This is a genomic window from Paenibacillus sp. P46E (assembly GCF_001909095.1).
Lineage (GTDB): Bacteria > Bacillota > Bacilli > Paenibacillales > Paenibacillaceae > Paenibacillus_AQ > Paenibacillus_AQ helianthi.
On sequence record NZ_LVYZ01000041.1, the window covers coordinates 1 to 101,804 of the forward strand.

The following is a 101,804-nucleotide window of genomic DNA, read 5'->3' on the forward strand; positions in this document are numbered from 1 at the left end:
ATATAAGCGTTACTCTTTGGATATTAAATAGAAACAAAAAAAATCGAACCATTGAGCAAAACGGAAAGCTTAAAAAATATCGTAATCGTATCGATGAAATTTTGTTTATGGATTTGAGAGAACTGGGTATTCCGTTTGAGAAAAAGTTTGTTCAATTTTCCGAAGATGATATTAAAAAAATTGGTGATACTTATCATATATGGCAACAAATTGATTATGAAAAAAATTATCAAAATATCGCAGAGTTTTGTTACAGTGCGACGCTTGAAGAGGTTGAGAAAAAAGATTTTTCGTTAGTTCCAAGCAAATATATTGAGTTTATAAATCGTGATGAGAATATTGACTTTGATGAGAAAATGGCATCATTACAAACCGAATTTTCCAATTTGTTGAAAGAAGAGGAGATTTCTAAAAAAGATTTACTTTCTGTGTTTAAGGAGTTAGGTTATGAAATTAAAATATAAACGACTTGGGGATTATATTAAAGAAATTAATGTTCGAAATACTGAACTTAATGTAAATAATTTGTTGGGTATAAACATTGATAAATATTTCATGTCGTCAGTAGCTAATATTGTAGGAACTGATATGACTACATATAAAATTGTCAAGAACGGACAATTCGCTTGTAACAGAATGCACGTAGGTAGAGATAAACGACTGCCAGTTGCTCTCTCAAAACAGGTTGAGGATGTAATTGTTTCTCCAGCCTATAATGTATTTGAAATTATTGATAAAGAAGCACTTGACCCAGAGTATTTGATGATGTGGTTTTTACGTAGAGAATTTGACAGAAATGCGTGGTTTTATACAGATGCCGATGTTCGAGGGGGGTTGAATTGGAAAGATTTTTGCAATATGCAACTCCCTGTTCCATCTATCAGTAAACAAAAAGAAACTGTAAAAGAATACAATGTTCTGATAAAAAGAATAAATCTAAATAAACAGCTTATTCAAAAATCAGAAGAAACCGCACGGGCTATATACAAACAATGGTTTATTGATTTTGAATTTCCTGACGAAAACGGCAAACCATACAAATCAAAGGGTGGAGTGATGGAATTTAATAATGAATTGGATAAGGAGATTCCAAAGGGGTGGAACTTGGAGAAGTTAGGTAATCTTATTAATTATAAAAAAGGATTTGCCTTTCAATCCAATGATTATACTATATCAGGTGTACCTATAGTCCGTGTATCGGATTTTAAAGATAAAACTATTGATACTAGAAATTGTAATTATTTGGATGTAGATCAAGCGCAAGAATATTCTCAATATAGATTAAAAACAAACGACATTATAATCTCAACAGTTGGCTCTTGGCCAAATAATCCATTATCAATTGTTGGGAAAATAGTTATTGTACCAGAACTGGCGAATAATTCATTGCTAAATCAAAATGCTGTCAGATTAAGAGCGACAAAAACAGAAAGACAATTATTCCTTTACTATCGTTTAATTGAAAAAGATTTCTCGGATTTTATTCTATCAGGAGCACAAGGAAGTGCAAATCAAGCAAGCGTAACTTTAGAACATTTGTTTAATTTCAACGTTCTCATCCCTTCTAGTGAAATTGGTGCTCAATTATATTCTAGTTTCAATATGTTGAATAAAAATATAATGATTAAAGAAAAAGAAAATTATTTTTTGGAGTCCCTAAAAAATATCTTGCTTTCCAAAATTGCAACACTGGAGGATAATCTATGAAATTCACAGAAGAATCTCTAGAACGTGCAGTAATAGAGCTATTTGAAACTGAAGACTATAAGCACAAAAATGGTATGTACATTCATAAGGAAATGAGTGACGTTCTCCTTCGTGATGATACCAAAGCATATCTATTCGATCGTTATTCTGATGATGATATTACGAATAACGAAATAGAAGGGATTATCCGCCAAATGGAGGTACTACCTTCTTCCGCATTATATGATAGCAACAAAGCCATTATTAAAATGATCTCAGATGGTTTTCTTTTCAAACGAGAAGACCGTAGTAAGAAAGATTTATTTATTCAATTGTTAGACTTTGAAACTTTAGAAAACAATCTATTTAAAATAGTCAACCAATTAGAAATCCAGGGTTATGAAAAACGTATTCCTGATGCTATTATTTACGTGAATGGCTTACCTTTAGTAGTGTTAGAATTTAAGAGCGCTATTAAAGAAAACACTACAATTAAGAATGCCTATACTCAACTTACAGTTCGATACCGAAGAGATATTCCAGAGCTATTTAAGTACAACGCTCTTTGTGTTATCAGTGATGGCATTAATAATAAATCCGGCTCATTATTTGCTCCGTATGATTTTTTCTATGCTTGGCGAAAAATAGAAGGGAACGAACCCTTGGATAAGGACGGTATTGATTCACTTTTTACAATGGTAAAAGGTTTATTTAATCAAAAACGTTTACTCGATGTAGTTCGTAATTTTATGTATTTTCCCGATACGAGCACTAAAGAAGAGAAGATTGTTCCTCGCTATCCACAATACTATGCTGCCAATAAATTGTTTAATAGCATTAAGCGAAATATGAAACCAGAAGGAACGGGTAAAGGTGGTACGTATTTTGGAGCGACAGGGTGTGGTAAGAGTTTTACCATGTTGTACCTTACAAGATTATTGATGCGAAGTGTACACTTTAATAGTCCCACTATTGTTCTTATAACAGACAGAACTGATTTGGATGACCAGCTTTCAGGACAATTCACTAACGCAAAGGGCTTTATTGGTGATGATCAAATAATAAGTGTAGAGAGTCGTGCTGAATTAAAAACTTATTTACAAAGCAGAAAAAGTGGTGGGGTCTTCTTAACTACCATTCATAAGTTTAATGAAGACATCGACTTGCTTACCGAAAGATCAAATGTGATTTGCATTTCAGACGAAGCACACCGTTCGCAGGTTAATCTTGACCAAAAAATAAAAATTACTAAAGATGGTGTGGAAAAGAAGTATGGATTCGCAAAACATTTACACAATTCTTTACCCAATGCAACTTATGTAGGCTTCACAGGAACTCCAATTGATGCCACAATGGATGTTTTTGGAGATGTAGAAGACTCCTATACAATGAGGGAATCGGTTTATGACGAAATAACCGTAAGGATTGTGTATGAAGGTAGAGCCGCCAAGGTGAATTTAAACGAGGCCAAACTAAAAGAAATTGAAGACTATTATAAAAAGTGTGAAGCGGATGGGGCTAACGAACATCAAATAGAAGAAAGTAAAAAAGCGGTAACACAAATGGATGTAATTCTTGGAGACCCTAAACGTTTGAAATTAGTAGCTGAAGATTTTGTGGAGCATTACGAGAGGCGTATTGAAGAAGCTGCAACCGTAAAAGGTAAAGTAATGTTCGTGGCCACCAGCAGAATGATTGCTTACGATTTGTATAAACAGATAGTTGCCTTGCGTCCACAATGGGCAGAGATTAAAGAAAGTGATGAGGGCGTAGTACTTACTGAAAAAGAGAGACAAGAAATAAAACCCATTGAGAAGATTAAAATGGTGATGACACGAGATAAGGATGATGAAGAAAAGCTTTATAAATTATTGGGCACAAAAGATTACCGCAAAGAACTAGATAGACAGTATAAATCCGAAAAGTCAAACTTCAAAATCGCCATTGTTGTTGATATGTGGCTTACTGGTTTTGACGTGCCATTTTTGGACACCATTTATATAGATAAACCTATTCAACAACATTCCTTAATTCAAACAATATCCCGAGTGAATCGTGTTTATGAAGGTAAAGAAATGGGTTTGGTAGTTGATTATTTTGGAATTAAGAGCAATATGAATTTGGCATTGAAAAAATATGGTGTGGTAGATGGTGATAATTTTGACGGGACTGACAAAGCGGTAGTAATTGTAAAAGACCAGTTAGACTTACTTACGAGGATCTTCCACAGATTCGATAGTACTGCCTATTTTAAGGGAACACCTTTACAACAACTTCAATGTTTAAACCGAGCGGCAGAATTCGCCCAGCAGACTAATGAACTGGAAAGACGGTTCATAGCGATTGTGAAAAAACTTCGTTCTGCATACAATTTATGTTGTTCCAGCGAAGAGATCACCCAAATTGAAAGAGATTACATACATTATTATTTTGCAATTAAATCTATCATTCATAAACTAACTGTTGGAGGAGCACCTGACACTTCTCAGATGAATGAAAAGGTAAGACAGATGATACAGGAAGCTTTGATAAGTGAAGGTATCGAAGAAATATTTACTCTGGATAAAAATGATCCTAGTAATAATGTGGATTTATTCAGCGATGAGTATATGGCGAAGATTGATAAAATTAAATTGCCAAATACTAAAATTAAGTTGTTACAAAAATTATTAGCTAAGGCAATAGAAGAGTTCAAGAAAACTAATAGAGTGCAAGGTGTGGATTTTTCAAAGCGATTAAAGAAATTAATTGATCTATATAATGAAAGAAAAGACTTTCAAGCAATGCAAAGCGATGTATTGGACGATGTTGCAGACCAATTCGCAAATTTGTTTGCAGAACTTGTGAAGGAGCGGAATTCTTTTAAAGATCTAGGAATTGATTTCGAAGAAAAAGCGTTCTACGATATTCTGAAAGCAATTGCGGAGAAATATAAATTTGATTACGCACACGATAAACTTATAAAGCTCTCGCAGGAGATTAAGAAGATCATTGACGACAAAGCTAGATATACAGATTGGGCGCACCGTGATGACATCAAAGCAGAGTTGAAGGTTGACTTGATTTTAACACTTGCCGAAAATGGATACCCCCCTGTTCCAAAAGATGAGATATTTAAGGAGATTTTTGAGCAGGCGGAGAATTTTAAAAAGTATAGAGTTGATTAAGTGGGAACAAAAGTTCGCTGACAACCTCCTGTCAGCGAACTTTTGTTTAATAAAGATACATAATAACAAGGCAATTTCGAAACAAGACAATCCGAAAGGACGGAAAACTATGAAAATATTCCACACAGCAGACTGGCATCTCGGCAAGCTGGTGCAAGGCGTCTATATGACTGAGAATCAGCAATATATTCTTGAACAGTTTATCAAGGATATTGAGTCAGAGCAGCCTGATGCTATCATTATCGCAGGCGATCTTTACGATCGTGCCGTCCCACCGACGGAAGCGGTGCAGTTGCTTGATCGGGTGCTGCAGAAGATCGTACTGCAGTTGAAAATTCCTGTACTCGCCGTCGCCGGTAATCATGATAGTCCAAGCCGCCTTGATTTCGGTAGCAACATTATGAGAGCCTCGGGACTACATATCGCCGGGGAACTTACCACCTCCATGGAGCCAGTGGTATTGAATGATGAGCATGGTGAAGTTCACTTCCATCTCATCCCTTATTCTGAACCGGGTAAAGTACGTTATTTACTTGGTGATGAGATTATTAGAACACATAATGATGCGATGCAGAAGATTACGGAGAATATTAAAAGAACGATGGACCCAAACGCCCGCCATATTTTTGTGGGACATGCTTTTGTAACACCTGGCGGTGAAGCACAGGATAATACCAGTGATTCTGAACGGCCGCTGTCGATCGGTGGGGCTGAACATGTAAGTTCTGAATTTTTTGACGGATTCCATTACACCGCATTAGGTCACTTGCATCAGGCACATCATGTTGGAAACGAAACAGTCCGGTATGCCGGCTCACCGCTGAAGTATTCGATTTCTGAAGAACATCATAACAAGGGATATTTAATTGTCCACCTAGATCAGCATGGAAACACAACGATTGAACGAAAATTGCTTATCCCACGACTTGATATGCGTACAGTCGAAGGTTTTATCGAAGATATTGAGCGGCATGTCATTAATGAGGATTATGTGTTCGTCCGCTTGCTGGATGAAGTGTTGGTGTCATCGCCAATGGAACGGGTACGCTCGGTCTATCCAAACGCAATGCATGTAGAACGCAAGAAGACAATCCAAGGGTTGATTGGGGAGCCACAGGTGGTTGAAGGACGAGCAAAGATGGATGGACTGTCGCTGTTCAAAGCTTTTTATAAAGACGTAAGAGGAACGGATCTATCGCCAGAAACAGAGAAGTTGTTTATCGAAACGCTGCAGGAAATCCTGGAGAAAGAAGGTGAGCATTATGAGACCGCTCAAGCTGACAATGACGGCGTTCGGGCCGTATAAGGATACAGAGGTTATTGATTTCTCTGAACTAAAAGAGCATCGCTTATTTGTGGTATCAGGAAATACGGGTGCAGGGAAGACATCGATTTTTGACGCGATCTGTTTCGCTCTGTATGGAGATGCAAGCGGTGAGGATAGAAATGATAACAAGATGCTTCGGAGCCATTTCGCCGATGACCAGGTCCACACGTCTGTTGATTTGGAATTTGAGCTGAAAGGTCGGGCGTACCGTGTTTTCCGGCAGTTAGCCCATGTTAAGACCGGAAATAAAGGTGCGACAGGAGATAGTTATGAACTGTACGAAATCAGCAGTGGAAAGGCTGTCCCCATTGTCGATCGTTTTATCGTGTCGCAGGTGGATGAGAAAATTCGCGGACTTATTGGACTCACCAAGGAGCAGTTTAGCCAGATCGTTATGCTGCCACAGGGTGAATTCCGCAAGCTGCTCACCTCAGAGACAGAGAACAAGGAAGAGATCTTGCGCCGGATATTTAAGACAGGGTTATATAAACAGGTTGCGGACCATTTGAATGAACAACGCAAGGACATGCAGCAAATTTGCTCGGAGCAAGCGAAGATGCTGGAATATCATATCGGTAATGTGAAAGGTACTCTAGGTGGGCGTGAAGCCTCTGACTTATACAAGGTTTTTGAGCAGGAGAACTACAATACTTATCAAGTGCTTGAAGCATTGGATAAAGAGATTGAATATTACACTGTGCAACTGAAAGAAAAGAAGCTCCTGTTGCAATCTGAACTGACCAAATTCCAAGAACATATGGCTGTTTATCATCAAGTACAAGCGGTAAATGGACAATTTGATCTGTTAGACCAGAAATCTGAAGTAAAACAACAACTAGTAGCGAAAGAGGATGTTATCAAGCAGCAAACAGTGCAGCTGTCTCTGGCGGAGCAAGCGGTTCACCTTCAGGTCTATGAGCAACATACTATTGAAATGACGGATGAACTGAGTCGTAAAAGCGAGTTGCTCGAAGCTGCGCTTATAGAATGCCAGCAGGCTGAAACTGCCCTCAATACGACTATTGCTCTCTATAAGGAGGAAGAGGGAAAGGAAGAATTACGGAATCAATCTTTACGTGAACTGGATCGGCTTCAAGGGTATCTCCCAGCAGTAAAAGAGATTGATCAGAGACAGCAACGAGTCATGAAGCTTACGATAGAAGTGGATACCTTGTCTAAGCAGCTGAACGGCTCAATTGATGAGCTGGAGAAGAAGCAGAGCGATCGACTCTCTAAGGCAGCGCAAGTTAAGGAACTGGAAGATAAGGTTCTTCATTTGCCGGCAAAGACTGAAAAGCTTAACCAGTTAAGACAGCAGGCTGTAACTATGAAAGAATATCTCGGCCTTTTAGACAAACGTAAAACAGAACAAGCAGAAGAAAGAGAGAATAAAGGGTCATTTGAACAAGCGGATCATGCGTATTCTGCAATTGAGGAACGTTGGATTGAAGGACAAGCAGGATTGCTTGCAAGTCATCTTCATGATGGTGAGTTATGTCCGGTCTGCGGAAGTCTGGATCATCCCCAAAAAGCTGCTGCCACCGGCGACATTCCTACCAAAGAAGAGCTTGAACGGATGCGTAAGGAGAAATCTTTATTTGAAAAAAAACACCTAGAAGTAAAGGCGAAGCTCACAACTACTGAACAGCAGATTAATGAGAAACAGCAACAGTTGCTTGAACTGGGATATCCGTTAGAACGGATTCAGAGTGTTTATGCTGATCTGCAAATAGAGGGAAAGGCACTGGTTGAAGAGGAGAAGCAACTGAAAGAAGATAATTCGATGTTGGCTCCACTCAAGCAATCACTAGATACACTGGACAGCAAATTGGAGGAGATACGTAATCAAAAGGAACATACGCTGTATTTATTCAATAGCAAAAATACAGAATATGTAACTGAGAAAGCATTATTTGATCAATCTTTATCCAGCTTGCCAGAAGAAGTACGTAGTCTCGGGAAATTAGAACAGCATATCAAGAGTGCAGAGGTTAACAATAGACAACTTGAGAGCGCGTGGAAGCAAGCACAGAGTCAATACCAGGAAGCGAACGAACGGAATATAAAGGCATCAGCAAGCCGAGTCAATGCTGAGAATGGGAAAAGTGAAGCGACTACCAATAAGGACAAGGCTCTTCAAAGTTACCTCGGAGCGTTAGAACAGGCTGGGTTCGCTTCAGAAGAAAGCTATAAAGCAGCGAAGATGAGCAATGAGGCTCAAGCTGAGCTGAAGAGTCAGATTGAAATGTACAAGGCCTCATTGGCATCGGTAACCAAGCAAATTGAGGAATTAACCTCCACGCTGGCAGGTAAAGAACGTCAAGATCTTGCCATCCTGCAGAAGCTTCTAGATGATCTGGAACAATCTATTGATATCGTTCGTGCGGAGTCTATCCAAGCTGGGAATAACTTTGATAAAGGCTCGGAATTTAAGGCGAATATTCTTGAGGCTGAGCGTAGCTGCCAAGAGGCTGAACGTGAGTACCAAGTCGTGAAAGATTTGTATGATGTTGTGCGCGGAGAAAATAGTAGTAAGATCTCCTTCGAACGCTATCTTCAAATTGAGTTTTTAGATAAAATTATTCACAATGCAAACCATCGGCTACAAAAGATGTCCGGAGGACAATACTACCTTGTCCGCAGCGACCGCATGGAGAAACGCGGCAAGCAAAGTGGCCTTGGATTTGATGTGTATGACAATTATACCGGTCAACTGAGGGATGTGAAGACATTATCCGGTGGAGAAAAGTTTAATGCTTCGCTGTGTCTAGCGCTCGGAATGGCAGATGTTATTCAAGCTTATGATGGCGGGGTTTCACTAGAAACCATGTTCATCGACGAGGGTTTTGGTTCACTGGACGAAGAGTCTCTGAACAAGGCCATTGATACTCTGATAGACCTGCAACAGTCCGGTCGAATGATTGGTGTGATTTCACATGTTCAGGAGCTGAAGAGCGCGATACCGGCAATCCTTGAGGTGAAGAAAACGAGGGAAGGGTATAGTTATACTAACTTTTATGTGAGTTAGATGCTATAAATGATTTGGCTGGAATATATCCTCTTACCTGCTTCCTCCCTCTCGGGAGGATTTTTTATGCGAACATACACTCGCTGACATATTATTGCTTTTTCAATGGTGTATAATGATGGTAAATAAATGTCGAAAAAAGGGATTTTTATCTGAATTATTGAATAGGTGTATTAATCTATTCATGTTGGTATTCCTTAATACTGGAGGTGATTATCATTCTGGAACAAACAGAGCAACAAAAACTAATCAGAGATCGGTCCATTCGATTATTTAGCTATTTGAAAGAGCTAACCCTCTTACGTACACCTGTTATTTACGATGTTCGGTCCTATGAGAAGGTGTTTTGGTTTCATGAAATCCCAGAGGAGCCAGAATGCACTCTCTCCTTGCGCGGTAAGGAATACCGGAAAGACGATACTTGGCTAGAAATTCAGAAACCGCACATTCCTGAACTTCCCACTATTCCTAAGAAGATAGAGGCATGGGTCCTTACACAAGAGTTGAAGAAACCAAGTGGTGATGTTCCTAAAATTAAAGAGCAATTGCCTAACCCTGAATACAAGATAGATCCAATCTTAGAAGATGAGGAAGAAGATAATCAGGAGAGCGAAATGAATCCCCCATTCATTTATTTCAATGATCAGATTGAGCTTCAAGATATATGGGCGGATTATCTTGAGAAGCTATGGGGGCCTTGGTTTACTGAATATAAACGTAGCAAAAAAATCCAAGATCAATATGAGAAGTTGTTCTCGATTTATCAGTTGCAAAAGAAGCTCGGTGAACAGTACGAGCTTGTTGTAGCAAGTGGTTTACTCAACTGGAAGGCACCCAATGCTAACCCTATTATTCGGCATCTACTCACAGGTCGGGCCGAACTAGCAATGGATACGAACACGGGAACATTTACACTTCGTGCTTCTTCGGAAGGTATAAAGCCTTTCTTAGAACAGGATATGTTGGAAATCGACCAAAGGCCTAATCGAGATGCGATACAATCCATAGAATTAATATTGCAGAGCTTGGAGGATGACTTTTGGAACGAAGAGCAAATGGGTTTCATGCTGCGAACATGGGTGAATTCTATGTCAGCAGAAGGTACCTTTGAGGACAGGTTAGAGGTATCTTATGATCTCAAACCGCATCCATTTGTCTCCTTCAGTCCTGCATTGATATTACGGAAGAGAACGGAACGCGGATATATACAGGCCTACTCTACGATCATTGAACAACTTAAGCTGAAAGATAACCAAGTTCCAAAAGGGGTTCATCGGGTGGTAGAAACACTGGATGAGGACTATTCAGATACATACAGTGATGAGCAAGAATTCTCGCATTCCCTATCTAATGTTGCTGATTTTAAAGTTCAAGAAATCTATTTTCCTAAGCCAGCTAACGAAGCACAGCGACGAATCGTTGAAACACTAAATAGACAAGACGGTGTCATTGTTCAAGGGCCGCCAGGCACGGGAAAAAGTCATACCATCGCCAATCTAATTTCTCATTTACTAGCCTCAGGTCAAAAAATCTTAGTCACTAGCCAAACTCCAAGAGCGTTAAAAGTATTAAAGGAAAAACTACCTGAAGAAATCCAAACTCTATGTGTTAATCTTCTGGGGAGTGATGATGGTGCCTTTCGGGATCTTGAGAAAGTTGTTCAAGGGATTACTTATCGTAGAGACTTATGGAGCTCCTCTGAAAGCAGTTTGAAAATTAACAAATTTGAGAAGGAACTTTTCGAACTTCGCAAACAAAAGGCAGAGACTGAGCATACACTGCGTTCAGTGCGTGAAAAGGAAACTTATACGCATTATTTATTGAATGGGAAATATCAAGGAACTGCATCTAAGTTGGCGAACCAGATTCGATTGGAGCAAGAATCTTATGGATGGGTAAAGGATCAAGTCGAACTTGAGGAAAAAATACCTCTAACCAGCGATGAGGCATTGGAATTATACTCTTTGCTTCATATCTTTACGGATGAAATGATTCAGGAATTGGGTCTATGGTTCCCAGAACCATTTAGTCTGGTGCAAGTAAAGCAATTTCATAATCTAGTGGAGCAGGAACAACACCTCGATCTTGTTTTAGAGAAGTATACTGATGTTCTTAATTTAGAGTTATACTCGAGCATCTCGGCCTGGGATGAAGAAGCCATTAATAGTTGTAAAGTTAACCTAGAGAAGATCGAGCACATTTACTCTGTATTATTGGAAAACGGTGAAGAATGGGTTGAGAAGACCCTTATGGATATTCACCAAAATCAAGATGTCTCATGGAGAGAATTGCTGCAGATTATTACGGGGCAGACTGAGCGGCTGCTCGAAGATGCAAGACGTTATGATGCTTTGGACGTTCAGCTGCCGGAGGGTGTTTCATTAAGGCAACTTCTACAAGATGGTAAGGTTTTGAAGAACCATTTAGATAACGGTGGTACCACACGATTCCCGTTCTTATTGAAGAAAAACATTAAAGATACGTTGTATATTACGAAGTCGATTGTATTAAATGGACAAGTATGCAGCAATATAGACGAACTCCAGACCGTTATTCAATATCTTGAATTTTTGCTACGATTAGACAAGATAACCGACTTGATGAAACCCTACATGAACTTACCCATTAGAACGGGAAGCCATTCTATTTATTCAGCTCTGCTTCTCAGAAATGTAGGGATGTTAGAACTTTGCATTCAATACTCGGATCAGCTAAAGCAACTTCATGCACTTCTAAAGAGTCACGGAACTTCGTATTCAATACGTCAGTCCGATCAGCTTGCCGAGCTAGTGAGCGTTGTTGATTCTTGCATGATATTGGAGCAGAAGAGGAAGCTGACTAAGGAATTTGAATCCTTGCGACTTAAGGTTACTCAATCAGATCAACATGATCAGGAAGATAAATCTATTCATTTGATATGTGATGATTTAATCCAGGCGATTGAATTGAGGAATGTTCAGAAATACGAGTCATCACTGTCTGATCTACAGTCACTTCACCAACGAGACATGCAATATACGAGGTTTCAGGAGCTGCAAGAAAAATTCAAAACACTTCCTCTTACTTATCTGGACTTAGTGGCAAATCAACATGAAAGAGCGTGGCCTGAGTGTTTTGAAAATATGGATCTGGCCTTTCAATGGGCACAAGCCAATACATGGTTGAAGGAATTAATGGGGCAGTCAGAAGAAGATTTAAGTCAAGTACTGGAGCGTCTGGATAAACAGATTCAAGAGATTTTAGGGGATATTGGTGCCTTGAAGGCTTGGGAGCATTGTTTTAAGCGATTAACTGCATCGGAACAACAGCACCTTATGGCATGGAGTCTTGCGATTCGGAATGTAGGTAAGGATACGGGGAAGCATGCCGAGAAACATAAACGAGATGCGAAGTATCATATGGAACACTGTAGATCTGCAATTCCTGCTTGGATCATGCCTCTTTATCGAGTCGTCGAGTCATTTGATCCTTCACAGGGTTTATTTGACGTAATTATTATTGATGAGGCCAGCCAATCCGGTCCTGAACCTGTCCTTCTGAAGTACATAGCCAAAAAAATCATTGTTGTAGGTGACGACAAGCAAATCAGTCCAGAACATGTGGGGATTTCCCGTGAGATTGTGGATCAGTTGCGCAAAATACACCTGTATGATTTTCCGCATGGTGAGTTGCTTGGACTAGACAATTCATTTTTCGATTTAGCGAATGTACTGTTCGGAGGACGAATCGTGCTTCGGGAGCATTTCAGATGTATGCCTGAAATCATCCAATTTAGTAATCAACTTTGTTACTCCAGCACGCCGTTAATTCCTCTTCGTCAATACCCTCCTAATAGGCTCGAACCTGTTAAAGCGGTTCATGTCAAGGAAGGTTTTAGACAAGGAACAGGTCAGAAAGTGCAGAATCATCCAGAAGCGAGCGCAATCGTGGATACTATCAAACAATGTATACAAGATTCCCGCTATGATGGGTTGTCGATGGGTGTTATAACTCTTCTCGGAGGTTCTCAACATCAATTAATCGAGTCTTTGCTTTTAAGGGAGATTGGACCGGAAGAAATGGAGCGCAGGAATCTTATCTGCGGCGATGCCTATGCATTCCAGGGAGATGAACGAGATGTGATTTTCTTGAGTTTAGTGGCATCACCTGGCGAGACGGCTATGAGGGCTCTAGCAAGTGAGAAGGACAAACGAAGATTTAACGTTGCTGCCAGTCGGTCTAGGGACCAGCTATGGCTCTTTCATAGTGCGACTTTGAACGATATTAGAAATCAAGGTTGCCTTCGTTATCAATTGATCTCTTACTGCCAAAATCCTACCTTGCAAGAAACTGAAGGATCAAGAGATAAATGTGAATCCGAGTTCGAGAAGCATGTTTACGATAGAATCGTTGAACGAGGATATCGCGTTATAACACAGTATGAGTTTGGTGGGTTCCGAATCGATATGGTGGTCCAAGGAATGAATGGCCAACTTGCTGTAGAATGCGACGGGGATTATTGGCATGGGCCTGAGCAATATGATGATGACATGGCAAGACAGCGTATGCTCGAGCGGTGCGGATGGAGGTTCTGGAGAATCCGAGGCAGCGAGTTTTATTATGACCCCGAAGAAGCGATGCAATCTTTGTGGGAGTTGATAGAGTTATACCAGATTTCCCAGAATGAAGTAAACGTGATGATGAACACTGATATGATTCTTCAACAAGATATGCAGGAACCCGTCGCGCCAGAAAAGACTACCATTCTAACTGAAAAGAAAGAGATGAAAGATTCTGAAGAACAAATGAATATAAGTTCTTATATTGGGATCGAAAGTAGGCAGCGGGAGTTTGATTTCTGGGGTGCTGGAAAGTCAGAACTTGATGATAGTCCTGAATCTGAAAAACTTTTTGGTTATGAAGATAACATCAAATCAGTAACCGTTAGCGTCGCCAAGGATAAACCGTTGGAAGAATCATTGAAACAAAACGAGCAGTTGGGAAAGGAGAAACGGGAGATGGCGGATTCATTAAAGTTTGAAATTCGTGAGGACCTAGGAAGTATATCAGAAACCGCTACAGGCTGGAAGAAAGAGTTGAATCTGATTAGTTGGAACGATCGTGAGCCAAAGTACGATCTAAGAGACTGGTCAGCCGATCACAAAAAGATGGGTAAAGGAGTCACCTTGTCCCTAGAAGAATTAAGAGAATTAAAAAAACTGTTGAATACAATGGATATCTAAATGTGTTAGGAGATGACATCTGATAAGCGATATTATCGGATGTTTATTTCTGAAATGTGTTTTCTATTAATATCATTGTTTCAGAGAACATACATTCGCTGACAACTAATAGTCACTCCCATAGTTTATCCTATATCTATCAATAATCTAATAGGATGGTGCTCTATGGCTAAAACACATGACACTCTTCTGTCCCTGATCACAGGGATTAACAAATGGCAAGGCAACTACGGCAAGATTCCGGACGAGCTTTATAAGGGAATGCTGTTATTCATAGAACAGACAGCTGCTTCTAAAGCTCAACCTCCGGTTGACTTATATCATTTGCTGCAGACCCTTCATCGCCCCTCCAAAGAGTGGGGTATCCCTGACCTCCAAGACTATTACCCCGAAGATGCTCCTTTGTTAGAAGAATTCATTGGCTTAACGCCGGATGCTGATGAGTTCTTGAACCGTCATGTCTCCCCACAGGATGCTGAGCAACAGACTATGTATGAGATCCTGATGTACTGCCGAGAAGAAGGCCGGCAGCTTCAGCAGGAGTATACTCGCATCCGCACGTTTCTATCTAATCCACAAAATGCCGTAGTTAATTCCTTTCAATTGTCCCAATTTGCCGATACTTTCCTTGATATTCAACTAACGAATCTGATCAAACAATGCTATGAGGAAATAACACCTATGATGGCTAACTTTCGGAAATGCCCACACTGTGGCTGGACCCTGGAATATAAGAATGATCGGTGGCGTTGTAATAAGGAAGATATCTGCCATCTGCTTGCTGATTTTGAGCTCATGAGTTCTTTTGATTTTGGTAGGGAAAGGGTATTGCGGCTTGTGCCCGGAATTCAAAGATTTGTATTGCTGCCTGGAATATCTGAACTTAGAATCGCAGAACGATTGATTCGTAAGGGATATCAGGTTGAGCTCTATCCCAATGTGGATGAATATGATCTCTTGGTATCCGAAGATGGAAAAAGGATCTTTCTTGATGTCAAGGACTTCAGAGATCCACGGACGCTTGCTAATTTCTTCAATCATCAGAGTCCTGCCTACTTGGAAAAGTACAAGAATAAATGCCTTATTGTAGTTCCAAATTATCGCAGCCAGTTCTTCGCATCTTATCGTGAACGAAGTATGAATCTGCTAAATGAAACTGCTCGGGAGTATATCGAAATGATCATGGAGAACGAAATTGAATCCATGCTGAAGAAGGTGTTTCTGTGAGGCAGACTTATTGGGAGCTTTCAGAAGGTATCATCAAGGCATTTGAAACACTTCAACTGCGTAAATCTGAAATTAACCTTCTAGTGAGCATGGAGTTATTCATTACAGGCTGTACTTTGATCGATCCTAAGCTATCCATCCATCAGGCGTGGTCAGTTCTGGTTGGTTACAATGAACCCATTCTGAAACATACAACTCGCTCGGATATCATCACCCGGCTGAGAATTCTATTTCCTGAACTGCGAACCAAGAAGAATCTCCTGAAACGAATCATTGCCTATGAGGAAATTGGGAGTGAGTATCGGTTATACGAGATCAAAGAGGATGAAGGAGCTATTCGTATTGCTCCGAGTTATTTAATTGACCGTTCTTCTATCTATAGCAGTATCCTTGAACACCCCATCCCACGCCAGTTGAATACAAAACCCTTTGCTAATGAAAAAGAGTTTACATACTCTCGAAGGATCCGAGGTGGGCAATGGATTACCTTCCACGGGAAAATCCCTGAATCTATGCTCTCCAATGAAATCAAACCTCTGCCAGCTTATCGGGCAAAAAGAATATTTAAGCTTTCGGTCCCCTATAACGGAGCTGGATTAGCAACTGAGATGGATCAACTCCTGGGAGCATCGGCCATGTGGGTGAGTAGGGCTAAGTCTGTGCTTTTGGAATCGCTTGATGGTATGGATCTAGAATTTGTGTATCAAGGGAATCAACACATTGGTGGGGGGCTTGGAGCAGGGAAGTCGACTTTTATGATGATGGAAGCCTACCGGCTGGTTAAACATGAGGGGGCAAGGGTGGGTTTCATTGAAGGCAGCGTTATGCAAGCCCTTGAGCGTGTCAGAGAACTACGTAAGCTTGGAATACTTGCTGTTCCTGTTATTGGGAGAACCTCCAGAGAAGATCATCTCAATAACTATTTGTTTGCGAATAGTAGTGGCATTCAAGAGGTTAGTGATTGGCAGAACCAGCAGTATGAGTCACTTATCCATTTATCTGATGTCTGTATCATTAAAGCGTTGGCTGAAGATTATGATCGGAGCAGCAGATATCCTTGCATCCAGTTACAGCAAGATGATACATCTGTGAAATGCCCGCTTGCACATGCCTGCGGTGTATATAATGATCTATCTTCCTTGCAGAATGCTGAGGTATGGGTAGCTACTGCACCAAGTGTGCTGAAGACACGGATATCAGCAGTGATTGATCCTTTGGAAAGAACGGTTTACGAAGCCATGTATGACCTGCTTGATGTTGTTTTTGTAGATGAAGCAGATCAGGTACAGAAGCAATTCGATGAGACCTTTTTGACACAATACAATGTGTTCGGGGCAGCTGACGATATCTTTGAACAGCTGAGGTATGAGTCTAATGAGCTAACCAGTGGATATTATGGTCAGTATGCGGGTGATCCCGCCTTTCTTGAATGGAATGATAGGCTTCGTATGCTGGATCAGATGATCTGGCGAATTTATAACAAACTGGAACTGTCTCAGACGCTTAGGAAGGATATCAGGAATAATCTGATTCGGGTGGCAGCACTGGCGGGCACATTAAGTGAAAAACTTTCTGTTGATTCTCAATTACAGTCAAGGTTATTCAAACGTTTCAGTGAATACGCCTCAGACCCATATAAGGATCCAATACTCGCAAGAACCGTTGATGAGATAGTGGAGGCAGAGAGCTACGAGCAGAAGCAAAGACTTCTGGAACAGATTATATCCAAAGTAAACGGAGTCCTTAAACCAAGGGTGAAAACAGAACTACTCTATGCGCAGCTTGAATTCTTCCTGTACTTATGTAGGGCAGAGGAGAGTATCAAATACATTTTAACTACGTTTCCTATGATTCAAGCTAAACTTGGCCTATCGATTAATTTCTCACCGTTGTTTACTATGCAGAAGGATTATCAGGCATTTATGAAAGAAGCGATGACCGGGATTACCTTGGGATATAAATATGAATTGCCTGACAATGAAAAGACCGGGAAGTTCAAGCTGATTGAATACACTGCAGTGGGCCGTCTGCTGCTTCATGATTGGCATAATCTTTATCAAGAATGTGACAGGAAAGCAGGTCCTGCGGTTGTATTTCTCTCTGGAACCAGTCATGCTCCGAAGTCGGCTCATTACGACTTGAAGACACCTTCAGAATGGTTGCTACGAGCAAACCGCCAAAGCTCAGTTATACAGATGAATTATATGCCCGTGCTTGATGAGGTTCGTGGGGGATTTTATTCAGTGTCAGGTATTCGTGATCTAGAACAGAGAAATCAATTTTTAAGTGGGATGGTACAACATCTAAAGCCAGATATTGAATATGAGCTGAAACACTGGAGAATTGAAGGTAACAACAGGAGAGTATTGCTGGTTGTTAACTCTTATGATGATGTTGAAACAGTCTGCAGTGTTTTTCGGAATGATAGAACTTGGACGGGCAGATATAAGGCGCTCTCAAGGGATGATGGTCACCAAGAAGATCAGTATTCCAGAGTATTGATTGAATCCTTTTACCGGGAACGGGCTGAGGTATTGATTGTACCCCTATTGTCCGTTGGTCGGGGATATAACATATTAGATAGGCAGGGAGAAGCCCTCTTCGGTTCAGTATTCTTTCTGGTTCGTCCTTACCCCATACCCAATGATCTGAATTATCTTGTTCAGGTCCTGCATGCGTATTTGCCAGAATATTTGCATCGGATAGAAGGAAAGAACCTTGTTTACGATAAGGCAGTTACCAAGCTACGGCAAATCAGCAGCGGTAAGCTGGAACATATGTATATGAAACCGGATTTCTGGTCAATCTTAAATCCCAAGGAAAGAGAGATTATGGGTTGGTACACTTTTGTTCCGGTATGGCAGATGATCGGCCGTTTGTTGCGTGGAGGTAGAGATGCCCATGTCTACTTCTGTGATGCTAAGTTCAACGCTAAACCAGCAGGTAACCCTGAAGGATATTCGATGCTTGAAGTATGGGCAGAAATTATGCGCAAGAACAAGAAAGATAACATTTTCCAAAGTTTATATGGGCCCTTTAGCGAAGCGATTAATAATATGAATATGGGAGGCAGTATATGAACAGAATGGAGCTCTTTGCATTGGAAGTAAATGAAGCGGTATTTTATCATGAAACGATTCATGTCATGCATATGCCGGACAGCTGGCGCGATTTTTTCATTACACAAATGACACCTCAAAACCACAAGCTTGCTTATAAGGTTGAACCTCTCTGCAAGAAGCTTAAGAGCATTTTTCCGGAGATTGTTCATGTGGACTTAAATAATAAAGTACTGCAAAAAGACTTGCCATGGATTGTTTCCACAGTGAAGATACCAGAGTCTCATATTAAAAAGCTCACACTAGGCTGGTTTGCACATTTGAAAGGATATTCAAAAGCGAATCTCCCGGAAGAGATTAAAGAGGCTGGACTGGTATGGCAAACCTCTAATTTTGGCGAACTTCATGAATCTATTGATAAATACCAATGGCTTCCTGGCTTGGCAGCTCATAAGTTCTGTGAAGAACTCCGAACGGTTGAGTTAGGGCAAGGTATTGTAGAGGAACTCCAGTTTCATCATACGATCTTTAATAATCAGCATGAATGTGTCTCCACTCCGATCAGGAAATCAACAAAACACGATCCTTTTTCTTATGTACTAAAAGTTGAACTGAAGAATCGTGGTGGGGACGCTGATAGACCGCTTATTCTTGTTACTGTAGGTACAAGGCGGTATTTGAAGAACGCACAAATTAAGGAAGGTTCCTGTTATTTAAAAGCGGATCATGCCTGTTCTGTTCTTGTGTCAGTCCGTAATCCGTATACGTTGCAAGAGAAGCTTTCTTTCTCACAGCTTCAGTTTGAGCGTCGTGCTGGTAGTGGACAGGGAACACCGCCTTTTGCAGTCTGGAAAACAGCCCTGGATGGCTTGTATTGGGATGTTCTGTACGGAGAATCCTTCGAACCTGATATGTTGCTCTCTAATCCTTCTGCATTCCTAGACGGAAAGGGTGAAGTCACTGCGTATGTAATCAATCATCATTCATTCAATAGCAAAGGTAACTTTGTGAAGTCAGGACTAGGGTTATCGGAGAAAAGTGGTCTGTTTAATAAGTTTAAAGAAGTACTTGCTATGTATCATCTAACACCGTTATTTCATATTCCGGAGATCCCTCGTAAGCGTATGAATGACATTCGGTTCCCCATTGTCGCGCATCAAGCAGAAAAGCTAATTATTGAGGTTTATAGTAGTGAAGCAATGTTTACTGCAATGAAAGAAGTTTATACGACTGAACAAAAATCACTGGAAAATAAATCAATAATCTTTAATCGTCAAATTTCAGAGAATGTATATGGTCTCAATTGCGATAAGGATGTAACCGTAGAATTCGTACACTGCAATTCTGTTGAAATTGTAAGTGAACTGGAAGTTGGAACATATAAAGCTGATGTTGCCTTTTTCAAGCGAGTGAATCAAATTAACAAGCTGCTTAATGAAGAACGCTCTTCCGGGGATCAGCGGACATTGGCATTAGTGGAGATTGCGCCTAAAGAAAACTGGAGTAAAGACGGTGATCCTAAGAGAGCTATAAGGGAAGGAATGAAAAAGGCAAGACGTCTAACACAGTTCATACAACCTCTTACGGATGATGACAAGGGTAATACTGCTCGTATAATCAATGCATTATTTGATCTGCTTAATGATGCAGGCTTCCTAAGCAACAATGTGACCAAGCTAGATTCATACGGTCCAATTCTGTCATTCAATATTTTAAAAGCAGACAACAAACATTTACCCGTCATATCGAAAATGAACGGAACAAAAATAATGTTAAGGATATTCGGAATTGAGTCATGGTTACCTTTGGGAGAGGCACCTTTTTATCTGGAAGAGGCCAAAATGTTGGACAATCCGGGCAAATGGAATCAAAGCAAACAGGTTTTTCTGGATTTTATGGTCAGAGCTATTGAGAGTGAGCTTGGTCAAGATGTAAAGCAGCTAACAGTAATGATCAATGCGACGCTGAGAAAGGATTGGCTTCCAGTAATTCGAAATACTGACCTTCAATACGATAAAGTTCCTTATCTGAGCGAACGGCTAGTAAATGATGCCCGTCTTAAGTTTATACGTGTCAATATGACGGATGATGTGCCGCAATATAGGATTATTGAAGATGATGCTGAAGAGAAATTCAACAAAGCTTCGGGGATTTTTAAAGATCCACTAGGGATATATTATGGTGTTGGTGGAAGGCCAAGAGCATGGTCTGGTGTGAGAAACGAGGATATCAAGTTCCTGTCACCTAGCAAACAGCTGCTTCAGCAGAAAGCAGTCGAGTACATTCCTCTGGGCGAGCTGGATGAGATGGAACGTGATGATCTAGCTAATTTAGTTGATCAGCTACGAAGAGTAGGTCTGAATTACGATAAACATACAATATATCCGTATGGTATTCGGATCACTAAAATTCTGTCAAAATATTTAACTGGGGAAGAGAAAAATTATGATTCGGAATTTGATGAAGAAGTGGAGTTTTGGGAGGAGGCTGAGGAGTTGGTGTAGTTTGTATTCTTACTGGTTTAGATAATATAAAGCTGAGATTGATCAAGACGACATTATGGTCGTCTTTTTTTTGTTAACAAGGACTTCAGACCCAATTTGTCGAATTAATTCGAATAAGGGAATATTTTCAAATGAACATACGTTCGCTGACATGTGGTTGTCTAGGTAATATGGTCTAATGGAAACAGGCGGTAAGATGAATGAATGGAGGCGGAGTAGTAATGGCGTATCTGAAATGTTCAGTGTGTTCAAGCATGCTTAAGGCTGTTCAAATATCTCATAGAATCAGTCAGGTTGGAGAGCAACGGAGTTTAGAGTATACCCCTAATGGAATCAAATGTTCAGATTGGTCCCTAATAATGGAAACCTATAGAGATCATTCGGAAGGCGTCTATTGCCCGGAGTGTCTGGCAACTGTACATCTGGAAAAAGATGAAATGCCATTGTGCGAGGATTCTCGGATTCCAGGAGTAAGCAGTAGTGAGTTTTCGGCCATTGAAGTTCTCGAGAAGCTAAAAGCACTAGCCGCTGAAGAGAATGCTGAGATTTATGTACATACTTTACCGGCCAAGGATGCTATTTACGCAGAAATACCAGAGTTCACACCACAGCCGATCCGGGATTCTTTAAGCCGTATGGGAATAAATCAACTCTATGTGCATCAGGCGCAAACAGTAGAAGCGGTACATAGAGAATCAAATGTGGTGTTAGTAACATCAACTTCGTCAGGTAAGACTTTGTCATACAATTTGCCGATTCTTAGTTATCTTTATGATCATCCTAATGATAAAGCACTATACTTATTCCCAACAAAAGCTTTGGCCAATGATCAATTGGATCAACTCAAACGTTTTGGTGAAATCAAATCCTCCAATCAGCCATCTTTGGATGAGTGGTTTGAGACCGAATTGAAGTTAGGTGAACGTATCATACATGCGGGTCGACTAGATGGAGATACGGAGAATGGGCCAAGGCAGCGAATTATGGAAAAAGCACAGATATGGATGAGCAATCCGGATATGATCCATTATTCTATTCTTGGCCAGGTTCAAGTGTTGAAATATTCTTCAGGTCAGCATATCCGAAATTATCTTTGCAATCTCAAATTTATAGTACTCGATGAGATGCATATGTATCGCGGTACGTTTGGATCCCATGTTGCACTGGTACTTCGTCGATTACTTAAGGTATGCCGTGAGCTAGGAAATACCCGAAATATTCAGATCATAACCAGTTCGGCTACCATAGATAATCCGGTGAAATTGGCTCAGGATCTAACAGGTCTTAAAGAGTTTGTACTCATTGATACGGATGGTTCAGCTCATGAGCGCAAAGAGATCGTTCTATGGAATCCAGGGATATCAGCTGGTGAGCAGGTTAGACGTGCACCCTCAACGGATGCAATTACGATTGCTAAGCAAGCTATGACTGTCAATCAGAAAGTAATTAAAAGTATTATCTTTCAGCCCTCCCGGAGTCAGACGATGGTGTTTACCAAATATATTAAAGATGTTTTAAGACAGCCTCTTCGCTTGCCAAAGGAACGTGTCGAAGGAGAAAAACTAGCTGCCTTTTACACGGGAATATTGCCTAATGAGACTCGGAAACGAATTATCGAACGCCTGAAATCCCACGACATCCACGTCGTTATTACTACGAATGCACTTGAAGTAGGGATTGATATTGGTGATTTGAGTCTGGCTGTCTTGGTTGGATATCCTGGTTCGAAGGCAGCATTCTCACAGCAGATCGGACGTGTAGGGCGGAAAGGTGAGGGAGTTGCCATACTTATCTGGCAGGATGATCCGCTTCAGCAATATTACATGCGTAATCCGCATGAATTTCTGCATAAAGCGCCTGAAGTCGTAAGAATTAATCCGACTAATTATAAGCTATTGGCGCTTCATTTACCTTTGCTCAAAGAAGAACTTGGGCGGGATTTAACGGAAATAGATCTGAAAAGTATGTTTCCGAACCTACATGAGGAATATATTCAATCCGTCTTGCAGACCGCAGTTGCAGCAGAAGGGACAGAAGAAGCGGTTGTAGATAAGAAGTTTAGTCTCCGTTCAATCTCAGGTCAGAGTTATAGTGTTTCTATTCGTGGGCAGAATTATGCGGTAGTGGATGGGCTGGATGAATGGAGCGCCATGCGAGATTTTCATGAAGGAGCCATCTACTGGACACCAGGGGATCGAGCATACCGAGTGGATTCTATTAATCGCCGGAAAGGTGAGATTATTCTTTTGCCTATCCAGGAGCTAACTTATCATACTCAATCTTCTTATAGAGATACCATCGATATTATACAGACGTACCAGAGACATGATTTTGAAGAGCTTCATATGGCTTATGGTGAGTTAGAGATTAAGAGAAGTGTATTTGGCTACAGAAAACTGTTCTTTGGGCAAAAGAGCGATTCAGAACAAGTGGCTCTAACTCATCCATCTGTAACGAAATTTGCTCCAGAAGGAACTTGGCTAACCATTACAGATTCAGATTGGCTGCTGCTAAAAGAGAATATCCAGGAATGGGCAAGTGAACATCGAACTACCGAGATGCTGCTAGAAGCTTCACTTCATGCCGCCCAGCATGCTATGACGTCGGTAATTCCGGATATGATCATTTGTGATGCAAATGATTTTACAGGTTTCTCTGCAAGCGGAATGTCTGCTTTTGCTAATCGACCGGTTATCGGGTTCTATGGAGAAAATGGATCTGGGCTTGGAACGATCGAGGCAATCTATGAGAATACGCCTAAGGTGATGCGTAAGGCACTTGAGCTTATGGAGAGCTGCCCTTGTAGTGAAGGATGTCCAAGTTGTGTTCAGCTCCCCGGTAAGTACAATGTTGAACTATTTAAACCTGGAGCAAAGATACTCCTGAAATCTTTAATCGAGAGGAACGATTAAGAGATGCCTCTGATATGTTCATCTTGTGGAGCAGTTAAACCCTACGGGGATTTTGTACAGATCAGCTATAAAGCTGATCCTAGAGGCTATCGACGGGAAATTCAGCAACGAGCTAACGGAGTCCACATCATGGATTGGCAATCCCTTGAAGCTGAATATGAGAGCGACAGTGATCAAGAAGAAGGTATCTTTTGCATTGAAGATGGAAGTCCCATAATGAGCAGCTTGCTTATGACAGAAGAAGTTGATTTGCTTCTAGATAGAAGGCTTCCACTTCAAGAGTCATTTCATAGCAGTCTTCTAGCCGGACAATTAGTTGAACTGAGCAAACGCATTCGAGCCGATGTATTTGTCCATGAGACTGATGAGATACAAGGCGTGTACGATGAGCATATACCAATGGAGAGTTGGATGCGTAGTAAGCTTGAATCAATGGGAATCAATAAGCTTTATAAGCATCAGGGTGAAGCAGTGGAAGCGATAAGACAAGGATGTAATGTAGTTATTTGCACAAAGACGGCATCGGGTAAATCGTTGTCATACAACATTCCAATTATAGAAAAACTCGTAGCTGATCCAAATGCTTGCGCCCTCTATTTATCGCCTTTTAAGGCCTTGGTCGAAGATCAATTTGCTCATTTACAACAGTGGACAGATCTGGAAGAAGAAAATGTAAGTAACTTCAAAATGGCTGGTTTCTCTAAACTTAAGGTCCATGGAACAGAAGTGCCCGCTGGTCTTCTTTTCGGTCAACGTAATATTCCTCAGCATATGAGGAAAGACCAGGCCTCCAATCTGGTATTTGAACAGGGGCGCTATTGGCTAACCAATGTTCATTATTTGCATCCCATTCTTCAAAGCATAGGAGCACAGACAGGGAAGGCTTCGCAGTTAATTAGATTCTTAACAAATCTCCGTTATATCGTAATAGATGAGCTGCATCATTACTCCGGTATGATTGGTTCAAAAGTGGCTATGGTCATTCGCCGCTTAAGAATGTTATGTGAAAGATTAGGCAATCGGGAGATTCAATTCATTGCATGTTCTGCTACTATAGCCAATCCTAAATATTTGGTTGAGGAATTAACTGGTAAGCGGGGTATACAGGGGTTTCATGAAGTTACGGAAAGCAGCGCACCGATTAATAAAAAGGAAATTGTTCTATGGAACTCTGGTCTTATAGAAATAGAGCATAGAAGAAGAGCAGTTACATCCGATCTTTATGAGATCATAAAAACGTTTTACAGTTATGGGCAATGGCCGAGAATTATTATTTTCTCTAGTAATCGTCAACAATCTCAGCTTATAAGTAGAGAGCTCAATATGATTCTAAGAACACACCTTAATGAATCCGGATCAATAGAATTGAAAGAAGGTCAGGATTTATTTCTTCCGTATCATGCTAATTTACCTCAAGAAATCAAGGAGCAAACTATAAAGAAGCTACAACAAGGTGAATTATTGGGCGTTGTAACCACCAAGGCCTTGGAGGTAGGAATTGATGTGGATTGTCTGGATATTTGCATCATGCTCGGTTACCCCGGATCTCATGCTTCCTTTTGGCAACAAGCAGGTCGAGTAGGGAGAAGCGGAGATGGTTTAGTTGTCATGATGTTACAGGAAGAGCCGCTACAACAATATTATGCTCGTAATCCGCTAGAGTTCTTCCAGCAGATACCGGAATCTGCGGCTATTAACATTAACAATCCAAAAATATTACGTGAGCATCTTGTTTATGCCGCGCATGAGCAAGGAGGGACGATCTACAATGCTATTAATTACGTTCGTGCCAGCGTCCTTCGGAAGGTATTAGCTGAGGTTGACGAGCAATGGCAACAGGCTGAAGGAAAACTTATGTATATGGGTGAGTCTCCAAAGTATCTGCCATTGATTGCAATGGGTGAAACATACACCGTCGTGAGTAAGAGCGGATGGAACGAAACAATATTGTTTCAGAATGTGGACACTCGATCCTTGATCAGAGATTACCATGTAGATGCAATCTTTTTAGGATCAGATAACCGCAGTTTTTATAAGGTGAAGTGGATCGATAAGAGGCAGCGGAAGGTTCTAGTGGAACAGGTGAGATCGGACTATCTTACACGCGGTATTGTGCGGGATAGTATCGAAGTGAGTGATATTAATAAGCTCATATTAGTTGGTAATGAGTTGAAAGCGAATATTGGGAATATAGTTGTAAAACGAAACACATTCGGCTACAAGAAAATATACACACACAATGCAAAACCATCAGAAACGGTACAGGTAACCAATACCTATCCTGTTTCGTTTCAAACAGATGCACTGTGGTTGCTGTGGGATGAACAAGGAAAAAGTCAGCTTAGAAATCTTTTAGCGGGCATACAAGCAGTATCAGATCTTACATTCGAGGAGCTTATCGATGGAAGTATACATGCAGCTGAACATGCTCTAGCCGCAGCGATTCCAGCTATTGTGAAATGCAGCGCTGCTGACTTCCAACATGTCTCATTTCACTCGAGTTCAACTTTGTTCGGGATGCCGGGTTTATTTATATATGATAGCCAAGTCGGAGGGGGCTCCGGGATCGTAGAGGTTGTTGCTGAAAAGTTTAATGTGCTGTTGAAAAAGGCTGAACTAATGATGACAAGCTGTAGCTGCTTTAATGGATGTCCGTCTTGTGTGCAGCTCTTCCAATGCGAGCGTCAGAATGAACCTCTGCATAAGGCTGGTGGGGTGATTGTTATTCAATCACTTCAGAGACATTTTAAGGAAACTCTATAAGAGTTATTTAGAGATCGAGAATTAAGGCATTGTGTAATTGAAATGAATGGTTAATTTGATTACGGAAATCACAAAACTTGAGAGGACTAAAAATCATGGCAAGATTTAAAGAATGGGATACTTCAGCTGTCTACAGTTACGCGAATCAATGGATAGAAAAGAGTCTTATGGATGGGTCATCTTTGCTTTGGCCATCGGAGGAGATTTGGACTACTGATAATTTGAACGCATTTAGAGCTTGTTTCATAGATAATACCGATGAATCAGCAGAAGCATTCGAAACGAAATTGAAGGGACAACTTAGTGGCCAGAAATCAGAGGTTGTGCAGCTCGCTTGTGAACTGGTCTACCTGTATCTGCTTTTCCCATCCAGCATAAGCTATCGCAGGAAGAAAGAACTACTTAAGACAATAGCCTCCTTTGCGAACCTATTGCTTGATGATCAGAATAATGCTCTAACTGCTCTTGAACATGGTATCGGTGGACCGGGAATAGCCTACAATACAAGACGCTATAATGAGATACGATACATAGCAATATTTGCTGATACTGTGCTGCAAATGTCAGAAGAAGAGAGGAAAGAACTTGCAGCAGATCATCTAAAAGTTCGCGGTTTGTTAGATAAACTTAAGGAAGAAGGGAATCCACTCTCCCGCCATATTCTTTTGCATCTGTTTTATCCTGACCAATATGAGCGAATGGCGAGTGCTAGTCATAAACAACAAATAGTCGAGGCTTTCTTGGATATGCTGGATGAGGATTCTATCCCTGTAGATGTAGATGAGCGTATCCTAGCAATTAGAAAACAATTAAGTGATATTCTCTGTGAACCGGATCTTGATTTTTATCGAAGTCCTCTCATGGAGTGTTGGGATTATGGTGATCATGAAACAGATGTGCTTCCGATTCAAGGTTTAGAAATCAAAAAGCAAATTGTTATATATGGGCCTCCAGGAACCGGGAAAACCCATGAAGCGAAAGAATTAGCAGAGCGTTTTATTCGGCAGGAGACATTGCGTCAGTGGGGAGCGGGTAAATTTTTTAAGAATCAGAATAACATAGATGAACTGGTGCAGCAGAGGGTTCGGCGTGTACAATTCCATCCCGGCTATGGCTATGAAGATTTCATTCGAGGAATGCAGCTTGAACAGAATCGGACCGTTTACAAAAATGGTGTATTCCTGCAAGTCCTTGAAGATGTGAAGGCAGCGGAAAACGGAATAGGTAAAGGCCTGCCTTTTGTCTTCATTCTGGATGAGATGAACCGTGCGGATTTAAGTAGGGTGCTGGGGGAATGTTTCTCCTTGCTGGAAGATCGGGAAAGTGAAGTGCTGCTGGCTGGACAGGATGGGAACTCATTTTCGCTTGCCGTACCTGACAATCTTTATATTATTGGGACCATGAATCTGATTGACCAATCGCTGGAACAAGTTGATTTTGCACTTCGCCGCAGATTTTTATGGTTTTTCCGGGGGTTTGAACGTGAAGACTTAATATCCTTGGTGAAAACAAAATGGGAACGATGGCCGCAAAAGTATGGTAAACCCCGACAATGGAGCCGAGTAGAGGAGGAGTTTGAAGTACTCGCAGATCGGTGCGTCCGGATAAATACATTAATAGCGAATCATGAACTCATGGGACCTCTCTACGTCATTGGTCATACTTATTTCAGCGATGTTGTTTCTTTTGCACAGAAGTACATTTATTCTCAACCCGGAGTTCAGCAGGTTTTATGGAATCGAAAAGGGCAGGGACGTGGACCAATTTCTGGGTTGTGGAATTATTCGCTAGCTCCATTATTGGAGCAATATCTGTCTGGAGCAGATGCATACGAAAGAAAGTTGTTAATGCAACAGGCGAAAGACATATTCTTAAAAGGGCAAGAATGAGAACTTCACAGGGAAATATAGAGATTATTGCGAAAGATTTGTCTGAGATCAAGCTGAGACATAACGATGAGAAGCTATGGATACAGGATTTATGCTGTAATCTGGACAAAGAACGTTTCACCCTTCGTCTTACTGGGAAAATAGCAGATGAAGAGCCGATTATCGAATTCCGCAATGGACAATGGTATGCGGGACGTTATGTGGGGGAGATCAGCTACAAGGGGAGAACGCTGCGAATCATACCTCGTTATGAAAGCTCATTCCATCGCTGGATCAGTAAGATTTGGGGAGTGCGTATGATTCAGAGCAACGGATCTTATCGTGGATCTAACATGTGGTTGTGGGAGCTGATTGCTCGAATTTGGGGTGAGCAGCTTATGAGTGGAAGCAAGCACGGTCTACCTTATACCCGCATAGAGGAAACTTTGAAACTGCCTTCACTGCGCGGTCGTATGAAAGTAATGGAAACCGCACTAGAGGTAGGGAAAGGGACAAATCGTCTCGTGAGTTTATCTAGAACCAAAGTCATTCATCCTGCTATTTCCAATGTTCTCAGCAAAGCTTACCGCAAAATTAAGAAAGAGCTGGGTCATGGTGAGGACCGCACTTGGCTTTCTGATAAAGGAAGGGAGATTATCGGGCTTCTACTTCAAACATCATCAAGCAGCTTATCGAACTTTACTGCGGCAAATAAACTACCTCAGATAAAATATACTCCGATCCTGGAGTCATATCGTTCAGTGGTAGAATTATCGTTGAGAATATTACAGCAGAAATCGATCGGTGCTACTTCTACAGGAACCCAAGAGATAACAGGAACATTGCTAGATATGGCTGAGATTTGGGAATTATATGTGTACCATTTGTTAAAAACTACTGTCGCAGGAGTTGAAGTTGTCCATACCGGGCGGGAGAGAGATGCATCTGGGCACCTGTTTCAAAACATGGATGGGCACAAATTAGCAGCCTTGAAGCCGGATATTTTATTGAGGAATCCCTTATCAAAACAAGTACTTGTCGTCGTAGACGCTAAATATAAGCATACGTTTGCAAGTCTATCCAAGCCAACCGGTTTGGAGCGAAATGACCTTTATCAAATTCATGCGTATATGGATGCCTTTTCTAGTCCGGGCCATACTGTTCCAGGAGTTCTAGTGTATCCTGATGAAAGTGAAGCTAAAATTCGTCAATATCAGATGGGGAATCCTTGGGGTTCCTTTCACCAGAGAAGTAGTCTTAGTTTTTTCGGGATTAACGGGGAATTTAATGATATGGAAACGATTGCCGGATTGACCCCATCAGAGGAACAATTTTGCGAGGGGATATGTAAATTAACCGGATTACATCAGTCAGTTTTGTCGGAGATGCAGTAATAGTTTTGGAATCCCAATTGTCTGACTGAAAATTGATTTTACGACTATGCTATTTTATTATCAAAACTCATAATAGGTAAACCTTGGTGTACATTCATTGCAATGCACATTGTTTGAATATTCAATTCGCTCACTATAGATCGGGCTTATGAGAATGTTCATATTATTTCTTTAAGTGAATGAGTTGAAAATCGGTGTAAAAGTAGTTGTGACCTTGAACATCAAGCATATGTTCAAGGTCATTTTTATTGAACAAGTGTTCAAGCAGTACCCGCATATCCTACTACAAGGAGGGGATGCCGGGTGCATGTTAAACTTGTGGTAGGCGATTCCAATGACAGAGCACGCATTGCCTGTTATGATTACCTTCTAGAGAAGTTCAGGAGGGAGAAAAGTGATAGCTGTATATGCCAGAGTGAGTACGGAGGAGCAGGCGAAGCACGGGTTCAGCCTGAACGATCAAATTCGTCAATGCCGTCAGAAAGCGGGAACGAATAAGGTAAAGGAATATGTGGACGATGGGGTATCAGGTGAATTTTTGGATAGACCGGCATTAACCAAATTACGGGATGATATTCGAGAAGGAATTATTAATAAGATTATTTGTCTTGACCCGGATAGATTGTCACGAAAGTTAATGAACCAACTGATCATAACTGATGAATTTGACCGGCGAGGGATAGAACTTGTTTTTGTTAATGGTGAATATGCTAAAACTCCTGAAGGAAATTTGTTTTATTCTATGCGTGGAGCTATAGCGGAGTTTGAGAAGTCAAAGATAACAGAACGCATGAGCCGAGGGAGAAAAGAAAAAGCAAGGCAAGGAAGAGTGCTGCGTGATTTTCAAGTTTACGGCTACAGTTATGATAAGGAATCAGAACAGTTTCTTGTTGATGAAGATGAGGTTGCTATAGTCAGACTAATATTTGATTTGTTTACACAACCCAATACAATTATTCAAGGACTGAATGGTATAGCCTTATACTTAACCAGTAAAGGAGTACCCACAAAAAGAGGGGCTTCGATGTGGCATCGCCAAGTAGTAAGACAAATCATTATGAACCGAGCCTATATCGGTGAATTTTATCAAAATCGCTGGAATACAGAAGGTATGTTAGGGAATAAACACAGGAACGATGAAGAAAAGATTCCTATGAAAGAGAGACCTAAAGACGAATGGATTCTTCTTCCTTGTCCTCCACTTATAGACGAGGCTCAATTCGAACATGCACAAATATTATTATCGGAGTCTAGAAGGAGATGGGCTCAAAAAAGCAAACACCCATATTTATTGAGCGGTTTGTTAAGATGTGGGGACTGCGGTAATACCATGACGGGACGATTATCAAACAATTGGGGAAAGAAAGTACCGGAATATACAGACATTAAGAACACTGCAGGAGCCAAATCAAAGGGATGTGGACGAAGAATTAAGGCTCACCTGATAGAAGAACAGGTTTGGGACCAAGTGACAACCTGGTTAAACAATCCCGATGAAATCGCTGCAGCTTTGCAGGAAGAGAAGACTAAGGAGCCTTTTGAAACTGCTGAGATTATGAGGATTGAAAAGGAAATTGAGAAAACCAAAAACTCACGAAAGAAGCTAATTAAACTCTTTTCTGTTAGTGAAGACGCTATTGCTGAAGAAGATATTCGTCAAGAATTGAAGGAGCTTACGCAGAAAGAAGAAGGTCTAAATGCTCAATTGATTGAACTGAGCCATATGTTAAATTCAGCTCAAAATACAGAGTACAACATTCATGTCTTGATGGAAGCTGTTCAACATTACTTATCTAAAGGTCAGGCAGAACTTACTTTTGAAGAGAAACGTGATTTGATTCGTCAAGTCGTTAGAGAAATCAGGGTCTACGAAGATTCGGTCGAGATATTTACGTTTTAAAATATGCGCACTAATGACATTAAGATGGAAATCCTGATGCATTTGAGATCGCTTAAAAAGACCAAAAAGGATGTATCCCTGCATGACCCGATCGGGACGGACAAGGAAGGTAACGAGATCACCCTGATCGATATCCTCGGTTCCGACGCAGATGATATTGTGAAGGAAGTCGATCTGAAGATCGAGAAGAGTAAGATTTACCGCAACCTGGATATTTTGGATGACCGGGAGAAGGAAGTGGTGGTTGGGCGCTTCGGCCTCGACACCGGCGGTGAGGAGCGGACGCAACGGGAGATTGCGAAGGAGCTGGGGATTTCGCGGAGTTATGTTTCAAGAATAGAGAAAAGGGCGCTCATGAAGCTGTATCATGAGTTTTATAAGGCGAAGCGGTGATTTCAAATTATAGAGAAAAATCCGTTAAGAAAAGGCCATTTACTTAGCAACTTGTCTACTGACGAGTTGCTTTTGTTTTTTAGAAGGGGATATAGAAATCACAGACATTGCAATTAGGGGGCTTTATTATTGCTTCTGTTGATTCCTTTATTTCTATTAATGTTGATTATTGTTATAGCATATGCATTGCTGTTTTTTGAACAAATTCATGCCCGGCTGAGGACGCAAAATTTTCTGAAGGACTTGGAAAAAGCGCACCAAAAGGGGAGCTGCTTTCGTTATGCAGCTTGATGCTGCAGATGAATTTATCTCACTGGGAAATATTCGAAGATCGCAGGAAATTATTCAACAGTCGATGAGCCAGGTGCGAAGCTTATTGGCTGATGCCCGGCGGACGATTGATTATCTAAGGTTGAAATCCTCTTCCGATCATGACATTCGTGAATCACTTACTGATGAGATACAATGTTTTTTCCAGGCGACCGGAATTAATGTTTATCCTAAAATCCAAATAGTCAGCCAAATGTCCAGAATGCTGATGGAGCACAGTCTATATATCGTAAGTGAATGTCTAACCAATGTGGCGAAGCATGCAAAGGCGGACAAAGTCTGGGTGACTGTGACTGAACGGAATAATCGTATTGAAATTGAGGTCAAGGATAACGGGACAGGCTTTGATACAAGCCAGTTGGGCAAACAAGCAGGCCATTATTGCTGGGATTATATGAGCTTGTACGGTTGATTGGAGGTCAGCTCCAAATCATCAGTACATCTAGAGGTACACGAATTATAATGTTTTATGAGCCCTTCTCTTTGCTACCAAGCATATTCGCTTACGGAACGAGAGCTAACAACTAATGATATTCTTATTTTTAAGAAAGATATTAGTATCACGACGATAAAAAATCTGATACAATGTAAGCGCTATCAAAAAAATTTCACAGTCAAGGACTGATATCGATACAAATGATACGGAAATGGTTGGGGAAGACAAGAATTCAGGTTTTTATAGGATTTTTTTCAGCGATGATCATAGTTCTTGCGGTAACGATATGGATAGCCTACTCCTCAGTGTCTGATTTGATGCAAAAGAATGCAAATAACTACACGGAAGAGATTGCGGCACAAATTAACGGACGAGTAGATGCACTCCTGGGTGAGGTGGATACTCTGACATTGCAGTTGGCGTCCGATGCCAGGATTCAGAGTTATCTGTATGATGCCAAAAAGGGTCAGACGTTTGAAATTGCCGACCGACTAAAAAATATTCGTCCCATATTGATAGGAACGGCAAGCTTTTCGTCATTGATCAAGTCTCTTGATTTATACGCTATGAACCACTCTTTGTACCCTATCGATAATAATCCTTTGAGTAATCGGATTGATACGAAGTGGATAGTAGAAGCGGACAATAATTCGGGCAAGCTTATTTGGGCAGGAATCGATCCTCAGGATAAGGACAGGATTATTGGCATCCGGCAAATTCGTCTGGACCATGATAATTATAAAAGCGGGGGTTACCTTGTCGTATCGCTTACTTCATCATTGTTTGACTTTTTAGGAGGTAATGTAGCTAACGTAGATGGGAGCTCATTATACTTACTGAACCAAATGAATGAGATTGTATCGGCAAAACAGAATTCAGATTCCGAATTTTCTGGAATTAAACTTGCCAATGGACAATCATTAATAATGAGTCCGAACGGTACAGAATATATCAAAATCAAGCAGGGTTCAAAAATCACCGGGTGGAATATTGTTCTGCTGCTTCCAAGAAAAAAGGTTACCGAGGGCGTAGCTATTCTACAATCCATTCTTGTCTTCTCCAGCTTATTCGGATTGCTTTTGTTTGCGCTTCTATCCTATACATTGTCCACGATGATAACCCACCCACTGCGTAATTTAAGTAAAATTATGAAAGCTGCGCGTAATGGAAATGTAAAAACGAATCCTGTTATATATTATAATCTTGAGATTAACGATTTGAACTTAACCTATAACAAAATGGTTGGCAATCTGAATAATTTGATTGATGAAGTATATAAACAGGAAATCGTAAAAATGAAAAGTGAGATTCGATCGCTTCATTCACAGTTGAATCCACATTTTCTGTACAATACATTAGAGGCATTCTATTGGAATCTTATAGAAGCCAAGCAAGATAGGCTGGCGAATTACTTGATTCAGTTGGCAGAGCTCTTTCGTTACACCATTAAGAGGAACAATGAAGATGATTTAGTTCTACTCGAAGATGAAGTAGAACATGTAAAACGATATTTAAATATTATGTCACTACGGATGGGCAGCAGATTAAATTGGACCCTAGAAGTAGATGAAAGGGTATCCGATTGTAGGATACCCAGACTTGTGATTCAACCTTTAGTCGAGAACTCGGTGCTTCATGGCATCGAGCCCCAAATTGGCGTAGGCAGGCTTGGAGTCCAAGTCATCTATCTTGAAGAGCGGGACGAGATTAAAATTGTTGTGGAAGATAGTGGAGGCGGGGTTTCTGATGATCGATTGAAGGAAATACGCAATCATCTGGCTGAAGGCACACAGGTGCAATCCAAGCGCAATGGAATAGGATTGTATAATATTCATAAATTTATAGAGCTTTATTACGGAAAGTCTTATGGCATTCATTTAGAGAATAGAACAACAGGCGGCATGATCGTAACTGTAACTCTGCCAGCAGCGAAATGAGGATGAGTTAGTGTGGGACAAGATAGAATTTTAATTGTTGACGACGAAATCAGTACCCGAAAAGGAATATACGCAACTCTGGAGCAACATTTCCAGGGAGGATATGAGATTCTGCTGGCCGAGCATGGACAAGAAGCTCTTAGTATTTTGAAAGAGCAAAAAATTAATTTGCTGCTCACAGATATTCAGATGCCTGGCATGAACGGTATTGAATTGGTAGAAGCGATGGAAACTGAAGGAATCAAATCAACGGTAATTTTCCTAACGGGTTATGCCGAATTTGAATATGCCCAAAGGGGCCTCCGTATGGGAGTACACAATTATCTGCTAAAGCCAATTGATCGTGTTAAATTAATCGAAGCGGTAGAGGACGGGCTTGATGCCAGTAAGAAACGCTTCAAGGCTGAGATCTCCATTCACTTTTTGGATGAAAAAATTGATCAGTTGGGCAGTCAATGGCAGTCTCCTGCAGATAATAATAAAACGATCGGAAAAGCACTGGATTTTATTGAAGCTAATTTGAGTGAAAAAGTTGGTGTAAAAGAAGTTGCGCAATATGTTCACTTAAGTTCCAGTTACTTCAGCGTACTGTTCAAGGATGTAAAAGGGATGACATTCAGTGAATATGTCGTCCGATTGCGACACCGCAAAGCAAAGGAGATTCTGCTGACTACCGATAAAGATATTACGGTAATTGCTGAAGAAGTAGGGTATCAGTCTTCCAGTTATTTCATAAGAGTATTTAAAGAGTTCGAAAATATGACGCCGAAGCAATATCGCGATCTTTTAAAACAATAGTGATAGAGAATTATTTAAGATATGTTTACTTCGACTACGGTCATCGCAAATAGCGATGGCCGTTTTAAATAAGAACTTTATTAAAAACAATAGGGAATTGATATTTTGCAGTACCATAGTTAAATCAAGAGAAATAGGAAATTGATACAATGAAAGCGTACTCAAATATATGTACTGGGGGAACTGACAAAATGAAAAAAAAATTAGCAATAATCATTGCATGCGGACTCATCTTAAGCGCTTGCGGAGCTAATTCGGGTTCTAAGGATGAGAATTCCATAACTTCAGAAAATACTAAGCCGGTAGAACTAAAATTTTGGAGCTTTGAACCTAAAGATGAACAGAATCGTGAGATCTTCAAAGAAATGGTAGATAACTTCAATAACACCCATCCAAACATTAAGCTGAAACCGGATTATTTTGATGATGAAGCCTTTAAGGCAAAGATGAAGGTTGCACTGGCGGGAAATGATATGCCCGATATTTTCTCCTACTGGACTGGGGATCAGTTCAAAACATTGGTCGATGGTAATGTAGTTGGTGATATTACAAATAAACTCAATGCTGATAGTGCATTTAAAGACCGAATCTTACAAGCGGGCCTGGATGAATACACCTATAATGGAAAAAATTATGCCATACCACTTCAGCTAAACACCGTCCTTCTCTGGTACAACAAAGACATCCTTCAGCAAAACAACATCACACCTCCTAAGACATGGGATGAGTTAGTAGGGGCTGTAGACACGCTCAATGCTGCTAAGATCACACCTATCGCCGTGGCAGGAAAAGATCGATGGCCGCTGTTACATTGGTTCTCATACTTGCAGCAACGAGTCGGTGGAGATATGACCTTCGATGAAGCGAAAACAAAAGATGATTTCACTGGGGAATCGTTCGTTAAAGCAGGTGAGATGCTTAATGACTTTGCGGTTAAACATAAAGCTTTCGAAAATGGCTTCCTGGGAATCGATTACGGTGCGGCTGAATCCATGTTTACGAATGGGAAAGCTGCGTTTTATCAACAGGGTGACTGGGCAGTAAGCACATTTACGAAGTCGCCTGATTTTATGGGAAAGGTCGGATTTGTACCTTTCCCGATTGTTAGTGGAGGTAAAGGAGATCAAGGGACTTATCAAGGTGGATTCGGTATGGGATATGCTATTTCCGCGCGAGCAGAAAAGGAAAAAGGTGATGCTGCATACGAAGCCTTAAAGTATTTGTCTGATCCTGAAAACCGCGCAAAGTTAATCCAAGCAAGCGGTGTGACTCCTGCGTTTAAGGATTTCAAGATTCCGGATGGCATGAGTCCTCTGGCCATTGAAGTCATGGATAATACGGCAAAAGTTCAAAAAACGTTCCCTTATTACGATCAGGCGCTTGATCCAATCCGGACTGAAGCTGTTCTTAATGCATCTCCAGCAATCATAGGCAAAGAAAATGTAGATGTAAAAGCGGAATTAGCCAAAGTTAAAAAGCCTTAATATTAAAGGTATGGCGTGCGTTCTGCAGTAACCGACCGCACGCCATTATATTAATATGGCAAATGAGAGGGTGGAGAAATGTTAGAAACAGGTTATTCTAAGTGGACTAGCAGAATCTTATTTATGAGTCCTGCAGTTATTGTTTATGGAATGATGGTGCTAATACCGATTGTACTTAGTTTTTATTATAGTTTCTTCGATTGGAACGGAGTATCTCCCCGAGTGTTTAGTGGGTTGCACAACTGGATCAGATTATTGTCCGATGAACCGGTAAGGCTAGCACTGATTCACTCCTTTCAGCTTACATTCTGGGCATTAGTCATTCAACTGCCGATCGCACTCTTACTTGCGCTTCTGCTACAAACCAAAATCAGGGGAAGTAATTTCTTTAAAACCATTTACTTTTTTCCTGTTATGATGTCCAGTGCTGTACTTGGAATCATGTGGGGTCAAATTTACGATCCCAATATCGGAATCATTAATACTTTCTTGGCAAAAGTCGGCCTTGATAGTTGGGCTCATGTATGGCTGGGTGAGGAAAAGTATGCACTCGCTGCTATTATCGCAGTAGTAGCTTGGCAGTATATCGGTTTTTATGTGGTCATTTTCTTTGGTGCTCTTCAAGGTATACCTGATGACCTTGTGGAATCCGCAACAATTGAAGGTGCGAGCCCATGGCAGTTGCTTGTTTTTATTCGTATGCCTCTCATTCGACACGTGATCTCTTTCACAATTCTGAACTGTGTAATTAATTCACTTCGTTACTTTGATTTGGTCTATATCATGACACAAGGTGGTCCGAACAATTCCAGTGAAGTGATGGCCAGTTACATTTTTAAGCAAGCGTTTCAGTTCCTCGACTTTGGATACGGGAGTGCTGTTTCCGCGTTACTCTTTATAATAAGCTTATTGCTCGCAATCGTGCTTGGACGCTTGATGCGCAGTGAGCAATACCAGTTTTAGAAAGGCGGGGTCCAATGAGTCCTTCTACAGTATCTGTACCGTCAGTATCTCATTCCATTGATAAAGTGGATAACGGAAATAATTTAAAAAAGCTGCTAATCTATATCATTCTATCTATCAACCTTATTGCTACTGGTTTTCCAGTGATTTGGATGTTTATACAATCCTTTAAAACGAATACTGAATATTATGCAAATCCGTGGGGTTTGCCGAAACATTGGCTATGGGGAAACTTTAGCAAGGCTTGGGAATATGGCATGAAACAATACATGTTCAACAGTTTTTATCTTACATTTGCTTCTGTAATTGGATTATTGCTGATTGCTTCAACGGTTTCCTTTTATTTGGCTCGCCGACCGTTCAGAGGATCTAATGTGATGTTGCTCATGTTCTTGTTCGGAATGATGATTCCGATGCAGAGTATCCTTATACCCCTCTACTTATTGATGAACAAACTGCATATGACAGATACGTTCTTTGCTTTATTTTTTCCTTATATTGCAGGGCAATTGCCAGTTGCAGTCTATCTGATGACAGGCTACTTCCGGCAGATTCCAAAGGAATTGGATGAGGCTGCAATGATCGATGGATGCAATATTTACAGGACATATTGGAGTGTTTATCTTCCTATTTCCAGACCGATTATATCGACAGTAACCATTCTTTCCACGTTCGGAATTTGGAATGAATTCATTTTGCCGCTAGTGATGGTCAATAAAAGTTACTTGAAGCCGCTTCCGATAGGTCTCATGTCTTTCCGTGGCGGTTTCGGAGCGGAGTATGCGGTAATCAGTGCTGCGTTAGTTCTTGCAACTGTGCCATTGATCGTTCTGTACTTGTTTCTACAAAAATACATTGAGAAGGGAATGACTGCAGGTGCTGTAAAAGGGTAGTGGCTTCAAGGCAATATAATATTAGGAGTGAAATCTCATGTCTGTTATTATTAATCCGATATTACGGGGGTTTAACCCCGACCCATCAATCCTAAGGGTTGGGGAAGATTATTATATTGCCACTTCGACATTTGAATGGTGGCCGGGAGTGCAAATCCATCATTCTCGAGATCTGATTAATTGGGAGCTAATGGGTCATGTGCTGACTGAGAAGCGACTCCTGGATATGACCGGAAATCCAAATTCCGGTGGGGTATGGGCACCTTGTCTTAGCTATAATGGGGGGGTTTTTTATCTGGTATATACAGATGTTAAGAGTCTGGCGGGTAATTTCAAAGATACTCACAATTATGTCATAACTGCCGAAAATATACTCGGGCCCTGGTCAGATCCTGTTTTTTTGAACAGCAGCGGCTTTGATCCTTCCTTGTTTCATGATGAAGATGGACACAAATGGCTGGTAAATATGATATGGGACCACCGAAAAAATCGCAATTCTTTTCATGGCATTGTAATTCAGGAGTTTTCAGAATCGGAAGGGAAGCTCATTGGTGACCCGGAGATCATTTTCCGCGGCAGCCATCTAGGTTTTACAGAAGGACCACATATCTATAAGCGGAACGGCTGGTATTATCTAATGACTGCGGAGGGTGGAACGGGATATGAGCATGCCGTTACCATGGCGCGTTCCCGCTACCTAAAAGGACCTTATGAACTGGACCCGATAACACCTATTTTGACTTCATGGGAAACAGACCGGAAATTGCAAAAAGCGGGACATGCTAGTCTGGTTGAGACGCAGACAGGTGAGTGGTATTTGGCCCATCTTTGTTCAAGACCTATACCTGGTGAGCGGCGTAGTCCGTTAGGACGGGAGACGGGGCTTCAACGATGTTATTGGAGTGAAGATGAATGGTTGCGCGTACTGGTCAGCGAGGTATATAAGGAAGTCTTCGGTACGTCTGGCCCCAGCGATTATGTCCTTGGTCCGCTATTGCCGGTACAATCTCGAACTGTCATTCCCGAATTAGATCATTTCAATTCAGAATTTCTCAATGTACAGTATGCCAGCTTACGTGAGCCTCTCGACCCCACTTGGATTTCACTCCGGGATCGGCCTGGATTCCTCCGGTTGCGAGGCAGGGAGTCATTGAACTCCCTTCATCGACAAAGCCTTATTGCGAGGAGACAACAGTCGCTTCGTTGTGAGGTAGAGACCTGTGTCGAGTTCGATCCTGCGTCATTCCAGCAATTAGCCGGATTAATCGTTTATTATAATTCAAAGAATTACTTCTATCTGCGTATTAGCCGGGATGAAATTCTGGGAAAGTGCTTAAATATCCTTAGCTCGGCTAACGGACAATATGATGAGGTTCTGGAACAGGACATAGTCATCGAAGGCTGGAAGAGTGTTTATATGAAAGCACAAATAGTCGGTTCAGGATTACAGTTTCATTACTCTAAGGATGGATTACACTGGAGCCCGATTGGTTCAGTGTTGGATGCAGGACGGTTGTCAGATGAAGCATGTTCTAGATTTCAGGATGGATACTTTACGGATTGGGGCTTTACAGGAACCTTCTTGGGAATTTGTGTACAAGATTTGACAGGGCAATCTAAGCACGCTGACTTTGATTACTTTGCTTACAGAGAAGATGAAAGCTAGAGTGAACTTGTCTTATATTTAAGAGCTGATCGAGAAGTATCAAAAAGAGGAGAAATAAGGACATGAGGTGATCTTCACGAATGAAACTAAACACAATTTGTTTTGAAGAGTCCAACATGACAGATTGCATCCTTCCTCAACTTCAACACAAGCTGCAAATAATCGTCCAAAAGCACCATTATGATTTTCTTCACCCTGAAGTTAAGTGAGGTAATTGATGGGTTGATCAACATTTATATGAAGAGGAAAACGGAGTGGATTACCCAAGTAAATGAAATGAGAATTTCGTATTAATTGAAGTCACCCTTTAGAATAGATATCGGAAACCCCTTGGGTATCCAGTCTCATTCTAAGGGGTTTTACCGATTTGAAAACGACCAACTTCCAAATCTTTTTGGAAATTGGTCGCTGCTTATTCTCTTAAATGCTGTCTAATCCTTGAACGGTTTTTTTCCATATTTATATCAATCGTGTTTAACTCTCTTTAATTTTAAACTTTTGACTATTCCCTCCGTTAGAAGGGAATTGGATTACTGCTGTACCAGCAGAAGTAGAGCTATAATCTAGATCAAGAAATAGTCCGCTTTTTCGGTTAATGATGTTGTAGTTGCTTCCGCCTGCTCTTTGAATACTCCACATCTGATCCAACGATCCGCCGAAGGGCCATTGTATAACATGTGCTGCCCAATCAGTCGAGCCGTAGTCGATAGCTATCGAAAGTCCGCTATTTCTGTTAATGATTTTGTAATAGCCATTACCAGCATCCAGGAGTTTCCATTGCTGATCGTTTGAACTATTAGAATTCCATTGCACAACACTAGCTCTATTTGCGGTTGATGCATTGTCTACACCCAATACAAGATTGCTGTTTGAATTTGTGAGTGTATAAAAGCCGTTTGGATTGAAGCCAACCTCAAAAGTAATGGTATCCAAATTCAGGCTTGAATCACCTTTTGCATCGATTTTCTGCAGAAGGATTGTTGAATTCTCAGGAATATTCACATAGGTCGTAGTGGTAGACCAGGTGTTCCAGCTGCCGGTTGATGTAAATTCGATTTTGCCAGCAGCTACATCATTAACGTATATCGTATATGTTCCACTATATGGAGATGCATAACGGAAAGTCAGCTTATTGGATTGTGGAGCATTCCTATACATAATACCGTCATAATTGTTTAATAAATAGCCTATCGCACTACCATTTGTTGCACCAGTGTCGCTAATAACTCTTGCTCCTCCATACTTGATCCACTCCGTAGCTTCTGTAGTTCCGAGAGGATTTGGAGGAGTTGCCGGGTCAGGAGAGACATTCCTCTTCGAATAACCTATAGCGGCGAACAAATCGGCTCCCCCCTTAAGCCAGGAGGCTTGATTGATTTCATTGATGAAATTTGCTTTCACGATCGGGTTGGTTTGTACTCGTGAGTCGCCCCAATCATTGCCAAGCCACATCGGTTGGGTATTCCATGCTGCATTAATGTAGCTTACCGCCTTAATCCTTGGGTTGCTATGAATGAAGTTAAAGTAGTCCTTGTACCATGAGTTCCATAATGTAGTTCCGTCCTCTGTGTTTACAGTGTGAGTTTTTGGTGTAGACTCTGCGATCATAACTGGCTTATTATCACGAGCAGCATAGGCAAGCATGTTGCCGTCATAAGCTCCCCATGTTGAGAATCCATACCAATCGACAACCGGAGTTCCTGCATATGGAGTCCCATCGTCGTTACGATCGGGGTTGTAGGAATCAAAACGCTCAAACGAACACCAGCCACCGGTTGATGCAAGCACAGTTGCAATATTGGTTACATCATTCGCAACTCTCAAGCGATTTACAATATGTCTCCAGGCTGCCTTATATGCAGCTTTATTATCGCCATAAAAATTCCATGGATCTCCGTCGAACTCATAACCTATACGAAGGAATACAGGCCTATCTTGTTTCTTTATCCATTGTGCCAATGTATCCAATTGAGAATCTCTTACGCCGTTAGCAATGTTGACCGTATCATTGACCATGTCAATGGACAGATGAAGTACGCTGTTATTGAAGGTGTTATCATTTACGATCATTTGCCAGTTCGTGTCTCCGGCACCCCAATTAGAGGTAAAGGTAGTGCCATCTAAGCCAACGGAGTGGTTTCCATAAGAATTACGTCCAATTTGTGTATTCGTGTACAGCGTCACCCCACCAGGAATGATGCCTGTATGATCTATAAATCCATCGTTGTAGTTATCCAACCCTCCAATGGCTTTGAGATCTTGTCCCGCTAAGAAAATGACTTTGCCGTCTGCAGGCTCGTATTTTGCAGCCGCTTCAGCGTTCTGGGCGTATAGTACGTTGCTGAATACCAACAATACAATAAGTGAACCTAACGCCATGATTCCATTTCTAAAGAATGATTTCACTGTTATACACTTCCTTTCTAATTTTTGAATGCGCTTTCATGGTATCACAGTAAATATGAAATATAATAATAATATGGTTCTTTATTATAGTAAAATTATGCGTATATTTTATGTCTCAATTAAAGTTTACAATATCTTTGGCTCAGAAGAGGATGATGTAATTAAAGGTTACTACGATAGCTTGTTTAGGCATTCTATTAGTTTGATTTGGGTGCCCAGCGCATATCACTGGGATAATTTAGCGATCTTGTTTCAAGAGAAATCTTTCGGACGTGTTATTGTCAATAGTTTGGTTGCAACCGGAGTATATACCATTGGTGCTCTGCTGTTCTGTACGATGTCCGGATTCGCTTACGCGAAGTACCAATTCAGGGGTAAAGCGATATTATTCGCTATTGTGTTCGCCTCTATGATGATTCCGGCCGAATCTATACTTATTCCTATGTTTGTAATGTAACAGGAAATTAGGCTTGGTCGACAACTTATGGGGCGTGAATTTGCCTGAAATGGCCTTTCGGAATTTTCTTCATGCGTCAATACTGTGCAAGTATTCATAATGGACTATTGGAGTCCTCGAGGGTTGATGGTTGTTCCGAATACGTTGAGAAAAGTATTGATCAAAAGCGAAGAAAATCATCTTTATGAAGGTTTTTAAACTATCACTTTCTGAATAAAATAGTAAATAGACGTTAGGGTCGATTTTAAAATAGTTAGTGAGAACATTAGAAGGAATGAAACTCCATCTTTCATTTACATCATACCGTGTCCATAACCTCAAAAAATTCGACAACACAGGGGAAGACATGGAGGATCTCATCTCCATCGGCACCATCGGGCTGATCAAAGCTATCGAGAGCTACCGCCCGAACAAAGGCACGAAGCTCGCGACCTTTGCTGCCCGCTGTATTGAAAACGAAATCCTGATGCATTTGAGATCGCTTAAAAAGACCAAAAAGGATGTATCCCTCCATGATCCTATAGGGACAGACAAGGAAGGTAACGAGATCACCCTCATCGATATTCTCGGTTCCGACGCAGATGATATTGTGAAGGAAGTCGATCTGAAGATCGAGAAGAGTAAGATTTACCGCAACCTGGATATTTTGGATGACCGGGAGAAGGAAGTGGTAGTGGGGCGGTTTGGGCTGGATACAGGCGGGGAAGAGCGGACGCAGCGGGAGATTGCGAAGGAACTAGGGATAAGCCGGAGTTATGTTTCTCGGATTGAGAAAAGGGCTCTCATGAAGCTGTATCATGAGTTTTATAAGGCGAAGCGGTGAGCTTAAAATTAAGGTGGTATTCGTTAATAATAGAGCCAATAGAAAGCGACTTGTCTGCGGATGAGTTGCTTTTTGGTTTTTGATGGATCAGGTCAAGGGGATATGATAGGAAAATACCATTTAAGGGGCATTAAAATGACATACAAAGAGGTGTATGATCTTGATTAACTATGCACCGAACCTAAGGTGTTAAGCTAAAAGGTTGGAGAAGGAAGGACACTATCTAAGACGAAGCACGATGCTCTCGAATGAGTAATAATTGTGAAATAACAAATGTCGTAATATTATATATTGATTGTCGTTATTCTCTATTAAAAAATAGTTGCGATCATGATACTTTATAAATAGATGTCATGATTATATATATTGGAGGGTAAGGCTGATGAGCATTGGGATAGGAGTAATTAGCTTTTGGCATGTCCATGCCTGGGACTATGTGAAACAAGCACAAGAGCATGAGGATACTTTTATTGCAGCAGTATGGGATGAAGATGCAGAGCGTGGGAAGAAAGCGGCTGAATCTTTGGGAGTTCCCTTTTTCACTTCATTAAATGATATGCTTGCGCAAAAAAATGTGGATGCCGTAATTGTGGATGCGCCAACCAATATGCACACAGAAGTACTGGTGGCTGCTGCCGGGGCGGGAAAACATATATTCACCGAGAAGGTGATTGCTCCAACGGTAAAGGAAGTTAATGATATCATTTCGGCGATTGAAGCAAGACAGCTGAAATTAACGGTTTCATTGCCACGGTTAAACGATGGATATACCCTATCCATTCAAGAACTGATAAGTCAAGGCTTGCTCGGAGAGATCACATATGTCCGGGTCCGTTTATCACATAATGGGGCGCTTGCGGGCTGGTTGCCTGATCATTTCTATAGTTTGGAGCAATGCGCAGGAGGCGCGCTAATTGACCTGGGCTGCCACCCTATGTATTTATCCCGGCTATTTTTGAGCGAAGAAGTTACCGGGGTGAATGCGAATTTCGGCTACATCACAGGCAAAGAAGTAGAAGATAATGCAGTTGTGACACTTTTTACGAAATCAGGTGCGATCGGAGTCGTAGAAGCCGGGTTTGTGAACAGTCATTCCCCGTTTACGATCGAGGTCCATGGAACCGAAGGGTCTCTTTTATTTGGAACACCGGAAGAAAAATTGCTGCTTAAGACCAATTTAGGTAACGGAATCTCTGGCAACTGGACGGAAATAGCTCTGAAAGACAATAGGGAGGGCGCTTTTCAGCAGTGGGTGGGCCATGTTCAACATGATACACGCGCTGATGAGAATATCCGGGTAGCTGTTGAACTTACTGCCTTAATGGAGTCCGCTAACCGCTCGGCTAAAGAAGGACGTGTGGTTGCTTTGTCTGAGGTGAAGATTTGATCTACCAAATGATGTCTCAAAAACCGGATATTCTGGAAAGGCTTGATATCTCGATTCTATGGGGACATTATGAAATTACAGTGCTCAGGTTTCACTTAACATCCTTTCCGCCTGGGAAAATCATTGATTTTCATAATCACGCCGAGTTTGAATTTCATTTCATCCCCAAAGGTAAGGGAAAGGTAATCTTGGGTGAGCAGGAGTATCCATTAGCAGAGGGGATGCTTTACTTAACCGGACCAGGTGTTATGCATTATCAGGAAGCGAATTGCGAAGAGGCGATGGATGAATTTTGCCTGCATATAGATATCAAAGAGAAACCTAGAGATGGAGCGGACCCATGGGAGGTAGCGGAAGCTGAAGAATGTGTCGGGAAGCTGCGGCATTTGCCCCTTTTTCCTATCCGGGATCGTTATCATGCCATGGATTGCTTTCTTGAAGCCTATGAAGCGTATGACGGGAAGTTGTTCGGATATTATACCTCCATCAAGCATCAGGTAATCAGTATTCTGTTAAAGGCCGTAAGAGCGTATGATCTGGGCGGAATAGTTACAGAAGCTCCAGTACGGGATATGTTGAACTACAGGTACCAATTGGCCATTCAATACATGAAGGCTAATATTTCAAGCGGAGTAACCCTGGACACTGTTGCTGAAAAACTGAATATCAGCTCCAGGCAGTTGCAAAGGGTTTTTAAAAAGGTTAACCCTGAACAAACGTTTAGCAGAATTCTCGAGGATATACGTTTGCAAGGAGTCTGTCACAAGCTATCTGAAAGCGTTCTCTCTATTGAACATATTGCTCAATCCGAAGGATTTGCCAATGCGACCTATCTGCATAATGTTTTTCGCAAGCGCCTCGGCATGACCCCTGCTGTATATCGCAGAGAAAACTCTATAAAGTGAGGATGATAAGGATGACTAAAAGCTATCGTATTGGAATAATCGGGTGTGGCGGAATCGCGAACGGTAAACATTTTCCAAGCTTAAGTAAGTTAAAGAACATCGAAATCGTTGCGTTCTGCGATATTGTGGAAGAGCGGGCTGAACAGGCTGCCAAGCAATATGGAGGCAAAAACGCCAAAGTCTATACAGATTACACAGCCTTATTAGAGGACGGTACAATAGATGTGATTCATGTATTGACACCGAACGAATCACATGCGGAAATTTCCATCGCCGCTTTAGAAGCCGGCAAGCATGTAATGTGTGAGAAGCCAATGGCTAAAACAGCAGCAGATGCCAAAAGAATGGTAGAAGCAGCTGAGAGAACCGGAAAGAAATTAACGGTTGGCTACAACAACCGATTTAGAGAAGACAGCTTGTATTTGAAGAAGCTCTGCGAGGAAGGACAACTGGGTCACATTTATTATGCTAAGGCTCATGCGATCAGAAGAAGAGCTGTACCGACCTGGGGTGTTTTTCTGGATGAGGAAAAGCAGGGAGGAGGGCCTTTGATTGATATCGGCACCCATGCGCTTGATCTGACCTTATGGATGATGGACAATTATAAGCCAAAGGTCGTCTTGGGTACTAAATATCATGAGCTGTCGCAACGGGAAAATGCCGCCAACGCATGGGGACCTTGGGACCCTGAGAAATTTAAAGTTGAGGATTCGGCCTTTGGAATGATTGTTATGGAGAATGGCGCGACAATCATGCTGGAATCCAGCTGGGCGCTTAACTCGCTGGAAGTGGATGAGGCCAAATGCAGCTTAAGCGGAACGGAAGCAGGCGCAGATATGAAAAATGGCTTGCGCATTAATGGTGAACAATTTGGTCGTATGTATACGAACCAGATTGAGCTTGGAGCGGGCGGAGTGGCTTTCTATGACGGTAAAGAGGAAAGCGCGCCTGACCTGGAGATGAGAAAGTGGATCGAGGCCATTGATCAGGACAAGGAACCGCTCGTAAAACCTGAGCAGGCATATGCAGTTTCATTAATTTTAGAAGCAATCTACGAATCGGCACGTACAGGTAAAGCGGTTTATTTTAACGAGTAACAGGGTACCCCCTTTAAATGTTCGTTTTTGAGGTTAATATAGTAAATCAGTTTCAAAGGTGTGGGCGTTCGGAAATTACCACAACTTTAAGGAGGCTTCGACAATGTTAAGAGGGTTGACACAGGAGGGGATTGGGGCAGTTGAAAGTCCGGAGCGTATGATCGAATTGGCATCTGAAGCCGGATTTCAGGCGGTGGATTTCAGTGCCAAAGAGCTGATCGACCGGCTCGGAACAGCGGGGGCAAGAGAGAAGCTAGCCAAGCATGGCGTTATTATTGGCTCTATTGGATTACCAGTAGAATGGCGGGCGAGTGACGATGAATTCCGGGATGGCCTCTCTGCCTTGATAGAAGAAGCTGCAGCGGCAAGAGCCCTTGGCTGCACATGCTGCTGCACTTACATTTTACCGTCAACAGATATGAAGCCAGCGCATTTCATGGCGATTGCCACCCGGCGGCTGAAGCTATGCGCCCAGATTCTCGGCGTTTACGGTCTGCGGCTTGGACTTGAATTCGTCGGCCCGTATCATTTGCGGACATTCTGGAAATATCCATTTATTTGGACGATGGAAGAGACGCTGGACTGGATTGATGCCATCGGGGAACCGAATGTCGGTTTGCTGCTGGACGCTTATCATTGGTATACAAACGGTGGGACTATTGCGGATATCGAACGGCTGCAGGCCTGTCAAATTGTTCATGTGCATATCAATGATGCACGAAATGTGCCGGTGGAAAAGATGCTGGATAACGATCGGCTGTATCCCGGAGAAGGGGTGATTGATTTAGCCGGATTTGTGCAAGCTTTGCAGCATATCGGTTATGATGGCGTCGTATCACAAGAAATACTTACTCTGCATGCGCCGGTGGAAACGCCGGAGCAGTTGATTAAGCGGTCCAAGGCTGGTTTTGATCGCGTATTTGAATATAAAAACAAGCAAATTTGAATCAGGAACGATCGTAATTGGTTTGTTTTTTTACATCGCATCGTGTCCACAACCTCAAAAAATTCGACAACACAGGGGAAGACATGGAGGACCTCATCTCCATCGGCACCATCGGGCTGATCAAGGCCATCGAGAGCTACCGGCCGAACAAAGGCACGAAGCTCGCTACTTTTGCGGCCCGCTGTATAGAAAACGAAATCCTGATGCATTTGAGATCGCTTAAAAAGACCAAAAAGGATGTATCTCTGCATGACCCCATAGGGACGGACAAAGAAGGCAATGAAATCACCCTCATCGATATCCTTGGTTCCGACGCAGATGATATTGTGAAGGAAGTCGATCTGAAGATCGAGAAGAGTAAGATTTACCGCAATCTCGACATTCTAGATGATCGGGAGAAGGAAGTGGTAGTGGGGCGGTTTGGGCTGGACACCGGCGGGGAAGAGCGGACGCAGCGGGAGATCGCGAAGGAGCTGGGGATCTCGCGGAGTTATGTTTCGAGAATAGAGAAAAGGGCTCTCATGAAGCTGTATCATGAGTTTTATAAGGCGAAGCGGTAACTTTGAAAGCGACTTGTCTGCGGATGAGTTGCTTTTATTTTGAAAAACGCAGGATATGAGTTTGAATACATCTTAGAATATTCGTGTAAAGGAGAGTTTCAATAAAATGAGCTACAAAGAAATATATGATTTCCATGTTCAACTGCTACATACGTATGAAAAAAACGAGAAGCATCAAGGCCCATATCAGAGAGACATAGATTATTTCAAAAGACAGTTTTTCCTGACAGAGGATGTAGTTCAAAAGATTTTTGTGTTAAATCAACTTGTGAAAATACACGAGTAGGAGAGAGCACAAGTAGTGAAGTGGTGTTCAGAAAATTACTTCAAATAAATTCCCCTATCTCATTACAAATTAAAAATCAGTTTTATGAGCTTTTGATTCTTTTACTATTTCACTTGAACAGATAGCAGAGTCTTTTAAAGAATAATTTGATGAATTCGGTGCACAGGACTAAAATCCTGCGGTACGTGAGTACCGTACGGGTTCGACCCCCGTCCTCGAAATCCTTGATTTATAAGGGTTTTTTTCGGAAAATCCTTGTTTTTGAAACGGTGTAGGAGAGAACTTTCTATCGAGTTCTCTCCTTTTTCCAGAGGGAAGAACTAACAGGAATTCGCATGGCTTTCATGGAATATATGAGGCTATGCGTTTTTTTTTTAAGAATATTAAAACTGTACTCATTGTTGATGCGGAAGATACTTTGGAACTGTACTCTAAGTGAGAATAAATGTTGGCGGTAGTATTAAAGTTGCTGTGCCCTAACCATTCCTGAATGTCTTTCATACTTACTCCGTTTGGGAGTAACAAGCTAGCACAGCTATGTCGTAAATCGTGATAACGGATTCGACGCAGTCTATGCTTATTATGAGTTTTGGTGAAATTCTGGGTAATATAACCCGGTTTTATTCGTTGCCCCATCTTATCTAAATAGATATACTCCTCATAATCGGTACAATAGGAATCCCCGCATATGGCTTTATAAAGTCCTTACTGCTCTCCGACCTTGCTGAATCGCCAAAACAAACTAGTAAAATCACCTTGATCTCACAAAGATGTCACTGGAGGAAAAAGAGACGGTCAAATCCCAGATTGAGCTGTATAAAGATATCCGACCACTGATTCAGTTCGGAGAATTTTTCCGAATCTTAAGTCCATTTGAGGGCAATGAGGCGGCCTGGGCTTTTGTATCCGATGATCAGAGCGAAGCGGTTCTTGCTTTCTTTCGAGTACTAAGCCAGCCTGCAGAAAGGGTACCAATATTGAAGTGCAAGGGCCTGAATCCGGTTTACCTGTACCGCCATCACGAAACCGATAAGGTTTACGGGGGGGACGAGCTGATGTACGCCGGATTAACTCTACCTAAGATTGACCTATTTATTCTTCACGCGAACAGATAATGGCAAACAGAAAGCAAAAGAATTCTTGGTACGTATCAAAGAACGTAAAGCGGCGCGAGATAAGATGATTAGTATCAAAGGATATCGTAGACAACTCAAGGCCATCCACGAATGGGGAATGGCAGAACCTGCTGATTTGTCAGGAATTACGCAACCTACACTTGTAGTAAACGGTGACAATGACAGAATGGTACCTACACTAAACTCCTATGATATGGTTCAACGGATTCCAAATAGCAAGCTCATTATTTATAAAGATTCCGGTCACGGTGGGATTTTTCAAAATCATGATGAATTTGTGAAATCAGTCTTAGCATTTTTAGTTAAATAACAATAGAAAATGAAAATGCCCGAAAGAATCACGATATAACGATATTTTATTTATTTGTGGGGGGGGATTATTGTTGTTACCATTCAATAAAATTCTTTACCGATCGTTCTCAATATGTTATATTGAACAACAGGGAGGGAATAGAATGGCAAGAAACAAAGAATTCGAAGAGAACGTGGTATTAGAAAAGGCGATGAAGCTCTTTTGGGAACAAGGTTACGAGAAGACATCTATGACGGATCTGGTCGAGCATATGGGGATTCATCGAAGAAGTTTATATGACACATTTGGCGACAAGCATACGCTATTTTTGAAAGCAATGGACCGATTTCGCGAAAAAGTTAGTGCTACGCTTGTAGGAGAAGTTAAACGCTCTAAGACTGCAACTGAGGCACTTCAGCATATTTTTAGTTTCGTGATATGTGGTGAAGAAGATTCACCTTCCGGTTGTTTGATGGTGAATTCAGCGGTGGAATTGGCAATGCGTGATGTTGAGGTAGATGTAAAGACCACAGAGTTGTTCGCATTATCCGAACAACTATTCAAAGATATTATTCTGTGGGGACAGCAGGAAGGAGAGTTTAGCTCAGACTATAATGCCGACGATCGAGCAAATCATCTGCATGCAGTCTATGTAGGGTTAAGGGTAATGACAAGAACCTCCATAGGCAAAGAAAAATTGCAGCGTATAGCCGATATATCGATAAAACTTTTAGCTAGCAAATAATTTTTTTTGCAGTTTCTAGTATGATCGTTCTCGAATTGAGTCTCCATTCTACATTAAGATTACCCTCATAAATGATCTATTATTTTACACTTTTTAGAATGATCATTACCGTATTGTAAGGCGTTTCTATCCCAAATACTTGTTAAAAGTGAGTCACTGTTTGCTGAGTTTTATGAGAAATTGATCTCAAATAATAATAAAAGGAGCTAATAAAATGAACATTTCTGAACAAGTCGCATTTGTCACTGGAGCAAACCGAGGTTTAGGCCGCCAGCTTACCCTTGAACTTCTATCTAGAGGGGCTAAAGTTTATGCTGGTGCAAGAAATCCGGAGAGCATTGATATTCCAGGAGTTACACCTGTAAAGCTTGATGTTACAAAACCAGACGAAGTAGCAGCGGCAGCAATCCTGGCTAAGGATGTTACGCTTTTAATCAACAATGCAGGATCATCAACAGGCGCTTCTTTGCTCGAGGGTGATGTGGAAAAAATACAGTTGGAATTTGATACGCATTTCTTCGGTACGCTGTCCATGGTTCGTGCTTTTGCACCGATCATTGAAAAAAACGGCGGGGGATCGATTTTGAATATTCTTTCCGTACTATCTTGGTTTAGTATGGGAGCTGGGGGTGCTTATACCGCTGCGAAGGCTGCAGAATGGGCATTGACGAACGATTTACGTTTAAACTTGTATCCTCGTAATGTACGAGTAGCGGGATTACATGTAGGCTTTATGGAGACTGACATGACCACTGGTGTCGATGCTCCCAAATCAAACCCTTCAGATATCGCAAAAATAGCTATTGATGGCATAGAAACTGGAAGCTTTGAAATTCTTGCTGATGATAACAGCCGAATGATACAAGGTGCACTTGCAGGTGGCGTTGCTGCAATATACCCACATCTTTCTTAATCATAATTCCGTTGTTAACTTAATTTAAAGAGGAGCATATAAAATGGAGAAATTATGGAGTAAAACGAAAATTGGGAATCTGGAATTACCACATCGCTTGGCCATGGCGCCAATGACACGCAGCAGAGCGGAAGAAGATGGTACACCGGGAGAATTAAGCTCCCTGTATTATGCTCAAAGAGCATCGATGGGACTTCTTATTACAGAAGGTGCACAACCATCCGATGACGGTCAAGGGTACTTATGGTCACCTGGAATTTACACGGATAAGCATATTGAAGGGTGGAAGAAGGTTACGGATGCAGTGCATGAAGCAGGTGGATATATGTACATCCAATTAATGCATGCCGGTCGCATGTCGCACCCTGACAACACCCCCCATCATCGTCAACCCGTAGCACCATCAGCTATTGCTCCCGGTGTTCAAATGTTTACGGCCACAGGAATGCAGGACATACCTGTTCCGCGCGAATTAAGTAAAGAGGATATTCAAACGACCATTGCCGATTTCCGAAAAGCAGCAGCAGCAGCTATTGAAGCCGGTGCGGATGGCGTTGAAATTCACGGAGCAAACGGATATCTCATTAATCAATTCATCGGAGAAAATTCCAACACACGGACGGATGAATATGGGGGATCTATTGAGAATCGTGCCCGTTTCGCCATTGAAGTCACCAAAGCCGTCGTCCAAGAGATTGGAGCGGACAAAACAGGCTTCCGTATTTCGCCAGGGACACCGCTTGGAGGAATTCAAGATGGGGAACAAGGTCCTGAACTGTATCTCTATCTTGTAAAAGAACTAGCCCAGCTGGATTTAGCGTACCTGCATGTGATGCATCTCGGAAACGAAGAACTACTTAAGGATATTCGTTCCATTTGGACAAATCCACTATTAGTAAACCGGGCTGGACGGGCGCTAGAAGATCTAAGTATTGATCTTGATCATGACCTGGCTGATATGGTACCTGTCGGTGCATGGTCATTAGCTAATCCGGATTTAGTAGAGCGGTTAAAGTCAGGTGCTCCATTAAATGAAGCAGATCCTACAACTTTCTTCGGAATCGGAGGCAAGGGATATACGGACTATCCTACATTGAAAGAATTGGAAGCTCAGAAGGGCTAAGTATAGATTATATGGAAAAAATGGCGTACAACTTAAAATTGTGCGCCATTAATTTTTCTGTGAGTCATCATCATCGGTGCAGGACCAGGTCTGGGATTCTCACTGGCCAAAATTTTTGGAGGACATGGATTCCGTATCGCTATGGTTTCAAGAACACAGGAGAAACTGGATCAATATTCTGAGCAACTGGGCAGGATTGGTATTTTGAAGCTCAGGGTTTTGCTGCAGATATTACAGACAAAATACAGCTTACCAAAGCTTTTCAGGATATTAAGAGTACATTCGGTACAATAGATGTCATGGAGTTTAGCCCATATAGTGGTAGTGTATCTACGACTTCTGTACTGGATACGACTGATGAGAGCGCACTTCAAATTTTTAACAATGTAGTCATTGGAGCCATTAATTCAGCAAGACAAGTCATCCCGGAAATGACTGAACGAGGCGAAGGGGCGCTTCTTTTCACAAGCGATCTTTCAGCAATGAGTCCGAGCCCCATGTTTGGAAATTCAGGTATAGCTATGTCAGGGTTAAGAAACTATATTCTTAATTTACATGACCGTTTACATCCTTTAGGAGTGTTTGTTGGGCATTTGTCTATAAGTCCTTTGATCAAGAAAGGTACAGGTTTTGATCCTGATCAAGTCGCGGAAACTTGGTACAATCTATATGAAAAAAGAACAGAGGCAGAGGATACTTTTCCCAAGGGCATCATGCAATATATATCTTAATAAGCAAATCTTCATGCATATAGGTTAGACGTATAAATAATAGAGCCAAACGTCGTCGGTGGCGATAAATAGGAGGTATTTTCAATGAACTGGTATTATTTAATCGCTTCAGTTCTCGCGTTTGTAGTTGGACTTGCTCACTCTATACTGGGTGAGGTCCTGATATTCCGCCGAATGAGGCACAACGGGTTCATACCGACCAATGGTGGAAATGTACTTAGTGAAGCTTTTGTTCGTATTATTTGGTCTACTTGGCATGCGCTGACTGCTTTTGGATGGGGGATGTCTTTAATTTTACTATGGCTTGCGCGAAACACATCGCTCAACGGAACATTCACAGTACTTGCGGACTCTGTGGCAGTTTCTATGCTCATAGGAGCAATACTGATATTAATAGGTACGAAGGGGAAGCATCCTGGTTGGGTTGGTTTATTGGGTGTGGCAGTACTCATATTTTTGGGTGGCACTGCATAACCGTTTATCATTGAATTAAATGCTTTCTCAAGAATTGTTTTGAAATTCGAGTAAAAGAAAATAATTACGTAGGTTCTTTTATAAAAAATACGATTTTTGAAAACAACTCACTGGAGTTGTCAATTTGTCGAGAAACCCAGGTCATTCAAAGACCCGGGTTTCTTTTATGTTCCAAAGCCGGCTTACAAACGGGAAAACGAGGGGAGTTATCCCCGTTATTCCCGGTGATCAAGGTGGATCGCCATCTTCTTCATGTTCTGCACTGCTGCCGTCATCAGTGCTTGTTCCCTGACATTCGGCAGTCAGCACAACCGGCAATAGCGAAACTCATGGAGCTCTCTTGCATCCGCGAAGCATCGCTCAACCGTTTCTTTTCGTTTACGGTACGTGCCGAGTCACCACTTATCGGTGGTTTATGGATTGCGTACACTGGTTTGAAAACGGACAATTCTTACAATGCTCTGGATCAGACGCATACTGAAGGAGCTGGGGATTTCGCGGAGTTATGTTTCGCGGATAGAGAAAAGGGCGCTTATGAAGCTTTATCATGAGTTTTATAAGGCGAAGCGGTGAGGTAAGAAGTTGCCTGTAGGAATGAGACTTCAAATGTCTCGATCCTGCAGGTTATTTGTGTTTTATATAAGAAATTCAAAAATCACTGTATTATCTGTAAAGCTGTAAGCAAATATAAATTACACTGTACTGTGGTATACTCGATCTATAAGTAGAAAATGAGGTGTATGCATAATGATGAATCTTACACAGGACCTTGCTAAATTAATTCGATTAACGGGTGATCGTGCGAAATTGGATGCCAAAGCAAATGGGACATATATAGTCTATAAGACAGCTGAAGGACAAATTGTTAAAGAATATAGCACAGGAAAGATCGAGAAATTGAATGAACAGGATTTCACCTATGAATGAGACAGTTGCAACGATGTTTGTGTTTGCCGGTAATAATGGAAGTGGCAAGAGCAGAATTCGCAACTTGATCGTTGACAGGCTTGGGGTAAGTGTAAATATTGACCCGGATGCACTGGCCCGTAAAATTAATAATGGGCATCCTGAAAAGAGCAAAGTATCTGCTGGAAAAGAAGCCATAAGAATAGCCAGGGAAGTATCCGGAATAAGTGGGACTTCACCGTGGAAACTACTTTAGCCGGTGGTAACGTTGTAAGGCAAATGAGAGATGCAAAGGAACAAGGCTTTGAAATTATTATGTTTTATGTGGGGCTAGGGGATGTTCGGCTAAATATTGAACGTGTTGCTTTGCGCGTGAAAAACGGTGGTCATCATATTGAAACCGAGGATATTGTTAGACGCAATGTAACAAGTATGAATAATCTGTTATCTCACTTAGACCTGATTGATCAATTAATTGTTATTGATAATAGTAGAGCTGATGGGGAATTTATTTTTTAAGCGGATAAAAGCGGGATAAAATATTATTTAAATGAACTGCCTGAATGGACACAAGAAATCAATCGGAAGCTACAAATTAAATATAAAACGCGAAAATAAACCAATTCGAATTGGGAACGATCGTAATTGGTTTATTTTTTGACATCGCTTCGTGTCCACAACCTCAAAAAATTCGACAATATGGGTGAAGACATGGAGGACCTTATCTCCATCGGCACCATTGGCCTGATCAAAGCTATCGAGAGCTACCGCCCGAACAAAGGCACGAAGCTCGCTACTTTTGCTGCCCGCTGTATAGAAAACGAAATCCTGATGCACTTGAGATCGCTTAAAAAGACCAAAAAGGATGTATCTCTGCGTTATCCGATTGGGAGATTGTCATCCGAGTCTACTGGTGGTTTTCCTTTATTTTGTTTGTACGAACTCCTATATGATTCTTTTGGTACCCGTCCAAATAACAATCCATAGTCTTAAGCACGTCACTCTTAAAATTACGCTTGAAATCATCCATACCGTTCTTTTCGATAATATCGACGACCTCTGGAGGTAAGGTAGCAGATAATTTACAGCCCGTAATAATTGAGGCTTCCGCTTGAAGGATTTCCATAATATCCTCTTGTGTTAATTCGTTATCTTCGCAAATTATTGAGACTAATTCTGACATCAACTGATACAGTTTCAGTTTCTGATTCAGCATCGTTTCGGCGTCAACATTTTTTTCGAATACTGCCGTTCGCATGGACTCCAGCAGGATATACAAGGGGTTATGATCTGCCAGTTCAGTAAGTTCATTCAAGACGAGACTTTTGAAGTCATCGAAATTCCGGATTTGCATTTCTTTCACCATTTCCGTCAAACGAGTAAGCCTTTTGTCATACTCTCGGCACAACAGGCTGAAAAACAATGCCTCTTTAGTTTTAAAGTAAACAAACAAAATACCATTTGACACGCCCGTCTGCTTAGCAATATCGGACATTTTAATTTTTCCATAGTCGGTTGTCATAAACATTTCAGCTGCTTTATCGAGGATGCCCTGAGCTTTTAAAGCCTTAGCTTCCGGAGACATCGCGCGTTTTGCCATAACTGCATCACTCCATTTCGATCAATTTTAATCTCTTATCGACCTGGAGTCAAAACTAAAATAACCATTAATTTTTATTCTTGTGTAAAGGGCAATCAAAACAACATCTTGACGATTCTGTCGAAGCCACGATCTCCAACAAGGTTTTTCATAAACACCATAGGTTTTGCCATAAAACCAACAAGATAACGGGTTTTCGGTCTCCGTACGGTCACAGCTTTACTGATTGTACGTGCGATTAGTTCCGGCTTTGATAATTGATTCCCTGTATAATTCTTAATCATGCCATCGGCTGTTTTGCTAGCTGCCTGAGTATAGGCGCCCTTAGCGGATACCTTTTTAAGATTTTCTGCAGCAATAATACCCCAGTCTGTTTTAATTCCCCCCGGCTCAACAACAATCACATCAATACCAAAGGGTGACAATTCAAGTCGGAGGCAGTCCGAAAGACCTTCCACTGCAAACTTGGTCGCGTGATACCAGCCACCGAAACTGGTCCAGACTTTACCTCCCATTGAAGAAATGTTGACAATTTTCCCAAATTTATTTTTCCGCATGCCCGGTACCACAAGCTGAATCATTCTCGCCAAACCAAACACATTTACTTCTACCTGGCGCCGGGCCTCTTCGAGTGGAACATCTTCTAACGCTCCATATGAACCATATCCAGCATTATTGACTAAAACGTCAATTCTTCCTTCAATTTTAAGAATTTCATTGACACATTGAACCATGGATTCGTCATTGGTCACATCCAGTGAGATTGGACGAATTCCTTTTGACTCCAGCTCCTGCATTTTTTCTATACGCCGGGCGGCTGCATAAACAGTAAACCCCTGCTTCTTTAGTTCAATTGCTGCCTCTTTGCCGATGCCGGACGATGCCCCTGTAATTAATGCAACTTTTTGACTCATAAATGAACCCCCTAGAATAGTTAATTGACTTCGAGTCAACTATAATTGACTTGTAGTCAATTGTCAATCAGGAAATTTATTCGGATGAGAAGCGGGGGCATACCGTATCAAATACACGTTTGCCACCATTATCATTCTCTTCCGCCGTGGCTCCGCTCCTATTACAGAGGAGCGACAAAAAGTGTTGCCCAACTTTATAAGTCAGACAACACTTGAATGGAGATAACCGACAATCAGTTTTTAAAATCAGCGTTGAGTGTTGTCTCTTTCCATTCTTCTATACTTGCAAGTAAGTTTGTAAATTTAGTTGTGGCTCCCAGGTAGGCTCCTTCACCCAGAAGCAGGCGAAGCGGCGGGTTATCGGCTTGAGTGATCATGATAACTGCTTCTGCAGCTTTTGCAGGATCCCCAGGTTCTTGCCCGCCTCCTTGCTGTAAATAGTTCAACATCTGGCCTACAGAGGATTCACTGTAATCAGAAATTTGTGTCTCAGTTTTTACTGAAGAACGACCACCCCAATCTGTGCGGAAGGCGCCGGGTTCAATCAATGTTACATGAATATTCAATGACGCTACTTCTTGGGCAAGACTCTCAGAAATACCCTCAAGGGCATATTTTGTAGCATGATAGTAACCAAGTGTAGGGAAAGAGGCTAATCCGCCGATGGATGAGAAATTAATAATATGGCCGGACCTCCGGTTTCGCATATACGGTAAGACAGCATTGGTCATATGCATAAGACCCCAAAAGTTAATTTCAAACATATTTCGTGTTTCTTCCTCGATACTTTCCTCCACGGAAGCAAAATAACCAATGCCAGCATTATTTACTAATACATCGATATGGCCGAATTTTTCAATTGTCTCAGAAACCACGCTGTTAATCTGAGCTTTGTTTGTTACATCTAACGGCAAAGTAAGCGTGTTTTCTTCATGTCCTTCTGTAATATCCCGGATCGCTTCAACATTACGTGCAGTGACTGCCACCTTGTAACCTGCGTTAATGGCATGCTTCGCGATGTGACGCCCAAAGCCGGTAGAGCATCCAGTGATAATCCAAACTTTTTCCTGCGTAGGCAAAATAATCACTCCTTTAAGTAGTTATGCAACTCAGTCTACTACTTAAAGTATACTTGAAGTCAAATCTGACGTTAGAGTAAAGCTTTTTTGTCTGATGTCTGCTTGTACATTAATATATCGTATATTGCAATTTTGCGTATTATTTTTTCTAAATGCAGTTGGGTTTGCAGTACTGACTTTTCAACTTTCATTTTGTGCGCCGATAAAAAATTCTTTCGAGCATCCAGTGTTTCATCCCCTTGTAAGATAAGGTCTGTATACGCTTTGATCTCCTCGATTGTCATGCCTGTATTCTTCAGGGCAATAATTAATTCCAGCCACTCCAAAATCTCCTCCGAGTATTCTCTCCTTCCGCCGGAATTCCGGTTTACAACGGGTAGAATTCCAACCTCTTCATAATAACGTAGCGTTGAAGCGGGGAGTCCTGTTATTTTTACGATTTCATTTATGCTAAACATTGGATTCTTCCTCTCCTAATATTAAAGTTGGCTTTAAGATTCAGACCCCGTTTTTTCGTTCATATTCAACGTACCCAGTAAAAGATTTAAATATTGCAAAGCTTGCTCTTTGGAGCAGTCATTCTCTTTTAAAAAGCGCCATTCCAGAATCATAAGGATCGTATTGCAATAGTGGTCGGCTACAAGTTCATAGGGGAGAGCATATCGCTCTATACAACCTCCAAGATAAAAGATTTCCCGCAATTTGGCACCCAAGTGAATGCGAAAATGCAGAAGCATTACCTTCTCTTCCGTATTAGATTTCAAAATCTGCTTTAATCTCGTTTGATTGGCCTCAATGAAATCATATGCACGGTCAAAAAAAACGGACAAGCGCTCTTCCGGACTAAGGTTCTCATACTCCTCCAGATGAATCTGCTTGTACAGACATTGCCAACAGTAATTGAGCAGATCATATTTGTCGTCAAAATAATTGTAGAATGTGGCCCGGGGATAATTGCTTTGCTGGCATAGTTCATTCACGGTAATCTCATCAAAAGACTTGCAGGAAAGTATTTCGAACATGGCAGCCGAAAAAGCGTCCAAGGTCCGTTGTGCACCCTTGGTTGCTTTTTTGGAGAGATCATATTTCACGGTCTGTGCCTCCTTTTGCAATTTTCGCTTTTTGTCCAAGTTTGGACCAAATCCGCTAATTGATTCTTGATGAAGATGACATTTTCACTTATTGTACTTAATATATTTACACGTGTCCATATATTTGCGAACGAAAAACATGGAGTTCTTAGAAGGAGAGAATAAAATGACAAAAATCAAAGCTGTAGAAGGACTAACACTACCTAATGGGACGTTCATTAAGAACCGCTTTTTTAAGTCGGCAATGAGTGAAACTATGGCCAACCGGAAGAATCAGCCTGGGCAGTTACATGTGAATCTATACCGGGAGTGGGCAAACGGAGGAGCTGGAATTGTGATGACCGGCAATGTGATGGTTGACCGCAATGCACTGGGCGAGCCGGGAAACGTCGTTGTCGAGGACAGAAGAGATATTGAAATCTTGAAGAAATGGGCAAAGGCCGGAACTGCCAATAATACTCATCTCTGGATGCAGATTAATCATCCCGGCAAGCAATCTCCGCGTACGGTTTCGAGAGAAGCGGTAGCCCCAAGTGCTGTTCCGATCAGCGGCAGCTATGGAAGTGCGTTTAAAAAACCTAGAGCGTTAACCACCGCTGAAGTCAAAAGTATTGTGAACCGGTTTGTTACAACTGCAGCCATCGCCAAAGAAGCAGGGTTTACAGGCGTTCAAATTCATGCTGCCCATGGATATTTAGTCAATCAGTTCTTGTCGCCGTATGATAATCAGAGAACGGATGAATATGGGGGGGAGCTGAAGAACAGGATGAGATTTTTAGTGGAAATTTATCAGGGAATGCGTAAAGCCCTTGGTCCGGATTTTCCGATCGCACTGAAATTGAACTCAGCCGACTTCAAGGAAGGTGGATTTACCGAAGAGGATTCGATTGAAGTTGTAAAGACAATGGCTGGTTTAGGCATTGATCTGATTGAAGTATCGGGCGGAAGTTATGAGAACCCCAAAATGATGTCAGATCGTGGTGAAGGTGGGCATGAGGTTTTCTTTCTGGAGTATGCTCAGAGAATCAAGTCACTCGTAGATGTTCCGATCGTGGTCACCGGCGGCTTCAGATCACAAGAAAGTATGCAGGAAGCTCTTATGAACAATAAGACTTCCATGATCGGGATTGCACGTCCGTTTGTCTTGGTTCCGGATATTGCGAACCGGATTATGCAAGGCCGGTATGAAACTGTAAAAACCCCAAGGTTAACCACAGGTCTAAAAGCATTGGACAAAAAACTCGGCTCTATTATTGGGCTCAGCTATTATGAACAGCAAATGAAAAGGATTGCAGAAGGTAAAGAATCCAAACGTCACCAAAATGCCTGGAGTCCCTTAACTCATGCTTTAATGCAGAACGGCCTGGCGGCACTTGTGCCACGTCGGTCAAATTAAGCCGCTTTAAAAAGTGCCTGTTTTTCAACTGAAAAAATACTCTCTTCTAATTGCTGAATGTAAGCAGATAAAAGAGAGTATTTTTGCGTTATGGAGTTGAATGAATAAGAATAAGAATTCAACATTATTTCATAAAAATGCACGGCGCTCGGGACAGTAACGGGCCGGTCTGCGAAGCGGATATTATTGGTTTGAAAGTTTACTCATTTCCTGGTTTCTGCGGAAAATGGTATATGTTCCCCTGAAGCAGTTCATTGCCGGATAAGTCCGATGCGGGAATTTGTTTGTATAGGATGATGATTGTGTGAAAAGAAAGCCTGTTCCCAGATGAATCTGTAGAATCGGATCTTGCATTCAGAAAATCTTTAGAAATCTCCTCTGAAGTTCTTCAGAATTTTCCTCTAAAATGGTGTATTAATAATCCCATTTAGGAGTTGAGAGCTTGAAGTATTCTAACAAAGGATCCTCAAATGCAGTATGGCAGTCTCTGTTATGGCTTTTAATCGTTCCTGTAATAAATGTTTTTTATAATATACTGAATCAACCGGGGGTTCATGTGTATAGCCTTGAGACGAGCCTGGACCTCAAGATCCCGTTTGTTGCTTCCTTTATTATCCCTTACTTACTCTGGTATCCGTTTATTACGGCTGTGCTGATTGCTCTTGCTTTCAAGGACAGGCAAATCTATTTTCAGACACTCCTTGCGCAGTGCAGCGGTCTCATCATCTCCTATGTTTGCTTCGCTCTGTTTCAAACCGGGATTCAACGGCCTGATGTTCATTCTGAACCCGATTTCATTTATAAAATGGTTGGTTTTGTATATAGTTATGATCAGCCATACAATTGTTTTCCGAGTATTCATGTGCTCACCAGCTATCTGATACTAAGGGGAACGCGTATTTTCGGACAAAAGATTTGGTTAATGATCACCGCAATGTCTATTCTTATAATTGTTTCTACGGTACTGGTAAAACAACATGTTTTAGCGGATATTGGGGGTGGTATTCTAGCCGCAGAATTATGTTACCGGTTATCTGGTGCTGTTATTTCATCAAGAAAGAATGATCTCTTCTCAGGAAGGAAGCTCTAGTCGTTTACGACAAATATAAATGAAGGCTGGGGGGAAAGCGCTGGGTACAAACTCAATATTCTCTATAAGTAGCTGTTTGGCCCATTGTCTTTTCATATGCAAGGAGTGCTGATAAGCAACTAAAATCCCGCCAGGTTTAAGTGACTTAACAATCTGATGGAGTATATGCTCGCGCAATTCACTTGAAAAGTTAAAGAAGGGTAACCCGCAAATAATACAATCTAACTCACGGATATTTTCCTGAATTAATTTCTTGAGCAGGTAGCTGGCATTGGAATGAAACATGCATTCCGGATAGAGTACTTTTAAGAATTCTCTCATTTGTCTATTCCGTTCAAACAGAAGCAATTGGGCAGAATCCATAAGTTGAGAAGTGATGAGACGTGTGATAGCGCCTGTACCGGCTCCAAGTTCTGCAACGGCAGTTACATTGTTCCATTGTACAGACTGGACTATTTTGTTGGCCAATGAATTTGAACTGGGCAGGATATTTCCTACCCGCTTTGGATCTTTGAAGAAGCCTCGTAAGAAAAGCGAATATTCAGGCATCATTAATAACAACTCCGCTCAATAAATATCTAGAGCCTCTCATGGAAAGGCAACCTTAGTCGAAATGTGAAGATATCATGGTTATGTTCAAGGGATAAGGTTCCCTGGTGCAGCTCGGCGATATTCCTGGCAATAGAAAGGCCAAGACCTGCTCCGGTTTGAATTCCTTCGCTTTTTCTGGAATGATCAACCTTATAAAACCGTTCAAATAGACGTTTCTCTTGGTCTTTGGAGAGAGGCGTTCCCTTATTTTCAACTTCAAGGATACATTGTTCCGGTTCCGTTATCATTCGTATGCAGATGCTCCCTGGTTTGAGGGAATACTTTAAGGCATTCATGAGCAGGTTATCAATGGCTCTGGCGATTTTTTCATTGTCGATTAAGGCGATAATTGGACCATTAGTAATATCTTTTACCAGATGTACGTTATTTTCTTGAGCAATTGGTTCGAATTCAAACAACAATTGATTTAAAAGCTGTGACAAATCACTTCTCTCCAGAATAAGCCGGGAATCCACCGATGTAAGCCGGGTATATTCAAACAGATCATCCAGCAGTTTCTTCAAATGAATCGCTTTATTGTAGGTGTTCTGAATAAAACGCGTATATTCTTCTTGATCTTGGTACGATTCTGTACGTAGAAGCTCAATATATCCAATTATGCTTGTAAGAGGTGTACGCAAATCGTGTGAGATCCCCGTGATCATCTCCATCTTCGATTTTTCAACTTCACGTTCCTTTACAATCTGTTGTTCCAGACGTTCTGCCATTCGGTTGATATTTAACGCAACACGTCCCAGTTCATCTTCACGCGCTACAGATACACGGTAATCCAAATTACCTTCCGCTATGATTTGAAGTCCTTGCTCCAGGGATATTAAATCTCTGACGATTCCCCGGGTCAACGTAAAAAAGGTAAAGACAAAGATCACTAGAAAAAGTGGTGTCAGAAGAAAGGAGAGGACATTCAATACCCATCCCCATTGAGTTACATTTCCAAGGTGGAGGACTAGAATGCTGAGAGAAATATTTATAGAACTAGTAATAATTAAACTGAGCACCATCCTGATTAAGATATTGGTCTGAATTCGCTTTTTTTGTCGTAGCTTTCGCACAGATTCAGTCAATTTTATATCCAACTCCCCAGACAGTCTTAATATACAGAGGTTCTCTTGGGTTCTTCTCTAATTTTTCTCTTAAGTTACGAATATGAACCATTACGGTATTGTCGGAATACCCATAAGGCTCTTTCCATACACTCTCGTAAATTTGCTCCGAACTAAAAACGTGCCCAGGCCGGCTTGCAAGCCGGGTTAAAATCGCAAACTCTAGTGGAGTCAATGAAACATCAGTGCCGTTTATCTTCACAGAATGTTTATTTTTATCTATGATCAGGTCTTTAATGATGATCAGAGAATTATATTCTTCCTTACCAATTAAAGACTGACGCCGTAACTGGGCTTTTACACGAGCCAGTAGTTCCAGCGGATTAAAAGGCTTGATCATGTAATCATCTGCCCCGGTAGTTAGACCTGTGATTTTATCAATGTCCTCCTGCTTGGCTGACAGCATAAGAATTGGGGTATTGGTGATTTCCCTTATTTTGAGACAGGCTGTGATACCATCCATCCGAGGCATCATGACATCCAGGATAACCAGTTGAACCGAAGTTGTCTGTATTAGATTCAACGCTTCCTGGCCATCTGCTGCTTCAAGTACACGGTAACCTTCATTCCGTAGATAAACATGAATTACATCTCGAATTTCAGAATCATCATCCGCAACAAGGATTGTATTCATTTAGACAGCTCCTCTTCTTCATTTAATTATAACATTTCCCCTTTTACGGCAGACATAGACGAAAGCGGGGGGGAAATTAAGTGGCACATACTTTATTGTATCAATAATAAAATATTCGGTAAGCTGCTTCTTCATTTGAAGTGAATATTGAAAGGCGATAAATAATCCATCAGGTTTGAGGGATTCATAAATCTGTTCAACCAAAGTATTTCTTAATGCAGGTTCAAAATTAAAAAAAGGCAATCCGCTAAAAATACAATCTAACTGATGAATATTCGCATCTTTCATGGTTTCTACTAAATGAGCAGCGTTACGATGGCAAGAAAAGTTAGGATACTCCATCATCAAGTTATTCCGCATCGTTTTATCCATCTCAAATAGCAGGACTTTAGTTGTGTTAGTTACCTTAGTATTCAATATACGAGTAATCGCACCAGTGCCTGATCCGAGCTCTGCAACTGCATGAATCTCATGCCAAGGTGCTTGGTTTACCATGCATCGTGCCAGAAATCGGGAACTTGGCGTAACACTGCCCACCCGTTTTGGATCTTGAATAAAGCTTCGTAAGAATAAAAAATTTTCATTTAATCCCATTTGATTTTCCTCCATGAATTTCTGGACTATTTAGGTGTTGAACCATTTGGAGAGGATATGATTTCCAAAGAATGTTCCTGCGGAGAAGAAGAGTAAGGTCCAACCTAAAGCACTAGAATATGAAATAAGGGCGAACCGTCTATAGCTTGTTCCGCTCAGTCCGATTAACATCGGAATGATATATCGTACAACGGGAATAAACATGCCTATATACATAGCCGTATGCCCTCGTTTGGTTAGAATCTGCTCGGCCCTTTGCAAATGTCTATTCTCCAGAAATTTGTTCTTCAGTTTTTGACCAAAGAATTTTCCTGCAAAATAAGAAAGCGTAAAGGCAGTTAATAACCCTGATAAAACGCAGAGGTAGGTCATCCACGGATTAATCACCCCTATATGGCTCAGAGTAGCGCCGGTGAGGATTGTAATTTCATTAGGGATTGGAATTCCAAAAGGACCTAACGTAAAAGCAAGATAAAAAATCAGATATCCATACTGATGGATTAGCTCTAAGATCGTATTACTGACCAACATTCCACCTCCTTTGCTTGCTTTAGTAAGTAAAGCTTAACTAAAAATTCTGAGGAATTAGGTAGAAGAATTCTAAAGGATTTCTGAAGACGTTTTAAACCTGATGATGTGTATAAAAAAAAAGCAGGTTTTCCAGACGAATCTGGGAACCGGCTTTTCGTTACAAGCTATAGGGTTGTACGCCGTGCGGCGGAACATGGGTCAATTGAAAGTTAGAACTCGTAAGTCTTCAGTTCTCCATTTCTTGATGCAAGTTTCAGAACATTTCCATCCTCGGGCATCCCTTCGAAATAGGCTCTAATCGTCCCTGTGGTACACTGGTGTCCGGATATGAGAATATTGATCTTTTTGCCAGCGTATTTTTCCTCAAGCTCTTTCATGAATCCAAACACTCTGGTGACATAATTGGCGACATTTTCGACTCCCGCGTAAAGGCTGGGATCGGGAACGCCGCCGGCCAGTCTAACCTCTTCTTTTTTCAGGCCGTCGGCTGTGCCCAAGTCAAAAACATTAAGACGTTCATCGATGTTAGCTTTCATGAGAGTTGCGATTTCAGCTGTCTGGACAGCCCGCTCCTGTGGTGAGGAGAAGATATAATCGAACCGGATTCCGCTGATTTGCTCTTTCAGTTTCTCCGCTTGCTGGATTCCAGGGCTGTTCAAGGGAAGTCCCTTGCGGCCCTGAACTCTTCCTTCCTTATTCAGATCTGTCTGTCCGTGCCTGATCACATAAAGCATGACTAACCTCCTGTCGTAGCTATTAATTTGACCTGATTTCTTTGAGATTTAGATGGATGAAAAATTATTTCGGATGGCCTTGGCTTTTTCTTCGGTAAAGACGCCTGAATCAAGCAGGTCCAATATGGATAACACTCCTCCACGGGAACCCCAGCTGCCCTCATCGATTACTTGGAAGGACACCCACCAGCCCGGAGAGGGCTCTTTCACATCAAGTGCCTGGGCCAAACTGGAAAGTACATTCTGAATAACTTCTTTTCGAACCTCATTTCTCCAATCTCCGTCCATGACCAGAATATTTATGAGGATGATATCCTTTTCCGGTGTATCCACTAGTAATTTTCCGCCAATCCCCATATGTCCGGTAGAAAACTCGGAGAAACGTACTTGAAAACCTTCACGTGCCGGCGGGCAAAACTGTCCAACCTCTGGAACCAGCACTGCATCTGTCAGTGTCTCCGCGAGAACGCGGCGTTGCTCTAGAGAAATTCGGCCTTCCGGATAGTTAACTGCAATCATAGTCATGATACTTCGCTCCTTTTTTGTAGGTCACGCCCAATAAAAGTAGTAGGGCTTCTAAATGAGCGTTCTGCTCATATCTACAATCTAAACGGCGGCAAATCCCTTGTCAATAAAGATTATTATAAAAATATATATTATAATAATATATAAGTGAAATCAGTGTGCTTCAGCTGAAAATGCTTTATAATAAACATGCCAGCTTCGTCGTGCATTGGCGGATTGATTCTGGCAGCATTTCATAGGAGGTTATACAACAAATGGCTTCACTATCTGCAAAAGAGAATACGATGCTTGCAATCCTGGGTATCCTTTCCATAGGTCCGCACACTGGCTACGATATTAAGCAGCATATGGAAGATAGCACGCAGTATTTTTGGAAAGAAAATTACGGCCAAATTTATCCGGGGTTAGCCGAGCTTTTGAAAAACAGGGATGTGGCAGTCCAAATTCAGCGCCAGGATGGCAAGCCTGATAAAAAAATATACAGCATTACAGAACAGGGAAAGCAACACTTGAAAGATTGGCTCTCCCAGCCCATGGAACACATGGTGATGCTGAAGAAGAACGAATTACTGCTAAAAGTATTTTTCGGCAGTAATACTTCATCTGACATTATTATCGGGCATATCCAGGATCATAAGAAAAAGCTGGAGGAAGCATTACAGATCTTTTTGGGGCTTGAGGAATGGCTGCTAAAGCAAGAGCCGGATGACCCTAATATTAAGTACTGGCTAATTACCAATGATTATGGCAAAAAACAATTTAGCAGCCTTATTCGGTGGTGTGATGACAGTATTAGCTTGCTTAAATAAATCCAACGTCAGGTGCTTCACTGACGGGAAGTGATGTTGAAAATTGCAGTTTACTTTGAGAAATCTAAAGGGAGAACATCCCTTTGGATTTTTTTGTTTTTATTATTGACAAATCGATCGTCAACCTCTATATTTTATATATCGAAATGATATATTTCAATTAGATATATGTAATATTGCTATATGTGAATTATGCCAGCTTCGGAAGCATATATCCCATGCTGAAAAAATGGAAAAGGGGGAAGAGAAGCACGTTCATGAGATGGGCGTATATGAGCACGCGGCATTGATGTTTGGCAAAGAATATTATCAAATGATTATGAATTGGCACGATGGACTCACAAGAAAAATTACAGGAAAGAAGGATCACGAAGATGAGAATGACAAAGAAGTTTAAATTGCAGATTGCAGCGAAACATGTGGATTTGTACAAATGGGTAACGGAGATGACTCCAGCTGAATATGAATCCTTTTCAAAAGGTCACAAGGCAATGGGCAGTTATTTTGAAAATGGCGAGTTCTATATGGTTAATGTGGAAAATATGGGGAATGAGATGATTGTTCAGCACTATCAATTAAAAGAGCACACAGAGGATCATTTGCGTTTCTACTCTGACCGGACAGAAGCATATATATGTCGATGGATACCAGCCATTGTTGGAGTTCCATGGGAATTGAAGGTCACGCCTATTGATAACAACTCTTGCGAATTTAGTTGTACGATTGGAGCGGATTTTCCATCCCGGCTACTGGCTTTTGCAGCATGGATAAATGGCTTGGGCGGATTCTTTATGAGAAAACATTTAGCCGATGAGGGCGAAAAATTTGCTAAAGATATAGAAAAGAAATTTAATTATGGCAGGAAGCCAAATTCAAGGGAAGTGGAAATGTCGTGAGAAAAGATTACATGCCTAGCCGGGCCCGTATAGGGTTCGGCTTCTATGCATGCACTATTTTATTTAGAGAAACGGAAAAATCATGTAAATATCCCTGAAAAAAATCAAAAATCCCTCTTCAATTCAGAAACTACTATAGTATACTTTCTTGTAAATGCATTCTTAATGAAGGAAGGGCCCTGTATGGAACGAACTCGCAATCCTTGGAAAAGAAGAATATTTACAAGAATAAAAAATATGAAATTACAAAATAAGCTGATGCTTGGTTATGTATTGGTATGTGTTATTCCTCTATTATCTGTAAGCGCATTCATATTTCAACAATCTGCAAAAGGGTTAGAGGAATCTTCTCAGGAGTTTGCTTCACTCTATACTTCGCAAATAAGGAGTACTTTGAATGAATTTCTAAAAGAATATGAGGAGGTTACGAAGTCGGTACTTGTAGACAACGATATCATTTATAGTCTCGGCGATACGAAAAATTTGCCTTTTGACGAAATAGTTAATCAAAGACTTGCTGTGCAGCGTTTGCTGATGCGAGTCGCATTGCTCAAATCGGAGATGAGCACGGTGATGCTGGTCAGCAGAGATGACAGCGTGTATCAGTTCAGCAGTTCAACGAACAAAGTGAATGAGAACATGCTGTTGGCTCAAGAGTGGTACAAGGGGCTTAGGGATTCGAATGAAACCTTCTTCATCACGGGACTACATGACCGTTCCTACTATGAGGATAAAGGGGAGGGAGCGGTTGTAACTGCGGGAAGAGTGCTATTCAGCTCAGATGGGGCATATGCAGGAATGCTGCTTATTGATTTAGACCCTTTTACATTGCTGCAGCTGGATCATGAGTTCATTTTGGCTCGGGACAAGTACGGTATAAGTGTAGTTATCACTAATCTTAAGCAACAAATCGTCTACCATTCTGATGCTGCGAGCGGACAGTTATCCTGGAAGCAGGTTCTGGACTCAGGCCCTAGCTATATCAAGAATAACGAAACCAAAGATCATATTGTTTTATTGGGAAGGACATCCCAAGGGGAGTTGTTAATTCGAACGGATATCCCCCGCTCAAGGCTTCTTCAAAAAATTAATCAGATTAAAGTCATGACTGTCGTTGTCATTCTGATGAGTTGTCTGGTTATAACGCTGTTCTCATTTGGTTTGAGCTATACGATTACCAAGCCAATTAAGGCACTTCGGAGAAGTATGAAGCAAGCAGAAGTGGGACAATATCTGGCTATAGAGAAAGAGCAGGCTAATGATGAAATCGGAAGTCTGGTACACAGCTACAACAAAATGATTACAACCATCCGAACTTTGATAGAGGATGTGTATATCGGAGAAATCAAACAGCGGCAGGCAAAATTCATCGCTCTCCAGAATCAGATCAATCCTCATATGCTCTACAATACCTTAGAATCCATTCGTATGAAGGCTTTGATGAAAGATGATGATGAGACCGCGGATATGATTAAAATTCTGGCACGCATGTTCCGGCTGGTCTTAGCCAAGGAAGGTAAGCAGCATTCAGTTAAACATGAACTGGAATATACAACAAATTATCTGCAGCTTCAGAATATCCGTTTTGATTATATGTTCAAGTTTGAGTTCGAGATACCTGATGAAATGCTGGGGTGCAGCATCATCCCTCTGGTCTTTCAACCGATTGTTGAAAACAGCATTAATCACGGTTTTGAGGACTATAGCCGTATTATGGATATCAGGATTGAGGGCAGTTGGACAGAACAAGGAGAAATGTTATTTCGGATTATGGATAACGGAATGGGTATGAGCCCGGACAAGGAAGCCGAACTGCGTGCGCTTTTAGACGGAGCGGATTCACATAAATACAAATTGGAGATCATTGGTGAACAAACTGAAAAAGGACTGGGCCTCTTAAATATTGCTGAACGTATCAAGCTCCATTACGGTGACCGGTATTATCTAACCATCGTTCCCGGAAATGTGGAGGGAACAACCATTGAAATCCTGATACCAGGGAATTGAAATACCAACGGCAATGAACAGACAGCAGGAGGAGATTGGGATGAAAGTAGTAATCATAGATGACGAAAAGGGTATCGTGGAAGGACTCAAAAAGATCATAGGCCGCTATCTTCCGGAATGTAAGGTTGTTGGAGTAGCTTATAACGGACTTGAAGGATACGAAATCATACAAAAGCTCCGCCCGGATATTGCAATAACGGATATACGTATGCCCAAAGCAGATGGTCTCGATATGATTAAAATGCTGGAAGAAACGAAAGTTCAGACTAAATTCATTCTGTTAAGTGGATATGCAGATTTTGAGTATGCCAGAAGAGGGATGAAGCTGGGGGTACAATTCTACATCAACAAGCCGGTTGAGGAAGAAGAGTTGCGTGACAGTGTGAACCAGGTCATGGAACGGATTCGTGCAGACAGGATCAAGCTGCAAAGTTTAGACGAATTAAAGCATGAAATTCATAGCCGGATTCAGGAAGAAACCTTACGGGACATTCTTGATATCGGGAATGATCAGACCAGTCTGGTGGATGAGCTGCTTCGCAGTGCTCAAATTCCTACAGCAGGCATCTGGTTCAATTCTATCCTGATTGAAATTGAGGGCAGTACGGATGCACTGAAGGAGATTGGTTTTCAGCCACTGTTACATTTAATAGACCAGGCTTTGAAAAATTACCATCAAGTATACTGCTTCCGGTATTTCGGCCCGCAAATTGCGATTGTGATTGCACATAACAGCAATATTTTGCATGGCAGATTGCTTCATGTGATACAAGAACTGAAACAGGCGGTCTACCGTGATCTGAATCTGTCGATCAGCGTAGGCATTGGTGCAGTGTATAAGCGGACAACGGGGATGTGCCAGTCTTTCGAAGAAGCACGAAATGCACTAAGCTACAAAGTGATTAAGGCAGGAGATCCTGTAATTTCCTATAATGAAATTATAACAATGACAGACCACAGTCATCCGGTGCCGGAGGAGATGATATCCAAACTGGAAACTGCACTTGATAATATGGACGAGGAAGAATGTGTGGACATCATCCACGAAATTTTCCGGGGAATGGTAGCCGAACCGGGAATGTCTCCCGCAGATCTGCAACTATGGTGTTTAAACATCCTTCTGTCAAGCATCCGAAGGCTGTCATTCCAGCAGCTACAGCAGAATGAACTGGTAGGCAGACATATTCTGTCTTTGGAAGGCTTTTCGCGGTTTAGGACGCTTGAGTATTTGGAGGAATGGATGATACAAGTCATTCGAGGGATCATCCATTTCAAGTTGGAACATAATCTATCTCATAGAAAAGATATTATATCGGAAATTAAGCTATATGTGTCTAAACATTATAATGAACAAATCAGTCTTGCTGATTTGGCTGCGCGGTTTTTTATCAGTCCTTTTTATTTAAGCCAGCTGTTCAAAAGAAAAACGGGAGACAACTACTTGAATTACTTGACCCAACTGCGGATCGATAAAGCAAAGGAACTGCTGGAGAATACAGATTTGAAAGTGTACGAAATTTGCCGGATGGTTGGATATTCTGATGCGCAGCATTTTGCGCGGATGTTTGAAAAGTTTACAGGATACAAACCCAGAGATTTTCGCAAAAATCTGCCGAATAGCTGAACGTAATGAGTCATTCCTTAGGAATGGCTTTTATTTTATTGAAAATGACATGTTTAAACTTAAAAATGCCCATTTGAGTGTGGAATTGACTGATTGTATCATTTTAATTGTAAGCGGATTCAAAAAATATTAAGGGGGAACAAGATGATATTCAAAAAAATGGGGTTGATGTTAGCGACAGGCGCCTTGGCCATTACAACTATATCCGGTTGTGGCGGGAACAATAACAATTCCGGAAATTCAGCAGCTGCTAACCAGAATCAGAATCAGGCCGCTGGCGGAGATGAAGTTGTTGACATTGAAGTTTGGGGCACCAACATTGGGTATAAGCCGATTGAGAAGGGAAGCAAGCTGTACGAATTCTATAAGGAAAAGCTCGGTGTTGGCGTCCTCCATCCATATGTGGAATGGAACGGAGGAACGAACTATCTTAACCAGCTGAACCTGAAGATTGCTGCTAACGAAATGCCGGACCTTTTTCTGCCACAGCAAGGTCTCGAGGACAGCTTGGCCAAAAACGGTGCACTTGCCGATCTGACAGAGCTTCTGCCTAAGTATGCGCCGAATCTGTGGAATGCCATCCCGCAGGATATGTGGGATATCGTAAAGGCAAATGATCCTACCGGCCAGGGCAAAATCTATTATATTCCGGGTATGGTTGACTACGGAAGATACGCCAGCATGATCCGCCAGGATTGGCTCGACAAGCTTGGCTTGAAAATGCCTACTACCCAAGATGAGTATGTAAAGGTGTTGGAGGCTTTCCGGGATAAGGACCCTAATGGCAATGGACAGAAGGATGAACTTCCTACCGGCGGACGGGAGCAGGTACGGTGGATGGACCAATTGTTCGCGATGTATGGTGTAGCGATGTTCGAAGGCTATCCGGACTGGGACATTTATAATGGGGAACTGACGTACTCCGCAGTGACTCCGAACATGAAAGCATCCTTGGAGTTCATGTCGAAGCTGTATAAGGAAGGATTAATTGACAAGGAGTCGCTGCTGAACAGCAAAGACAAGTGGGATGGCAAGATTCAATCCGATAAAGTAGGGAATTACTTCCATTGGGTAGAATCGGGTTATTTGCCTCTGGAGAACTTGTTCAAAAATACCGGCGTGAAAGCTAATTTCACTGTACTGCCTGTTCCAAAGGTTGAGGGCTATGAAGGCTTCTATACCTGGAAAAGATTCACTCCTCCAGCTTGGGTAGTGAAAAATAACAAAGATGAGAAAAAACTAATGGCTACTCTGAAATTGCTGAACAACATGTATGACAAAAAAGTCTGGAAGGATTTGTATTTAGGCGTAGAGGGCATGCATTATACGATGAAGGATGGCCAAGCCACGAAGCTGCCGGATGACAAGAGCACACAGGAAAACCTGATTCTTGATCCCTATTCCAAAATATCCACCCTTGATTTCATGATGGATCTCAACAAGAGCACTGCTTCAGCGGATAGAATGTGGGCGATTGATCAGGTGAACCGTAATATGAAGGAAGCCCAGAAATATGCCAAAGTCATTGCTGGTGATGGCATGCCAGCCAGTGTATATGAGGGCTTCCCGGACATAAACAACCGTACACTTTACGTGGAATATGCTTCAAAAATTATTATTGGACAATACCCGCTCAGCAAGTTTGACGAGTTCGTAGAGAAATGGAATAAGTCTGGCGGTGAAGAGGTCACTAAGCGGGCTAGAGAATGGTACGCAAAAGTCAAGAAATAAAGGATTAACGCTAAAATTCCGCTCGACACATTTTACAGTCGGGCGGATTTTCTGTGTAGGACCTGTAGATTTAGGTGTTGATACCAAAGTAAAGGGATGTGGAGAGAAATGACTTATGTATGTAATCCGCTAAATATTGAATATAAATATCAGATCGTAGAGACAGCAGGGACCCGAGTTACCTTCAGGGAAGCTGCGGACCCGTCGCTGGTTATCTTTCATGGAGAATATTATCTGTTTCCTTCGATGACGGCTGGATTTCTGACAAGCAGCAATATGACCGATTGGACCTTCCACCCGCTCAAGGGAGTGCCGGTTTACGACTACGCTCCGGATGTGCGGGTAATCGGGGAGTATCTTTATTTTTCAGCATCGAATAAATCAAGAAACTGTTCATTTTACAGGACAAAAGATCCGATCAGCGGTGAATTTGAGGAAATCCAGGGGACGTTCCCTTTTTGGGACCCTAATTTGTTCCTGGATGATGACGGAAGGATCTATTTCTACTGGGGGTGTTCCAACGAGACGCCTATTTACGGAGTAGAGCTTAATTTGGAGGATATGAAGCCTATAGGAGAAGCATCTCCGCTTATTTATGGTAACAGTACTAAGATTGGCTATGAAAGAAAAGGTGAAAATCATAACCTCAGATCACCAGAAGAGATTGAAGAAATCGTTCAAAAATTTGCCGGGATGCATCCTGATGCTCCGGAAGAACTTTTGATTAAATTTAAAAACACTATAGGAAACGATCCTTACATTGAGGGAGCCTGGATGGAGAAGCATGATGGAAAATATTATCTCCAATATGCCAGCCCCGGAACAGAACATAACATCTACTCGGACGGTGTCTATATTTCGGACAAACCTCTAGGGCCATTTACGCTGGCAGCCAATAACCCGTTTTCTTACAAGCCGGGAGGATTTATACCAGGGGCCGGACACGGGTCAACCATGACAGATAATTATGGGAATCTATGGCATACCTCATCCATGAGAATCAGTATGAATTATATATTCGAAAGAAGACTTGGGCTCTGGCTGGCAGGATTTGATCAGGACGGAGAGTTATTCTGTAATCAACGGTATGGAGACTGGCCTTATAAAATCGAGCAAAAGCGGATGAATCCATGGAGCCATCCGGAGTGGATGCTGCTATCTTACGGCAAACCGGCTGAAGCCTCTTCTCAAGAAGAAGGCAGACAGGCTTTCCAGGCAACGGACGAAAATGTGCAGACCTGGTGGAGGGCGGAGTCCAACTCCCCTGGAGAATGGCTGGAAATCGATCTGGAGCATGTATGCGATGTGCATGCGGTGCAGATCAATTTTGCTGATGATCAGATCAATGCAACACTACCTATGGAAACAACGCTGCAAGGTGAAAGACTGATAGATGATCGTCAGTATTATACCAGATGGCTTCTCGAAGGCTCAACGGACGGCAAGGAATACTTTGTAATGAAAGATAAATCTGAAGCAAATACCAATTTGCCGCATGATCTAGTCCTGCAAGAGGAGGGGACGAAAGCCAGATTTATCAAATGTACAGTAATTTCATTACCCTTTAATCAGTCTGCCTGTATTTCCGGACTTAGAGTGTTTGGGATCGGCAAGGGAACGTCCCCGGGACAAGTCAGTGGCGTCCAAACAGAATTGATAAGCAAGCTTGATCTTTCCGTAAGTTGGGAGAGAGATGAAGCTGCAGGATATAATGTGCTCTGGGGATTTGCTCCGGACAAGCTGTACCATAGCCATATGGTATTCGGCTGTAATGAATTAACAATTAAAGCGTTGATTGAAGATCAGCCGCTGTATGTAAGAGTTGATGCCTTTAATGAAACAGGGATAACTGAAGGGTGTGTATACCGGGCAGTCTGAGAGAAGGGGGCCGCTCGACTCTAAAGGGATTCCTAAGAAATACGTATTAGATATTCCTTTAAATGACCTGGTAGGAACTTAAAAACGGCTGATTGAGCGATGAATCTGATAATTATATAGTTACATTGTAAACGAATTCAACACGAGATATTAGGAGGGAAAACATTGAAATCTATTGCATCTCATCAGATGAAGTTATACTGGCCGCTTTATGTGATGGCGATTCCGGGAATTATATTTCTCATCGTATTTAAATTCATTCCGCTGGCTGGTGCTGTAATCGCCTTCAAAGATTATTCCGTATTCCAGGGTTTTATTGATAGTCCTTGGGTAGGATTTAAGCATTTTGAAACCCTGCTGAAGCATCCTGACTTTCTCAATGTATTTAGCAACACTCTACTGCTGGGATTATTCAAGCTTACGATTGTTTTTCCGGTTCCAGTTCTGCTGGCGCTAATGATTAATGAGATCCGGAAATCGGCACTGAAGAAAGGAATTCAGACTGCACTATACATCCCGCATTTCTTGTCATGGGTAATCGTAGGAGGGATTCTCTTCGATTTCTTTTCACTAAGCGGAATGTTCAACATTATCCTTGGATGGTTTGGTGCCGAGCCTGTACTGGCGATGCAGGAAAGCGCATACTTCAGACCGATTTATGTGCTGGCTTCCATATGGAAGGATGCTGGGTGGGGAACCGTGGTCTACATGGCCGCAATCAGTGCAATTGACCCTCAGCTCTATGAATCAGCGATGATCGATGGGGCCTCCAGAATCAGACAAATCAGACATATTACATTCCCGATTCTGCTGCCTACCGTGCTTGTACTGTTCCTGCTCGATATCGGGAATTTCCTGGATCTCGGATTCGATCAGGTATATAACCTGCTGACTCCGATGACTTACAACGTGGGAGATATCCTGGATACTTATGTGTTCCGAACGGGCATTCAGCAAGGACAGTATAGTTTCGCAACAGCAGTTGGATTGTTCCAATCGGTAATTGGATTTATCATGGTCTATACGTTTAACAAGTTGTCCAATAAGGTTTCGGATGGGGGGCTCTGGTGACTATGCTTGCATCAAGAGGAGAAAAAGTATTCGTAGGAGTCATTACCGGCTTACTCATCCTGTTATCTGTCGTAGCGCTAGTACCGCTTGTATCCGTAATCTCTACTTCCTTGAGCTCCAAAAGTGCAGTAGATATGAACCTTGTCACGCTGTGGCCGAAGCAATTTACTTTGGACTCCTGGAAGTACATTGTCGACCGTCCTGATTTATGGAAATCATTCTTTTTGACGCTCAGTACAACTGTGATTGGAACAGTACTGGCCCTTCTGATGACAGCCTTGTTCGCCTATCCGCTGTCAAAGCCGGAATTCCGGTGGGGTTCGGTCATTATGATGGCTGTTGTAGTTGCGATGATTTTCAAGGCACCTATCATACCGTATTTCCTGACCGTACGCGGTATCGGCCTGTATGACAATCCGCTGGTCCTGGTTATACCTCATATTTTGAATCCGTTCAATCTGATCATCATGCGAACCTTCTTCAAGCAATTCTCTAAGGAGCTTGAGGAAGCGGCCTTTTTGGAGGGCTGCGGATATTTCCGGATGCTGTTCCAGTTTGTGCTTCCATTGTCCAAGGCTGTACTGGCAACCCTTGCTTTGTTTTATGGTGTCGTGCTATGGAATCAGTTTCAGCATCCGTTGTTATTCCTTCAGGACACCAACTGGTTCCCGCTGCAAATCAAAATCCGCCAATTTATCACCGATGACAGCGTTATTATGGCGGGGGCCTCATCGACGATGAGTCTTAACTACAATGAGCGAACGCTGAGAGCAGCAACGGTTATCTTTGCAATTGTTCCGATTGTTGTGGTATATCCTTTCTTGCAGAAGTATTTCGTCAAGGGGGCAATGATTGGTTCGGTCAAAGGATGATTTCTTAAGACAAGATATCAGGACTTCAGTCCGTAACAAATAGCTTTAGAGGGGGGATACAGAAACATGAGTTTTAAAAAGGTTGGTTTATTTTTAGCCGCAAGCGCTCTTGCTGTTACTGCTGTAACCGGTTGTAACGGGAACGAAAACAATTCAGCGGGTAACGCAAATGCCAATCAGAATCAGGCTTCGGACGGAGATAAAGTAGTTGATATTGAGGTATGGGGTACCAACATCGGATATCAGCCGGTTACCAAAGGTAGCAAACTGTACGAATTTTATAAGGAAAAGCTGGGTGTTGGGGTTATTAATCCGTATGTGGAGTGGAACGGGGGAACTAACTATCTCAACCAGTTGAACCTTAAGATTGCCGCTAACGAAATGCCGGATCTGTTCGTACCTCAGCAAGGACTTGAGGACAGTCTGGCGAAGAACGGGGCGATTGCCGATCTGACTGAACTATTGCCTAAATATGCGCCGAACGTGTGGAAGGCTATTCCGGAAGATATCTGGAAAGTGGTCAAGGCAAATGACCCTACAGGTCAGGGGAGAATTTATTATATTCCCAATGTCGTTGAATACGGCAGATACGCCGGGCTGATCCGCCAGGATTGGCTGGATAAGTTGGGGCTGAAAATGCCAAAAACACAGGATGAATATGTAAAGGTGCTGGAGGCTTTCCGGGACAAGGACCCTAACGGCAACGGCCAGAAGGATGAGATTCCAACTGGCGGCCGGGAGCAGGTGCGCTGGATGGATCATTTGTTCGCTATGTATGGTGTGGCTATGTTCGAGGGTTATCCGGATTGGGATATTTACGATGGCAAGCTGACTTATTCTGCGGTTACGCCAAATATGAGAGCCGCTTTGGAATTCATAGCCAAGCTATATAAGGAAGGCTTGATTGATAAGGAGTCGGTTCTTAATAGTAAGGATAAGTGGGAAGGGAAGATCCAATCCAATAAGGTGGGGAATTACTTCCACTGGGTAGAGCAGGGGAACCTGGTGTTTGAGAACCTGTACAAGAACACAGGTGTGAAGGCAGAGTTTTCCGTACTTCCTGTACCTGAGGTCGCAGGCTATAAAGGCTTTTATACGATGAAGAAATTTGCCTCTCCTCTGTGGGTTGTTAAGAACAACAAGGATGAGGAAAAGCTGATGGCCACGCTAAAGCTGCTTAACAACGTGTACGATAAGAAAAACTGGAAAGACCTGTTTCTTGGTGTAGAAGGCATGCACTATACAATGAAAGACGGAAAAGCCATTAAGCTCCCGGATGACAAGAGCACTCAGGAGAATCAGATTCTGAATCCGGCTACAAGCATATCGACACTTGATCTTACGATAGATCTTTTCAACAGCACGGTATCAGAAGACAGTAAGTGGGCCATTGATCAGGTCACCCGGAATATGAAGGAGGCTCAGAAGTATGCCAAAGTCATTGCCGGTGACGGTATGCCTGCCAGTGTATACGATGGCTTCCCGGACATTAACAACCGCACCCTTTATGCTGAATATGCCGCCAAGATTATTATTGGACAGTACCCCATTAGCAAGTTTGATGAGTTTGTAGAGAAATGGAACAAATCAGGCGGTGAAGAGGTCACGAAGCGTGCCAGAGAATGGTACAGCAAAGTGCAGCAGTAAGCTATAGAACAGAACTTGATTCTGCAGGAGGTAAACATGAGCAGTCGTATAACGGAAGTGCTGCAAGGCAAGGAGCACAATTATATTCTTCCTTTTCTCTGGCAGCATGGGGAGGAAGAAGCTGTAATCCGGGAAGAAATCGCCCGTGTCCATGAATCTGGAATCGGGGCATTGTGCGTTGAGGCACGGCCTCATCCTGATTTTCTTGGACCAAAGTGGTGGCTGGATATGGATATTATTATGGATGAGGCGCGAAATCGCGGCATGAAGGTATGGCTGCTGGATGATGATCATTTCCCTACGGGGCATGCGGCAGGCAAGGTGAAGGAGGCTCCGGAGGAGCTTCAGCGTAAGTTTTTGGGTGAACGCTATATCGATACAATTGGTCCTGCAAAGGGAACCTCTCTGCTGCTGGATACCTTGCTGATGACCGGACTCCGGCCGACCTTCTCCTTGCGCCATAACGCTAAAGGGAATAATAAACTGCTCTCAGTGGTTGCGGTCCGCCGTGATCCATCGAGTGGAACATTACTCAGTGAATGTGTTGATCTCACTGAATTTGTACATGAAGGTACGCTGTATTGGGATATCCCAGAGGGGTATTGGCGGGTATTTATGATCTCGGAAAATAAGGATGGCGGCAGCAAGGAGCAGGAAGATTATCTGAACCCGCTAGTCCGAAATTCAGTCCGTATTCTGCTTGATACGGTTTATGAGCCTGTGTATGAGCGTTATAAGGCTCATTTCGGCAAGACATTTGCCGGATTCTTTTCAGACGAACCCGGATTTTATAATGATAAGACGACTTTTGATTTCAATTCAAAGCCAGGTAAACAAGGGGTACCGCTTCCTTGGAGCAATGAAATGCCGGCCCTGCTCGAGCAGGCGCTCGGAGAGGACTACCGTAAACAGCTGTATCTTCTCTGGCATGATGCCGGGGAACAATCGGACATTATCCGCTACACCTATATGAATATCGTCAGCAGGCTGTATGCAGAACATTTCAGCGGTCAGATCGGAGACTGGTGCAGAGCCCGCGGTGTGGAATACATCGGACATGTTCTTGAAGATAACAACGTGCATGCAAGGCTGGGTCCCGGAACCGGACACTTCTTCCGCTCACTCTGGGGACAAGACATGTCGGGTATTGATGTGGTGCTGTGGCAAATCGTTCCCGGCTTTGATGAATTATCTTTCCGCCAGCCAACGGGAGGAGAGACGGATAGTGAATTCTTCCACTATGGTCTCGCTAAGCTCGGTGTATCTCTGGGACACATGGATCCGAAGAAACAAGGCCGGACGATGTGTGAAGTCTATGGGGCCTATGGCTGGACGGAAGGCTTGAAGCTGATGAAGTGGCTTACTGACCATATGCTAGTCCGCGGCGTCAATCATTTTGTCCCGCATGCGTTTACCCAAAAAGCTTTTCCGGAGCCGGATTGTCCGCCGCATATGTATGCGGGCGGACAGAATCCGCAGTACCGCTATTATGGCTATCTGAACCAGTACATTAACCGGATCAGCCACCTAATCTCAGGGGGGATACATGTGGCGTCTGCGGCTGTCGTCTATCATGCTGAAGCCGAATGGTCAGGGAACGCGATGTACTTTCATAAGCCGGTTAAGGCGTTGATGCAGCATCAAATCGATTGTGAAGTGATTCCCGTTGATGTGCTTCTGGAGGCAGCTCATGTTCAGGATAACAAACTGCATGTCAATATTGAAAATTATAGATGCCTGATTATACCTTATGCGGAAGCACTCCCGGCAGCGATGATACAACGCTTGGCCCAGTTCGCTGAGCAAGGCTTATCCGTCCGTTTTGTTGAAGGACTGCCGGAACGCTCAAGTGAAGGAATCAATGTAACCGGTGAACTGTCACTGCTTTCGGCTCATCCAAACGTGAGGATGGTAGCTTTAGACAAACTGGCGGATGATTTGACTGCAGATGGATACTTTGAGGTTAAAGTTGAAGGATATGAACCTTATCTCCGGAATTATCACTATACTCATGATGATTTAGATGTGTTTATGTTTTTTAACGAGAGTCCACATCAGATTATCTCTACGAAGATTGTTCTGCCGGTGCAAGGTAATGTTTATGCCTATCATGCTTTTCTTAATAAGGTGAACAGGCTGGAGGCCGCCAGGCAGTCCGGTGCAAGAATGGTGGAGCTTGTTATGCACCCATATGAATCCATCGTCCTTTTGCATGGGCCTTCCCTTAAAGATTATCCTGCCGGTCTGCCACGGAGGGCAGAGGGTCCGATATTGGAAATGAATGGAGAATGGATAGTTTCCATTGCCGATGCCGATCATTATCCGCAATTCAAGGAGTGGGGGACACTAACCACATTGAAGAATATGTCTGGTCCCGGTGATCTGCCCAGCTTTTCCGGTACGTTCCGTTATGAGACAGAATTTGAATGGAACGCTTCATGTAACAGCGCATTTCTTGAACTAGGCGAGGTCTATGAAACGGCAGAAGTGTGGATTAACGGTGAACATGCAGGCGTTAACCTGTGCCCGCCATATCGGATGGAGATAGCGGGTCCAATTCGTAAAGGGACCAATAGCCTGGTTATTGAGGTTACGAATACGCTTGTTAAAGACCAGCGGGACTTTTTGTCTTCCTTCTCTCAGCAGGAGCCGAGCGGACTTATTGGTCCTGTGACAATTTCACAGATATCGGTAACTGAAGCTCATTAACGGGACCTGATGAGGAGGGAATTAATAAGATGAATGCCATTACTAATCCCGTACTACGCGGATTCAACCCTGATCCGTCTATTATACGCGTAGAAGACAATTACTATATTGCCACTTCCACTTTTGAGTGGTTCCCGGGCGTTCAGATTCACCATTCCAAGGACCTGATTCACTGGAGATTGCTGAAGCGGCCACTAGACCGGATATCGCAACTGAACATGCAGGGGAACGGAGATTCCGACGGTGTATGGGCACCCTGCCTGACTTATGATAGCGGTCTCTTCTATTTAATTTATACAGATGTTAAGTCTCACAAAGGTGCTTTTAAGGACACCCACAACTACCTTGTGACAGCAGCAGATATAGAAGGTCCATGGTCGGAACCGGTATATCTGCACAGCAGCGGGTTCGATCCCTCTTTGTTTCATGATGATGACGGCCGGAAATGGCTGCTGAGCATGTTATGGGATTTCCGGAAGGGGAAGAACAAGTTCGGAGGCATTGTCATTCAGGAATATTCACACTCGGAGCAAAGACTGGTGGGTCCGGCTGCAACCATCTTTGAAGGAACAGAATTAGGATTTACGGAAGGGCCGCACCTGTATAAGCAGGATGGCTACTACTATCTGATTACTGCGGAGGGTGGAACCCGGTACCAGCATGCTGTTACTGTCGCGCGATCGGCTTGCCTTCATGGACCCTACGAAATTGATCCGCTTAATCCGGTGCTGACCAGCAGTGGTAATTCCGGGTTGACTCTCCAAAAAGCCGGGCATGCCTCCTTAGTTGAAACCCAAAATGGCGAATGGTATATGGCCCACCTTTGCGCAAGACCGGCGGATGGTCATCATTGTACGCTGGGCAGGGAGACAGCACTGCAGAAATGTTACTGGGACGAGAAAGGCTGGCTCCGTTTGGAAGGGGGAGGGAACTCCCCTTCTGCTACGGTACAGGCTCCAGCCCTCCCGCTTCATCCGTTTAAACCGGAACTGGAGCGGGATGATTTTGATGAACCCTTGCTGGGCAGCCATTGGAGCACACTCCGAATCCCGCCGGATCCAAGCTGGCTCACCCTTAGTGAACGGGAGGGTTTTCTGCGCTTAAAAGGAATGGAGTCTTTAAGCTCTCTGCACAGGCAGAGTCTGATTGCCCGTCGGCAGCAGTCATTTAGTATTGAGGCAGAGACGGTAATTGAGTTCGAGCCGGAGAGCTTTCAGCAGATGGCAGGCCTGATTCTATATTACAACACAGAAGATTATGTGTACTTAAGGATTACCCATCTCGAGCAGCACGGCAGAGTAATTGGGATTATTGAATCGAAGCATGGGGTATACGATGAGCTGCTCGCAGCTGATCTGAAGCTGCCGCAATATGGTCCGGTTCGTTTAAAGGCTATAGTCCACCGGGACCGTCTGCAATTTTATTATGCAACTGAGGACACCAATTGGTGCCCGGTTGGCGAAGAGATTAATATCTTGCATCTCTCGGATGAAGCTGCTGAGCCTTTAAGATTTACAGGGACATTCGTAGGAGTGTGTGCGCAGGATTTGGGGGGCACCCGAAAGCAGGCAGACTTTGATTATTTTATATACAGGGAAATGGAGTGAATTGTATTGTCAATTATACAGTTTCCTAAGGACTTCCTGTGGGGGGCAGCGACAGCTGCTTATCAGGTAGAAGGGGCCTGGAACGAGGGTGGACGCGGCCTTTCAATCTGGGATACCTACGCACATACTCCAGGGAATATACGAAATGGTGATAACGGTGATATCGCTTGTGGACATTACCATCACTATGAGGAAGATATTGCTTATATGAAAAAGCTCGGGCTTCGTACTTACCGGTTCTCCATATCCTGGTCCAGAGTTTTCCCCAACGGCACGGGAGAGCTTAACAAGGAAGGGCTTCACTTTTACCATAGGCTAGTGGACATGCTGCTCGACAACGGAATTGAGCCTTTTTGTACCCTTTATCATTGGGATCTTCCACAGGCTCTTCAGGATACAGGAGGCTGGAAGAATCGTGACACCATTGATGCTTTTGCCCTGTATGCCGGAGAGATGTTCAAATCATTCCAGGGAAAAATCAAATACTGGACTACCTTCAATGAGCCTTGGTGTGTCTCTTTCAAAGCCCATTATATTGGAGACCTGGCTCCGGGTGAGGAGAATCTGCAAAGCGCACTTGATGTTGCTCATCATCTGATGATCGCTCACGGCAGAACAGTGAAGCTATTCCGGCAGCTGGAGGTTCCTGGCCAAATTGGTTATGCTCCGAATGTAAGCTGGCGTGAACCGTTTAGCTCTAAACCGGAAGATGCCGGTGCTTGCCGCCGCAGAATAGGGTGGATGGTTGAATGGTTCATGGACCCTATCTTTAAAGGGGAATATCCTGAATTTATGACTGCAGCCTTTGAGGCCCGGGGTGCGAAGGTGAATGTTCAGCAAGGGGACATGGAAGATATTAAGCAGCCGATAGATTTCCTTGGAATTAACTACTATACAGGCTCCTTGGGGCGCTATAAGAAGGATAATGGCCTATTTGAGCTTGAAGACATAGATGAAGGTTATGAAAGAACAGACTTTAACTGGCCGATTTACCCTGAAGGTCTATATAAGGTGCTTGTACACATTACGGAACGTTATGGTCAAATCCCTATCTACATCACCGAAAACGGAGCGTGTTATGATGACAATCCGGTCCAGGGAAAAGTTCAGGATAACAAGCGTATTGCATATCTCAGCAAGCATTTAACCGGGCAATGGAGGCAGGGGTACTGGTAAAGGGCTATATCGCCTGGTCTTTGCTCGATAATTTTGAGTGGGCTGACGGTTACAGCAGGCGTTTCGGATTGATTCATGTAGATTTCAATTCATTAGTACGAATGCCAAAAGACAGCTTTTTCTGGTATGCAAAAGTGATAACCAACGGGTGGATAGAAGTCTGAGTGGATTGACTTATTATAGGTTTTCTGGAACAGACAATATGGGAGAAGACATGGAAGGACCTGATCACCATTGGCATAACCCAGGCCTAATCCTCTGCACCAAAAGAAAGCCGGTTTTCCAGACGAATCTGGAGAACCGGCTTTTCTTTACAGGAAGCTATAGAGGCGTACGCCGTGCGGTGGAACAGTGGTCTGCAGCGCACCTGCGGCAAATTCGGCAGGCGTTCCGCTCCACAGCTCGGTGCCGGCGGCTGCGCCACTCAGGCCAAGCTCTTCAAGGGCCAGATCCAACTGCAGCGGGCTTTCGCCAATGTTGAATACAGCAGCGTAACGGGTGCCATCGGAGTGCTCAGCGGTCCAGACAATATGATCATCTTTGCAGAGCGCTTCCCTGGCTCCGTGGCTCTCCCGGTGCATGCGCAGAACCTCACGGTTGGTAAGAAGCGCAAGCGTCCAGTCATCATTGTCCCGCAATTCACCGCCAAAGATGAGCGGCGAGCGGAAGATACTCCAGAGCGACATCATCGTCAGCTGCTCATCACGCGTGAACCGGGTCCAGCGGTCCTCCCCGCCGCCATCCACAGAGCGGATACCAATATGGCCGAGCGGCAGCATATCGCAGTCCGGCCAGCAGCCGGCTTGAGGCACGCCCTGCCATTTCCGGCAACGGTCGAACATATCCAGCAGCAGCGGCCACAGGTCCCAGAAGTCATCTGTAACCCGCCACATGTTGGCATGTCCGGTGAAGAATTCTGCGTATTCCACCGGAGCGGGGCCAGGAGAGAGGCTCAGTACCATGGGCCGGCCGCAGCGCTTAATCGCCTGGGAGATTAGGGCAATCTCAGGCTGATGAGTATCATACAGCCTGGAAGCGGCGATGTCGTCCACCTTTACCAGGTCAACGCCCCACGCTGCATACAGTTCAAAGAGAGAATTATAATACGCCTGCGCCCCTTCTTTGGAGGCGTCCACTCCGTACATATCTGTATTCCATGGACAGATGGAGTTCGTATGTGCAATATCGCGTGCCGTCGCAGTTGTACCCAAGACCGGTGTTGCCGCATGGGCAGCCTGCCGCGGGATACCGCGCATGATATGAATGCCGAATTGCAGTCCAAGACTGTGTAGATAATCGGCTAAGGGCTTGAAGCCAAGGCCCCCCGCTGCGGAAGGGAAGCGGTTCTCGGCGGGCATCAGCCGGGAATATTCATCCATTACCAGCGGAACAAACGGCCGGTATTGTGAAGAATTCGCATAAGGCTCGTACCACTGAATATCAACGGTAATATAGCTCCAGCCGAAGGCTTTGAGGTGTTCTGCCATATACTGCGCATTTCCGCGTATTTCTTCTTCCGTTACGGCTGCGCCGTAGCAGTCCCAGCTGTTCCAGCCCAGTGGCGGAGTAGGTGCTGCAAGCTTGTGATCCATTGTGAATCTCCTTTACTGATGTATTATTGCTCTTTCTAGTTCCATCATAATAAAGGAGATTAGCGATATCTATAGTAATCTTGAGAGTGGTATAGCACTATATTGCGGTTAATCAAAAAACAGCCTGCGGTAGGTTAGGCTTTCGCCCCCGCTTCGGAATTCTCCCGGTGTAAGTCCGGTTAAGCTTCGGAACGCCTTGATGAAATAACTGCCGCTGGAGTAGCCGATCTGCTCAGCAATGGTTTCTATGCTGAGACCGGTGCCTCTGAGCAGCTCCATGGCCTTCTCTATGCGGACACGGGTCAGATATGCTCCGGGAGTCAGACCCGTGCTGGCCGAGAAGCGGCGGATCAGATGGTATTTGGACAGGGCTACATGCTCGGAAAGCTGATCGATGCTGATCATCCGTGAGTAGTTATGCTCAATAAATTCGGCTGCGCGCCTAACGTTCACTGACCAGTTGTCCCTGTTCCGCAGTGTTGTCACTTGCAGCCTGGAGAGCTCTGTCATGAACTGATAGATGCAAGACGAGGCAATAAGAGGGTCGGAGATTCTGCCGGCCGCCGCATCGTTTACAATCATCCGTAAGACCCGGATCGGCGCACAGTCTGCGGGCAGATAAGGAACTTCTCCGGCTTCACGCAAGAACTTGCGAAAGTGGGGCAGAATCAGGTCGGGCCGGAAGAGCAGGAACAGGAATTCCCAAGGCTCTGCTGATTCCGGGTGATAATAATAGCGGTGGGGTCCGGGAATTTCGGCGAGAAAGGCCTGCCCGGCGGTAACACGGTGTGTCCGGTCCCCCGACTCAAATACGCCTTCTCCGGAGAGGGTATATTGGAACAACAGAAGTGGCCCATCGTTCCGTTCCAGACCGTCCCAGCGATAAGAAGGCGTGGAGATCGAATCAGACCCGGCTGCAAATAATACGCACAGCTGGAGCTCCTTATCTTCCGCGAACCGAAAGCCGTAGGTGCCTCTGGGAATGTCCATTATGTCCTCCTAGCAGTAAGTGAAGATGCTTCAGCATTGATTTTAACGCGACTTGTTGAAAACAGAAAGCACCTTTGTTAAGGTTACAAATATAAATGCTGCGAAGGAAGGTTATTATGTCCCCCAAAACTCAAAGTTATAAAGCAACGAATGAACATGTGAAAATCATCGGACGGACTCATTATTCTAACGATGTACTGTGGCTGGCGCTCTCAGGCGGCGGCGTGGAATTTTCCTTCCATGGTACAAAAGCGGAGATCACATTAAGAGGTGATGCTGTTGCCTCATCCGGCAATAATCTCGCTAGAGTCGGCATCAGCGTAAACGGCAAAAGGGTTATTGACGATCAGGTGGATCAACCGCTCCAATCGTATACGGTATTTAAAAGCGAAACTGCGCAGACCGTCACGATAAGGCTCATCAAATTATCAGAGGCGGCGATGTCAACGGTAGGGATTCAGGAAATCGCTGTTGATGCAGCGGATGGAATTAGGCCAACCCCGGATGAAGTACATAAAATTGAATTTATCGGCGACTCCATCACTTGCGGCTATGGCGTTGATGATGAGGTTGGGCTGCATTCTTTTTCCACGGCTACGGAAGATGTTACCAAAACTTATGCTTACCTTACCGCGCAGCAGCTCCATGCTGACTACAGCATGGTTTCGTACAGCGGATACGGCATCATTACAGGCTATACGGAAAACGATCAAAAGCTTACCACGCACCTGATCCCGGATTATTATGAAAAAGTGGGGAAGTCTGAGGGGAAATTTGATGATCGTGTGCTGCCCCAGGATCTGCGCTGGGACTTCAGGAAGTTTGTGCCCGGTCTGATTGTCATTAACCTTGGAACGAATGACGATTCATACACCAAAGAGGATACCAACAAGCAGATGGAATATGCTGATCAATATGTTGAATTTCTAAAAATGGTCAGACGCAACAATCCGCATGCTCCAATTCTGTGTACGCTGGGTATCATGGGAGACAGGCTGTATCCTTTTGTCGAACAAGCCGTGAAACAATATACCCTGCAAACAGGCGACAGTAATATTAATGCAATGAAATTTGATGTGCAGCTGGAAGCTGACGGATACGCAGCCGACTTCCACCCGTCCCAGGCCACTCACCGTAAAGCGGCGGACAAACTGACTGCTCAAATTATAGAACTCATGGAGTGGTGATTAAGAGGGGGAGAGCGGAACACTGCGCTTTATCCCTTTTTCGTTTACGAACTTCTCCAGAACCCTGAAATCCTCGGTAACCTTTTTAAAAGGTAAAGCATCCAGCACCTGTTCCCGGTAATCCTTTTTGGCTGCAGCGGAGAGCCGGGAATCAAGTATGCTGAGTACACCAAGGTCAGTTTCACTGCGGATCAGACGGCCGGTTCCTTGTCTTAACCGAAGCAGCATGTCCGGTACAAACACATCATTCAAGGGATTTTTGGCCAGAGATGCCTTATATTCATAGATAGGATCGGAAGGAACAGGGAAAGGCAGCCGGAAAATGATTAATTGCGACAAATCGGAACCTTCGATATTCACGCCTTCCCAGAATACACCGGTACTAAGAAGGACGCCTTTACTGCCCCGGAATTCAGCGATCACCCCGTCTTGGGACGATCCTTCTCTTTGCACATGAAGCGTCCATGTAAGCTCCTCAGAGTTTAATTTCTCATGGATATACTTCATATCCTCCTTAGCTGAAAAAAGCACCAATGTCCGCCCGCCCGTTAAATTACAGAGTCTCAGCATTTCCTTGTAGGCCGCTTCAAGATAACCTTTCCGGTCCTTATAGTTATAATAGGGGACGTCCTTGGCTATATACATCATGGTGTGGTTGTCATAATCAAACGGTGAAGCCTGGCGCTCCATATAATCTCCCCTGTACCCGAGGGATTCAGTCAGATAAGCGTATTGTTCCTCCAGCGTTTCTCCGCCTTGGCACATGGTTGCTGACGTTAAGATCACGGATGTCTTCCCGTTAAATAAAGTATACTTTAGAAATTGGCTTATGCCCTTTGGACAGATACTGATGGTGCTCTCCCGCTTGCTGTTGCTTGCCCAGATCAGATAGTTGTCCTTTGCTCCGGCGAGTACGTCGAAGAGATCGATAAGTCCGTTCATGGCTTCAAAAGCATTGTCGATTTCCCGCTCACGCCGGGAAGTTAAGACGGAAAGGCTGAGACTGAGCTCTTTCAAAATCTGCACCGCATGTCTTAACGGAATTCCTGTAATCTCCGATACTTTTACCCGGTCATTGTCCTGTTTGGCTGTGTGAAGCAGATCCGCCTCTACCTGTTTAAAGATATGGCCAACGCATCTTTTTACAAATTTGAATTGCCCCATAAGTCCCGGATCTGCGGATTGCTTGAAGAGGATCTGCAAGACGTCGTCCAGTATGCGGCAGGTGCCCTGGAAAGTGAACTCGAGTGTTCCTGCATCTCTAACCTTTGCTTCCAGATTATGAGCTTCATCTATGACGATCAGGGCCGGCCGTTCCGTGATTAAGCCCTTGGTTCCTTCTTTCTTCTTGATCAGATCACGGATAAGCAGGTCCTGGTTTACGATAATGAAATCCATATCGCCGGCGCTGGCATTAATCTTCGCTCTCATCTCGTAGAACGTACATGTGCTTTTATAATGGCAATATTCAAATTTACAGTCATTCACACAAACATTAGACCATACTGCATCACTGGTTCCACCTTCAATGTCCGCTCTTTCATCAATCTCGTAATTCAAAATACGCCCGGCAAGCGTAGACAGAGGGGAGCTTGAATCATCAGACTTGAACAGCTCTGCTGCCCTGTACCGGCAGGCATACTGCCCCATGCCTTTTCCGACAACGGAGCGGACCGTGGTGAATCCGAGACGGCTTCCAATGAATCTGAGATCCTTATGTATCTGTTCTGAAAGCTGGATGGAGGAGGTGGCAATAATGACCGGCTGCCGGGAGACCTGGTTAATGAGCAGGCCGGGAATGAGGTAGGCAAAGGACTTGCCGATGCCGACTCCGGCTTCAATCATCGCGTTATGGCCATTAATATAGGCGTCAGCGATATCCAGAGACATATCCTGCTGGCCGATCCGCTCTTTCAGTCCGATCCTGGGGAATCTGTCATACATCCGGAAGACGGCATTAATTAAAGAGGGTTCGACATCCTTTTTCAGCTCCCGCTTCTGTAATTTATAGAGATCATTTAACCAACTGATGACGACCGCCCCTTTTCTATATCAATGATCTTCCTGCTGGAGTATTTTGGTGAGGTTGTAATTATCTTCGATGCTACCTGAACAGTCAAGTGTCGGACTCTATCAAAGCCTTAATGAAGCTGTATCATCAGTAAGAAAGTCATATATAATGGATGATAAGGAGGGTTGTCTAAGTGAAAGAACAAAGAGCTGGAATGCAATCTATTAATGAATTGTTCACATCCAGACATTCCGTTTTGATCTGGATGTCAACGGTTTATGTATCGGCAATAATCATGCAGTTTTTTAAGGACCCTTTGATTTTATCCAGTTCAGTTTTCACTTGTCTTTTCACGGTTCATGTCTTAATACACTGGAACTCATTTCGGATTAGGACCAACAAGCAATTCTGGTTATACTTTTCGATCCAAGGCATCCTGATTTACTTATGCGCGATTCTGATGCCAGACGGTTATCAAGCTGTTTTAATTGGACTGCTTCCAGTCTTGGTCGCTCAAAGTCTGGGTTTTTCCTATCGGATTAAAAGAGTCGTTCTCGTTGCCTTTATCAGTATTATCTTGTTTTTTGATGCAATGCTTACTTTAGGAGATACGGATGAACTCATATTATTCCTACCCTTTTTTACCCTGATGCTGATTATCGTTGTGGCCTATGCCCTGTTGTTCTTTCAGCAGGTTCACGAAAGGCTCAAGACCCAGAATTTCTTGCGGGATCTTCAGGAGGCCCACAAGAAGGTGGAGGAGTTAACGCTCTCCAATGAACGTCAACGTATGGCTCGCGATCTGCACGATACCCTGGCACAGGGGGTGGCAGGATTAATTATGCAACTCGAAGCCGCAGATGCGCACATGGCACAAGGCCGTACGGAGCGGACTCAGGAAATCATCAAGCAGTCCATGAAACAGGCCCGCACAACCTTGGCAGAAGCCCGCCGGGCTATTGATAATCTTCGGGCGAAATCAGCGTCCGAGATTGATTTTAGGGAAGCTGTTGACGATGAGGTGCAGCATTTTACGGAGGCCACAGGTATAGCCGTTGAAACGCACCTTACATTCGACAAACGCTTGTCCAGGATGGTAATGGAGCACAGTCTGCATATTGTGAAGGAGTGTCTCACCAACATTGCCCGGCATGCCAAGGCTGACAAGGTATGGGTTACCCTGTCTGATCAAAGTGGCCTGTTATTTATGGAGATCAGGGATAACGGATCTGGGTTCAATACGGACGCTATTGGAAAGGAAGCCGGACATTATGGTCTACTGGGCCTCCAGGAACGGGTGCGGCTGATTGGAGGAGAAATGAAAGTGCGCAGCAGTCCAGCAGGCACGAGTATACAAATTGAGGTATCATTCACCGAGGGAGAATCTATATGAACCGGTATAAAATCCTGATCGTAGACGATCATTTCGTTGTCAGGGAAGGCTTGAAGCTGATTATGGAAACCGACGAACGGTTTCAAATTGTCGGGGAAGCAGGAAACGGACAGGAGGCAATACACCTCATTGATGAGTTACAGCCGGACGTTGTCCTCATGGACTTAAATATGCCGGTGATGAGCGGACTGGAAGCAATGAAGGTATTGAAAAGCAAGAACAGCCCTGTTCCGGTAATCATTCTGACGACCTATAACGAGGATGATCTAATGATTAACGGTCTGGCTTTGGGGGCGAGGGGATACCTGCTAAAGGACACAAGCCGGGAGAATCTGTTCAGAAATATTGAATCTGCGGTGAGAGGGGAGACCTTACTTACGTCAGAGATTATGGAAAGAGTAATAGCCACCCGTGAGAATTACAAGACTTCTAACACTGCTAATGAGGAAGCCTCTATGCTGACCGATAAAGAGACTCAAATTCTGCAGAGCGTAGCTCAGGGTTTCAAAAGCAAGGAAATCGCCTCAGATATGGGAATTGCAGAACGAACGGTAAAAGCACATTTAACGAGTATTTACAACAAACTTGGAGTGGACTCGCGGTCTCAGGCGGTGGCTATCGGTCTGGAACGAGGGATCTTACATATGTAACTTGGACATGCGAAGGAATTCTTTCGCATGTTTTTGTTTTTTTATATTCACATTTTAAAGCGAGGCCCCACGGTATGTGTAGGGCTTTTTCTTTTGGACTAAAGGGCTGCCCGAAAGGGCAAATGCGGTCTGCCCGTTTGGACGATGTTGAACAGTTAGCCGGTCTGTAAGATTAAGACATAGATAAAACCTTAGTAAAGAGGAGCGATACTGAAATGGCTAAATTATTATACCGGCTGGGGTTTTGGTCAGCGAAGAACCGGATTAAAGTCCTTATAGGAAGTATTACTCTGTTAGTAATAGCCGCTATTGTGGCGCTGTCGATGGGAATCCATTTTGGTGAGGAGACCAGTATACCCGGGCTTGCCTCGCAAAAAACGCTTGAAGTTATGGAAAAGGAATTTCCAAACCCACAGGGTAACCTTGGCAAGACCCAGCTGGTGCTGAAAGCACCGGACAATGAGACCTTATCCTCTGAAGCAGCTCAGCAGCTTATAACCGCAAAGCTCAAAGAAGTGGCAGCGGATCAGGAGGTTTCTTCGGTTGTAGGTCCGTACGAGAACCATTCGTTAAATGCGGACAGCACTATTGGCTATGCCACAATTACTTATAAAGTTCCGGGTGCAGATGTCACCGACGTTTCGAAGGATTCAGTGAATCAGATTGCCGAAAGTCTGCGGGATGCGGGCTGGCAGGCCGAACTGATCGGAGACGGCTATGTGAAAATGGCAACCAGCAGTCCTACCGAAGGTCTCGGAGTTTTGCTGGCCCTGGTAATTCTTACAGTAGCATTAGGTTCTATCATTACTGGCGTTCTGCCGATCCTTACAGCGGGTTTAGGCCTAGGCTTCGGGATTATGCTGATTATTATCGGAACCAGTTTCTTAGATATTCCTTCGTTTGCCTTATCGCTGGCCGGGATGCTGGGACTGGCTGTGGGCATTGACTATGCACTGTTCATTATCGCCAGATACCGGCAGCAGCTTGCCGAAGGCTACGAAAGACGGGAAGCAATTGCCATCGCGAACGGAACAGCCGGGAGTGCGGTTGTGTTTGCTGGAGTAACGGTCATTATTGCGCTTGTCGGGTTTTCATTCGTTGGAGTACCGTTCCTTACCGCTATGGGTACAGCTGGAGCACTTACTGTATTGACCGCAATCCTTATGACTATATTCGTCGTACCGGCGATTCTGGAAATGCTGGGGAGCAAGGTTAAAGTGCCCACCAAGCGTTCCAAGCGCAAAGGAAGCAATCAGAAGCCGGCAAGCCGCGCCAATCTGTGGGGAAGATTTGTTACCGGGCAGCCCTTAATGGCTGTAGTACTGGGTGTAGCCCTGCTGGCAACGATTGCTTTGCCCTTCTTCCACATGGAGACGGGGCTCGGTAATGATGGGCAAAAATCTCCGGATAAAACCGAACGGCGGGCCTACGATCTCCTGTCCGAAGCCTACGGTGAGGGATACCATGGTCCGTTAGTCATTCTGGCCGAAACGGATGGCGGTAAAGAGGCAGCAGCTAATCTCAATAAAGTTATTGAAGAAGTAAAAACTTATCCCAATGTCGCGATGGTAAACCCGGCAGTCACTGGACCTTCCGGAAAAATCTCGCTGATTACTGTTATGCCGACAACGGGACCCAATGATTCGGAAACCATAGACCTTGTCCATCTGATTCGTGATAAGGCGCCGGAAATAGAACGGCAGGATCTTATTAAGATCGGTGTAACCGGCAGCACAGCTGTCAACATCGACATCACCCAGAAATTAAACCAGGCATTGCCTAAATTTTGCATAATCATTGTCGGCTTGGCCTTTGTACTGCTTATGCTGGTATTCCGTTCGATTCTCGTTCCGATCAAGGCAGTGCTCGGATTCATCCTGTCGCTTGGTGCAACCCTGGGATTCGTTACCTATGTCGTTCAAGATGGACATTTCCAGAATCTGTTCAACTTCTATACCAAGGCACCGGTGTTTAATTTCCTGCCAATCATTGTAGTCGGCGTCCTGTTCGGTCTGGCGATGGATTACGAAGTATTCCTGGTCAGCCGGATGCGTGAGGAATTCAAGAAGAGCGGCGATGCCAAAAAGTCCGTTCTTGCCGGTATCCGCAACAGCGGCGGAGTCGTAACGGCAGCAGGCCTGATCATGGTTGCAGTCTTTACCGGATTCATTCTCGCAGAAGAGCCTATGGTTAAGGTTATGGGGTTGGCGCTCGCCTTCGGTGTTCTCTTTGACGCTTTCATTGTCCGGCTGCTCATTGTTCCCGGCGTGATGACCTTGCTTGGGAAGTCGGCATGGTATTTTCCAAAATGGCTGGACCGCTTGCTTCCGAATCTCGATGTGGAGGGTGAAGGAGTGATGGAGGAAGTGGAGAAGAAACGTCTGGCTGCAGAGATTGAACCTAAAGTCAGACTCCTTGGCTAATAATCTTACTCAGAGGTGTCAAGTTATGATCTGCCTTTCGGTGGTCGCACCTGTCTATAACGAAGAGGGAAATATATATGATCTGTACTTAAGCATCACTGATGCGTTAAAGGGAAGAATAGAAAGCTATGAAATTATCCTGGTAAATGACGGAAGCAGGGATCAAAGTGCAGTCCTTCTGGATGAAATCGCGCGGATAGATGAAGCTGTAAAGGTTATCCATTTTGAGCGGAATTACGGGCAAACAGCTGCGATCTGGGCCGGAATGAAGAACTCAACAGGCGAATTAATTGCTCTTATGGATGCAGACCTGCAGACAGATCCCAAGGATATTTTTAGACTCATGCCCTTTATTGAAAAGATAGACTTTGTAAACGGGAAAAGGAGGGATCGTAAAGATGCCATACTTAAGAAAATATCTTCGCGTATCGGTTATGGCATCCGCAACTTCATTACCGGAGATTCTATTTATGATACAGACTGTCCGATGAAGCTTTTTAAGCGTGAGGTTGCTGACAGCCTTCATTTATATAAAGGAATGCATCGTTTTCTGCCGATAATGGCGAAGATGAACGGATTTTCGGTTATTGAAGTCTCCGTAACCCATCAGGAAAGGAAGCATGGCGTATCCAATTATGGGGTGTTGAATCGAGCGTTCGTAGGTTTGATGGATGCCATTTTGATTGGCTGGCTCAAAAAAAGAGTAATCCTGTACCGGATTAAGAAATAATGGCCTCTATCTGACAACAGCGTTCGAATAAGTCCTACCCCCGGCAGCGTCAAATCGCACAGGACCGAAAAGAGGCTTGCAGAAGAAACGAGAACATTCGATGATACGCAGCCTGCACCAGGACAAACAGGGATGCCCCTAAGCCATTATCGGCTGGGGCATCCCTGTTCACATTCACTGCAGTAATTGTTTCGGTTTATTGCAAATTGATGATATTGCTGATTATAACAGCGGCTTGGGCACGGTTCGCAATACCTTTTGGAGCAAACGTGTCCTCTGTCATGCCCTTCACAATTCCTTCCTTGGTGAGCAAAGCAACCGCATTTTTACCATAGGAAGCAATGGTCAATTTGTCTTTGAAGTTCGCTAGTGCGGCATCAGCATCGGGAACGGATTTGCCTTTAAACTTCGTCAGTGCGTTCGCGGCGATAATCGCCATCTCCTCACGTGTGATGGAGCGGTTGGGTTCAAACTTGCCCCCTCCTACACCGTTCACCAGACCACTCTCAACACCAGCAGCAATATAGCTGTAGGCCCAATTCGCAGGTTTTACATCATTAAAGTCAGCGGCAGCCTTCTCCAGCGGCAGGTTGAAGGCACGGACGATCATGGTGATGAATTCGGCACGGGTCACTTCCTTAAGCGGTGCGAATGAGTTGCCGCCTACACCATTAATGATGCCTTTAGCCGTCAATTCTTCGATAGCAGATGCTGCCCATGCTACTTTGCCAAGATCCGTGAAATTGGCTCCCAGAGTAGGTGTAGCTGTTGGCTGCTGAGTAGCCGGAACTCCAGTTGGAGCCGGAGCCCCAGTTGGTGCTGGTGTTGCAGTTGGAACGGGTATACCAGAACCCGGGTTAGATGATGAAGCTGGTTCCGGCTCAAGCACACCGTTGTCCATACCGTCAGCTTCCAAAGCTGCCGGAGCCGATGCATAGATCGCGTTCGCCAGTAATCTGAACTGGTTCTGCGGATGATATTTATTGAGGAGATCGTTCGCGAACAATGTCACATGGATATTATCCTTTTGGTAATTCAGTGCCAGGACCTGCCCCTTAGCAGCATCGCTGTTCGGCCACCATCCGGCTTTGAAGAAATCTTCGCCCGTTCCGTATTTCGCCAGTACTTCAGCGCCTTCCGGAACAGCCGTGATATAAGCGGCAGACACGGTATACAGATACTCTTTATCTGCATAAGGAGCGGTAATTACGCTGTCCTGCGAGAGGGTTGCCTGGAACAAGCCTTCATGTGCTGCCCCTCTGTTCGATTGATTCACCGGATTGGAGTAATCCAAGCCCGGCAAGAGATTCAGAGATTTAATACTGCTCAGCATCGTACGTCCGTATCCGATGAACGGTTTACCGCCGGCAATCAAGCCCGTACCGGCATTGACCAGTACGTCTGCAGCAGCCGTATCGGTAGTCACTTTAAATCCAAGATCGGACAATATAAATGAAGGTGCTCCGGCAATGCCCACATTCGCCGGCTTGAGCAGCTTGCCTGTCTTGTCCCCTGATGCGCCGAAAGGCACTAGGTCGAGCAGGTATTTGGAAGCTACTGTTCTGAGATTAGATCTGGAGACCAGGAAGCTTCCCTTTTCATACCCGGTTCCACCATTGGAGAGCAAAGTTACGGCCTTTTTGTTCGCAAGCAATTCGTTAACTGCCTTGACCGCATCATTATTGCTGTTGCGGATGACGTAATTCTGCTCAAAACGGTATTGATTCAGGTCTGTCGCGGGAATGACGATACTGCCAACCTGCTGGGTTTTGCCGGAGAAGATCCCTGTGCTGCGGCTGATATACCGGTCAAACCCCCGCATATCCGCGAAATTCTGTACGGTATCGGAATACATGGCATCGAAGTCGGATACATTCAGTCCATCATACAAGACAAGGTTGGCATAGCCGCGTTTAGCCTGATGCATGTTCACTACGTAGGTTCCTGCCGGATAAGTGATACCATCCACGCTTACTGGAGTGACAGTCTTCTCAACCTTCACACCGTTGCGAAGCAGGTATTGCACCATTTTGTAGGTTTCCAGCTCGTTCTTTTGCAGATCCTTGGCTACCGGGAGCACATAATATTCAGGGAAAAAGTTCGTTTCCTTCGTCTCACGCTCACGTCCGATTGATTCATATTTACCGTTGACCAAATACTTGTCAACCTCTTTGTGGTCTTCGTTATTGATTCCGCGTTTGAAAATCTCAAGCTGGTTCAGGAACAGTTTCTCTTTGTTGTCCTGTACATAGCTTGTGGCAGCAAGTGCCGCATAATAGAAGGCGTCAAGGGAATCTTCATTCAGCTCCGGCACCTCAATCGTATGTCCAAGGGCACCTTGATGCATGGCATAGACAGCGGTGTAAGCTGGTGATGCATCATCCCATCCGGTTGCATTACCGTAAGGATTAGCATACTCCGGATCATTTTTTAGTTTCTCGGCTTCCAGATAAGGAATGTGGTATGCATCATATTTGGTATTACTGATTCCGGCATTACCCATGGCTGTGGCCTGTTCAAGCATATTGTCCATAACCAGATCGTATTCGATGTTCGGATCATGCGGCGGTGTACAAGGCTCGATCAGGAACCCGCTCACGAAACCGTGCATGTCCAGGAAGCTCAGCGGTGTCCATTTGGCGATTTGCGCTGTAACTGCCTGAGTCTCCGGTTGTGTCTGGTAGGAGTTGTCGCGGTTCGGGTCAAGCAGCGTAGAAGTTGCACGTGTGTTGAGCGCACGGCCATCCGGATTCTCCACATAATCGAGCAGGAAAATCACATTGTCCAGCGCCTTGTCGATGTCCAGTGCAACCGGAACAACATTGCCGTTCGTATCAGTCGTATCATAGTTCACGATTTTCTGGGTCATTAGCGTATCCAAAAACTTAATAATAACGTCTACACCATTGGCTTCATCTGCATGGATGTTGTTCAACCAGATCGGTACTTTATAATTTTGCAACTGGCCGTTTTTGATCATCTCCTGCAATGCAGCAGGGTCATTGTTCATCAGCGGCAGTGTTTCGTTCAAATATTGGTCTACGGACGCTTTGTCCTTAGCGACGATGGAGAAGTGGATCGCCCGTCCCTGCTTGGACGTTCCAATCTGCTGATACTCCACATAACGGCCGTATTTATTGTTGCTGCTCGCAGTAATTTTATCAATCGCCGGTTTAATTTCATCATATGTATGATAGGTATCATACGGGTTCAGCTTCACTTGCTGCTGTGCCAGCATATCGCCGTTAGGAGTAGTCGCTGTCAGGTTATAGGTCCCTGCAAGCTTCACGTACTCAGCCCGGATACCGGTAAGTGAAAGGTTGGAGCCGAAGGGCATATCGAAGTATACCAGAGCGGTTACCGTTGCAGGTGAGATAGGCGCATAGGTTACTTTTACGAACGGGTCTCCCGTATAGGCTCTAACATTCGAAGTATTGTTCCATTTTTTCCATTGTGCCAGAGGCTTCATTTCTTCTGCTGTTCTGCCGAATTTCCAGGTAATCTGGTCTGCAGTCAGACCTTCAGGAAGGGTGAGCGTAACCGGCAGTGTCCTGGCCTCGGTCATTGAGGCTTGATAGACTTCTGTTGATACGGTAGGTACAGCTGTTTGATAGACTTCCGAAGTAACCGTAGATGAAACGCCGGAATCGGTGGACGCAGGAACTCCCAGAACTTGAGACTGTGCTTCAGCAGCGGCTTCTCCAGCATAGGCAGCAGGAAGGATTCCAGACAACGTGAGGGTTAACGCAATGAATAAGGATAATAATTTCTTGGACATTATTTACCTCCCAGTGATTTCTCTATTTATTGGTTTGCTAGTAAAACGGATGACTCCAGCATATCTGATTTATGCAATCCTCCCATCTATTCGAACCGCAATGCTCCCATGAATTTGTTATATTCACATCACGTGTAACGAATTAATATACATAAAATATATTTATTATTCATTTGAAATAATATAATATAGCATTTTATTCAAAAGCGGAAGCTTTTTCATAGATTAGAGCAGAAAATATATATTCTATTGAATGTTAGCTATATTAAGGTGAATTCTACTTAAGTGACCGCCTGATAGATTGGGATTTGAACAGCACGCGATCTTGGGTAAGTTTCTATTTCGGCTTTTAAAGCTGTCAGAGTAGTTTGGTATAGAAGACGGGGGAATTCTAAAAATCAGTTTAGAGAAGCGGTTAGTGTAATATTGAACGATCTTGCCCGGTGAGGATTTATTGTTACGGGAGGGGAAAGTTAAAGGCAGCCTTATGCAACATCCATAAAGATGATTTGAGCTTGATTATTATCCAATCGTTGAACTATATCTTTTGATTTTAAATGGTAAAAATTACAGGTTGCATGATATAGGGAGTTCGAGGTATATTATTAGTCCGGCCAAGAAACATCAACGCCGAGCTCGATAAGAAATTGAAAAAAAGAGCTTGCATTACCCGGCCGAACGTGATATATTATAAGAGTTGCTGGTGACGAGATAATCGGCGCCGACGACGAGCTTGATCTTTGAAAACTGAACAACGAGTGAGTGGGATTTCACGCAAGTGAGATCCAAAAATAGAGAATATTTTATTCTCGTCAGATGTTTCAAAATGAGCAATCGCTCTTTCTAAATACCAATTTGGAGAGTTTGATCCTGGCTCAGGACGAACGCTGGCGGCGTGCCTAATACATGCAAGTCGAGCGGAGCTTATCCTTCGGGGTAAGCTTAGCGGCGGACGGGTGAGTAACACGTAGGCAAC

Annotated in this window: 71 protein-coding genes, 1 rRNA gene and 7 pseudogenes; 60 read left to right on the plus strand and 19 right to left on the minus strand. The window is 43.2% G+C overall.

Annotated features, from left to right (window positions below):
• The 23 genes and pseudogenes from A3849_RS14520 to A3849_RS14635 form a co-directional block, all read left to right on the plus strand.
• Positions 1–464, plus strand: a 464-nt coding sequence (locus A3849_RS14520) for an N-6 DNA methylase (protein ID WP_178382701.1), incomplete at its 5' end; no start/stop codon positions are given.
• Complete coding sequence (locus A3849_RS32440; protein ID WP_074112074.1) at positions 448–1,707, plus strand: restriction endonuclease subunit S; 1,260 nt, start codon at positions 448–450, stop codon at positions 1,705–1,707. The genes A3849_RS14520 and A3849_RS32440, both read left to right, overlap by 17 nt.
• Positions 1,704–4,853, plus strand: coding sequence for a type I restriction endonuclease subunit R (locus tag A3849_RS14530; RefSeq protein WP_074112075.1), 3,150 nt, complete (start codon positions 1,704–1,706; stop codon positions 4,851–4,853). The genes A3849_RS32440 and A3849_RS14530 overlap by 4 nt, the downstream gene beginning before the upstream one ends.
• A gap of 109 nt (positions 4,854–4,962) precedes the next feature.
• Positions 4,963–6,159, plus strand: coding sequence for an exonuclease SbcCD subunit D (locus A3849_RS14535; protein WP_074112076.1), 1,197 nt, complete (start codon positions 4,963–4,965; stop codon positions 6,157–6,159).
• A complete protein-coding gene (locus A3849_RS14540; RefSeq protein ID WP_074112077.1) occupies positions 6,116–9,208 on the plus strand; it encodes an SbcC/MukB-like Walker B domain-containing protein in 3,093 nt (1,030 codons plus the stop codon). Before A3849_RS14535 ends, A3849_RS14540 begins: the two co-directional genes overlap by 44 nt.
• 1,088 nt (positions 9,209–10,296) lie before the next feature.
• Positions 10,297–13,836: pseudogene (locus tag A3849_RS14545) on the plus strand (AAA domain-containing protein); the annotation flags it as partial.
• 369 nt (positions 13,837–14,205) lie between these two features.
• Positions 14,206–14,430: a YdbC family protein gene (locus A3849_RS33570; protein ID WP_256700780.1), complete on the plus strand. Its 225-nt coding sequence runs from the start codon at positions 14,206–14,208 to the stop codon at positions 14,428–14,430.
• Between the two features lie 165 nt (positions 14,431–14,595).
• Positions 14,596–15,657 carry a restriction endonuclease-related protein gene (locus tag A3849_RS14550; RefSeq protein ID WP_074112079.1) on the plus strand — a complete coding sequence of 354 codons (1,062 nt, stop codon included), beginning with the start codon at positions 14,596–14,598 and terminating at the stop codon, positions 15,655–15,657.
• The gene (locus A3849_RS14555; protein ID WP_083613510.1) at positions 15,654–18,737 is read left to right on the plus strand and encodes a pPIWI_RE_Z domain-containing protein; all 3,084 of its coding nucleotides are present in this window, start codon (positions 15,654–15,656) and stop codon (positions 18,735–18,737) included. The genes A3849_RS14550 and A3849_RS14555 overlap by 4 nt, the downstream gene beginning before the upstream one ends.
• Entirely contained in the window at positions 18,734–21,220 is a 2,487-nt protein-coding gene (locus A3849_RS14560) for a pPIWI_RE module domain-containing protein (RefSeq protein WP_074112081.1), read from the plus strand. The genes A3849_RS14555 and A3849_RS14560 overlap by 4 nt, the downstream gene beginning before the upstream one ends.
• Positions 21,221–21,441: 221 nt before the next feature.
• A complete protein-coding gene (locus A3849_RS14565; RefSeq protein ID WP_074112082.1) occupies positions 21,442–24,132 on the plus strand; it encodes a DEAD/DEAH box helicase in 2,691 nt (896 codons plus the stop codon).
• Positions 24,133–24,261: 129 nt separating this feature from the next.
• Entirely contained in the window at positions 24,262–26,895 is a 2,634-nt protein-coding gene (locus A3849_RS14570; protein WP_074112083.1) for a DEAD/DEAH box helicase, read from the plus strand.
• Between the two features lie 95 nt (positions 26,896–26,990).
• A complete protein-coding gene (locus A3849_RS14575) occupies positions 26,991–28,784 on the plus strand; it encodes an McrB family protein (RefSeq protein WP_074112084.1) in 1,794 nt (597 codons plus the stop codon).
• The gene (locus A3849_RS14580) at positions 28,781–30,157 is read left to right on the plus strand and encodes a 5-methylcytosine restriction system specificity protein McrC (RefSeq protein ID WP_074112085.1); all 1,377 of its coding nucleotides are present in this window, start codon (positions 28,781–28,783) and stop codon (positions 30,155–30,157) included. Before A3849_RS14575 ends, A3849_RS14580 begins: the two co-directional genes overlap by 4 nt.
• A gap of 394 nt (positions 30,158–30,551) precedes the next feature.
• Entirely contained in the window at positions 30,552–32,057 is a 1,506-nt protein-coding gene (locus tag A3849_RS32120; protein WP_083613513.1) for a recombinase family protein, read from the plus strand.
• A gap of 18 nt (positions 32,058–32,075) precedes the next feature.
• Positions 32,076–32,450 (plus strand): annotated as a pseudogene (locus A3849_RS32125) (sigma-70 family RNA polymerase sigma factor); the annotation flags it as partial.
• Positions 32,451–32,730: 280 nt separating this feature from the next.
• Positions 32,731–33,192, plus strand: coding sequence for a sensor histidine kinase (locus A3849_RS14605; protein WP_074112086.1), 462 nt, complete (start codon positions 32,731–32,733; stop codon positions 33,190–33,192).
• 284 nt (positions 33,193–33,476) lie between these two features.
• Positions 33,477–35,153 carry a cache domain-containing sensor histidine kinase gene (locus A3849_RS14610; RefSeq protein WP_074112087.1) on the plus strand — a complete coding sequence of 559 codons (1,677 nt, stop codon included), beginning with the start codon at positions 33,477–33,479 and terminating at the stop codon, positions 35,151–35,153.
• A 12-nt stretch (positions 35,154–35,165) separates the two neighbouring features.
• Complete coding sequence (locus tag A3849_RS14615; RefSeq protein WP_074112088.1) at positions 35,166–35,951, plus strand: response regulator transcription factor; 786 nt, start codon at positions 35,166–35,168, stop codon at positions 35,949–35,951.
• 191 nt (positions 35,952–36,142) lie between these two features.
• Positions 36,143–37,435, plus strand: a complete 1,293-nt coding sequence (locus A3849_RS14620; protein ID WP_178382702.1) for an ABC transporter substrate-binding protein — start codon at positions 36,143–36,145, stop codon at positions 37,433–37,435.
• 78 nt (positions 37,436–37,513) lie between these two features.
• Complete coding sequence (locus A3849_RS14625) at positions 37,514–38,398, plus strand: carbohydrate ABC transporter permease (RefSeq protein ID WP_074112090.1); 885 nt, start codon at positions 37,514–37,516, stop codon at positions 38,396–38,398.
• A gap of 14 nt (positions 38,399–38,412) precedes the next feature.
• Positions 38,413–39,291 carry a carbohydrate ABC transporter permease gene (locus A3849_RS14630; RefSeq protein ID WP_074112091.1) on the plus strand — a complete coding sequence of 293 codons (879 nt, stop codon included), beginning with the start codon at positions 38,413–38,415 and terminating at the stop codon, positions 39,289–39,291.
• A 37-nt stretch (positions 39,292–39,328) separates the two neighbouring features.
• Positions 39,329–40,957, plus strand: coding sequence for a glycoside hydrolase family 43 protein (locus A3849_RS14635; protein WP_074112092.1), 1,629 nt, complete (start codon positions 39,329–39,331; stop codon positions 40,955–40,957).
• Between the two features lie 474 nt (positions 40,958–41,431).
• On the opposite strand, the gene A3849_RS14640 is transcribed toward A3849_RS14635, so the two are convergent.
• Positions 41,432–43,363, minus strand: a complete 1,932-nt coding sequence (locus tag A3849_RS14640; RefSeq protein WP_074112093.1) for an RICIN domain-containing protein — start codon at positions 43,361–43,363, stop codon at positions 41,432–41,434.
• 731 nt (positions 43,364–44,094) lie between these two features.
• Between A3849_RS14640 and sigK (A3849_RS14650) the strand changes: the two genes are divergently transcribed.
• The 6 genes from sigK (A3849_RS14650) to sigK (A3849_RS14675) all read left to right on the plus strand — a co-directional run bounded on the left by sigK (A3849_RS14650) (position 44,095) and on the right by sigK (A3849_RS14675) (position 49,538).
• A complete protein-coding gene (gene sigK / locus A3849_RS14650; RefSeq protein ID WP_074112095.1) occupies positions 44,095–44,643 on the plus strand; it encodes an RNA polymerase sporulation sigma factor SigK in 549 nt (182 codons plus the stop codon).
• A gap of 382 nt (positions 44,644–45,025) precedes the next feature.
• The gene (locus A3849_RS14655) at positions 45,026–46,030 is read left to right on the plus strand and encodes a Gfo/Idh/MocA family protein (RefSeq protein ID WP_074112096.1); all 1,005 of its coding nucleotides are present in this window, start codon (positions 45,026–45,028) and stop codon (positions 46,028–46,030) included.
• 8 nt (positions 46,031–46,038) lie between these two features.
• The gene (locus A3849_RS14660) at positions 46,039–46,935 is read left to right on the plus strand and encodes an AraC family transcriptional regulator (RefSeq protein WP_074112136.1); all 897 of its coding nucleotides are present in this window, start codon (positions 46,039–46,041) and stop codon (positions 46,933–46,935) included.
• Positions 46,936–46,946: 11 nt separating this feature from the next.
• Positions 46,947–48,032, plus strand: a complete 1,086-nt coding sequence (locus A3849_RS14665) for a Gfo/Idh/MocA family protein (RefSeq protein ID WP_074108421.1) — start codon at positions 46,947–46,949, stop codon at positions 48,030–48,032.
• A 103-nt stretch (positions 48,033–48,135) separates the two neighbouring features.
• Complete coding sequence (locus A3849_RS14670) at positions 48,136–48,978, plus strand: sugar phosphate isomerase/epimerase family protein (protein WP_074112097.1); 843 nt, start codon at positions 48,136–48,138, stop codon at positions 48,976–48,978.
• Between the two features lie 17 nt (positions 48,979–48,995).
• A complete protein-coding gene (gene sigK, locus A3849_RS14675) occupies positions 48,996–49,538 on the plus strand; it encodes an RNA polymerase sporulation sigma factor SigK (RefSeq protein WP_074112098.1) in 543 nt (180 codons plus the stop codon).
• Between the two features lie 628 nt (positions 49,539–50,166).
• On the opposite strand, the gene A3849_RS14685 is transcribed toward sigK (A3849_RS14675), so the two are convergent.
• Entirely contained in the window at positions 50,167–50,514 is a 348-nt protein-coding gene (locus A3849_RS14685; RefSeq protein WP_256700781.1) for a tyrosine-type recombinase/integrase, read from the minus strand.
• 80 nt (positions 50,515–50,594) lie between these two features.
• On the opposite strand from A3849_RS14685, the gene A3849_RS14690 reads away from it, so the two are divergent.
• The 7 genes from A3849_RS14690 to A3849_RS14720 all read left to right on the plus strand — a co-directional run bounded on the left by A3849_RS14690 (position 50,595) and on the right by A3849_RS14720 (position 55,238).
• Positions 50,595–50,939: a GH36 C-terminal domain-containing protein gene (locus A3849_RS14690; protein WP_074112101.1), complete on the plus strand. Its 345-nt coding sequence runs from the start codon at positions 50,595–50,597 to the stop codon at positions 50,937–50,939.
• Between the two features lie 25 nt (positions 50,940–50,964).
• A complete protein-coding gene (locus A3849_RS14695) occupies positions 50,965–51,270 on the plus strand; it encodes an alpha/beta fold hydrolase (RefSeq protein WP_218619238.1) in 306 nt (101 codons plus the stop codon).
• Positions 51,271–51,415: 145 nt separating this feature from the next.
• On the plus strand, positions 51,416–51,997 hold the full coding sequence (locus tag A3849_RS14700) for a TetR/AcrR family transcriptional regulator (protein ID WP_074112102.1): 582 nt from the start codon (positions 51,416–51,418) through the stop codon (positions 51,995–51,997).
• Positions 51,998–52,211: 214 nt separating this feature from the next.
• Positions 52,212–52,910: an SDR family oxidoreductase gene (locus A3849_RS14705; protein WP_074112103.1), complete on the plus strand. Its 699-nt coding sequence runs from the start codon at positions 52,212–52,214 to the stop codon at positions 52,908–52,910.
• Between the two features lie 43 nt (positions 52,911–52,953).
• The gene (locus A3849_RS14710) at positions 52,954–54,033 is read left to right on the plus strand and encodes an alkene reductase (protein WP_074112104.1); all 1,080 of its coding nucleotides are present in this window, start codon (positions 52,954–52,956) and stop codon (positions 54,031–54,033) included.
• A 242-nt stretch (positions 54,034–54,275) separates the two neighbouring features.
• Positions 54,276–54,764, plus strand: a complete 489-nt coding sequence (locus tag A3849_RS14715) for an SDR family oxidoreductase (RefSeq protein ID WP_256700782.1) — start codon at positions 54,276–54,278, stop codon at positions 54,762–54,764.
• 84 nt (positions 54,765–54,848) lie between these two features.
• A complete protein-coding gene (locus tag A3849_RS14720; protein WP_074112105.1) occupies positions 54,849–55,238 on the plus strand; it encodes a hypothetical protein in 390 nt (129 codons plus the stop codon).
• A 215-nt stretch (positions 55,239–55,453) separates the two neighbouring features.
• On the opposite strand, the pseudogene A3849_RS33575 reads toward A3849_RS14720, so the two are convergent.
• Positions 55,454–55,718, minus strand: a pseudogene (locus tag A3849_RS33575) (transposase); the annotation flags it as partial.
• On the opposite strand from A3849_RS33575, the pseudogene A3849_RS14725 reads away from it, so the two are divergent.
• From A3849_RS14725 to A3849_RS14740, 4 genes and pseudogenes are all read left to right on the plus strand, one after another.
• Positions 55,707–55,811, plus strand: a pseudogene (locus A3849_RS14725) (sigma factor-like helix-turn-helix DNA-binding protein); the annotation flags it as partial. The pseudogenes A3849_RS33575 and A3849_RS14725 overlap by 12 nt on opposite strands.
• Before the next feature lie 174 nt (positions 55,812–55,985).
• Positions 55,986–56,165 carry a hypothetical protein gene (locus A3849_RS14730; RefSeq protein WP_074112106.1) on the plus strand — a complete coding sequence of 60 codons (180 nt, stop codon included), beginning with the start codon at positions 55,986–55,988 and terminating at the stop codon, positions 56,163–56,165.
• A pseudogene (locus A3849_RS33990) lies at positions 56,158–56,762 on the plus strand (ATPase). Before A3849_RS14730 ends, A3849_RS33990 begins: the two are co-directional and overlap by 8 nt.
• A gap of 27 nt (positions 56,763–56,789) precedes the next feature.
• Positions 56,790–57,035 (plus strand): annotated as a pseudogene (locus tag A3849_RS14740) (sigma factor); the annotation flags it as partial.
• A gap of 16 nt (positions 57,036–57,051) precedes the next feature.
• Here A3849_RS14740 and A3849_RS14745 read toward each other — a convergent pair.
• The 5 genes from A3849_RS14745 to A3849_RS14765 form a co-directional block, all read right to left on the minus strand.
• Positions 57,052–57,744 carry a TetR/AcrR family transcriptional regulator gene (locus A3849_RS14745; protein WP_074112107.1) on the minus strand — a complete coding sequence of 231 codons (693 nt, stop codon included), beginning with the start codon at positions 57,742–57,744 and terminating at the stop codon, positions 57,052–57,054.
• A gap of 95 nt (positions 57,745–57,839) precedes the next feature.
• Positions 57,840–58,658 (minus strand): oxidoreductase, encoded by an 819-nt coding sequence (locus A3849_RS14750; protein WP_074112108.1) that lies wholly within the window; start codon positions 58,656–58,658, stop codon positions 57,840–57,842.
• 233 nt (positions 58,659–58,891) lie between these two features.
• Complete coding sequence (locus A3849_RS14755) at positions 58,892–59,737, minus strand: oxidoreductase (protein WP_143191827.1); 846 nt, start codon at positions 59,735–59,737, stop codon at positions 58,892–58,894.
• Between the two features lie 71 nt (positions 59,738–59,808).
• On the minus strand, positions 59,809–60,195 hold the full coding sequence (locus A3849_RS14760) for a MerR family transcriptional regulator (RefSeq protein WP_074100510.1): 387 nt from the start codon (positions 60,193–60,195) through the stop codon (positions 59,809–59,811).
• A gap of 33 nt (positions 60,196–60,228) precedes the next feature.
• On the minus strand, positions 60,229–60,828 hold the full coding sequence (locus A3849_RS14765; protein ID WP_074112109.1) for a TetR/AcrR family transcriptional regulator: 600 nt from the start codon (positions 60,826–60,828) through the stop codon (positions 60,229–60,231).
• 166 nt (positions 60,829–60,994) lie between these two features.
• Between A3849_RS14765 and A3849_RS14770 the strand changes: the two genes are divergently transcribed.
• Both A3849_RS14770 and A3849_RS14775 read left to right on the plus strand, forming a co-directional pair.
• The gene (locus tag A3849_RS14770) at positions 60,995–62,224 is read left to right on the plus strand and encodes an NADH:flavin oxidoreductase/NADH oxidase family protein (RefSeq protein WP_074112110.1); all 1,230 of its coding nucleotides are present in this window, start codon (positions 60,995–60,997) and stop codon (positions 62,222–62,224) included.
• A 442-nt stretch (positions 62,225–62,666) separates the two neighbouring features.
• Positions 62,667–63,314, plus strand: a complete 648-nt coding sequence (locus A3849_RS14775; protein ID WP_074112111.1) for a phosphatase PAP2 family protein — start codon at positions 62,667–62,669, stop codon at positions 63,312–63,314.
• Here A3849_RS14775 and A3849_RS14780 read toward each other — a convergent pair.
• From A3849_RS14780 to A3849_RS14810, 7 genes are all read right to left on the minus strand, one after another.
• A complete protein-coding gene (locus A3849_RS14780) occupies positions 63,297–63,866 on the minus strand; it encodes a class I SAM-dependent methyltransferase (protein ID WP_074112112.1) in 570 nt (189 codons plus the stop codon). The genes A3849_RS14775 and A3849_RS14780 overlap by 18 nt on opposite strands.
• 26 nt (positions 63,867–63,892) lie before the next feature.
• Positions 63,893–64,990 (minus strand): sensor histidine kinase, encoded by a 1,098-nt coding sequence (locus A3849_RS14785; RefSeq protein ID WP_074112113.1) that lies wholly within the window; start codon positions 64,988–64,990, stop codon positions 63,893–63,895.
• On the minus strand, positions 64,983–65,663 hold the full coding sequence (locus A3849_RS14790; RefSeq protein ID WP_074112114.1) for a response regulator transcription factor: 681 nt from the start codon (positions 65,661–65,663) through the stop codon (positions 64,983–64,985). Before A3849_RS14790 ends, A3849_RS14785 begins: the two co-directional genes overlap by 8 nt.
• An 18-nt stretch (positions 65,664–65,681) precedes the next feature.
• Positions 65,682–66,257 (minus strand): class I SAM-dependent methyltransferase, encoded by a 576-nt coding sequence (locus A3849_RS14795; RefSeq protein ID WP_074112115.1) that lies wholly within the window; start codon positions 66,255–66,257, stop codon positions 65,682–65,684.
• A 30-nt stretch (positions 66,258–66,287) separates the two neighbouring features.
• The gene (locus tag A3849_RS14800; RefSeq protein WP_143191828.1) at positions 66,288–66,785 is read right to left on the minus strand and encodes a DedA family protein; all 498 of its coding nucleotides are present in this window, start codon (positions 66,783–66,785) and stop codon (positions 66,288–66,290) included.
• A gap of 212 nt (positions 66,786–66,997) precedes the next feature.
• Positions 66,998–67,522, minus strand: a complete 525-nt coding sequence (locus A3849_RS14805; RefSeq protein WP_074112117.1) for a histidine phosphatase family protein — start codon at positions 67,520–67,522, stop codon at positions 66,998–67,000.
• Positions 67,523–67,570: 48 nt separating this feature from the next.
• Positions 67,571–68,047, minus strand: coding sequence for a tautomerase family protein (locus tag A3849_RS14810; protein WP_074112118.1), 477 nt, complete (start codon positions 68,045–68,047; stop codon positions 67,571–67,573).
• Between the two features lie 254 nt (positions 68,048–68,301).
• Here A3849_RS14810 and A3849_RS14815 point away from each other — a divergent pair, with 254 nt between their 5' ends.
• The 12 genes and pseudogenes from A3849_RS14815 to A3849_RS14875 all read left to right on the plus strand — a co-directional run bounded on the left by A3849_RS14815 (position 68,302) and on the right by A3849_RS14875 (position 86,238).
• Positions 68,302–68,856, plus strand: a complete 555-nt coding sequence (locus tag A3849_RS14815; protein WP_074112119.1) for a PadR family transcriptional regulator — start codon at positions 68,302–68,304, stop codon at positions 68,854–68,856.
• A gap of 374 nt (positions 68,857–69,230) precedes the next feature.
• Positions 69,231–69,752 (plus strand): hypothetical protein, encoded by a 522-nt coding sequence (locus A3849_RS14825; protein WP_074112120.1) that lies wholly within the window; start codon positions 69,231–69,233, stop codon positions 69,750–69,752.
• A 393-nt stretch (positions 69,753–70,145) separates the two neighbouring features.
• Positions 70,146–71,759 carry a sensor histidine kinase gene (locus A3849_RS14830; RefSeq protein ID WP_306010711.1) on the plus strand — a complete coding sequence of 538 codons (1,614 nt, stop codon included), beginning with the start codon at positions 70,146–70,148 and terminating at the stop codon, positions 71,757–71,759.
• Positions 71,760–71,799: 40 nt separating this feature from the next.
• Complete coding sequence (locus A3849_RS14835; protein ID WP_074112121.1) at positions 71,800–73,383, plus strand: response regulator; 1,584 nt, start codon at positions 71,800–71,802, stop codon at positions 73,381–73,383.
• 144 nt (positions 73,384–73,527) lie between these two features.
• Entirely contained in the window at positions 73,528–75,114 is a 1,587-nt protein-coding gene (locus tag A3849_RS14840) for a type 2 periplasmic-binding domain-containing protein (RefSeq protein ID WP_074112122.1), read from the plus strand.
• Between the two features lie 108 nt (positions 75,115–75,222).
• Complete coding sequence (locus tag A3849_RS14845; RefSeq protein ID WP_083613515.1) at positions 75,223–76,992, plus strand: family 43 glycosylhydrolase; 1,770 nt, start codon at positions 75,223–75,225, stop codon at positions 76,990–76,992.
• A 165-nt stretch (positions 76,993–77,157) separates the two neighbouring features.
• Positions 77,158–78,063: an ABC transporter permease gene (locus A3849_RS14850; protein WP_074112124.1), complete on the plus strand. Its 906-nt coding sequence runs from the start codon at positions 77,158–77,160 to the stop codon at positions 78,061–78,063.
• A gap of 2 nt (positions 78,064–78,065) precedes the next feature.
• On the plus strand, positions 78,066–78,935 hold the full coding sequence (locus tag A3849_RS14855; RefSeq protein WP_074085770.1) for a carbohydrate ABC transporter permease: 870 nt from the start codon (positions 78,066–78,068) through the stop codon (positions 78,933–78,935).
• 66 nt (positions 78,936–79,001) lie between these two features.
• On the plus strand, positions 79,002–80,582 hold the full coding sequence (locus tag A3849_RS14860) for a type 2 periplasmic-binding domain-containing protein (RefSeq protein ID WP_074112125.1): 1,581 nt from the start codon (positions 79,002–79,004) through the stop codon (positions 80,580–80,582).
• Between the two features lie 36 nt (positions 80,583–80,618).
• Entirely contained in the window at positions 80,619–83,291 is a 2,673-nt protein-coding gene (locus A3849_RS14865; RefSeq protein ID WP_074112126.1) for a glycosylhydrolase-like jelly roll fold domain-containing protein, read from the plus strand.
• Between the two features lie 29 nt (positions 83,292–83,320).
• Positions 83,321–84,898, plus strand: a complete 1,578-nt coding sequence (locus A3849_RS14870) for a glycoside hydrolase family 43 protein (protein WP_074112127.1) — start codon at positions 83,321–83,323, stop codon at positions 84,896–84,898.
• Between the two features lie 6 nt (positions 84,899–84,904).
• Positions 84,905–86,238 (plus strand): annotated as a pseudogene (locus A3849_RS14875) (GH1 family beta-glucosidase).
• 147 nt (positions 86,239–86,385) lie between these two features.
• Here the strand turns inward: A3849_RS14875 and A3849_RS14880 are convergent.
• Both A3849_RS14880 and A3849_RS14885 read right to left on the minus strand, forming a co-directional pair.
• The gene (locus tag A3849_RS14880) at positions 86,386–87,666 is read right to left on the minus strand and encodes a glycoside hydrolase family 27 protein (protein WP_074112128.1); all 1,281 of its coding nucleotides are present in this window, start codon (positions 87,664–87,666) and stop codon (positions 86,386–86,388) included.
• A gap of 108 nt (positions 87,667–87,774) precedes the next feature.
• A complete protein-coding gene (locus A3849_RS14885) occupies positions 87,775–88,656 on the minus strand; it encodes an AraC family transcriptional regulator (RefSeq protein WP_074112129.1) in 882 nt (293 codons plus the stop codon).
• A 116-nt stretch (positions 88,657–88,772) separates the two neighbouring features.
• On the opposite strand from A3849_RS14885, the gene A3849_RS14890 reads away from it, so the two are divergent.
• A complete protein-coding gene (locus A3849_RS14890) occupies positions 88,773–89,843 on the plus strand; it encodes an SGNH/GDSL hydrolase family protein (protein WP_074112130.1) in 1,071 nt (356 codons plus the stop codon).
• Here A3849_RS14890 and A3849_RS14895 read toward each other — a convergent pair whose 3' ends face one another.
• Positions 89,844–91,787 carry an ATP-dependent DNA helicase gene (locus A3849_RS14895; RefSeq protein ID WP_256700778.1) on the minus strand — a complete coding sequence of 648 codons (1,944 nt, stop codon included), beginning with the start codon at positions 91,785–91,787 and terminating at the stop codon, positions 89,844–89,846.
• Positions 91,788–92,047: 260 nt separating this feature from the next.
• Here A3849_RS14895 and A3849_RS14900 point away from each other — a divergent pair, with 260 nt between their 5' ends.
• The 4 genes from A3849_RS14900 to A3849_RS14915 all read left to right on the plus strand — a co-directional run bounded on the left by A3849_RS14900 (position 92,048) and on the right by A3849_RS14915 (position 97,050).
• Complete coding sequence (locus tag A3849_RS14900; RefSeq protein WP_083613516.1) at positions 92,048–93,247, plus strand: sensor histidine kinase; 1,200 nt, start codon at positions 92,048–92,050, stop codon at positions 93,245–93,247.
• Positions 93,244–93,897, plus strand: a complete 654-nt coding sequence (locus A3849_RS14905; RefSeq protein WP_074112132.1) for a response regulator — start codon at positions 93,244–93,246, stop codon at positions 93,895–93,897. The genes A3849_RS14900 and A3849_RS14905 overlap by 4 nt, the downstream gene beginning before the upstream one ends.
• A gap of 215 nt (positions 93,898–94,112) precedes the next feature.
• The gene (locus tag A3849_RS14910) at positions 94,113–96,320 is read left to right on the plus strand and encodes an MMPL family transporter (protein WP_074112133.1); all 2,208 of its coding nucleotides are present in this window, start codon (positions 94,113–94,115) and stop codon (positions 96,318–96,320) included.
• Positions 96,321–96,345: 25 nt separating this feature from the next.
• Complete coding sequence (locus tag A3849_RS14915) at positions 96,346–97,050, plus strand: glycosyltransferase family 2 protein (RefSeq protein ID WP_074112134.1); 705 nt, start codon at positions 96,346–96,348, stop codon at positions 97,048–97,050.
• Between the two features lie 196 nt (positions 97,051–97,246).
• On the opposite strand, the gene A3849_RS14920 is transcribed toward A3849_RS14915, so the two are convergent.
• Positions 97,247–100,828, minus strand: coding sequence for a M14 family metallopeptidase (locus A3849_RS14920; RefSeq protein ID WP_074112135.1), 3,582 nt, complete (start codon positions 100,826–100,828; stop codon positions 97,247–97,249).
• 852 nt (positions 100,829–101,680) lie between these two features.
• Here A3849_RS14920 and A3849_RS14925 point away from each other — a divergent pair.
• Positions 101,681–101,804: ribosomal RNA gene (locus A3849_RS14925) — 16S ribosomal RNA — on the plus strand; the annotation flags it as partial.

Excerpts from the sequence above, each read along its gene's own strand:
- A3849_RS32440 (WP_074112074.1), top strand. The coding sequence starts at position 448 with ATGAAATTAAAATATAAACGACTTGGGGATTATATTAAAGAAATTAAT.
- A3849_RS14530 (WP_074112075.1), top strand. The coding sequence starts at position 1,704 with ATGAAATTCACAGAAGAATCTCTAGAACGTGCAGTAATAGAGCTATTT.
- A3849_RS14535 (WP_074112076.1), top strand. The coding sequence starts at position 4,963 with ATGAAAATATTCCACACAGCAGACTGGCATCTCGGCAAGCTGGTGCAA.
- A3849_RS14540 (WP_074112077.1), top strand. The coding sequence starts at position 6,116 with ATGAGACCGCTCAAGCTGACAATGACGGCGTTCGGGCCGTATAAGGAT.
- A3849_RS33570 (WP_256700780.1), top strand. The coding sequence starts at position 14,206 with ATGGCGGATTCATTAAAGTTTGAAATTCGTGAGGACCTAGGAAGTATA.
- A3849_RS14550 (WP_074112079.1), top strand. The coding sequence starts at position 14,596 with ATGGCTAAAACACATGACACTCTTCTGTCCCTGATCACAGGGATTAAC.
- A3849_RS14560 (WP_074112081.1), top strand. The coding sequence starts at position 18,734 with ATGAACAGAATGGAGCTCTTTGCATTGGAAGTAAATGAAGCGGTATTT.
- A3849_RS14565 (WP_074112082.1), top strand. The coding sequence starts at position 21,442 with ATGGCGTATCTGAAATGTTCAGTGTGTTCAAGCATGCTTAAGGCTGTT.
- A3849_RS14570 (WP_074112083.1), top strand. The coding sequence starts at position 24,262 with ATGGATTGGCAATCCCTTGAAGCTGAATATGAGAGCGACAGTGATCAA.
- A3849_RS14575 (WP_074112084.1), top strand. The coding sequence starts at position 26,991 with ATGGCAAGATTTAAAGAATGGGATACTTCAGCTGTCTACAGTTACGCG.
- A3849_RS14580 (WP_074112085.1), top strand. The coding sequence starts at position 28,781 with ATGAGAACTTCACAGGGAAATATAGAGATTATTGCGAAAGATTTGTCT.
- A3849_RS14605 (WP_074112086.1), top strand. The coding sequence starts at position 32,731 with ATGCAGCTTGATGCTGCAGATGAATTTATCTCACTGGGAAATATTCGA.
- A3849_RS14610 (WP_074112087.1), top strand. The coding sequence starts at position 33,477 with ATGATCATAGTTCTTGCGGTAACGATATGGATAGCCTACTCCTCAGTG.
- A3849_RS14620 (WP_178382702.1), top strand. The coding sequence starts at position 36,143 with ATGAAAAAAAAATTAGCAATAATCATTGCATGCGGACTCATCTTAAGC.
- A3849_RS14625 (WP_074112090.1), top strand. The coding sequence starts at position 37,514 with ATGTTAGAAACAGGTTATTCTAAGTGGACTAGCAGAATCTTATTTATG.
- A3849_RS14630 (WP_074112091.1), top strand. The coding sequence starts at position 38,413 with ATGAGTCCTTCTACAGTATCTGTACCGTCAGTATCTCATTCCATTGAT.
- A3849_RS14635 (WP_074112092.1), top strand. The coding sequence starts at position 39,329 with ATGTCTGTTATTATTAATCCGATATTACGGGGGTTTAACCCCGACCCA.
- sigK (WP_074112095.1), top strand. The coding sequence starts at position 44,095 with ATGAAACTCCATCTTTCATTTACATCATACCGTGTCCATAACCTCAAA.
- A3849_RS14655 (WP_074112096.1), top strand. The coding sequence starts at position 45,026 with ATGAGCATTGGGATAGGAGTAATTAGCTTTTGGCATGTCCATGCCTGG.
- A3849_RS14660 (WP_074112136.1), top strand. The coding sequence starts at position 46,039 with ATGATGTCTCAAAAACCGGATATTCTGGAAAGGCTTGATATCTCGATT.
- A3849_RS14665 (WP_074108421.1), top strand. The coding sequence starts at position 46,947 with ATGACTAAAAGCTATCGTATTGGAATAATCGGGTGTGGCGGAATCGCG.
- A3849_RS14670 (WP_074112097.1), top strand. The coding sequence starts at position 48,136 with ATGTTAAGAGGGTTGACACAGGAGGGGATTGGGGCAGTTGAAAGTCCG.
- A3849_RS14690 (WP_074112101.1), top strand. The coding sequence starts at position 50,595 with ATGTCACTGGAGGAAAAAGAGACGGTCAAATCCCAGATTGAGCTGTAT.
- A3849_RS14700 (WP_074112102.1), top strand. The coding sequence starts at position 51,416 with ATGGCAAGAAACAAAGAATTCGAAGAGAACGTGGTATTAGAAAAGGCG.
- A3849_RS14705 (WP_074112103.1), top strand. The coding sequence starts at position 52,212 with ATGAACATTTCTGAACAAGTCGCATTTGTCACTGGAGCAAACCGAGGT.
- A3849_RS14710 (WP_074112104.1), top strand. The coding sequence starts at position 52,954 with ATGGAGAAATTATGGAGTAAAACGAAAATTGGGAATCTGGAATTACCA.
- A3849_RS14720 (WP_074112105.1), top strand. The coding sequence starts at position 54,849 with ATGAACTGGTATTATTTAATCGCTTCAGTTCTCGCGTTTGTAGTTGGA.
- A3849_RS14730 (WP_074112106.1), top strand. The coding sequence starts at position 55,986 with ATGATGAATCTTACACAGGACCTTGCTAAATTAATTCGATTAACGGGT.
- A3849_RS14745 (WP_074112107.1), bottom strand. The coding sequence starts at position 57,744 with ATGGCAAAACGCGCGATGTCTCCGGAAGCTAAGGCTTTAAAAGCTCAG.
- A3849_RS14750 (WP_074112108.1), bottom strand. The coding sequence starts at position 58,658 with ATGAGTCAAAAAGTTGCATTAATTACAGGGGCATCGTCCGGCATCGGC.
- A3849_RS14760 (WP_074100510.1), bottom strand. The coding sequence starts at position 60,195 with ATGTTTAGCATAAATGAAATCGTAAAAATAACAGGACTCCCCGCTTCA.
- A3849_RS14770 (WP_074112110.1), top strand. The coding sequence starts at position 60,995 with ATGACAAAAATCAAAGCTGTAGAAGGACTAACACTACCTAATGGGACG.
- A3849_RS14780 (WP_074112112.1), bottom strand. The coding sequence starts at position 63,866 with ATGATGCCTGAATATTCGCTTTTCTTACGAGGCTTCTTCAAAGATCCA.
- A3849_RS14790 (WP_074112114.1), bottom strand. The coding sequence starts at position 65,663 with ATGAATACAATCCTTGTTGCGGATGATGATTCTGAAATTCGAGATGTA.
- A3849_RS14795 (WP_074112115.1), bottom strand. The coding sequence starts at position 66,257 with ATGGGATTAAATGAAAATTTTTTATTCTTACGAAGCTTTATTCAAGAT.
- A3849_RS14805 (WP_074112117.1), bottom strand. The coding sequence starts at position 67,522 with ATGCTTTATGTGATCAGGCACGGACAGACAGATCTGAATAAGGAAGGA.
- A3849_RS14810 (WP_074112118.1), bottom strand. The coding sequence starts at position 68,047 with ATGACTATGATTGCAGTTAACTATCCGGAAGGCCGAATTTCTCTAGAG.
- A3849_RS14815 (WP_074112119.1), top strand. The coding sequence starts at position 68,302 with ATGGCTTCACTATCTGCAAAAGAGAATACGATGCTTGCAATCCTGGGT.
- A3849_RS14825 (WP_074112120.1), top strand. The coding sequence starts at position 69,231 with ATGAGAATGACAAAGAAGTTTAAATTGCAGATTGCAGCGAAACATGTG.
- A3849_RS14835 (WP_074112121.1), top strand. The coding sequence starts at position 71,800 with ATGAAAGTAGTAATCATAGATGACGAAAAGGGTATCGTGGAAGGACTC.
- A3849_RS14840 (WP_074112122.1), top strand. The coding sequence starts at position 73,528 with ATGATATTCAAAAAAATGGGGTTGATGTTAGCGACAGGCGCCTTGGCC.
- A3849_RS14845 (WP_083613515.1), top strand. The coding sequence starts at position 75,223 with ATGACTTATGTATGTAATCCGCTAAATATTGAATATAAATATCAGATC.
- A3849_RS14855 (WP_074085770.1), top strand. The coding sequence starts at position 78,066 with ATGCTTGCATCAAGAGGAGAAAAAGTATTCGTAGGAGTCATTACCGGC.
- A3849_RS14860 (WP_074112125.1), top strand. The coding sequence starts at position 79,002 with ATGAGTTTTAAAAAGGTTGGTTTATTTTTAGCCGCAAGCGCTCTTGCT.
- A3849_RS14865 (WP_074112126.1), top strand. The coding sequence starts at position 80,619 with ATGAGCAGTCGTATAACGGAAGTGCTGCAAGGCAAGGAGCACAATTAT.
- A3849_RS14870 (WP_074112127.1), top strand. The coding sequence starts at position 83,321 with ATGAATGCCATTACTAATCCCGTACTACGCGGATTCAACCCTGATCCG.
- A3849_RS14880 (WP_074112128.1), bottom strand. The coding sequence starts at position 87,666 with ATGGATCACAAGCTTGCAGCACCTACTCCGCCACTGGGCTGGAACAGC.
- A3849_RS14885 (WP_074112129.1), bottom strand. The coding sequence starts at position 88,656 with ATGGACATTCCCAGAGGCACCTACGGCTTTCGGTTCGCGGAAGATAAG.
- A3849_RS14890 (WP_074112130.1), top strand. The coding sequence starts at position 88,773 with ATGTCCCCCAAAACTCAAAGTTATAAAGCAACGAATGAACATGTGAAA.
- A3849_RS14895 (WP_256700778.1), bottom strand. The coding sequence starts at position 91,787 with ATGTATGACAGATTCCCCAGGATCGGACTGAAAGAGCGGATCGGCCAG.
- A3849_RS14905 (WP_074112132.1), top strand. The coding sequence starts at position 93,244 with ATGAACCGGTATAAAATCCTGATCGTAGACGATCATTTCGTTGTCAGG.
- A3849_RS14910 (WP_074112133.1), top strand. The coding sequence starts at position 94,113 with ATGGCTAAATTATTATACCGGCTGGGGTTTTGGTCAGCGAAGAACCGG.
- A3849_RS14915 (WP_074112134.1), top strand. The coding sequence starts at position 96,346 with ATGATCTGCCTTTCGGTGGTCGCACCTGTCTATAACGAAGAGGGAAAT.
- A3849_RS14920 (WP_074112135.1), bottom strand. The coding sequence starts at position 100,828 with ATGTCCAAGAAATTATTATCCTTATTCATTGCGTTAACCCTCACGTTG.